Below are 115,343 nucleotides of genomic sequence, written 5' to 3'. Positions count from 1 at the left end.
GAAGATCGGTGTGAACGATTTCGATACGCTCCGACGGTTTGGACAGGAGCGGCTTCAGCTGAGCTTCGTCACCATGCAGACGCACGGAGGCATCCGGACGCGCCGCAAGAAAGAGCTCTGCGCCCGCGACCGTCACATCGGGGGCCTGGTCGCCCCCCATTGCGTCAATTGCCAGTATTAGGCCTTGGGCCATTGGGCTTCCGTGCTCCACCAGTTCGTTCGGGATACTTTTCGGTGTTTACGGCGCGCCTCTGTCATTGGCAACGCCGGGGATGTGAACGATGGCTAATCTTGACCCGGCAGCTGCCAGGACAATTTGCCGGCGAGCACATCGTCGTCCGCTGCAGCGGCAAAGCACGTCGCGTTGTGTAACAAAAAGGCCGCAAGCAGGGGTTCCCGGCCCGGTTCGCTTATCCCGTTTCGTTTGGCACATTCAGACACGGTTTGATGGATCTCTGAATGAGGAACGCTCAAGGCCTCCAAAAAGGCCTTGCCGAGACCATAGTGCAGCTCCGCCAGTTTTCGAACTTTGCGAGCAATAGACGAATCACCGACCCCCAATTCGCGGAACGCTGCGTCAAATCCATCCAGCGCCAGACGATTCACATGTTCGGCGATCTTTCGTGCGCGGGCCGAGTCGATGTGCTTCAAACGCCGTATGACCAATGTGGCGTTTGCCGTAATCATCGCAGCACGGCCCTCGAATGTGTCCCGCGCCGCCCCTTGCTCGTACAAGACCGGCTGCAGCGCGGCGGCGGCGAGGTCTGTGTACAGCATGTGGGCTGAGGCCTGGACCGTGCCCCCCCGCCCACTCCAGAGATTGCGAAACCCGACCACACCTGCACTCCTTCGCTTGCCAAGACCGGCCACCAACAGCTAGGTCTTTCAGAACGAATTAACAGGAGTAGTCCTATGTCGCGATGTGCGATACTGGCACTGTCACTACTGGCTCTGCCCCTTACAGCTTGCTTGACGCCATCGCGCGATTATCACGGCTATGTGGCGGACGAAGCTCAGCCTCGCGAAATGAAGCCAGGCGAAGATACTCGCTCCAGCGTGTTGGCCCAACTTGGGTCGCCCTCCACCACCAGCATCTTTGACGAGAACACCTGGATCTACATGTCCGAACTTCAGGAGCGCATTGCGTATCTGAACCCGAAGGTGAAAACTCGCAGCGTTGTCGCCATACGCTTTGGTGAAGACGACAAAGTAGAAGAAGTCGTCGAATATGATCAGGATGCTGGCCAGATCGTGAATTATGCGTCGCGTGAAACGCCAACTCGCGGCCGAGAGCTTGGCTTCTGGGAGCAGATCTTCGGTACGATCGGCGCGGTTCAGCTGCCACGCACCAATGAAGCCACGCCGGACAATCCGACCGGTCGTCGTTAGGGTACTGGCCTCTTGGCTCCATAGCAAAAGATGCAGCCCATATAGGGACCGCTCTATCTCGCGTGGAGTGAATTATAGAAAAGTAACTCGCCTCTTGGCGGATTTCGGGGTAGTCTTGGCTTATTCCGTCACGATTTGGCGAAAGGCGACGCGATAGACGTTCCAGCCTCAGACGGAAAAGGTGTGTAGTTGTGTGGAATTTCGGTTCCGAACGAACAACCTTGAAGCAGGAGGATGGTGATGGTCTGGAGACTACCTCTCTTAAACAGGACCTTGAAGTCGCTGCAAAAATCGAGTGAACAGTCATCAACACAAATGTTGGCGACGGACGATATCCAAAAGCGCTATGAAGCGGTCAAGTGCTTGGCCAAGCAGCGTTTGGATCGTGCAGACAGGCTGATTTTCGAGGAAGATATCCCTCAACAATTTGGCTGAGGCCAAGCGTCTTCAGTCCTTGCGCTTAGTCTGTTTTGATTCCTGAGCACGCAGCTCATCCAAAAGATCCAACATGGATTGTGGGCACGGCTCCGCGAGAACTTCCGCATAGGCTTCGCGCAATGCCGCTCCAAGTTTGGCGGCACGCTTGATGCGTGCGACATCGTGTTCACTTAGATGCTTAGCGACCGCTTTCACGCTGCCCCTCCCAGTGCGCTCCCCAGATTCCGATCATCCATTCTGACCATAATCACGCCAAAAAAATATATGGTGGAAGCTTTAATATGCTCTTACCATTCTCCCTTTAGGCGAAAAATACTCTCGAGCTTTGCCTGTGTATCGCCCATGCATTGTTGTCACCACATCTGTCCTTGCTTGGCGAAAAAGCTGTTTCACTCGTTTAGCCGTCGCCAGAGGCGCATGCCGCTACGGAGAGACTGGACAAGCTTGGCAAGGCCCGAAACTATAGCCAGATGATACATGGACCAACCTCCCAAACCTATATTTCGCAACGCCTTCGTCTTCACTATGTGGATTGGGGCAATGAAACCGCTCCACCTTTGATTCTCTTGCATGGCGGACGAGACCACTGCCGTAGCTGGGACTGGGTTGCCCAGGAACTTCGCAAGGATTGGCATGTCATCGCCCCCGACTTGCGAGGGCATGGTGATAGCGCTTGGTCGGCCGATGGCGAGTATTCTGCGCGGGCCTGCCTGTACGATTTTGCTCAACTCATCCATCAGAAAAAACTCGCACCGGTTACGATTGTTGCCCACTCCTACGGCGGCAACATCGCGTTGCGGTATTCCGGGATCTATCCAGACAATGTACGCAAATTGGTGGCCATTGAGGGTCTGGGCCCCTCCCCCAAAATGCTGAAAGAGCGGTTTGGACGCCCGATCGGCGAGCGCATGCGCGAGTGGATCGATTCCAAGCGCGGCATGGCCGGGCGGACGCCGAAAAAGTATGGCAGCCTCGAAGAAGCATACACGCGCATGAAGGATGAAAACAGCTATCTCAATGACGAGCAGGCGCGACACCTGACCCTGCACGGGATCAGCCAGAATGAAGATGGCACATGGTCGTGGAAATTCGACAACTACTTTCGCACGTTCCCGCCCTACGACATGGCGCAGGAAGATGTGGAGCAGTTGTGGGGAGAGATCACTTGTCCGACCTTGCTGCTCTATGGAGAAAAAAGCTGGGCTTCGAACCCCGCAGAGGATGGCCGGATCGAGAAGTTCAACACGGCGACTGTCAAACTCTACAAGGATGCCGGTCATTGGTTGCACCATGACAAGTTCGAACAATTCATGGGCGACTTGAAGGCGTTTCTCTGATCGACTGCCCCGAGGACAGTGCTGGCGCGCAGGCGCAACTGCACTAAGCTCTCCAAAAATACTGGAGGGATAGCCATGAACGATCCACTACTGAATTTCGAAGGCAAGGTGGCCCTGATTACCGGCGGCAGTCGCGGACTGGGATACCAGATGGCAAAAGCGCTTGCTGCACGCGGCGCAGATATCATCATAGCCAGCCGCAAAGTGGATACCTGTGAAGCGGTGGCTGAAGAGGTTCGGGCAATGGGACAGCGTGCTCTCGCCGTAGGTGCGCATTGCGGGAAATGGGACGAGATCGATAAGCTGATCGAAGCGGCATACGCCGAATTCGGGCACGTCGACATTTTGATAAACAATGCCGGCATGGGGCCGCGTATGCCGAGCCATGAGGTGCCCGAAAGTCTGTATGACAGTGTGCTGAACTTGAACCTGAAAGGCCCCTATCGTCTGGCGAGCATAATCGGCCAAAAGATGAAAGCGCAGGGCTCTGGCAGCATTCTCAACATCTCTTCGATTGCCTCCCTCCAGCCACTGGCCCAAGTCGTTCCTTACAGCGCGGCCAAGGCTGGTCTCAACGCGATGACGATTGGCATGGCCAAGGAGTATGCGCCGCACGTTCGTGTAAACTGTATCTGCGCAGGCCCTTTCCTGACCGATATTGCGGACGCATGGACCGACGAAGCCCGCCAAACAGCGGATAACGCCCTCCGTCGCCCCGGACGCCCCGAAGAAATCGTATCGGCTGCCCTTTATCTATTGAGCGACGCGGCCAGTTTCTCCACCGGATCCGTGATCTCGGTAGATGGCGGGACCTAGTCGATCCCCAATCCCAACTCGGACAATACGAGCTCCGTATGTTCGCCAATTCTTGGCGCCGGAGCGATTTCTCGCTGCTGCGTGCCTCGAAAAGTGACGGGTGGCTGCGTTTCCCAATAATGACCTTCCGTCGGGTGCTCGCGTCGTTGAAAGAAGCCTGTCGCCACAAGATGCGGGTCTGATTGCAGATCCGGGAAATCGTTCACACGGGCCGCCGGAATATCTGCTTTCGCCAACGCGTCAATCCAATACTCCGTCGTCTGCTTGTCAAAATATTCCTGCACGCGCGACATCATGTAGTCCTGATTGAAAAACCGCCCCTTGCGATCGGCGATGCGTTCGTCCTGCAATTCTTCCGGGGCACCCATGACGTCGAACAGTTTGATCCAGCGCGCGTCAACATAAGGTGCAATCACGATCCAGCCATTCGACGTCTTGAGCGGCTGGCGTGAAGGGTCGACCTGACGCTGATACAGGAATGGTCCGACCGGTGGATCGAACTCAGCCTCGTAGAAATGCTCCTCCAAGAGGAAGTGCGTCACGCATTCGAACATGGGAACTTCGACATGAACTGCCTCGCCCGTGCGGTCGCGATGGTGAAGTGCCGCAAGCGTTGCATACATTGCATGCATTCCGGAAACCTTGTCGGCGAAGGCGGTGGGAATAAAGCGCGGTCGCTCGTTTCCGTCTACCTTTGGCAAGAGCATGGTTGCGCCGGACAGGCCCTGAATCAGGTCATCATAGGCAGGGCGACCTGCATAGGGACCATCCGATCCGAAGCCCAGGCAATGGACATAGACAATGTCGGGCTTGATTGCACGGACCTCTTCGAACGTCAGGCCGAGGCGCGTAACCGCATCTGGGCGAATATTGTGGATGAAGACATCGCTCTGCTGGATCAGCTTCCTTATGGCCGCCTTACCGGGTTCAGATTTCAAGTCCCAGACGACGGAGCGCTTACCTCGATTAATCGTCAAATGGCATGGTCCCATGCTACGATTGTTCGCAGGCTTGCCAACATTGCGAAAATCATCCCCTCCCTTTGGCTCTACCTTTACGACATCCGCGCCCATGTCGGCCAAGGTCTGCGTGCAATAAGGACCGAAAATGACTGTGGTCATGTCCGCAATCTTGATGTCCGACAGAAGGTTGGTGCCTGGCATGTTGCGCATCCTCCAAATTTAGTCTTGCTGCGATTGGCGAGCCGCAGATGCTTCCAAGGCAATTAGACGGGGTGTCGTTAGGACAGACAAGCCGGATCAGCGTTGTTTCCACGCATAAATAACCGGTACGAGGATCTGCCGTTTTTCAGATTGCGCTGGCTAGTCGAGAGACTCCGGTTCGGACCCCCAATCGCACACCTGTCAGGCGCCAAAAAAGCCCCCAATACACTCGGGCGCGCTTGAAATCACGTTCCGAAAGTTGGATGCGAATTCGATAGGTGAGCAACCCCGCAATCCGTGACAAGGCTTCATTTCGGTCTTCCAATGGAGCCAAGACATCCCTGACCCGGTCCATCCATTCCGGATGCTCTACCAGTTCATCAAGACCATAACGGCATCCAAGCATGCCGCTCAGGATATGGCCTTCCAATGGATTGAGAGGAGTAACTCGGTCAGCCTTCACGGCGCCGTGGAGTGCCTCTATCGCACTGGGCCAAAGCTTCTTGCGCGCCGCGATTACCGCCTTCTGAAACAGCGCCCGGCGGGCACTGAATGGATCACCCTGGCCACCACTCAGTTCATCTAGCGAAAGTGTGGGCAATATTCGCTCCATTAAGCCAGTGTCCGCGGCACACCAACGGGCATATCGTGTATCGGCGGCATAGCGGATATCGCTCGGGCCGCGTGGGCCCTCATGTTGCCGCTGGAACAGAGTCACCGCGTCGACACGACGGGCTTCATAACGGCGCGCGAGTTCTATCAGCACCGCATAATCCTCCGACACCGTTATATGCTCAGGCAACGGACCGATAGCGTCGTAGCAAGATTTCCTTACGAGCAAGCATGGTTGGCCGGTGATGAAACAATCCTCGAGCACATGTAGAAAGAATGATCGTCCATCTTCTGGCGGATAGGGGAACGTCTTTACATACTCGGTCCGACCGGTGCTCGCGTCCACGGAGAATTTCTGCAACGCACCATACGAGATGTTTGTGTCCGAACACTCCAGAAATGGTGTGATCAGGTTCTCTAGCGCATCCGCTGGTGCGATATCGTCATCATCCATGATCCAGATGAGGTCGCCGCTTGCGCAGGTGAGTCCGACGTTCAGAGCTGAAAGTTTCCCGCCATTCGCCTTCTTCAAATACCTGACTTGCCGCTCATACGCTGCCACCACACGATCCGTGTGGTCGGTAGAACCGTCGTCAACGACAATGATTTCTTCAATGGGCCAAGTCTGCGCCAACAAACTATCGATACTTTCCGCAATCAGATGAGCCCGATTAAAGGTCGGAAGGATTACGGTTACGGATGGCGGGGCAACAGACGTCATGTGGATGCTTGGAACTCAATGGCATGCAAGAGGAAGATAATAGGGACAGCGCAATATTCGAGCCAAAGAAATTGATGTTCTTCCAGATTTCGGTATGAAAATCGCATGGGATGCTATTGTTTTTCCAGTCACTTCCCCATGACTCAACGTATTTGAACTTCGTTTTTCTCGAAAAGAAAGCAAATTCGTACAAATGAACAACGAAATCACGCCCCCACAAATTGCCCGTGTAACGATTGTCGTTTCACCGAGAGAGCGTTTCGAACAGGCTGAGATGTCATTGAGTTCCTGCTTTGACATGACCGATACGCCATTCCAAATGGTCTATATTGACGGTGGTTCGCCGCGAGACATCGCACATGTTCTGAAGACTGAAGTGGAAACGCGGGGACACACTTACATCCGGCGGGACGGGTTCCTGACGCCCAATGACGCTCGCAACACCGCGCTGCCATTAATTAACACCGAGTACATAGCATTCATCGACAATGATGTTGTTTTTCAGCCCGGGTGGCTGGACGCTCTGATCCAATGTGCAGATGAAACCGGCGCAGGACTGGTAACCCCCACTATTCTGGTTGGACCAGCGGCCAGAATGCCGGACCTCAGCATTCATCATGCGGGCGGCATTCTCGATATTGACGAGGGTGAGAATGGCAAAACCATCCATCGTCGTCATGGTTTCGAACACCAACCTTATCTGTCCACCAAGAACGACCTCGTTCGGCAGGAAACAGGTTGCACCGAATTTCATGTTGTCCTGGCCCGCACGGAAATGATCCGGGAAATAGGACCTTTTGATCCGAACCTTGTTGGGTTCACCGATGAAATAGACATGGCGCTGATGGCGCGCAAAAAAGGCTGGAAGATCTTTTACGAACCGGAGTCGGTCGTGGCCTACGCAGTCGGCAAAAAGCTGACTTGGCGAGATCGACCCTATTTTTGCGTTCGCTGGAGTCGTGCGCGCGTTATGCGCGCCGAGAGATATTTCTACGATAAATGGGGGCTGTCGCATGACTTCGAGCGGCAAGAGAATTTTTTGCGCGATCACAAGCGTCACGCTTTCCCGTTCAAAAAACTTCAAAGACTGGCCGGATGGCGAATAACCGTAACGGCAACCGCTTTGGTCTGTGAGGCTGTTTCTGCCTGGGCGTCTCGGCGCCTTATCAAACCGGATCAGTCACCATCTGTGCCTCTACCCCAATTAGCCAATCCAACGCCCGATTCTGTTCCAGGCTGACAACAGACGGTGGCGACCGCGAAACCGCTTTAACTCAGGGGTTAGCGAGAACACGTCTTCTTTCGAGAAGCTGTGAAGCAGGTCTTCTCCCTTCATGTACCGGGCGTAGTTTTCCTCGACCATATCCAGCGTGCGGGAAGTTCGGTCAGGCATTTGCGGTGTGAAATGCGGCGTGATCATTATGTTTGGCGCTGACCAAAGCCGATGCCACGGAGGAAGCGGCTCATAGGGGTCTGTTACGTCCAGTCCCGCGCCTGCCAGGTGTCCGGACTCCAATGCCGAGATCATTGCCCCCTCATCGACAAGCTGTGCACGCGCAACATTGATCAAATAGCTTCCCGGCGCCATCGCAGCAATTTCACGCGCCCCCAGCATTCGATAACTGTGGTCATTGAGCGACGCACACATCACCACGAAATCCGAATCCCGCACAGCATCCAACAAGCTATCCCCGCGCGTAGCGCTATACATTTGCACGCCGGGGACTTTGGCCGGAATATCTTTCCGCCGATATGCCCTGATATTCATTTCAAAGCTCTGGCACTGACGGGCAAGGCACTCTCCTGTCGCCCCATAGCCTATGATGGATATGCTTCGGCCATTTAGCCCGCGTAAGGTATCCTGATCCCGGATGCCCCAGACGCGGCGCCGCTGGGCGCGCGCAAGGGTCGATGCCCTGTACACCAGCGAGAGCATGAAGAAGACAGCGTGTTCGGCGAGCACCGGACCAGACCGGCCCTTCGAAGAAGTCACAACAAGATCGCTGTCACTCAGCCTCTGTGGTGCATAACCATCGAGGCCAGACTGGTCGCAATGCACCCATTTCAGCTTGGGCGCAGCAAGATAGCGATCATCCATCACGCCATCAATCAGGGCGACTTCGCAAGTCTGGAGAGCTGTGTCGATGGCAACCCGATCCTCTCGCTTGACGAAAACCAGTTCAGCAGGCGCAAAGATCTCTTGAAGGCGTTCGCGATGTTTCGCGGACCATGGAAGTCGTGCCATGATCTTTGGTTTGGACTCCAGGAGTTTGCGTGTTGTCATGACTAACTTCCAAGGATGGGCAATTGCACCGATGCGAAATTCTGCTGTAAACTGAAAAGAGCAAGAAGTGCGCCGTTTCTCTTCAACTATCGTCTCATTCGCACTCTTCCCTTGGTGAACCCATTGCAATCGATTGTATTTATGTATTGCAATCGATTGTATTTTGATATTATGAAGAGCCAACCGGGACGTGCCGGTCTAGAAGTCGACTGGTGCACACACCAGCAGTGATAGGGAGGAAAAAGTCATGTCGATTGTTCGCAATACACTTTTGCTTAGTGCTGGCGCATTTGCCCTGGCGAATGGCACCGCGTTCACTCAAGAAACTTTGAGTGCAACTGAGGCAGAGGCTCGACAACAAACCATCATCGTGACCGGCATCGTAAAGGCAGGCGGTCAAAACCGACTCGACAGTTCCATATCTGTCAGCAGTCTAAATCAAGACGAACTGATGAAGACTGCCCCGCGCAGCACCGCAGAAATCTTTCGCGCCCTGCCCGGCATTCGTGCCGAAAGTTCCGCCGGCGGCGGTAACTCCAATATAGCGGTCCGAGGAATGCCGCTATCCACAGGTGGGGCAAAGTATGTGAGCCTTCAGGAAGACGGGCTGCCGATACTGTTGTTCGGAGATTTCGACTTCGCGCCTGCCGATGGCTTCTACAAAGTGGACGGTACACTTGACCGCGTTGAGTCGGTTCGGGGCGGTACGGCCTCCACGCTGACCACAAACGGCCCTGGCGGCATCATCAACTTCATTTCCAAAACTGGAAGCACAGAAGGTGGTTCGATCGCACTCAGCACGGGACTCGATCATGATGATTACCGGGCAGAATTCGAGTATGGGGGCGCGCTGACTGACACTGTCTACTTCCATGTTGGAGGCCATTGGCAACAAGGTGGAGACTATCGTGATCTTGGCTTTGATGCGGTCAGTGGCGGTCAAATTCGCGCCAGCCTCACCAAGGAATTCGAGAACGGCTTCATACGCGTGAACTCGAAGTGGCTGGACAAAGCCGACGCGACATACATGCCACAAGCTGCTGGTCTGTCTGGTGATGAAGTCACCGACAGCATCGCTGGCTTCTCAGCGACGAATGACAGCCTGCACAGCCCCTACATTCGGAATGGACGCGATGTTGATGGCAACAATACCGTCAACAATTACGACCTTGCAGATGGCATCCGCACACAAATCAAGTCTCTAGGTGTTGAGGCAAACTTCGATATTGGTGCAGGAATAAATCTGGACGCCAAGGCCCGTTACCAAGACATCTCAGGCTATTTCAACGCTCCTTTCACGCACTTTGTGGGCGATGCCGATACTGTTCTGGCATCCACTTATGGCGGCGCGTCAGGGAGCTTCTTCAACGGTCCCGGCGCGGGCAATCCGGTGACCTCCGCATCGCTGGCGGCCGCAACGGGCAACCCCTACGTTTCGGAAGTTGCCTACTTCAACACCGACCTCGACGATATGAGCAATTTTGCGAGCGAGTTGCGCGCCTCCAAATCGCTGGCCTTTGAAGGCTCTTCATTGGACCTGACGGCCGGGTACTTCCTCATGAATCAGAAATTCGTTCAGGATTGGCACTGGAATCGGTTCCTGACATCAACTGACACCAATGCGGCTTTGATCGACGTGAATGGCTTCACCGACAATGGAATTCTTGGCTACAACCAAGCTTTCGGTTGGACGGGCACCAACCGCAATTATGACCTCGAATATCAGGCCCGCGCACCTTTTGTGGCAGGAAGTTGGGCACTTGATAACGGTCTGACGATTGACGGTTCAGTACGCTTCGACACGATAGAGCAAACCGGGACACGCACCGAAGGCGCTGGCGGCGCATTTGATGTAGATGGCGACGGCATTATTGACGCCCCGGAAATGATGGTATCGCTCAATACTGGCCAAGGTGGCATCGCCAACTTCGAGGTAGACCACACCTCCTTCACTCTCGGCGCGAACTATCTGGTTTCGGATACACTCTCCGTATTCGGACGCTACAGCGACGGTGCGGCCTTCAATGGCGAGCGGCAATTGTTCAATTCGCTAAATGCAGGTGGCGGACTCGTCCCTGGTAGTGAAGAGACATATGTCGATGAGACGGAACAATTCGAAGCAGGTGTGAAATGGCAAGAATCCAGTGACGCCATTCCGGGACAGCTTGACCTCTATGTCACCTATTTCAATGCAGAGACAAAAGAGGATAATTACGAAATCACGACCATGACGGCGCTGGGCAATACCTATGTCTCGCAGGGTATCGAAACTGAATTCAAATATGGTTATGGCGGCCTGGACCTGTCAGGATCGGTAACCTTCACTGATGCCGAAATAGACGATAGCGATACCGCGCCTGCCAATATCGGAAACACGCCGCGCCGTCAGGCAGATTGGATCTGGTCCCTTACACCAACTTACACGATCGACGGCCTGGGGCGCATCGGAGTGAACTTTACCGGCACCACGGACACATATGTCGATGATGACAACGTCTATGTGATGCCCGGCGCAACGATTACAAATTTCTTCGCTGATTGGGACATCACCGAACAGGCTACCTTGTCAGTTGGCGTGAACAACGTGTTCGACGAAGTCCTGTTCACAGAAGCCGAGAACGGCCGAGTGTTCGACACCGATGGCGATGGTGCTGCAGATGTCATCGTTGCCCGCTCGATCAACGGCACCTCCGCGACTGCAACTCTCAGATACCGCTTCTGATTGCCTCCTGCATTGTAGCTGAGAAAGCCAGTCCTTTTCGGAGCCTGCCATTCACACTGGCAGGCTCCCATCTTTTCAGGACGAAGTGCTAGCCACGCCCACAGTTACTTCTGCAAGATCACATAATTTCGAGGTCTCGCTATTCCCTTTGTGACTCAGCTTGATTTATAATGGATAATTAGCCCTGTGTGCGGGACACATCGGTCCTTATATGCCCGTTTAATCGGCAATTCAGGCCGCAGACAACAAGACGTCATGACGAGAGGAATTCAGGCGACATGAGCGAGCACGCAAGCAAGTCGCACCGAAAGATGACTATGGCAGAGCTTGCCAAGTTGGCCGAGGTTGATGTCTCGACGGTTTCGCGCGCTCTGAACGATAGTCCGTTGGTGAAGGAAAAGACCAAGCGTCTGATCCTCGATATCGCGGCCGAGACCGGCTATGCAGTCAATGCCTCCGCGCGAAATCTTAGGCGCCAATCGTCCGAGGCAATCGGAATAGTCATCCCGCTACGACCGGAATCTGGCCAGACTATCTCAGACCCCTTCTATCTGGAAATGGTTGGAGCGGTCAGTCAGGCCGCCTCAAGAAATGGCTATGACCTGATCGTGAGTATTCCACGTGAAGACGAAACGATCGCGGAACGCCGCCTTCTGCAGACGGGTAAAGCCGATGGCCTGATCGTGATCGGCCAGGCAGGAATGTCGCAACGGCTTGAAGAGCTCGGCCCCCTGGGTCGCAAAGTCGTCGTCTGGGGTGGCAACGCTGGTCACCTAAATTACACACTTGTCGGAAGTGACAATGTCGAAGGCGGTCGACTTGCGGGTGACCATCTTCTTTCGATTGCTCGAAAACGTATATTGTTCCTGGGGCCGGGTCGCCTTCCTGAGGTCCAGCTGCGATACAATGGATTTCTCAAGGCACATGACGAACGTGGCGTAGGCTGGGACGATACGTTGACTCTGGACATTGAATTCGGCGCGAAAAATGCGTTCGAGGAAGTTCTTCATTTTTTGGATTCGGGCAAGAAATTTGATGCCATCTTTGCCGCCTCTGATGTTTTGGCAATGTCCGCTTTGCTGGCGCTCAACGCACGCGGCATTTCTGTGCCAGATGATGTAGCTGTGGTCGGTTACGACAATATTGCACAAGCTGGTATGGCAACCCCGTCACTGACGACAATTGACCAGAACATAGCCCGTGGCGGCGAACTGATGGTGGAAAAACTACTCGCTCAACTGGCCGGTGAGACTGCCAAGTCGGAGTTGACGCCCACGCAGCTGATCATTCGTGAATCAAGCGGTGGATCGCGCTAGGCTACGCTGCTGGACCAGACACCGAAGTCAGAGAAATATTTCGCACTGGCGGAAAACTCAGCTGCTTCTCCGGGCCCGCTTGCTCAGTAAACGGACCGAGTACGCTCAACGTACCCGCCACAAGATCATGGTCCACAAGACTACATCCGAACATGCCATCAAGGCCTGTCAGCACGCTACCAGACACCAACGCTGACTCCCATTGCCCATCCAATGATGTTGATGTGTACAGTCTTTGCTGAAACTCAACTTCGCTATCAGGCTGGCCTTCATATTGGCGATTACAGGCTGATACGAGAAGTAGCCAGAGATCCGATGCTTTGTCGTGATAGAGTTTCGGGACTTCAGACTGAGTATATTCGGCTGCGTCGGGCAGTTCGATCGGAGGCAGTAACTCCGTCATCGAGACGCCAGCCGGCCCTTCCGTGAGTCGCGCGCGCGCTATGGCAGGCCTCGTTGGTCCGATCTTGGCAGACCAGAAGGCATTGAGTTCGTCATTGTGATCCCGCACCAGGAACGGATCGCGCCAAGCCATTATGGGACCGCCCTCTTCTCCAGCCCGGTCACCCAGTCTATCCAGTGGCCCCAGATAAAACCCCAGGCGGGTGATCTGGTCATAGTCGCGCAGGGGACAACTGATCGCGGCAGCAGGCACAGTGGTCATGGCATCCGGTGTTGGGCCTGCCCCCACACAAATAGTCTGGAGGAAAGTTCGCGCCGGGGAGATGTTACGGACCCCGGTATATCCGAAGAGGGTTTGGCCCGTTTTTCCCATGATGACAGAACCACTCCACACGTTGAACGCATCTGCGCCATCGGACGCGCCGCCGGGCTGGATCGCCACACCTTGATCGCGCCACGAGAGACCATTGTCGGCTGAACGGAAATGCCGAATATGAAAGGAATGGTCGTTGCGCTGCCGCGGCAGGATTGCTGATCCATCGAAGTCCGTCCGACTGAGCGCCAGACAGTATAGATGCAAGTGCCCTTCCCCCGACTGAATCGTCCAAGAGTCCCACAACCAAAGATCTGGATGACGAATGTCTCCCGAAAAGGATAGATCGCATGGATCAGGGATCGGCGCTGTACGGCGACTCATAAACTATCCTCAGGAATATTCCGACTGGTCTGCAGCCTTGAGAGCGGCCGCTGCAGGGTTTGCTATCCAGTTCACAAGCCCCATCACGAACAATAAGCCTGCAAAGCCTGTCGCGAGGACGAAGCCAATCCGCATGTCGCCTCCGCCAAACATATCACTGGCCACCGCCATCAGCAGAGGCGCAAAAGCCGCCGACGCGGCGGTAAAAAACAGGATCAGTCCTGCGACTGCGCCATGATCACTCTTTGGAAAACAGCTGATGCCCTTGGAGTTCAGAGTCGGATAGATCATCGACATGAACAGGCCCGATAGCGGCAGCAGGAAAACCGCCGCAGATTTACCGATCAGCGCACTTGCGAGAAAACAGCCAAAAATGATCGCGGTGAACGCCATCATTACCAACTTCCAGTCAACGATGCGGAGAATCCAAGCCCCAAGAAACCGTCCGACAGCACGCAATACAAAGAAAATCATCACCGCATATGCCGCAAACATCATGGCGGTGTTGGTTCCGGTGAACCCTTCGAGAAAGGTTGGCAGCCAAACAAAGATAGCGACTTCGCAGGCGACATAGAGGGCGATGGCCATGGAAAAACCAAGCGCGTGCGCATTACCCAAAAGTGACAGCGTGTGTCGTACCGACGCTGGCGTCTCCTTCTCACCGGAAATGGGTGGATACTCTGTCACCAGCGCAGCGATGATCATCAGCGCGCACAAACATGCGGCTATCATGTACAGCCAGGTCCAGGACAAGCCCTGTCCCGTCAGCCACACTACCAGCAATGGGCCGATGATGGCCCCGACGCCGAAGAAGCCTTCAACGGCGTTCATGCGTGACGTGTGATCATCCGTGGAATTCGCGAGGTCTCCAACCAACGCCAATGCGGAGGTCTTGAACACACCGATGGCGAGGCCAGAAATGAAGAGCAGTGTAAAGTAGAGCTGAAAGGACTGGCCTGTCATGAAAAGTGCGCTGGCGACGCCATACATTGCCAAACCACCTATGATCGTCTTCTTGCGTCCGAAGCGATCCGCGAGAAAGCCCAGACCGATCCCGCTCATGGCAATCGCAATCATTGTTGCCCAATGAAACGCGCTCGCCTCAGTATTGGAAAGATTCATGTCCACACGCGCGATCTTGATGATCTCGCCGACCGCATCGGTCGTCATGGCGAACATAAAGAACATCGCGTAAGTGAGTGCGGAAACGAGCGCTACAGAGACGCCCTTTTTGCCAGACCCTACTTGTGTTCTTGTCATCTTGTTGTCTCCTCCGCGATTGTGATAACAAAAATACAATCGATTGCAAATGAATATTCGAAGTTCTGAAATGATCGGGGAACGGGTTATGTCGACCAGAAACTTTCGCGGCGGAATCGATGCTGGCGGCACCACGTTCAAATGTGGCATCATGAACGATAAAGGTAACATCGTTCAGAAGTTTCGCGTCAAAGTCTCGACACCAGACGAAACTATTTCCAGCTGCATCAATTTTTTTCGGCCCGTTTTCGAAACCGACCGCCTGTCTTCGTTCGGAATCGCCAGCTTCGGGCCGATCGATATCGATCCGCAGTCTTCAACTTATGGCACCATTTTACAAACACCAAAGCCCGGTTGGTCCCTAACCGACCTCAAGACCGCGTTCGGCTCTGCTATGGGAGTACCTGTTCGCTTGGACACGGATGTGAACGGCGCTCTAAGGGCAGAGATGGCATACGGAGCAGCGAAGCATGTGGACTCCGCTGCCTATGTCACTATTGGCACCGGTATTGGCGCAGGTGTTTTTGCCAATAATCAGCTCTTGGCACACCCCCACCATCCGGAGTTTGGCCACATACCTGTGAACCGTCATCCCTTGGACTTAAGCTTCAATAGCGTTTGCTCATATCATGAAGATTGTCTGGAAGGTCTTGCCTCCGCCACGGCCGTGCACGCCCGGGCCGGGGACCCTAGTGAACTTCCACAAGATCATCCTGTTTGGGACGTCACGGCTGATTACCTGGCTCAGGCGTGCCGCAGCTTGTTCCTGACAGCCCGCCTGAACCGAATCATTCTGGGCGGGGGGCTTATGTTGGCGCCGCACCTGCTGAGCCGCATACACGTCGAATTCGTTCGTCAGATGAACGGCTATCTCGGAATGGATTACCCGATTGCCGAAGACCTCATTTGCACTCCGGCCTTGGGAGATGATGCCGGTCTGATCGGCGCGATCCTGTTGGGAGGTGACGCAGAACACTAGAGTTTGCGCACTCATAGTTCAGCAAGTACAGCGCTCGCCAAAACGCTCACTATACAGATTTCCTCCAATCCCTCGCGCCAATAACCAGCTGCCAGTTTGCTTCATTTTGGCGCAACTTTTTCAGCTCTAGCGAGTTGGTTGATCATTGTGGCCGGAATGCCGTTGATCAACCAGAAGATGAGGATGCTGTGTCCAGACTCGTAGTTTTTTCGAACCGATTGCCATTGGGATCATCGCCGTCTGGGGGACTGGTCGTTGCCTTGGGAAGAACGATGGAGCAGCGAGGGGGAGTGTGGATTGGCGCCACGCCCGGGAAAAGCGGAACAGGCCAGCATACGCTCCAGTCATATGAAGGAGCCAGCTTTGACCGGCACGCGCTTCATCTGCCGGAAGGCGAATACAACGACTATTACCTGGGATATTCGAACTCCGTCCTGTGGCCGCTTTTCCATGGTCGCACAGACCTTCTGGATGTCGAAGAAGGACAACTCGCAGCTTATAGCAGCGTCAACAGGAAGATGGCGGAAGCATCTGTCAACCTGATCCAGGAGGGCGATGTGATCTGGATCCATGATTATCACTTCATTCCTCTCGCTGCGGAACTGCGCAAATTGGGCGTCAACAATCCGATCGGTTTCTTTCTGCACACGCCATTCCCATCCTCGAACAATGTACGCGCGATGTCTCACAAAGAATTCTTGCTGGATTGGTTGGCTGCGTACGATCTCGTGGGATTGCAAACCCAACGCGATGTCTCTGCACTGATCGAGGTTTGCCGCGCCACTTTCGGCGGACAGTTGTTGTCAGACGGGAGAATCCGCTGCAAAGGTCAGGATATCTGGGCTGCCAGCTTTCCAATTGGGATAGATGCAAAGACGTTCCGGCAGACAGCCGAGACGCAGGAAATGACGTCACCCCGGATTGACCCTGGCCAGAAACTTCTGATCGGCGTGGACCGATTGGATTATTCAAAAGGACTGCCTCACAAGTTCCGTGGATTTCAGCGCTTTCTGGAAGATCAGGATTCCGAAAGTGAGCGCCTTACACTGTTGCAAATCGCATCGCCGACGCGCGAAAATGTGGAAGCATACCAGGATATCCGGCGCCAGCTTGAGCAGTTATCCGGTGAGGTCAATGGAGAGTTTGCCGAGCTTGGATACATGCCTATCCAGTACATCCATCGCGCTGTGCCCCGCGACTATCTGGCAGGCCTCTATCGACGGGCTGCGATTGGTCTCGTCACACCACTGATCGATGGAATGAATCTGGTGGCGAAAGAATACGTGACTGCGCAGGATTCCAGTGATCCCGGTGTACTGATACTCTCGGAATCTGCGGGGGCGGCAGAGCAGCTGGGCATTGGCGCCCTGACGGTCAATCCCTTCGATCCGTCCTCTATTGCTGGCGCGATACGCAAAGCCGTCGCCATGCCCCTAACCGAACGAATTGAACGCCATCAGGCCATGTGGGATGAAATTTCTCTGCACGACGTCTATTGGTGGACTGAAACCTTCCTGAATCGGCTAGACAAAAATGCAAGTTCCCGCAGGAAAAGGAGCAGGTCCATTGCGGACCTGGAGACAATGTTGCGCGGTTAATGCGTCATCACGAGTCCCGGGACTCTTCATCAACCAATGTATTTTCAGTAACGACGGGACCGATTTCCGGTTCGGGGCCCAGTTCAACTGAATCGTCCTCACCCTTGAAGTGACTCACCGGCGCTTCCTGTATTGGCTCGAACGGGCCGTTCCCGGGCAGCATCTGCTCGCGCCGTCTCTCGGCAGCTTGCTGGATCTCGCCAGCTTCTTTGGCGGTGGATCGCGGATAGCCCAGATGATCTAAAGTCTTGCGTGTCATCAATTGTCTCCTCAAAGACAATCAACCCATACCAATCATATTGGTTGCACAGGCGGGAACCGACAGCATCGCCAAAGGCCTGCAACACCTGCCATCACCCTCAGCATTCAAAAAATTGGCGTCACTAATTATCACCCCTTATCGAACATTAAGACAGTCACGCGCTGACTGTTTGCTTGCCGAAGCCAAGCCAACTTCCGGGTGACCAGGGCAACAATCGTCCACGAGTACAGAGAGCAGCTGATTTACACTTTCAATCTCCGCAGTGTAGATCATGCGACGGGCGTCGCCTCGACACTGATCGGCCCCGATTAACGAACCGGAGTGCTTCGCTCGCATGACGTGCCATTTGAATGAACCAGGGCGGGAACGCGATTTCATGCTTGCACGCCGATTACAAATTACTGCCATGCCATGGTACCAGACTATCGTGTGCGCATCATCGGAAACGTCCACTTTGCACCTGTCAGGAGCGATACATGCAGCTTTCACGTATATCTGGGGCCCTGGCAGCCCCGGACGATTTCGATGCAGTCTTCGGGATCTATGAAAGCGCCCTTCCCGCAGCTGAGCGCAAAACCAGGGCCGAGCTTGCCACATTGTTGGAGCGAAATGACTACGCAGTGATCGCGGCTAGGCGAGGCAAGCAGGTGGTCGGCTTTTCGGTAATCTTTCTCCCTGATCAGAACACCTTCTCGCTTCTCGAATATCTCGCGACACGACAAGGGTGCCGAGGACAGGGCATCGGACAAGCGCTGTTCGAACATGCTCTGGAATTATCGCATGGTCGCCCCTTGTTGATCGAAGTCGAGGCCGAATGTGGCCCAGAGGCGGAACGCAGACTGCAACGCAGGCGGAAACGCTACTATGAGAGACTCGGGTGCCTTACGTTCGAATCGGTTTCCTATAAGATGCCTCAACTAAACTCCGAGTCACCGCCCGCACTTGATCTGATGTACCATCCGAACGGAATGGACACATCAATCAGCAAGGACGTGATGCGGACTTGGATAACGCGTATATATTCAGGCGTTTACAATCGCCAAATTGGCGAACCAACCATCGAAGCGATGCTGCAAGACTGGCCAGCAAACCAAGGCTAGCCCCAACATGGTGAGTTGTAAGCTGATTGGCACAACATCAACTCACCCCACGCCTCATGTCATGAAGTTCATTCACGAAAAGCAGGATGAATTGGCGTTGCGCCCGACTTTCCCGGTTAATCAGCTGGGTCAGGATCGTCGACTGCCGTATCAGTTACGATCTTCCACTCGCCGTTCACTTTCCGCCAGACGGTTACATAATCACCCGTCGTATCGGGATCGCCATCGACGACGAAACTTCCCCAAGTGATTCCCAAATCACCACTCGCCGCACCCATAGCGCCTTCAGGCTGCCAATGAACGGGCGACGGAACCATGTCCAACTGTCGCTCGGCCATGATAGCCGCCTGGCCTGTCAGAAACCCCTCACCTGCTTCGATCATGAAACCTTTTTCAAAATCCACAAACTTCAGAGACGCTGCTTCATAGCCATGCGCGAGATTGTAGGCTTCATAAGCGCGATCAACTGCCATCAATTCTGCCTCGATTTGCGGGGCTGTTGCGTGCACGTCCGACGTCGGCAGGCTGGTGCACCCTGTTGTGCCGATGGCAAGGCCGAACATGGCAACGCCGCACACCGTATTGACTGTTTGGTTCATGAAAATCTCCTGAGGTGAAGCACGGAATGTATCTGCAACCAAAGCGCACAGGCACTGCGTATTGCGCTAGGATCGGTGCATCATGAGCACCAGGTCACCGACAGATTGCATCACCCCTGAACTGACGGAGATGCTAACCTGACGTCAGTAGGAGAGACAAAAATGCACATCCGCTTACTGATTTTATTCGTTCTTGCTTACGCTGCGGCGCACCCGGCCCCCGCCTCCGGAGACAGCCTCAGCAGTCATACTGGCGTTAAAACCGTCAATCTGGACCTGTCGGAAGGAACATGGATGAGCCTGGACGTCAGTCCAGACGGGAAGTTCATTTCGTTCGACCTCCTGAACGATATTTACGTTATGCCAGCATCGGGAGGTAAGGCCGTCGCGATCCATCAAGGTTCCGTGGCGCAACGTAGTCCGCAGTTCAGTGCAGATGGACAGTTTCTGACTTATCTGAGCGACGAAAGTGGTGCCGACAATGTCTGGGTATCGCGTGTCGATGGCAGTGAAGCCCGCCAGATCACGCAGGAATCGCACGCCATGATAGCTGGTCCGGCTTGGGCCGCTGACGGGAAATCCATTGCAGCAGTGAAAACCTATTCGGACATATTTCGTGTCCGAAACTCTGAAATACACCTCTACAACCTCGATGGCACGTCCGATGAGATCATCGTTTCTCCCCCGCAGAGTGGCAAGGATGTTCAGGAGCCACGTTTTTCGCCCGATGGCCGGTATCTTTATTATACGGAACGTATTGGCGGTGATCACTATGTCTACATGAATACCGGCCTGAAGAACTTCGCCATCAACAAGCTGGATCTGGAGACGGGGAAAAAGCGTCGTGCCATTTCCGGCTTCGGTGGTGCATCGACTCCGCAAGTCTCTCCCGATGGCAATTCAGTGGCTTTCATTCGCCGTCTGGGCGCAAAGACCGTGCTGTTCGTCAAAGACCTGGAAACCGGGTACGAACAGCCAATCTATGATGAACTCGGGCGAGACCTGCACGGAGATTACCTGCCACAGGAACACTACTATCCATCTTTCGACTGGTTTCCGGACAACCGAACAATTGCGATCTGGGCAAAGGGAAAGATTGTTCGCATTGATACGCACTCTGCCTCTGCGGAAGAAATTCCTTTCAGCCTGACCTCGCGGCACGAGCTTCAGCCAGCCATTCGCGTGAAACAGGACCTTGCACCTGAACAAGTCACCATCCGCACGCTGCGGCAGCTGGCACCTCAGCCGAACGGACAGACCATGCTGTTCCGCGCGGTCGGCAAGCTATGGAAAATCAAGATGGACGCGCCAGCCAGACCGGCGCGCCTCACCACCTCCGATGCAGCCGAATCCGACCCTGCCTGGTCTCCGGACGGACAGAAGATTGTCTATACGAATTGGACGGATCAGACCGGCAGTCGGTTGGTCATCCGCAATGCGGCTACGGGAGAGGAAAGGACTATCGTTGAAAGTCGAGGCGTGATCCGAGAACCACGGTTTTCCAACTCTGGAGACTTGATCGCGTATCGCATCATGGAGCCGGATCCGTCGTTCAATGCGGCCGGTCCGGAAACAGGCATCTACATCGTAGATGCGTCCGGAGGAACTTCCAGGTTCCTTTCACCGTCTTCCGGCTTGGTCGGCTTCTCTGCCGATGACAGCCGCTTGTTCCTGTTCGCCGAACCCGCCTTCTACGACCGACGAGCCTCCGTTCTAATGAGCGTCAACCTGGACGGCGGCGATCCCCAAGAGCACGCCATCGCTGAGACCGCGGACATACGCAATCTCAGCCTCAGCCCCGATCAGGCCTGGCTGGGCTTCAAGTATCATAATCGCCCCTACGTCATGCCGTTCGACATCCGCGACGAGCCCATTGTTCTGTCGATGGAAGACAACTCCTCAGTCCGTCTCCTCAGCGAGACTGGTGGATATGAGATGAGCTGGTCTGCGGACGCATCCAGACTTTATTGGACCATGGGAGCGGAAATCCTGTCGGTTGAGCCTGCCACCCAGTCAGCTGCGATCCAGTCTACACCCATACAAATGGAGATGCAGACCGACATACCTGAAGGCATTATTGCCTTTGTAGGTGGCAAGATCATTCCGATTGAGGGCGAAGTCATCGAGCACGGCACCGTCATTGTTGAAGGCAATCGCATTACGGCCGTTGGCCCGCATAGCAAGGTCAAGATACCCTGGAACGCGACCCGGATAGACATCAAGGGCAAGACACTGATGCCGGGCCTGTTTGATGCCCACGGCCATATTGAATGCTGTTTCCGCTCTGGCACCATGCCGCAACAGCACCCTACTCGGCTCGCAGCGCTTGCTTATGGCATTACTACGAATTTTGACCCCTACTCCAATGATCTCATGTCATATGAGAGTGGTGAGATGACGCTTACGGGTGACCTGGTAGGGCCGCGCTGGTTGAAGTCGGGCCAGGTAGTGCATGGCCTCGAAGGTCGTACGGACGGAGTTTACCATCCGCTTGCTTCGATCGAGGATGCACGCAATGTCCTCCAACGACGTACCGCGCTTGGGCCATCGATCCTCAAAAGCTACAAACTATCAACTCGGGTGCAACGTCAGCGGTTGCTTCAAGCCGCTCGTGAATACGGATACATGGTTGATGGGGAGGGTGCCGGTCAGTTCTATACCAATATTGGTATGATTATCGACGGGCACACAAATCTCGAACACAACCTCCCCGTGGCCACTTATTACGAGGATCTTCAAAAGCTCATTGCCGCTTCTGATGTGTCGATGACACCAACCTTGATCGTGACTTTCGGGGAGTTGTTTGGCGAGAATTTCATCTATGAGAATGAAGATCCCTGGAAGGAGGACAAGGTCAGGACTTTCATTCCGGATGTGAACAATGCCTATAATCCGATTGCAGGCCCAGGTGGCGCCCCATTGCACGTGCGCTGCATGCATTCGATTCACGTTTCCGATGAAATCTATGATATCGGCTTCCGGTCCGTCGGCAGATCACTCACCAAACTTGCCGAAGCTGGCGCTACTGTAAATGTCGGTTCGCACGGGCAAGCCTCGGGCATCGCCATGCATTGGGAAATGTTGCTGTTTGCTGAAAGCGGCATGGCCCCGCTGGATATATTGCGTGCTGCAACATTAAACGGCGCGAAGACCTATGGACTTGATCACCAGCTCGGCTCCATCAAAGCTGGTAAACTGGCCGACATCATCATCCTGGACAAGGATCCTACCGTCGACATCCGCAATGCGAACAGCGTCCGCTACACGATGGTCAATGGGCGCCTTTATGATGCGCACACAATGAATGAGATCGGCAACTATGACCGTCCCCGGAAGGAATTCTACTGGGAGACTCAACCCACAAACGGAATCGACTGGAAATGGACATGGTCAGGAGACTAGACATGAAATATTCAGCGCTGATCGTAGCAAGTCTCGCACTTATGGCATGCTCCAATAATACCGAAACAAGCGTCAGACCGGACATGGCAACAGTTCAGGCAGCCAGCTTCTTCATGGGCGAAACGGTTGATTATGGGTATGGAGAGATCGACGGCCCACGTCATGAAGTCAGCATTGAGAGTCCGTTTGCTTTCTCTGTCACCGAAGTGACCGTTGGCGACTTTCGATCATTCGTTGAGGATACCGGCTACGTGTCGGAAGGCATCTGCAATATTTATACAGATAACCAGTCCTGGCACATTGCGCCTGATACGAATTGGGAACACCCCGGATTTGCGCAAGACGACGATCACCCCGTGGTCTGCGTCAGTTGGGACGACACGCAAGCTTACACAGCTTGGCTGAGCGAAAAGACGGGTGAGGCCTTTCGGCTGCCTTCGGAGGCCGAATGGGAATACGTGGCTTCAACCGGCGGCATCGAAGGTGATGATGGACATGTCGGTCATGACGAAGCCAATATTGGCCTTGTCGATTGCTGTGGCGGCGTCGTGGAAGGACGCGATCAGTGGATGGAAACCGCGCCCGTCGCCAGCTTCCCGGCAGACCGGTTCGGCATCCACGACATGCGTGGCAATGTGTGGGAGTGGCAAGCAGACTGCCATCAGGAAACCTATGACGGTGCGCCGCTGGATGGCTCTGCGCGCACGACATGCACAACGCTCGGAAAACACGTAATACGCGGCGGCTCTTATGGTGATGCTGGCGACTACTTGTCCCCGCGCTACCGACTACCAGGTCCAAAATCGCAAGGCTATTTCACAGTCGGATTTCGCGTTGCACAGGATGTTGACCAAGCGAGCTAGCAGGTGCGGTTTTCGCACCACACTCTTCCCAAATCGCATCTGTCCGCCATTCAGTTGCATAAGTAATCTATTTTCAAAGCCAGCAATCGAGGATCACCATGCGCATCAAGAGAGACAATTTCCGTGGCCTGCGCGCGATTGGTGCTGCAATCTCCGTTCTCACCTTGGCGGCCTGCGCCACGAGTGCGCTAAACGCTTCCGCAGAACCTGACGGCCAAAGTACCCTTCCAGCCTTGATCAATGATGGCTTCGAGGGAGAAAGTGCTCTGAAGTTTGATTGGCCTATGCTGGAGATCGGTACTGGGCAGTATGAAGATGGGCCGACGGGCCTGACCGTTCTGAAATTTGGCAAGAAGGTAAACGCCGCCGTGGATGCGCGCGGAGGTGGTCCGGGCACTGTGAATGCAGAGTATCTCAAACTTGGCTATACGCAGCCTGAACTGGATGCGATCGTTCTGTCCGGTGGTTCTTGGTACGGTTTGGAGGCCGCCACGGCAGTAAACACCGCACTATTGGATGATGGCTATCGGGGCGGCCATTGGAACAATGTCGGCCTTGTTGTTGGATCAATCATTTATGATTTTGGAGGGCGCCGCTTAAACGAAATCTATCCGGACAAACGCCTCGCGCAACTTGCCTTGCGCGCTGCAAAGCCGGGGGTGTTTCCGAACGGCGCGTTTGGCGCAGGGCGTTCGGCAATGAATGGCGGGATATTCGGGTGCAACGCACGATCCGGACAAGGCAGCGCTTTTCGACAGGTCGGCGACGTAAAGATTGCCGTCTTCACCGTCGTCAACGCTTTGGGTGCCGTTACCGACCGGGATGGCAATGTCGTCGCCTGCCATAAAGGGACAAACTGGCCCGAAACCCTGAAAGCTTCCGACCTCATGGGGGCCGCACCTGCCAGTCTGCAGCCGGACTGGAATGGCGATAAGGACACTCAGGAATTTGAGCGGAAGAACACGACGATCAGTGTCGTGGTCACCAATCGCACGATGTCCCCTGCAGAGCTTCAACGCCTCGCTGTTCAAGTTCACACATCCATGGCGCGTGGCATTCAACCCTTTGCAAGTGAATTCGATGGCGATGTCCTGTACGCTGTTTCAACCAATGAAGTTGAAGCTGGGCCGGGCGTGAACCTGCCCAGCATGGAAATTGGTGTGGCCGCATCTGAACTTATGTGGGATGCCATTCTGGCTGCTGTTCCACCCCAACAGGTCACTCAGCCCAAGGCTGACCCCGACCTGGTCATTCCATCTTCGACACTCCGGGAATATGTCGGCACATACAAATTCAGCGATTTCGCATCGCTCACAGTACGTTTGGAAGACGGAAACCTGGTGGCGGAGGCTAGCGGAGCGCGCGACGTGTTTCAGATTACCAAAGCCGGACCACGAAGACTGCTAGCTGCAATGCAGGATGTTTTCACTGTAGACCGCGGCCGCTACCCATTCAGCGTCAAATTCACCGGCGACACCGTGATCGTGAACCCCGGGCGATGGCAACAGATCGGACACCGTGTCGGACACGAGTAGGCCCAACTTCATTCTATCTATCAGGAATTCAGATGACCAAGTATTCTGCCTTTGACTGGGCCGACGCCCTTTCGCTCGCCTCCGATCTGACCGAGGATGAACGCTCGGTGCAACGATCCGCGCACGACTTCGCTGAGAAGCGCCTCCTGCCGGGTATTGTCGAGGCCAATCGCAACGCACATTTCGATCGCGAAGTCCTGAGGGACATGGGGTCTCTGGGCCTGCTCGGTCCGACATTGCCTGAAGAGTATGGTGGAGCCGGAGTAAGTCACGTCGCCTACGGATTGGTTTCTCACGAAGTAGAGGCCGTAGACTCCGGCTATCGGTCCGCTCTCAGCGTACAGTCGTCTTTGGTGATACATCCCATTCACGCTTATGGGACCGAAGAACAACGCCAGCGCTGGTTGCCGGGGCTTGTGTCGGGCGAATTGGTCGGGTGTTTTGGGCTCACAGAACCCGACCACGGTTCCGACCCTGGCAATATGTCATGTCGCGCCGTTGCTGTAGAGGGTGGGTATCGCCTGAACGGTGCGAAGATGTGGATCACGAACAGCCCTATTGCTGACGTGCTCGTCGTATGGGCGAAGCTGGATGGCACGATTCGCGGTTTTGTGCTCGAGCGTGGTATGGAGGGCCTTTCCACTCCGGAGATCCAGGGAAAGCTCGCCCTGCGCGCATCAATTACGGGCGAAATCGTCATGGACGACGTGTTCGTGCCGCATGACCATTTGCTCCCGAATGCACAAGGTTTGTCTGGTCCATTCGGATGTCTCAACAAGGCCCGGTTTGGAATTGCTTGGGGAGCACTTGGCGCCGCGCGTAGCTGCTGGATGTCTTCGCGCTTATACACAATGGATCGGAACCAGTTCGGGCAACCACTTGCGGCGAACCAACTCATTCAAAAGAAACTGGCCGATATGCAAACGGAAATCTCGATAGGACTCCAAGCATGCCTAAAGGTCGGGCGACTGTTCGAAACCAACTCTGCCAAGCCCGAAATGATTTCCTTGATCAAACGAAACAGTACCGGAAAAGCCCTTGATATCGCGCGGGCAGCACGCGACATGCATGGTGGCAACGGTGTATCGGACGAATTCCATGTGATGCGCCACATGTGCAACCTCGAAGCGGTCAACACGTACGAGGGCACCCACGACGTTCATGCATTGATCCTTGGCCGGGCACAAACCGGAATTGCGGCGTTCAATTGATATGGCGAACGCACTTGACGGTTTGCGAGTTCTGGACCTGAGCAGAGTTCTTGCCGGGCCATGGGCGACCCAGCTCCTGGGAGACCTGGGAGCTGAAATCATCAAGATCGAGCATCCAGTCCGTGGGGATGACACACGAAGCTGGGGGCCGCCTTTTCAATTCGGTGAGGATGGCGATACCCGTGAAGCCTCATACTTTTTAAGTGCCAATCGCAACAAGAAATCGGTCTGTGTCGACATTTCGACGGAGGCCGGCCAGAGTGTAATTCGTGAGCTGTCGGCTTCAAGCGACGTCCTCGTCGAAAACTTCAAGACGGGTACGTTGGAAAAGTACGGATTGGATGCCGCCTCTCTCAGACTTATCAACCCCCGTCTTATCTATTGTTCCATAACAGGCTTTGGCCAGACGGGCCCCTATGCCGACCAGCCAGGATACGACCTGTTGATTCAGGCAATGGGCGGTCTGATGAGCGTCACGGGCGTTCCAGATGATGAGCCGGGAGGCGGACCGCTGAAGGTCGGTGTCGCATTGGTCGATATCGTGACTGGTCTTTATGCAGCCAATGCCATTCAGGCGGCACTTCTGCATCGGGAGCGGACGGGCCAAGGGCAGATTATCGATATCTCGCTGCTTGATTGCCTCGTCGCCGCAATGGCCAATCAGTCACAGGGGTTTCTCTCAACAGGAGAAAATCCGGAACGGATGGGTAATGCTCATCCAAGTATTGTACCCTATGACGTGTTCAGTACCCTCGACGGACACATTGTCCTGGCGGTCGGAAACGATCTTCAGTTTATCGACCTTTGCGAACGAATTGGATGTGCCGAATTGCTCCGCGACCATCGATTCGCAACCAATGGTGCACGCGTGGCCAACCGGATATCCCTGACCTCCCTATTGACTGAAAAGTTGCGAACGCGGTCAACCGAACACTGGATGAACCTGCTACAGAACAGCAAAGTTCCAGCAGGACCTGTCAACAGGATGTCTGATGTGTTTGAAAACGCTCAAGTTCGGGCGCGGGGCTCACGCATCACCTTGCCACACCCTACCCTCGGAACCGTGCCCGGAATCGCTTGCCCAATCCGGCTCAGCCACACACCCGTAACATATAGATCTGCTGCACCGACCCTTGGACAAGACACGCTCAACGTGTTGACCACTGTGCTTGGTTATTCTCCGGATACAGTTGAACGACTGCGTTCGGAAGGCCAAGTCGGTGCTCGAACGGCGGTTGTCACACCCCGCTGACAGGCGAAGCAATACTCGTTTGAGGCGATCTCAGTTTTGCAACGCTTCAGAGCATTCAAAACTGGTCTCTGTCCCAGCCAAGCCACCAGAGGTGCGTATTCCGCACCATGCAATTCACTTTTAGCATCTGCACAAATTTTTGTTTGTCCGTCTTACTCGAAGGCAATGTAGCAAAAGCGAGCGGGAGAACACATGAAACGTAAATATCTTTGGACATCGGGGAGCGCTATTATTGCGCTGATGCATGCGGCGAGCGCGCATGCTCAAACAGCTGACGCTCCGGCCGATGATGCAGAACTGGTGCAGTCTGCCATTATGGTAACAGCCCAGAAACGGGAACAACGTCTGATCGACGTTCCAATGGCCATCGAGTCCATCTCTGGGGATGAACTGGCAAAATTGGGCGTAGCAAGCGTGCAGGACTTGTCCTTTAGCGTACCTGGATTGACCATGCGGGAAGATGGTCCGGGCAGCTACACAATATTCATCCGTGGACTGGCGAACCAGTCAGGATCTGGCGCCCTCGTCGGCATGTACATGGACGAGGCACCTCTTTCACTCAGCGGCTATGACCAACTCAGCCCTGTGGCCCTCGATCTTGAACGTGTGGAAGTCCTCAAGGGGCCTCAAGGCACACTCTACGGCCAAGGGGCCGCTGGGGGTGTCATTCGCTACATCACGGCCGATCCTGTGCTCGATCAGGTCGAAGGCAAGGTCAAAGGTGAACTCTACACCGTCTCTGAAGGTGAGATCGGCCAAAAGGGCGAATTCATCTTCAACACACCGATCATCGAAGACAAACTCGCTGTCCGTCTGGCAGTAGGGGTCGAAAATGGCGGTGGCTGGATCGACCAACCAGAGGCAGGCATTGAGGATGGCAATGGCACCGAACTCCTGAACGCTCGCGGTAAAATCCTCTGGGTGCCTACGGAAAACTTTTCGGCCAAGGCGATGGTCCAGATCCAGCGCGCAGAAACTGAACTCGGCATGGGGTATGAAGAAGCTGATCGTACGGTCGATGTGGGCCCTGACCGCAGCAAGGTGATGATTCCGAAGAAATTCGACTTCAACATTTACAATCTGGAACTGTCCTATGATTTCGGCTTTGCGGAACTGACCTCCTCAACTACGCAGATCGACCATGACCACCAGTACCCGTTCTCGTATATCGCGCGCGAAGGAAATTACTCGTACGGATTTGTTGAAGGGAATGATGATCGCTTTGTAGAAGCTGAACAGTTTTCTCAGGAAGTTCGGCTTTCGGATGCATCAGACCACTACGCCTGGACGGTCGGCGCATACTATAGCGACGGCGAACGCTCCCTGACAGCGGACTATGAATACGCATACGCACCTGGCGGCGACCTGTATCAAGGTGGCGGCGTTCTGTATGACGATCTGTTCTACTATTCCGCTTCGTCGTCCGAAGCATACTCTCTGTTTGCGGACGGCTCATTCGATGTAACGGAAAAGCTGACCCTCGGCGCCGGCATGCGCTATTTCCACGATGAGCAGACCAGCCTGATTGAATATGCACCCGGCACGGGCACGGAACTGGCAGATACATTCCAGTCGTTGGACCCACGTGCCTACATGACCTACCAGTATGATGAAGACGCGACGATCTATGCGAGTGCAGGATCGGGATTCAGAAGCGGCGGCTTCAACTCCGCGCCATTCGATCCGTATGAGCCAGAAAACATTCTTACATATGAAATCGGCACGAAAGGAAATACTCGCAACTTCCAGTATGATGTTGCGGCCTTCTTCACCGAGTACAAGGATATGGTTCGCCGTCGATTGACCGAGGTGAATGGAGCGTTCCTCGGAGAATCCAGCAATATCGGCAAGGTGGAAGTGAAAGGCATCGAGGCCGGCCTTGCATATCAACCCATGTCCGGTCTCACCCTTTCGGCCAACGCCTCATATCTCGACAGCGAGATCGTGGAAACAGCGGATACCGACCAGGTGAACCAGGTTGGTGATCCAACCGACTACACTCCGGAATTGAGCTATACACTGGGCGTCAATTATGACTTCGACCTGACGCCTGACAATCCGGCATTCGTCAGGGTCGATTTCAACCATAGGGACAAAGTCACCTATATCGACCGGTCAAGCTTCGTGGCCTCCGCGCTTCCGCAAAGTTCAGACGCCCTGAACCTGCTAAACGCGCGCGCAGGTGTCGTCGTCGGCAACTTCGATCTCGAGATTTTCGCCACAAATCTCACCGACGAAAACAAATCCATTGACCCCTACCAGGGCTGGGCCAACGCAAACCGCACGCGTCCCCGTGTTGTCGGCGTCAGCGCTGCTTATAATTTCTAGAGGCAATGGAAATGAGATGATCTGGAAACTCTGGTAGACTCCCGATCATCTCACCTCCACCCCGTAACTGGCCCGATCTCCTATGGAGGTCGGGCCTTTTTGATTGCGCATGAAGGAATGCGACCAAGTTACAAAAAAATGTGTGCCGACGGATTGCCGGCACACAATTCTGGCGAATAGGGGTGTAGAGGAGTCTTTCGCAGGCCTCAGCCCGGCAAACACATATCAACCTCATTGCGATATACGCGACCCGCGTCTTCTTCTCCGTAATCTTCAGCATTGCCGGACACTTCGCCGCCACAGATCAGGATAACGCTTTCGCCAGATGCACGGGCACCAAAGGGTGAATTGTCCTGCAAGGTGGTCTCGCGGCTTATGATCCTGGCCGTGTCCTCAGTGTAGAGGCCATCATCCTGATTACCCTTGATCAAGCTGTTTTCTACTCTTGCAGACGACGCGCCATAAGCAGCAACCGCTGCAGATTCGCTGGCGATAATTTCACTGTCTATCAGGTCTATCGCTGCAGTCTCCTCAAGCCAGACGCCGAGATGGGACTTGTTGATAGTCAAATTGCGCGCAACAATCCGACCTGCTTCGCGACCCGTCAGCGCCATCTTGGCAACGCCTTCGATTACAACCCCGTCCAAGCTCACATCACTGTTGATGGTGAAAATACCATGCCCATCATATATATCATCTTCAGCGACTGCATAGTGGAATCCAGAAATGGTCAGGCCTGAGATCTGAACAGTTGAGTCCTCAATTACGATCGCGCTCAAGGGAAAACCTGCGCTGCCAACGAGCCTTGCCCCGTGCTCCGCCTCAATGCTCAGCTTTCGATCCCGAACGACCACCGCTCCGCGTACATGGAGATCCTGAAACGGAACATCCCGGTAGGATGTCGGCGTGTATGTCCCGGTCTTAATCAGAATTCGACGATCTGAGGTGGATTGATCAATGGCCTCCTGCAGCCCAACCAATCCGAAATAATCGCAACTATCGACAGGACCCCTCTGTGAACAGACTTGTACCGCAGTGGTTTCGTCATCCTTGAACTGGCCAGTCGTCGCGCAGGCGATCACCGCAAGCACAGCCGGAAACGAAACAGTCTTAAGAAGTCGAGCGAGCATTAGAGTGCCTCCTGCTGGAAAGGCGCCTTGGGACTGGCGGACAAATCCCTGTCAAGACGCATCAATCGACTGAGGACGGGTCTCAACACAACCAGGAATACTGCCGCCGACCCTACGATCGCGGCATGCATCAGCCAAAATTCGGAGGCCGACATCACTTCATAAAAGCGGGCGAGCCAACCGCTGAACAGTCCACCGACAAATATGGCCAGATAGTAGGATCCCACCATCATGGAGTTCACCGAATCCGGAGCAGCGCGAGACGTCAGCGCCAGCGCAATTGGTCCAACATACAAAAACCCGACGGCGCAGACAAAATGGAAGATAATGGGCCAGATCAAAGCGACGGAACCCCCGGCAGATAACACGCCTCCCAACCCGAGCAGTGCAAACGCAATTGCGAACACAGCGCAGCCAAGGGCAAGCTTGATCAGATCTCCTGGCTCTGCATTCCGACGAGACTGGTGGCGCCAATACCACAGCACCAGAGGCGCAAGCAGGAGAACCGCCAACGAGTCGAGAGACTGGAACCATGTCACCGGAACCTCCATTCCGAAGACGGTACGATCCACATCTGATCTCAACCATAATGGATAGGCATTCCAAACTTGCGATTGCGCCGTCCAATACAAGGAAGTGAGGCCCAGCATCACAAGGATTGCCAGAATAACAACGCCGTCGCCCTTTTCCAGCTTCGGACGATCCTTACTCTCCACAACCGTATCCAACGGCAGATAGTTTCGGCCGGACAGGTAAACAGCGAGGCCAATCAACATGCCTATTCCGGCGGCGCCGAAACCATAATGCCATCCATACACCTCGCCCAGCGTGCCGCATATCAAGGGTGCGATAAAGGCACCGACATTTATGCTGAAAACATAGATGGAATAGCCGGAATCCCTTCTCTGGTCAGACTTCTTGTAGAGACCGCCAACCTGAGCCGCGAGATTTCCCTTCAGGAGCCCCGATCCGAGTATCAGGGCGGCCAATGCCAAGAGAAAACTTGCCTCAAACGCCATGAGGAAATGGCCAACCGCCATGAACAAGGCCCCGGCAAGAACGGCCTTTGTCCGGCCCAGAAGCCGGTCTCCAATCAGCCCGCCAAGAACAGGTGCAAAATAGACGAGGCCCACATAAGCCCCAAATACCTGGGATGCCAATGCTTGTATGCTCAGTGGCCCGAAGACCGCCTCAAACAAGCTCCGAAAGGGCTCGAATGCCGCAACATTCCCAGAATTCTCCGGCAGGAAAAGGTATGTCGCCATATACAGGATCAACAATGCCTGCATGCCATAGAAGGAAAACCGCTCCCACGCCTCAGTGAACACGATATAGGCCAGCCCCCTGGGGTGACCGAAGAACACCGCATCGTCTGCGCCTTTGGCATTCACGTCCGCCACATCCGAAGCTCCGGAGGTTTTTGGTAGATCACTCATCAAAATGGTCTTTCATTGGATAACTGTGACAAAGCGCTCAGTGCTCGCCCCAGGCGGGCTTCCAGTTGATATGTTTGGGCACATCATTGACTTCCCAGTAGAACGGTCGCCGTGGACGATCATGATTTCCAATTTCGTTCATGGTCACAGAATCATAGAGACGACCATTCACCATTGTTCGCGAGACCGTTTCGGTATTCCGGATATCCGTCAGCGGATTTTCATCAAGAACGATAATGTCGGCGAGCTTTCCGGCCTTGATTGAACCGATTTGCTCCTCAAGTCCCAACGTCGTGGCGCCGTTGATCGTAGCAGCCTTGAGAACATCAAGATTGCTCATCCCGCCCTCTGAAAGCAATTGAAGTTCCCAATGCATGGCGAGCCCGTAGACTTGGCCATGCGATCCGGCATTCACCCGGCCACCGGCATCGTTCAACGCCTTCATGGAACGCGCAGCCGCGCGGAACCCCAAGTCCCAAATTTCGTCCGCTGCCTGTATGTTTGTCATGCCGCGCACATAAGGTGGCGCCCCGACCGGGACTGCCAATGGGCTGTAAGAACTCGTCGTCGTCTGAACATAGGCATCCACCCGCGGGTCTTCCCAAAGCCGAGACGAATTGTAGAGATAGTTTTCCCCCATCAACTCCCCGAAGAGCACGATCAGAGTGGGTGTGTGCGCCACATCAGATTTCGCCATCAACTGGATAAAATCATCATAGAGCGTCTCAACTGGTACGTTGTGTTGAAGGTTCAGATTGCCGTCCAGAATGGCCGTAATGCCATTGAAAAAGTGGCTCTCTCCCTCAACGTCCACCATGATGCCTTTTTCGCGTCCTGCCTTTACCAGCATTTGTCGTTGCTTGCGCTGGATCTGTCGGTAGCTTTTGATTATTGTCCCCCCCAATGCGTTCTTACGGTCCATCACCGCTACGGCATCTGCATAGGTCTCGATCGGAACATAGACCGGGTCATATTTACGCTTGCGGCCGAAAATAACACTCCCGACCGCAATGGTGCGGGGGCCCACCATCGCACCAGTCTGGGTCATCTCGGTAACTCCGTAGGTCGGAAGCTCCGATGTATAGGGATCGTAGTTCGTGGTAATTCCGAAAGAGAGTGCTGCGTAGCGAGATGCTTGCTGCTGCGGCAACAGCCCTGCCGACGCATAGTAACATCCATCCAGATGTCCATGCATGTCCACCAGGCCCGGCATCAAGGTTTTTCCGGTCGCATCAATCACATGTGCATCGTTGGGAACGCCGACGTCGGCGGTAGGTCCGACCGCAACGATCCGGTTTCCGTCCACAACAAGTGTGCCGTGTTCGATGATACCGCCCTGATCCAGGGTAATAATCCGGCCACCTACGAAAGCGGTCTTGCCGATGGGGCGGTCCACAGGAACGCGCAAATCCAACCTCGCAAACAGAGTGGGATCGGCGCCATCCGCGTACACCGAGGCTCGGTACACATCAGGACCAAACGCCCAAAATACGCTTTCTGAGTCCCGAGCCCAGATCAGTTCATACCCTCCCGCATCTGTCAGTCGCGTGCCGCTATCAGCATCGAACACACCGCCCTCTACGGCGGGGTCAAAGGATGCCACGTAATACGTTTGATAGTGACGATAAGCGATCCAGTTCAGATCCGGGCTAAGCTTCAACTCACTCGTGTCTGAATCCTTTGTTCGCACGTGCACTTCATGGTCATCCCCATTGATCGACACGCTTTCGAGTGTCGTAACGAGCGTCTCGTCGATATAAGCCTCTGTCGTGAAGTACACACGCTCTCCATCGGGAGAGAATCTCGGATTGCCACCGACGACGCCCAATGGGGTTGCTTCGCCTCCCTCGGCAGGAATCCAGTAAATCCCAGGGTCCGCCAAGTGACCGCCGAGACAATCGTCGCCCGATGCAATCTGGAACATGATCACCGATCCGTCCGGCGAAAATGAAGGTTCACGCACAATGCCGGTAGACTTGAACAGTGTGGACACTTTTCCAGTGTCGGATTTCACCTTCAGGGTCCCGCCCAATACGTCATCCCACTCGATGAACGCGATGGTTCGACCATCGGGTGAAAAGGCTGGCTCCGATTGCGAAGCTTCCGTCGTCGATAAGTGTTCCGGCGTGTTGTTGGAAGTATCCTGTCGCCATATGCGTCCGAGCGCGCTGAACGCAAGCATCTGCTCGTCCGGCGAAAGGGCCAGTCGCGAAATCGCCTTTACACGTAACGTATCCGGATCGAGGTCTTGTGTGAATCGCGCCGGCTCGATCAAACGATGCCTAGCCGTCAGGGAGAATGGAATCTCATTCGGGCGCCCACTGTCGATATCGACGCGCATGATTTTTCCGCCTGCCCATATCGCGATTGCCTTGCCGTCGGGAAACCAGGAAAATCGGGGGTAATATGTGCCCTGCCCCAGAAAATCAGCCTGCCCATCCCGGTCCAATCCATCAAACACCGGTATCTGGGCGCGTGTCGCAAAATCGTACGTGAACAGCATTGTTTGATCTTTGACCCGGCGGACAAAGGCCATTTTACTGCCGTCAGGCGACATGGACGGAGTCATGGCGCCACCAAAACCGCCCACCACGGTTTTGATCTCGCCGGTTTCAAGACTTTTCCGACGAATGGCAAAATTCTTGTGGTTGGCATCCACATATACAGTGGACGCATGCGGCGGGGTCATTTTCTCGACGAAGTACAGGAACTGACCATCAGGTGAATAGACGGCATCATGCACGTTTTCGCCATTCTCTGGCATCGGGACGATCTGTTCTGCCTCACCCCCACTAGCAGGATAGGTTACCAATTCAGAGGAATGGAGCCGGTTCGCCGTATCGAACATGCGGGCCGCAACAATGGTTCGGCCATCCGCACTCCAGGATGGATCGACCAATGCAAGCGTGCTCTCGGACGAGACCTGAACGGGGTTGCTGCCGTCTGGGTCCGACGTCCAGATATTATCGGACCCGTCGACATCACTGATGTACGCAATGCGTGCACCATCCGGACTGAATACCGGCGAATGCTGAATGGCAGGCCCGCCATGCACCAATTCAGCGGCACCGCCCGCTGCTGGCATTGAGTAAATGTCTCCCAACACGTCGAACACGATCGTGTCGCCAACCGGACTGACAGCAACACTTATCCAGGTTCCTTCTGTCAGGGAGAGTTCGACCTCCTGATAAGGCTGCCCAGTTTGGGTAATATCCCATTCCTGCGCGTTGGATGTACATCCAGTTGACAAAGCCAGGCCCAACAGTCCGGCAGCTATAGTCGTCACTCTCATGAATGCCTTCTCCCCTCTGTGTTGCAGCGCTCAAGCCAGTAGAATGCGCGTTCGCCGGTCCGGCGGGTAGGCTTTCCTGCAGCTTCGACTTGACCATGTCGAGACCGCATCGGCGAAGGGGCCTACGACGCATGAAGAGGTGCGCCAAGCGCACCACTGGTCGCGCACTTCGCATCTGTCACGCGCTCCGAATTCTTTGCGATACATGAGACTGGCAATTTTTCGCTCTTTGGTACTGGAGGTTTCATGCGTTTTCCGAGAGTCCGGTCCATCCACAAATATGTCAGCCTCAGCTTCCTCGCTTTGTGGGCACTCCAGGCCGCATCCGGCCTTGCGATTAGCTTTCGAGCCGATATCGATGATTTCTTCCTCGGGCAGAAGAGCGTTCAAACCGAAACTGCCGCCCTGGCCAAAACGATCGAGACGCTTCAATCGGAAGGCGACGAAATCTCGTCAATCTGGATATCCGGTGGTCGGGACGGTCAATATGATGTCTATTTGGACCGCGATGGTGAAAGCCGCACAGTGCGAATTGACGGTAGCGGCGCACGCATCCGTGATCGGTCCGACGCCAATCGGTTTTCAGACGGCGCTATCTTCGAAACCCTGACGCAATTTCACAAATCGCTGATGTTGGGCTCAACGGGATACCTCTTCCTCACGATCTCCGGTCTCCTTCTGATATCAAATATCAGCCTTGGGCTGGTGGCTGGATGGTCTCAACGCAAACGCCTTAGAGCGTTTACAAAAGCCTCCTCCGTCCCGGCAGCTGCGGCATTGTCAGGCTGGCATTGGCGCGTGGGATTTTGGGGGGCAATTCCAGCGCTCTGCGTCATATTGGCGGGCACTGCCCTCACCCAGTCTGATCTGCTGGCAAATGGGCTGAGCGTGGAACAGAAAACCCCTGAAAGTCAGAAGCCCGCTCCAACGCACATCGTGGACTTAGGCACCGCGATGGATGTTGCACTCGGCGAGTATCCCGGATCTTCTCTCGTCGCGATCAATTTGCCCTCCGAAAACCGGCAATGGTACAAGTTTCGCCTGAAGGCACCCGGAGAAATGCCGAGCCTCTATGGTGCAACCCGCGTATTCGTCGGATTGGACGGCACGGTTCTGCTGGACCATGATGCTGCCAACAGCGCTCCGGAAGAGCGTGTAATTGAATCTCTTTACCCACTCCACACCGGACAGATAGGTGGACTGTTCGGGCGACTCATAAATGCCGCCGCCGGCATCTGGTTGTTGTTCATGATCGCTTTGGGCGTACAACTTTGGTTAGCCCGTCGTCGCGGGCAAGGCGCAATGAAATCGCCACCCGGTGGTGAATAAGTGACACGCCAAGAAATCAGGCGCGACAAACACATGGTCCCACTGGAATCAGCGCAAAGCTTGACTTACGAACCCGCCGGAAGGTCAATCCCGCGACAAACACACCATGATAGGGAAACCAGAATGGCCGACCGTAAGGACGACCTGATCAAGACCGGGCAACAGCCCCCACTCAGAAAAGCGCTTCCACCATTTGAAGGATTGCGGGCGTTCGACGCCATCGCCCGGCTCGGCGGCGTTCGAAAAGCGGCAAAATGGCTGGACCGGGACCATGCAGTTCTGAGCCGACATTTGCGGGCTCTTGAGGAATGGGTCGGAATAACCCTCGTGGAACGCGTTCCGACGGGCCTGATCCTGACCGAAGCTGGCAAGGACTATCATCGCTCAATTGCTCAAGCCCTTGATATGGTGGCGCACGCCACACTGGACCTGCTCAATCAGGGCATCCATCACCAGCTTCTGATATGGAGTACGCCCGGATTTGCACAGCAATGGCTGTCGCGCCGTTTGGCATCGCTTGAGCGCGCAAACCAAGGTGTGGAAATCGAGCTCAAGCCGTCCGTCAGTGCTCCGGACTTTCTCTCCCATGAGGCCACTGCTGATATTCGCTACTGGGCATCCTACGAAGATCTTGATGAGCTTCCGTCCCACCTGAGAAGCCAGGTGATCGCACAATCTCCTATCATTCCCGTAGCAAGCCCGGACTACCTTGAGAGCGCCCCTGAAATCCACAAACCTGAAGACTTGCTCAATCATCAGTTGCTTCATGAGAATACAACCGAAACTTGGGAAATCTGGCTGAACTCTCTTGGCGTCGATTGTGCCGATGGGCTCAAAGGTCCTCGCCTGTGGCAGGGCAACTTGACGAGCGATGCGTCCCGCCACGGACGGGGCATTGCCCTGACCAACCCCTTGCTCGCCGAAAAGCACCTTACAAGAGGCGACCTGGTCTGGATCGGCAAGGATAATCCGACTTTTCCAGCAAGGCGGGGCGACTATGTTTTGATCGCCCGTCACGATCGTTGGAACGAACCAAGCTTGCGAAAATTCCGTCAATGGCTGACCAACACGATCGCCAAGGACACGCCTCAGTTCAAGCCAGGCAGCTAGCTCAGCGCGTCCACAGCGGCATTGAAGAAATCATTATCCAGGATCGCTTCCGAGAATTTTGGCTTCGACCGGCAACTTAGAACGGTCAGCACAATTCCACGACTGGGATTGACGTAGATATATTGCCCGAAGATTCCCCGTGCGCTGAATGCGCCTTCCTTAAAATCACCGTCGCGGTCAGGCACGGGCCACCACATATACCCGTAGTTCAATGGGTCGGATCCCGCCATACGTGGCTCAGTAGCTTCCTTGAACCAACCTTTCGGTACGACCGATTCCCCGTCGATCACCCCGCCATTCAGCGCGAAGAGTCCTAACCGGGCATAGTCATGCAAGTTCGCGCAGATACCACTGCCGGCAACCTCAAGCCCGTCCGGTGACTCCAGCCACCATGCGGCGTCTGCCTGCATGCCAAGACGCGACCACATGGTTTCGGAACAATAGTCAGACAGCCACTTCCCGGTTGCCGCTTTGACCAGTGCACCCACAACATGGGTCTCGCCCGTGCTATAGTTCCAGACCGTTCCCGGCTCGGCAATGCGGGGCAAAGAGGCCATGAATTTCATGATTTCACCCGGTTTTTGCCCAACCTGGATATCCAGCATGGTGCGGCGTTCAGACTCCGCCACCGTGTGAGTATCGTCCCACTTCACACCTGACGTCATCTGCAGCAAATGCTTGATGGAGACCCCATCGTAGCCACTACCGGACAGTTCAGGCAGGTACTTCACGAGTTGGTCATCAACGCTGTCGATGAAGCCATCCTTGATCGCCGTACCAACCAGCGTTGTCGATACTGACTTGGCCATGGACATCGACATCCATCGCGTATCCGGCCCGATGCCCTGATCATAGTATTCGTGAACGATATGCCCATCCTTGATCGCCAACAGTCCGACGAGGCGGTTCTGAGATACGTAGTCGAACAGATCGTAGGATTTACCATTCGCCTGAATAGACATATCGCTCAGCGGCGTCGCCGCATATGGCAAGGCAGACACCGTGTCACCAGCCTTGATGGTGCGAGTGGGGAAAATCTCGTGTGTATGGCTGAACGTATGCATCTGAACATCTGGCATCAATTTGCCAGCATAAGCCGTCACGATGTCACCGAACTGCGGTTCGCGCTGAGAGAATGCTGTCACGAATAGTCTCCTAGGTTAGCGCAGCGACAATCAGGAGGTGGCGCGCGCTTTGTGGTGACAATACATTTCGATACCGGCAGACTCAGGTGCCAAGCAAAGGTATTCTGGTGCCCCCGCCGCACCAGCTGTTATACATTTCGCGCCTCACATTTCCGTCTGTCGACGCGAAGACTGACCCCAGAAAATACAAGGGATATAGTATGACCGATGCAAATGAGACTTGGCACATGTATGTGCCGAAACCTTATCGGGCGTCTGACCCGCTCTCGATCATAGCCGCCTACCCCTTTGGCCAGATAATCACCAGCTGCGGCGACCTGCCCTATGCGACCTCGGTCCCCATGTACGTGGTGACAACATCGACTGGTCACACTGAGCTGGTGGGGCACATGGCGCGGAACAATCCACACGCCACCACCCTGGCCGCCGGCCAAAACGCGCTTGCGACCTTTCATGGCCCGAACGCATATATCTCGGCAAGCTGGTACAAGGACCAGCCAACCGTTCCGACCTGGAACTACATTGCTGCGCAAGTACGAGGGACGCTTCATCCGATTGATGATGCCGAGGCTCAACTGGAGATCATGCGGATCACGATTGCCCAAAGCGAAGCGGCGTCCCAATCCGCGTGGCGTATGGAGCACGCACCCGATGGCAAAGTCGACAGCCTGATTCCCCGTATCCGCTCCTTCAGGATCACCATCTCAAATATCGATGCGGTGACAAAGTTGAGTCAGACCCATCCGCTTGCGGATCAGAAGCGGGTTGTCGACGCCCTCGAAACTCACAGCAACGTTCAGGATCAGGAAATCGCGCGGCACATGCGCAGTCTTTGGCAAAAATAGTCACATCGCATTGGTCATGCACCATCGGTGCTGAAACCGCACCACTCCAATCGGTTTAGTCATCTTTTCCCTTCCGCCGCCTGAGCCCAACATGGGTTCAAACAATTGAAAGGGACGCACAATGGCGATCGCGCATCGGAATACAGCCCAGTGGCAGGCCATGGACGCCTCTCACCACATACACCCGTTCTGCGATCCAAAAACACTCGCAGAACGTGGCGTGCGCGTCATAACGAGCGCAGACGGCTGTTATGTTTATGACAGCGACAACAACAAGATCCTAGATGGGATGGCTGGCCTTTGGTGTGTGAATGTCGGGTATGGTCGCCAGGAACTGGTTGATGTTGCGACCGCGCAGATGGAGCAATTGCCATTCTACAATTCGTTCTTTCAAAGCTCGACGCCTAGCCAGATCGAACTTGCGCAAAAACTGTCAGAGATCGCACCGGGGAACCTCAACCATTTCTTTTTCGCCAATTCCGGATCCGAGGCGAATGACACCGTAATCCGCATGGCGCGCCACTATTGGCACGTCCGCGGCAAGCCAAAGAAACACAAGTTCATTGGCCGTCATCTCGGATATCATGGCAGCACGCTTGCCGCGACCAGCCTCGGCGGCATGAAGCACATGCATGATATGGGATCATCCATGCTTCCTGGCTTCGAGCACATCATGGAACCCCACTGGTACGCTCACGGAGGGAATATGAGCCCCGAGGAGTTTGGTCTCCGGGCAGCGCATGCATTGGAAGAAAAAATTCTCGAAGTTGGAGCAGACAATATCGCCGCATTCATCGGCGAACCAATTCAGGGCGCTGGTGGCGTCATCGACCCACCTCCCAATTACTGGCCCGAGATTCAGAAGATCTGCCGCAAGCATGATATCCTTCTGGTATCAGACGAGGTCATCTGTGGTTTTGGACGTCTGGGGGAATGGTTTGGATGCCAGCACTATGGTGTCCAGCCTGACATCATGCCGATGGCCAAAGGCATGTCATCCGGCTATCTGCCGATTTCTGCGGTGGCTTTCAGCGATGAGATATTTGAGACCATCAATGAAGGTGGTCCCATCTCTCATGGCTACACCTATTCCGGGCACCCCGTCGCTTGCGCGGTTGCGAATGCCAATATCAACATTATCGAACGCGAAGGCTTGGTGGATCGCGTAAAGAATGATGTCGGCCCCTATCTGCACGCACGGCTCCAGCAGCTATTTAATGAACATGCAATCATTGGTGAAGTACGCGGAGCTGGCCTGATTGCCGGTCTTCAGCTCATCAAGTCACGGGAAGCATGCGAACACTTCACGGCTGAAGACAATGCGGCGAATATCTGTCGTGACATATGCCTCGATAAAGGCCTGATCATGCGTGCCGTCGGACAGGCAATGGTGATCTGCCCTCCGCTTACCATCACGCATGCTGAAATAGACGAACTGATCGACATCGCGTCTGCCGGCCTTTCGGAAACGGCTGCCTGCTTGGGAGTCGCATGACATGTCCGTCATGCAAGTCTCGACTGCGGACTCCGTAGCGACGTCGAATGCTCTGCTGCACCGGTTGAAGGAGCGCATAGCCGCATCGTCTGTGGAAAAATCATTTACCGTGACCAATCCCGCAGACGGATCCATTGTGGCAAAAGTGCCGGATCTTGGCGCGCCGGAAACGGAAAAAGCGATTGCGCTGGCAAATGATGCACAGGTTGCATGGGCCGGGCTGACGGCGGGAGAACGCGGAGCGATACTACGGCGGTGGCATGACCTTATTCTCGCATCAGAAAAAGAACTTGGCGAAATACTGACACTCGAACAGGGCAAGCCTTTGGCAGAAGCCCGCCGGGAAGTGACGTTTAATGCCAGCTATATTGAATGGTTCGCTGAAGAGGCCAAACGCGCTTACGGTGATGTGATACCGACCAGCGCGTCCTCCCGGCGACAGCTCGTCATCAAGCAGCCCGTGGGAATTGTCGGCGCCATTACGCCCTGGAACTTTCCGAGCGGCATGATAACCCGCAAGGCTGCGCCTGCACTGGCCGCCGGGTGCGTGATCATCCTGAAGCCATCCGATGAAACGCCCTTGTCAGCGCTGGCACTGGAATGCCTGGCAGAGGATGCCGGTTTCCCAGCAGGCGTTTTCCAGGTCATCACTTCGAAAGATCCAGCGCCCGTTGCCCAGACACTGACCAGCCATCCACTCGTTCGCAAGATCTCCTTCACCGGATCTACGCGCGTTGGAAAACTACTGATGCAGCAAAGCGCCGACAGCGTAAAACGCATGTCACTCGAACTGGGTGGGAACGCGCCCCTCATCGTGTTCGATGATGCAGACATCGATTCAGCCGTCGCAGGCGCGCTGGTCGCAAAGTTTCGCAATGCTGGACAAACATGCATCTGCGCCAATCGCATTTTACTACATACGTCCATCAAGGACGCATTTCTTGATAAATTCGTGGCAGCGGCAGAGGCCATGAATGTTGGGGACGGACTCGATCCATCTTCTGACATGGGGCCAATGATCAACACCGCCGCTAAGAACAAGGTTCAGTCTCTGATAGCAGACGCTGTCGAAAAGGGCGCGACAGTGTCCGCGTCTCGTCACTCCTCAGACGTCGGAAATTTCATGCCGCCGACCATCCTGTGCGATGTCACAACGGATATGGACATCGCACACACTGAGATTTTTGGCCCAGTTGCGCCGGTTCTCGTTTTCGAAAACGACGAAGACGCCATCGCATTGGCCAATGATACGCCTTATGGGCTCGCCGCATATTTCTGGACCCGAAAGCTTTCGCGCGCCTGGCGTGTCGCTGAGCAATTGGAAGTCGGCATGGTTGGATTGAACGATATTGCGATCTCAGGAGAGGCAACACCTTTCGGAGGCGTCAAGGAATCCGGCATCGGGCGCGAGGGGTCTCGCTACGGCCTCGATGACTATCTGAATGTGAAGTATATCGCGATGGGGGGAATCTGATGTTCTACCCGAATACGGTTTCGACAAAATTTCACCTCCTGAAAGCCAGCGCTATCATGGCTATCGCTTCTGCGACGGTGCCAATGGCCGCACTGGCCCAGGACGCCGCAACGGATAATCCAGCAGCTCTCATCGCCGAGCTGCAGGAAAAACTACGCTTACAGGACGAACGACTGGCGCGCCTTGAGCGGATGCTGAAAGACGCGACAAATGTGCCAGCCAAGCTTGCAACAAGCGACCGGGACACGTCCCCCGTTGACGTGGCAGAAGCCACGGTCGCAGATACGCGTCCTGCCGCCCCGACTGGGAATCTCAACATAAGTGGCGATATGCGCCTCAGATATGAGCATAACTCGTCTGATGGCGACGAACGCGATGATGCGCGCGGCGTCGTGCGTGGGCGTATCGCGGCCACATATGCCGCGTCACCTACTCTCGAACTTGGTGCCAGGCTCGTCACTGGAGATCCTGACGATCCAAATTCAGCCGACGTTTCGCTCTCCAACTTCAATGACGATCTTCAGGTAAGCCTGGACCAAGTTTACGGCATCAAGACGTTCGGCAAATTGTCCGTGCTGGGCGGAAAATTTGCGAACCCATTCCGGCGCACGGATCTCGTCTGGGATGGCGATGTGAACCCGCAAGGCTTGGCAGCCCGCTACGCGGCTCTCGACAATGGTTCGACTCGTATCGGGGGTAGCGCGCTGTTTTTCCCGATTGAGCGTTCGACCGCCGCCCAAGACAGCACAGCATCCGGATTTCAGCTCACCCTCGATCAAAAAGCCAGCGAAGCGTGGGAGTTCGGATTTGCTGCCGGATACTACGACTATGAAATCGAGGCGGTTGGCACAGCAGACTCCGGTGATACACGCACCAACTTGCTTGATGGTTCAGGCGCTTATCTGTCCGATTTTGATCTTCTCAATATCATGACGGAAGCGTCCTTTTCCGGCTTTGGAGATCGCTGGCCACTGGAAATCAAGGCTGAATATGTTCGAAATCTCGGTGCGGACGATTATGATACAGGCTATTCAGTCTCCGCATCGCTTGGACAGGCGAGCGCGCCAGGAACCTATAGTTTCGGATATGGCTATCATGTCGCAGAAGCCGACTCGGTATTCGCGGCCTTTGCGCAAGATAACATACCATATGCCAGCAACTATCTTCAGCACACATACTCGTTCTCCTACGCACTCAGCGAGCACCTCCAGATGAATACGAGCCTGTATGCGTATCGGCTCAAGGATGAAATCCTCATCCCGTTCGCCACCGACGACTGGCAACAGCGACTTCGCGTAAATCTGGTCGCGAACTTCTAGACCCTCCTTCATATATCGGACCCACATTTCAAAGGATTGTTGACTTGCGTATTGGCACCCCAAAAGAACTCAAGAACCGTGAATATCGCGTGGGCCTGACGCCACAAGGCGCCCAGGAACTCGTACGGTCGGGTCACTCTGTATTCGTCGAAACCGGCGCGGGCGAAATGGTTGGATTTTCTGACGAACTGTATGAATCGGCAGGCTGCACAATTTCCACGAACGCGGACGAATTGTTCGACTCTTCCGATATGATCATCAAGGTGAAAGAACCTCAGCCGGTTGAGATCGCGCGCCTGCAACCACGACACACGCTGTTCACCTATCTTCATCTGGCACCAGACCCTGAACAGACCCGCGGACTTTTGAAGTCGGGCGCTACCTGCATTGCCTATGAAACAGTAACCGACCGGTTTGGACGCTTGCCTTTGCTTACCCCAATGAGTGAAGTGGCCGGACGCTTGTCAGTTCAGGCTGGCGCCAAGTATCTTGAAATAGCTCAAGGTGGCTCGGGAACACTATTGGGTGGCGTTACCGGCGTCGCTCCAGGCAAGGTACTCGTCATCGGAGGTGGCGTCGCAGGACGGAATGCGGCGGAAATGGCCGTCGGGCTGGGAGCAAATGTCACCATCCTCGATCGCTCACTTGATCGTCTTCGGGAACTGGACGCATTCTTCGCGGGTCGCGCCCGCTGTCTTTACTCCACATCGGCTGCGATCGAAGCTTCACTTCTGACCGCTGATTTGGTGGTCGGGGCTGTCCTGCTTCCCGGGTCGGCTGCGCCAAAGGTCGTTTCAGCCGAACAAATCTCGATGATGAAGCCCGGATCAGTGGTTGTGGATATCGCCATTGATCAAGGCGGCTGTTTCGAAACCAGCCGTCCGACCACACATGACGAACCCGTCTACAATGTTGATGGTGTCTGCCACTATTGCGTTACCAATATGCCAGCAGCAGTTGCCCGAACATCCACAATCGCCCTGTCAAACGCCACCCTGCCCTATGCGATGGCGCTGGCCGATTTGGGCACCGAACAAGCCGTGAAGACCGATCCACATCTGCATGCCGGCATCAATGTAGCCCATGGTGACATTGTCCATCCCGAAATTGTCGCGGCGATGGCTGGCCTCATATGACGTCAAGCCGGATATCCTGAGATTTACGGCACTTATGGCGACCATCGTCGCGGAACTTGCCCCCCCATACGAACCCGGCCTGAACAAGGCCGGGTTTGGCAAATTTTAGAGCAAGACTTGAGCGCTGCGAAAGATGGCGCGAATGACATCCCATTCCGCTCTTCGCAACATTTGGTTAACCTTGATCTCCAAGATGCAAGGCAGCGGTATCGCTTCGGCTTACCACCTCTTTTTCTGGAACTGTCTTAATTACGAAGGCCCAAGTGTTCATGCCTGCAGTCAAGCTGTCTGAATCCGCCGCTTCCTTTTCCATCGCTCAAATAATTGCCCACGATCTCAGCGTTCGCGAAGCGCAGGTTGCGGCGACGATTGGGCTCATTGAAGAGGGCGCGACCATACCTTTCATCGCACGCTATCGGAAGGAACGTACGGGCGGCCTGGACGACACTCAATTGCGGCAATTGGCAGAGCGCTACACCTATCTGACAGAGCTACAAGCAAGGCGTGAAACAATCCTGTCGTCCATTGGTGAGCAGCAAAAACTCACGCGCCCGCTTGAGCGTGCGATCTGGAATGCTGAAACCAAGGTTGAGTTGGAAGACCTTTACCGACCGTATAAGCCGAGACGTCGAACGCGGGCGACAATTGCACGTGAACAGGGGCTCGAGCCTTTGGCCGAAACACTCCTGAAATGTGCAGGTGATCCTGAAAAACTGGCTGTTGCCTATGTTGATGGCACGAAGGATGTGGAAACGGTATCGGCAGCTCTCGAAGGTGCCCGAGACATTCTGATCGAACGAATGGTCGAAACTCCATCCATCGTCCGCCACGTCCGGGAAAAGGTCTGGGAGGCGGGTGAATTGAGTTCACGGCTGGTCAAAGGCAAACAGGCTGACAAATTTCGGGATTATGCGGACTTCGCTGAACCGCTCGAGAAAATGCCGTCCCACCGCGCTCTCGCAATGTTGCGCGGAGAGAAAGAAGGCGTACTGAAAGTCGGGGTCGGAATCCAGACACGCAAGGCTGATACGCCGCGTCAGGCAATCGCTCGAATCTGTCAGGAATTTGGCATTAACGCATCGGGTAGCATCGGTGATCGCTGGATGCGGGAAACCGCCGAAAAGGCTTGGTCGACCAAGCTTGCCAAATCCGGTGCCTCTGACTCGCTGGCCCGTTTGAAGGAGCGTGCCGAGGCAGAAGCGATCCAAGTATTCTCCAACAATCTCAAGGATTTGCTTCTCGCCGCGCCGGCCGGAAAGAAAACGGTCATGGGCATTGATCCCGGCATCCGAACCGGGTGCAAGATTGCCGTAGTCGATGCGACTGGCAAATTGCTCGATACCGCCACCATTTATCCTCATGCGCCGCGCAATGATCGCGCGGGCGCACTGACCATCATAACGCGACTTGCCGCCAAGCACGGCGTGGATCTTGTCGGCGTTGGCAATGGCACAGCCGGCCGGGAAACGGACGCTCTGGTTGCTGAGTTGGGTAAGGCAGCACCGGAGCTGAAACTGGCCAGCATCATGGTGTCGGAAGCTGGCGCCTCCGTCTATTCGGCCTCACAGCTAGCTGCTGACGAGTTTCCGAATCTGGATGTCAGCTTGCGTGGGGCAATTTCCATTGCACGGCGCCTTCAGGACCCGCTGGCCGAACTGGTCAAAATCGAACCGAAAGCGATTGGCGTCGGCCAGTACCAGCATGATGTCGATCAGGCTGCACTCGCCCGCTCGCTCGACGCGGTTGTGGAGGATTGCGTGAATGCGGTTGGCGTCGACGTCAACACAGCCTCCGCTCCCCTCCTCACGCATGTCTCCGGACTTAACACGACGCTGGCCAGCAACATCGTCGCTTTCCGCGACCAGAATGGACCGTTCTTGACACGCAAACAGTTGAAGAAAGTCCCGCGCATGGGCGCAAAGAGTTTCGAGCAATCGGCTGGATTCCTGCGCATCGTTGGAGGCAAGGACCCGCTGGATGGATCCGCCGTACACCCGGAGTCCTACCCAATTGTCGAACGCATCGCCAAGGCAACGAAACAATCAGTGAAGTCCCTGATCGGCAACAAGGCAGTCCTGTCACAACTCAACCCAGCTGACTTCGCTGATGCGACATTTGGTGTTCCTACAATCCGGGACATTATCGCCGAACTGGAAAAGCCAGGCCGCGATCCAAGACCTGACTTCCAGACCGCGAGCTTCCAGGAAGGCGTCAACGAAATCGTCGACCTCAATCCCGGCATGAATCTGGAAGGCGTGGTGACAAACGTCACCGCCTTTGGCGCCTTTGTAGATATTGGCGTTCATCAGGATGGCCTCGTTCACATATCTCAACTGGCAGACCGCTTCGTGGAGTCACCGCGCGACGTGGTCAAAGCTGGCGACATTGTGCGCGTTCGCGTGCTGGAAGTGGATATAGACCAGAAGCGGATCAGCCTGAGCATGAAGTCGTCCGCCGACTCGCAAGCGGGCACGCGTCCCAAACCGGCGCCCAAGGCGCAACCTCGAAAAGCGCTCGAGCCGACAGCTGAAGCACCCCCGAGCAGCCCATTCGACGTGCTGAAATCTCTCAAGCGCTAGCCCACTTGCATAACGGTATTCGAAAGTTAGCTCTCCACTCCAATTCGCAACATGTCAGCCCCAATCCCTCATTGACTGGCAGGGTTGCCGCCAGATGGCCGGCATATGAGTGAATATCTGCCTCCAGGCAGATAGGCCGACACCCCGAATTGGCAGATGATGATCTAAAAGACTCATTTTGCGAATAATTTTCATTTGCAAAACAGATTGCCACGCGCTATCCCGACCCCACATTGCGACTGAGTTGCATTAACGCATTATCTGGAGGGGTCCATGAACCACATCGTAAACCGTAAAACCGCCCTGTTCGGGGCCACAGCGATCGTATCGATCATTATGCTTCAGGCACCAGCCTCCGCGCAGGAAGACGCGAACACTGACAGTGAGGAGTTCCTCGGCACGCTGACGCTCGGCGAGAGTAAAAGGGAAGTCCAGACCGACACCGCCACACCAGTCACGGTCGTCGATCAGGAAGAAATAGAAGACCGCCAAGCTGGCACTGTTGCGGAATTGATTGACTCCGTTCCTGGCGTCTCCCTCGTAAACGGCTCCACCCCGATCGGATCCGGGATCAATATTCGTGGCTTTGGCGCCAACGGCACTTACGGAACTGACCAGAAAGTAGCAATTCAGGTCGATGGCGCGAGCGTGGGCTCGGAAGAACTCTATCGTATTGGCACCCAGCTTTATACCGATCCGTATCTCTACAAGAGCGTCGAAGTGATCCGCGGGACTGTCGGAAGCTTTGAGTACGGATCTGGTATTATCGGTGGGGTTGTGCGCCTTGAGACGATCGATGCGTCAGACCTCACGGGCGGCGAAACGGGGCTCGCCTTCCGTCAAACCCTCGGCGGCGCAACCAATATGGACGGATTCAACTCCTCCAGCACGCTCGCAGTCCAACCCACGGAAAACCTTGAGCTCCTTGCGAACTATTCCTGGCGCGAGCAACACAATCAGGAAGATGGTAATGACAATGTCATTGAGAACAGCGAATTTGAACTGCCCTCCTATCTGCTGAAGGCCCGCTATACGGTCGGGGACCACAGCATGCGCGCCAGCTATACCAATTCTGAGACAACCGAACGGGACAAACCATACGACTCCTTCGGTACGACCGGCGGCGCATTTGGAAATGTGGATCGTGACACCAAGTCCGAAACGATATCGCTTGCCTACAATTTCAATCCTATCACGAATGATTTGGTGAACCTTGATGCGGTGTATTCCTACGCCAATCAGGAAATTGATCAGGAATGTATTGTCGGCAGTGGCCCGTTCGGATGCTTCGCCACGGTCGATGCCGACCATCGCTACGAGACAACGAAGTTCACCGTGAAGAACACAGCCTATATTGAAACAGGCGCTCTGGTGCATGATTTGCGCACGGGCATCGAGTTCATCCAGAAAGAACGTCTTGATGCAAATTCGGCCCCAGGCGGTGAAGACAATCGCATCGCCCTGTTCGTAGTCGACCAGATCGACTTTCTGGATGGATGGACATTCGCACCAGCCCTTCGGTTTGAAAGCTCAGAAGTCGAGGGGACCCTTGATGATGGCAGCGCTGCGAGCTATGACAATGACGCGCTCATGGGCGGGGCATCGCTCCGTTATCAGTTTGACAATGGCGTTGCCCTCTTCGGAAGCTATGCTTACACGGAAAGCCTCCCCATTCTCGATGACCTCGAGAACGAGGTCTATATGAGCCAGCCAGAGATCGGGAAGACTTATGAGTTCGGCGCATCCTACGACCTTATCGGTGTCCTTGGACAGGATGATACGCTTTCCATGAAGGCCAATTATTATCACACGGATCAGGAAGATAACACGTCTTACTCAGGTGTGGACTCGATCGAAATCCAGGGGCTGGAGCTTGAAGGATCGTACGCCCGCCGCGACGGCTACTATGCTGACCTCAACGCCAATATCGTTGATGCAGAACAGACCCGCACAGACAGCACCGTCGCGGATTGGACGAATGCTCCAGCCAACACGCTGCGCCTCACGCTCGGCAAGCGCTTATCGAGATTGGCCGATCTGTCCAGCGAGTTCGTGCTGGCAGATGAAGCAGACCGCAATGGCACGACGACCCCGGGCTTTGCCACTGTCAATTTGCGCGCAACGATCACTCCGCAGGAAGGTGTCCTGAAGGACACATCCTTCCGCTTCGGGTTTGAAAACCTGTTCGATCATAATTACACGCCGCTCCTTTCTACGCGTCCGGCGGCTGGGCGGAACATCAAGTTCACGGTGTCGAAAGCCTTTTAGACAGTACCCCACCGATGCGAGCACCATGCGCGGCTGCCAACAGCTGCATGGTGCTCGCAACAATTCGCCAAACATTCCCGCAGCGAACTGAGTTTCAAAGCGAAATCTGATTGGAAACCCGCATGCTCACAATGTTTCAAAACTTATATGATGTCGGCGGTCCCATCCTTACCATCCTTCTGCTTGCATCCATTTTCACGCTCGCCCTGACAGGCTTCAAATACTGGCAATTTCGGTCGGATCAGATCGGACGCCTGAAGCCGCTCAAATCTGCCATCCGCGCTCTGGACGCTGGCGATGAGCAAGATGCATCGGATCAGCTCCGCGCATCGAAACATTGGCTGGCGAACATTCTTCTGTCCGCTTTGCCGCTACGCGGGCGAGAAGGCCTTGTTGCCCGACTCGAAGCCGAAGCCGACCTCGCGTTGCAACCCTATGAAGGTGGCTTTCGCGTCCTTGATACGATTGCTCAATTGGCCCCCCTGCTAGGGCTTCTCGGAACGGTGCTGGGGATGATTGAGGCGTTCCAGGCCCTGCAATCTGCGGGATCACAGGTAGATCCGGCAGCCCTTGCTGGCGGTATCTGGGTCGCCCTGCTGACCACCGCCGCAGGCCTCTCCGTCGCCATGCCTACATCCATTGCGCTGTCCTGGTTTGAAGCTCAGACTGACCGCGAACGCGCTTTCGCCGAGCATGCATTCACAGTCCTCGTTACACCGGAGACGCGCGAGACGTCAGCCAGAGAAATAGTTGCTGCTGGATATGGCACTTAAGCGCACCCGTCCACGCCGTCGCGCGTCGATCACGTCCCTTATCGACGTGATCTTTCTGCTGCTGCTTTTCTTTATGCTGGCTTCTAGTTTCTCAAAGTTTTCCGAGGTCGAGATAGCCTCAACCACTGCAGCCGCCGGTAAGACCTCCGACAACCCCATCCTTATACTAACCATTGGAGCTGATACCCTTCTGCTGGACGGAAAGGCGGTCCCGCTGAGTCATCTCGCTTACAAGCTCGAAATACATGAAAATGATGAAAGCGTACCGACAGTGGCGGTGAAGTTAACAGACGATGTTACCACGCAAACACTGATTGATGTCCTCGCTGAACTGAAACGTACGCCCTGGATTGAGGTGCTCGTGGTGGAGCCGACATGAAGCGTAGCAAACTGCAAACCCGCCGCGATCCCGTGATCTCACTGATCAACATCGTATTCCTGATCCTGATCTTCTTCATGATTGCAGGAACGCTCGCCTCCCCACCTGATCCATCTGTAAGATTTGTTCAGACCCAAGATCTCGAATGCTGCGTCCCTCCAGACGCGGTGTCGATCGACAAGACCGGTCAATTACGCCGGGGAGGCGCTCCGGTCAGCCTGGAGAGTCTTCTCGACAGCCCGGCGGCAGATACGTCTTCCCTACGCCTTCTTCCCGATCGCGAACTGCCAGCAGTGCAACTCCTCAAGCTGGTGAAAGAGCTTCGAGCGAGCGGTAGGACCAACATCATTGTCGTGACGGAGGACACCACAGGATGACGAAAGCGAATGTGGTCAAATTCTCGATTGCGCTGTCAGCAGCGGCAGCGGCCCACTTGAGTGTGTTGGCGTATACAGTCCCTCACGCTCCGCCGGCATTGGTGGCAGGAAACAGCTTCGGCGTGCAGTTTGGAACAATGGCCTCGTCGACAAATGCTTTCCAGCACGAAGCCCCGCCATCGGACGAACCTGAACCAAGCCCAGCACAATCAGAACAGCCGCCCGCCACCCGCTCCTCACCGTCACCTCAATCACCGGAGGCAGCCCCCAAAGTCGAGAAGACAGCTCCGGATGAGCCCAAATCCGAAACTCTCGTTGCAGACGCTGACCCGCTTTTGCCTGAAGAAAACACTGACGAGCCGGCCGTTGTAGACCGTCAAATCAAGCCGGCAGCTCAGACAGCGCCAACCACGGCAGTTTCCTCTGCGACCTCAGCGGCACCCCAGACAGAACCCGCCGAGTACAAGCCAGCTGGCAACAACTCACACCGAAAAGCCAAAACGTCTGTCAATGCGAATAGTCCAGCTACCAAGAAATCTGGCGGCGACTCTGCTGCAAGCGCAAAGTCCCCAGCAGCAGGAAATTCGGAGCATTCGAACTATTCGGGAGAGGTGATGAGACACTTGTCCCAACTGCGTAGACCGCGCGCTTCCGGTCCCGGATCCGCTCATATTCGATTCACGGTTTCCCCTCGTGGTACGATCAAACACATTGAAGTCTCCCAAAGCTCTGGCTCATCCAGGTTTGATCGTCAGGCCTTGATCTTTGTGAAGAAAGCATCGCCATTTCCCGCTCCGCCAACTGGCATCAGCCACAGCTTTACTGTCGAGATTGAGGGGTCTTGAGGATATTCCGAGGGAACAACTTGAAAATCAGTCCGTCGAGCCAAACCGAACCGAAACGTGTCCAAGCTCATTCCCAGGCTCAATCTCGTGATTGAACGCATCAGCAGAAAGGGTGAAAGTAACGCTCTCATGCTGATGCTCGCCATGTTCGCGAGCAGCTTCAAGATGCAAGATGTACTCGCCTGGACCAACTGTGTGGCCATCATCTGTCCGGCCATCCCATACAAGTTTGTATTGTCCGGGGCGCCGGGTTGGACCTGAGATCGCATCGACAAGGCTCCCGGCCTTTCGGCCAAATCGTCGGTGCCAGTAATAGTTCTCCTCCATCCAGCGCGCTTGTTGACCGGCAAGCATGAGAATCCGCACCAAATTTCTGTCTTTGTCTGCAATCCATACCGCCACATAGGGGCGCTCATAGTCTGCAATATCTTGATCGGGAATCTCGAACTCAATGGAAAATTCATAGCCCGTCGTCCAGCTTGCCTCTATCTCGCTGGTCGCCTTCCCCTCAGGCTTCAAGCCACCCCAACCTGAAGTCTGATGATGTCTTTCATCCTCCGTCACGATCTCCGCTTCTACGCCCGGCAGACTCTCCACGAGATTCAATCCTCTCTTGAGGTCCATCACCAGGAGTGCCGTTGCAAGTGCGTCTGCGGTGATGGCATCTGACGCATAGACCGTCGCCGTGAGAGCGTGAAAGACTGGCCAGCCATCTGCGGGGGATATGACATGGCTATAGGGCTGCCCCCCAACCAAACGATCACGAGGTCCCGAACCGCTTGTTGCGACCGCCCCTTCATTTATCTGCACACGGCCTTCTAACGCTGATCCGCCTTCTCCAAGCTCAGAGCCGCGGGTGATCGCGACGGCCCATTGTCCGTCTTGAGGGCCTGCGCCCCAGGTCCGTATGTCACCCCCAATGTTCATCAACAGTCCTGAAACCTTTGGGGACGCGGCAATGGCCGCCTCGACTGCCGTGTCCAGAATATACCCCTTTGCCAAAGAATCGGTAGCGAAAATCACCTCATCCGGTCGGTTGACGGTTCCCTTCCCTGCATCAATTTCAACACTGGCGCGCCGTATCTCTCCAGCAGTTATTCGCATGGCGGGACGGTTTGGCAATTTGTTCTCACGTTCGGCGACGGCCCATGTATCGATCAAGCTGCCAATACGACAGCTCAGCGCATTCGACGTTTGCATCCGATAGGCTTCACAGCGCTCCAGTACACGAACCATATCGTCAGACACTGTCGTGTCGATGGAGCGATTTAGACGTGATATCTCGCTGGAGTTGTCATACGTGCTGAATACGCCGCGCAAACGTTCGATCTCCTTGAGAATCGCCTCCTCTGCCTTGTCGGCATCTGTCTCTGAGGGGGCATTCACAACAATATCCAGGGACGTTCCGAGAACATGATCATGATGTCGTTTGAACATATCCGCCGTCGCGACACCGGGTAACATGGCCAGCAGAACGGATGTCAAAGCCATGCCTGACAAGGTCTTTCGCATCGAAATCTCCGTGGGTTGAGCGTGCAGACGCGCTGACTGCACTTAAAAGGCGCTGAGCACGACGGCCGCCGCAAAAACCAAAAATCTCTACTTGCAACTAAATCGCATTCTCAGTACATGCAAGTGATAATTATTCTCAATAACGTGACTGAGGGGTCTTTATGACAATTCTGAAATTTGGTGCAGCCGGAATCTTATCGGCTACCACGCTTTGCGCAGCCGCTTACGCTCATACATCTTTTATGTATCCCAATGCATTCGTCACGACGGAAGGCGATCACGTCACTGTGCAGGCATCCTTTAGTGAGGACCCCTTCGTGCCAGAGATCGCCGTTCTTTCGGAGGACTATCATGTCATTCTTCCGGATGGCTCGCGGGAAGACTTCAAGACCCTAACCCAGTTGCGCCAGGTGGTTGTTCTTGAAAGTGATCTGGACACCGAGGGAACCTATCGATTTACCACCGGTGTCCGCTTGGGTCGAAAAAGCAAGAAGGCCCTTGTTGATGGTGAATGGCAGGCGGTTTTCGGACCCGATGCGGAAGTTCCTCAAAATGCAACCGAGGTCATCACCAGTCAGACCGAAACGGTTGCTGACGTCTATGTGACGAAAGGAGCTTCCACGTGGGAGGCGGTCAACTTGCCAATCGGCCGCTTGCTTATCACGCCCGTCACCCACCCAAACGAGATTTATCTAGGAGAGGGATTTGAATTCAAGCTCCTCTTCGATGGCCAGCCGCTTGCTGGCCAATCTGTGGAAATCAAACGGCAGGGCGGAACTTATGAAACGCCGAAATACGAACGCCATGTAGAGGCAGATGACTCCGGAACCGTGAGCCTGTCTTTCGACAAGCCAGGCAAATACCTCCTCATGACCCGTCACGCGGTGGACGCGCCAGAAGGCGCAGAGACTGATGAACGCAGCTACACAACCTCCCTGACTTTCGAAGTTGCTCGGTAAAAACCCTTCCACCAGAACGGAAACCCAAACATGAAATCCATTTACCCGGTCTTGTTGACCCTGGCGCTCGCGCCTCTCGCCGCGTGTGCCACCCATGACACCAAAGCGTCGGCTGAAGCCGAGACTGCAAGCGCGACCGCAGTCACGCCTGAGTCCGAAACTCCACGTCGTTCCGCTGACGGACATAGCAAGGATGCATTCTTCCAAAAGTATGACCTCGATGGAGATGGGCAAGTCACCGAAGCCGAATTCATGTCAGAGCGCGCGAACGGCTATCTCAGACGCGATGCCAACGGAGACGGAAATGTCCAGTCTGAAGAATATGTTTCCGAGTATGAAACCCGTTTGCTCGAGCAACTTGAGGCACAGCGCAAACGCCAAATCGACCAGGCAGATTTCCGGTTTACCGTGCTTGACACAGACGAAGATGGAAATCTCTCGCTCGACGAATTCCACGCCTCCGGCAAGCGCATGTTCTCGACCCTCGACACGAACAAGGACGGATCGGTCGACGATCTGGACAACAAAGATAATTACTAGTCCAGACAGTGCTGAACAAAAACAACCAATCCTCTTGCTGGAATCCAATGGAAGGAGGCGCCTGCCCCCTTCCATTGGATGGCATCCTGACGATTTCCTATTTCGAGATCCGCAATCGCTTGAATTCGCCAACGTCTGAATCAGAACCGGGTCGATGCGCCGTCGAAATTGACGCAAATCCACACCGAGGAATGTATTGCGACCAACTTCTGCACACTCGGTACCCGCCAGACGCAAACATCCCGCGAGCTTGAAGTCCTAGAATAAAAACATACCGAAGACATTACATGCATGCTGACCCGATGGGAGCGCTTCCCGGACGATGAGATAGCGTTCAAACCGGTCCAGGATGGCTCCCTAGAAGGTAAAGGTAAGTTGTGCGTATCCGAACAGTGTCCCGTCCCCATCTGGACCACCCGGTACGTCTTTGGCAAATTCGCCATACATCAGGGCGGAGGCACCGAGTTCCAGGCGGAGACTATCCGGCAGCACCCAGTAGCGTGCCCGCCCGTCCAGCGTGTGTCCGATGAAATCGCCGGATTGGCCGGACGGATCCCGCAGCTTGGCAATGACCCAGCTGTCAGTCTTCGACGCCAGATGCGCCGCATGATAGTAGAAACGGGCGTCCCATCGGGCATTCGGTTTCACTTCCACCCGAAAGCCCGGCGCATTCAGATTGGCGGGAGTCAGAGGCCCGTGAATGCTGGTATTGTTGAGATCGGTCCGCCGGGACCCGAACAGGCGCTCATGCTGGTCGTAATTGAGGTCAAACGGGTCTTCGTCGCCGCTGGCATGATAATATTCCAACGCAAAGCGCGGCTGCCATGGCGTATCGAATGTGTACCCGAACGCCGCAAACAGCATGGACGCTTCCACCTCAAGGCTTTGCGTGTCCGATGGATCGTTTGAGGCGTAGCGGCTGCCGCGTCTCAGGGCGCCTTCTAGGTCAATGTCCCACTGTCCGGAAACAGGCTTCCGGTAGAGACGAAAGCCCGGCGCGAAATAGGACCTGTCAGGCGTCGGGAAGTCGCCGGAATCCCGCTCTTCCAGTCCGTAGGCGAACACTTCGCCCCAGAGGCCCGGCGCCAAAGCCGGCAAGATATCCGCGCGGCGATAATGCACGCCCCAGATGCGCCGCTCCCACTGTTCCTCATCCCCTGACAGTTCATTGTCATCCAGCGCAGGCCGCGCATCCGGATAGCGCGCGGTCGGCACGACATAGACCAGATGGAGTTCGTCCCCGCGCTCAGCCGTGGAGACGAAATGCGCGCCGGTATAGCTCTTGATGACATTGGCAAAATCAACGCGCTCGATCTGGCGTTTCGAGCCGATGGAGACCGTTTGCCGCCCAAGGGTCAGCTTGCTGGACGACCCCTCTCCGAAGACGCCCGGTAACTCGTCGATGCGGGCATAGAACTGGAGAAGGTCCAGCGGATTGGCGATGCTGCTGGAGAGCGGCGTGCCGGCATCGGCCAGATAGGTCCGGCTGTCCTGTATCTCGACCCCGAAAGAGATCGGCCCGGTGTCTGCTTCAGCCAGCAATAGGCTGCGGAACAGTAGCAATTGGTCGCCGCCCTCACCGCCGGCCCGAAACTGCCCCTGCAGCGTCTCATAGCGGACGCGGGTCTCACCCTTGAGCGTCAGCCAGGCCGGAGTGTCTACGGCATCCCTGAGCCGAAAAGCCTCCTCCGCCTCGGCAACAGAGCATATGTGCGCCATCAGCGCGAAGGCCCACAAAATTCGTCGCATATTCTCTCCCGCTTCGCGCCCGAGTCACGTTGCGGTTCTAAAACATTATTTGACCGAGAATTGAAGTGTTCCGCTGGTCTCAGCTGGAAGAATTGTCTGGCAAATCCCGCTTTCAAACGCGCCGAACGGGCATGTCAGGCCTTCCTCCATCAGTTTCAAGGTGACCGGCGAGGCCCCGGTCTGATAGGTGCAGGCGGCGGTTGAGACATCGCGCACAAACAACATGTCCGTACTGGTTGACCCTCGCCCCTTCACGCTGGCATTCGCCTCACCCCGTCCGGTGACCGCGACACAGTCGATATCCCAGTTTCCAGAGCCGCTTGCGCGCAGCTCCAGGTCACCGGTTGTGGCAGAAGTTTCGGCCGCTGCCTGGACCGAGTCCGGCGCGCCCGCGCAGGCCGCCAGTCCTATACCGGTCAAAGCGATTATAGCGTACGTCCTCAGTCCAGTTCGCATATCATCCTCCCGTGCGACTTTGGAAAGACTTTAGCGCGATACAGACTTTATTTCAATATTCTGCCGAATATTGATTTAACAATTTATTTTCGATTTCCTGGCGAGCGGATCACACACTTCTGGATGACCGTGACAGCAATTGTCGACCAGCACCGAGAGCAACTGGTTCACGCCATCAATCCTGGCCGTATAGATCATCCGGCGCCCGTCACGCGCGACGCTGACCAGCCCGGAATTCACCAATATGTTGAGATGTCCCGACAGCTTGTTAGGCGCGACGTCCAGATGTTCGGCAATGGCGCCTGCCTGCAAACCTTCCGGCCCCGCCTCCATGAGGGCCCGGAACGTCAGCAGCCGGGTCTCCTGCCCAAGCGCGGAGAGCTGTTTCAGCGTGTCGGTCAGATCAGTCATACGGGCGATTCTACCGCGTTTGGGCCGCGTGTACAGAGCGGCGTGAAATGGACTCTCAGGACCACAGGCCGAGAATAACCGTCACTCAGGGCAAAGTCACTATTCCCACTCGATGATGAAAGAACTGCAATTTTTGTATTGAATCAATACCTTGCAAAAAACCTGTGGAAAACTACCGTCGCCGATTCCGGCAATATCATTCCGTAGGCAAATTGAATGATGCACGCATGACGTATCGTTGCAGTTGACACGATTCCGGTGCACGGCCTGAGCGTAGCCGAATTACGGTGTCGGCTCCAGTTCGCCCTGACCTCAGCACTGCCGGACTGGGCTTAAGTAGCGGGACGCTCAACACAAAGCTCGGCAAGTTACATTTCATCGGACAGAAGCGCGCCTTGTCCGAGGGTTTGAAACATACCTCAAGCTACCAGCCCCCTGACCGACGCACACGCCGGATCGCGGTCCTCTCGCCGTTTAGCTTTCACGCGCCCCAAGCCTACATTACCATGTGGCGAACCACACACCAATCAGCCCCTTGACTGTCAGAAATACTTGCCCTATTTTCTGACATAAAGGAGCCGGCTATGGCCATCGACAAGATCAAACGCCGCATCATCGGCAAGGGACGCGGGGCTGTCTTTACCCCCGCGGATTTCCTTGATCTCGGCTCGCGCGCCTCTGTCGATCAGACGCTGTCGCGACTGACCGATCAGGGCGTGATCCGTCGACTCGCCCGGGGCATTTATGACTACCCGAAGACGAGTCCTCGTCTGGGCCGCCTGTCGCCCGATCCTGATGCTGTCGCCGCCGCCATCGCCCGAAAGGATGGACGCGTCGTCCAGGTCTCGCCGGCGCGCGCGGCGAACATGCTCGGCCTGACCACACAGGTTCCGGCGAAGGCTGTCTATCTGACAGATGGACCAAGCCGCACGAAGCAGATCGGGGCGCAGACCATCATCATGCGCAACGCCGCCGCCAGGAACCTTGTCGGCGCTGGCAAACCGACCGGTGCAGTGTTCCAGGCGCTGCGCTATCTCGGCAAGGATGGGGTGGATGCAAGCGTCGTAGCGCGCCTCTCCAGGACGATTGACGCCGACACCCGCCGCGCCCTCGTTAAAGATGCCCTTCAGGCACCAGGATGGATGCGCCCGGTGGTTCAGCAGATCGCGGCGGCCTGACAGTGGATGGTTTCGCGCAGGAAACCGCAACCATCCGCGCGGAGGTCTTTCAGGAGACGGCTGCGCGGATGGGCGTGCAAGCCGCCATTGTCGAGAAAGACTTCTGGGTCTGCTGGACGATCAAGCGCGCTTTCTCACTTGGCGATAGGATTCCCGGCCTGATCTTCAAAGGCGGCACGTCTCTTTCGAAAGCCTATGGCCTGATCCGCCGCTTCTCCGAAGACATCGATCTCAGCCTTGACCGCCATGATCTCGGTTTCACCGGTGAGCGCGACCCGGCCAACGCGACAAGCAATAAGACCCGAAAGGCCTTGCTCGACGAACTCGAAGCCTGCGCCATTGAGGCAGTCGGCGGTTCGGTCAAAGCCGCTCTGTCAGAAGCGATGAGCGAAGCGCTTGGCAAACCGGTCCTTCTGAAAACTTCAGATGATGACCCGCAAACGCTGATCTTCACCTATCCGGAAAGCCTGCCTGCGACAGCCGCCCTGCCCTATGTGCGTTCGTTCGTTCGCCTCGAATTCGGCGCACGCTCGGATCACCTACCGGCAGAGCAGCGGGACATCTTTCCCTTTGTGAACGAACAGTTTCCGGACCTGTTCTCAGAGCCAGGCGTATCGGTGAAGACCTTGTCAGCTGCCCGGACATTCTGGGAAAAGGCGACCATCCTTCACATGTTGGCGCACCGGGATGCGGCGAGGCCGCTCGGTGAGAGGATGTCGCGTCACTATTACGACCTCGCGCAACTCGCCCGATCCAAAACAAGGCCTCAGGCCCTGAGCGATCTGGCGCTTCTTGAAGCTGTGGCGCTCCACAAATCCGTCTTCTTCCGGGCGGCCTGGGCAAATTATGAGACGGCCCGACCGCCAACGCTCAGACTCGCGCCAGCGCCTGAACTTGAGGCCGCACTTCGATCTGACTATGCGCAAATGGCTGAAATGCTGTTCGATGCGCCCGAGCCATTCGACGCCATTCTGGAAACGATCGCAGTGCTCGAAGCGGAGATCAATTCCATCGAGGCTCCTCCCAACAGTATCGCCTGACAGGCCGAAACTGCCCGGCCAAAGACTTTCGCCGCCCCCTTCGTGACCCATTAAAGTTTTGAATGGGTCACGAAATACCCATTGTGCGACACCCGACGGGCGCGGCTTCAAGTGCTCGAAGCGATGACGTCAATGCAGCGTCACCAAACCGACCTGGTCATCAAACGGGAACAAGAAGGCCTCGGACCAAAGACCGGTGGTGCTGTAGACGCGATCTGCGAAATGCTGTCGATCGTCTGACATTGTCTCGGCCAGCAACCCCATCCAGCACAGCGGCTGAAGCATTTGTGACCAGATCATTCCCGGCAAGCGGTCATAGGGCTGTCCGGCGTCCGGCGGACCGTAAAGGATTTCACGAAGCACGCCGCATGTCACGCCTGGCACCGCCTCCGTATTCAGCACACCGAGAAACACATCCCAGTTGCCAAGCCTCGGCTCGGGCATCCGCGACGAAGCGGCATGATCGACTTCGAACAACCAGAATGGCGCGATCAGGTTGAAGAGATCGCCGGGCTTGTCAGCAATGTCCCTGCCCGCCTTGGTGAGCCGACAGGTCAGCTTGTAATGCCGGATCAGCTCGAGTTTCAGCAGAAGGAAATGCAGAGCTTCGAGCGGCGGAAAATCGTCCTCATTCAGCACCTTATTGACGAGGAACAGCTTGTCCTCTTCCCAGCCCGGCCAGGCGAACTCGGCAGCCGCCCAGTGCACGAACTTGCGCTGAAACGCCTTGCCCTTCGTCAGGCCGATCGCATCATGTTCGGCCAGATACGCCAGAAGTTTCTGAGCCGCGCCAATCATGGGCGCACCGGCAAGTGCACGCTCATCATTCTTCACGGGCTGGAGCAGAAACGTCATCGCATATTCATCGTCAGGCTTGTTACCAAACAGGCTAACGACGAAAGCGCGGGATGCCTATTCGAGGTGTTCAAGGTTCGAACCCCGAATGTCGCGCCTAACCCGAAGCAGCACAGATCGTCGGGTTTTTTCCGCTTGCAAATCAACGGCTTATATAGTTTAGTTTGGCGCGAGTGACGTGCCACATTCCATATTTTTTATCCATATTTTTCAATCACTTACGGGAGGTGTAATCGATTCTTGGTCCTCAGTTCGGTCTGATTTTGGTCCACAGTTTTGTAGACCGCTTGAGTTCGACGCCGCTCACCGGCACCGATAGCCATAGTTAACGCGGATTGTACTCCCTGCCAAATCAAGCTTGATCTATAGAACTAGATTTCACCGCTAACTACAATGCACAGAGCGCCGAAACTCAACACATCATACTAAAGTCAACACCTAGCGCTCGACCGATATCCGCATCATGCCCAGCAATCCTCCAAGAACGATATCGCCGCCCGGCAGGAGGTGAATGACAGAGTAAGCGCCATTGTAAATGTGGCTATCACCAAGGCGAAGCCGTGTAACGGCTTCACCCGTCTCCCAATCAAGACCTGTGACCTCCCATTTTCCGTCTACGAAACCATTGACATAGACCTGTTGGGCGCCGCCAGAAATCATGGGGACGGTTGATGGGCTCGATACAGTGGGATTTGCCCAGGCACGCACCCAGCGGTCAGCTTCAACGTCCCATTCAAACTTTTCAGCACCCGTCGGTCCTTTGCGTAGTCTACCAGACATGACAACATTCTCCAGCATTGTTGGCAATGGCGATGGCAATGTGTTGTTTACCACCAAGGCACCGTAGCCATATACCGCAACGGATTGCTCAGACTGGGCGCGCTCAAGGTCAGACTTTCCGAAACTAACCTGAATCTGGTCGGCAATTCGACGCGATTTGGTCCCTGGCTTCTGGACGAAATCCTCTGGAATATCGTCGCGCCAGAAGGCGACGACATTCATAATCAACTCTCCGTCCGTGATGACAACAAGTTTGTCTTCCTCGTCTCCGAAGCCCATAAGTGAGGGCGTAGAGCCTGATCCGTTGCCGAGACTCACGCCGCCAAGTTTGCCGGTGAAGGAATCGTATTCTGATGACCACGCGCCATACCCTCTAGAGTGAAGTGTTTCCCCGTCCCAAACCAGTTTATGGAGCCTCCTATTTGAGAGAACATAAATGCCACCACCCTCATCAATGGCGATCGAGTTCGTAACCTGCTCATCGTCAGCCAACTCATGAATGATCGGTGCCTGTTCAAAATTTCGGTCTACGATGACGACAACGCCGCCCATCGTCACCAGCGCCAGCATGCCATCATAAGTCAGATTCAATCCGAACACAGCATCAGGGTCTTCCAGTGTTGGATTGAAATATTCGCGCGGCAGCTGAAAGCGGCGCTTTTCCACCAGTGGTGACAGCGGATTGCCGGGTTCGGCATCACCATAAACGACGACATCGTTGTTGACGACAGTGTAGAAGTCACCATTGCGGTCGACGACATTATAGATTGCTGCTCTGGCGACGACCCGCTCAACATAACGTGGATAGTTCCGATTGAGATAGCCAAGCAGTTCAGCTTCTGAGGCCGTACTATCCATTTCGACGGCGATACGTTCAGCATCCTCGACAGACATGAAGGGTTGACCTTCCACAGGCAGAGCATTGATCAGTTGAAACTTGCCATCGCTAATCAGGATTTTGGAGATACGATTATTGTTGGCGGAGATGGCCACCTGCTCACCTGAAGGATAAGTTGGTAATTGCATAAGCGTGAGGTTCACCAACCCTGCCGGGACCCTTTGAATACCCTCATCATCAATCTCGTGAATACCGACCGGCCCAGCAAACGGAAGGGAATCCTGTTGAGCCGGATTAAAATGCGTGGTGGCAAGCTCGCTGTCCACCAGATTTGGGTTCATTGGAGGAAACTCCGGACCCGACGCATCAAAGACTGGGATAGTGGAGCATGCACCAAGCACGGCTACGATTGCGACTGCAGCAGCAGCGATATGAGGTTTCATTTGTTGTCTCCCAGAGTGACAGATTTGTACTGGTTTAGCGAATTGTCAGAATACTATTCAGCTTGAGACGTCGACTGTTGCTCGTCTTGAAACGCCATCCAGGCTCGAGAGAGGATGAAATCCTCAATATCATCGACTTCCTGTTGGCTTAGGCGGCCGGCGAAGTTGGGCATGCCAATCGCTTCGCCGGCCCCTTGAAGGAGGAAAGCATCAAAAGTGTCTATCCCGAGAGTCGCTGACTGCCTCAGATCGGGGAGCGTTCCGGACGAAATGGCCGCGCCGCCATGGCAGACACCGCAGAATCGACCGTAGAGGTCTGTGCCCCGTACAACCGCTTCAGCCGAATGCGGCTGTCGCGCTGGCTCAGGCGTTGCCTTCTGCGGAAGCGCGGCGACGTTTAGCTCGCCCTCTCCGCCAAGTTTGAAGGCAAGTACATGGCCTTCAACCGGGCCTCCTGTCTGCCCGACATAGAAGCCGGCGAGCAAATTGGCACCACTGCCCCAACCAGCTGATACAGCAACATACTGCTCGCCATTGACCTCATACGCCACAGGTCCACCGACCATTGCGACACCAACCGGATACGACCACAGTTCTTCGCCTGTTTTGGCGTTGTAAGCATTGAAAACGCCGCTCGTCGTGCCTTGGAATACCAGATCTCCAGACGTTGTCAGCGTACCTCCATTCCACATTCGCTCATGCTGAACACGCCAGACTTCTTTCTGAGCTACCGGATCCCAGGCAGCAAGATGTGCTTGGACAAGTTGGCGCAGAAGTGTGCGACGTGCTTCTTCTGTTTCCGGTAATGCGTCTGTCAGGCTGACACCGATATTGAATGCGTCTCGGTCAAAGCGGGCAATCTCGCCCTCGATCTGATCGGAATAGAGGAAAGGAACATCTTGTGCGGGAATATATACCAGCCCTGTTTCCGGATTGAATGACATGGGGTGCCAGTTGTGGGCACCAAATGGGCTGGGTTTGACGAGCGCAGGTCCACCAGACAGATAGCGCGCCTCGGGGTTTTCAACAGGACGCCCGGTCTCCATATCGATATGTGTGGCCCAGTTAACGGGAACAAATGGCTCTGCGGAAATAAGTTCGCCGCTTATTCGGTCGATGACATAAAAGAAGCCGTTTTTCGGCGCTTGCATCAGCACCTTACGAAGCTCTCCCTCGATCTCAAGATCAGCTAGAATGATATTCTGCGTAGCTGTGTAGTCCCAAGTTTCGCCCGGCGTCGTCTGATAGTGCCAGACATATTCTCCTGTGTCTGGACGTAACGCGACGATTGATGACAGGAACAGATTGTCGCCGCCGTCCGGGCTTCGTACTTTCTGATTCCAGGGCGAGCCGTTTCCAACGCCGATATAGAGTAGGTCCAGTTCAGGATCGAATGCCATGCTGTCCCAGACAGTCCCGCCACCGCCCAGCTTCCACCATTCGCCTGTCCAGGTCTCAGCGGCCATCTCGATGGCTTCGTTTTCGAATCCATCATCCGGATTTCCCGGCACAGTGTAGAACTTCCAGGCCTGTTCACCTGTTTCAGCATCATACGCTGCAACAAATCCGCGAACGCCGAACTCACCACCGCCATTTCCGATGATGACCTTGCCTTTCACAATGCGAGGCGCCCCTGTGATCGTATAGGGTTCTTCGAGCGGTACAGTACGGGTCTCCCAGATCTGTTCGCCTGACTTTGAATCAAGAGCGATCAGACGACCATCCAGCGACCCGAATATGACCTTGTCGTTATAGACAGCCACGCCGCGATTGACGACATCGCAACAAGCATGTGCGCCCTTTGATCGGGGAACCTCCGGATCGTAGCGCCAAAGAATTTCTCCTGTGGCAGCATTAAGCGCCAGCACTTCGCTCCACGAACCCGTAGTGTACATGACACCATCAACAATGATCGGGGTTGCCTCTACGCCACGATAGCTGCCAAGCGGTGCCGCCCAGGCAAGATCCAGCTGGTCGATTGTTTCCAGATTAATGGCGTCAAGCGCGCTAAACCGCGTTTCTGAAAACGTGCCACCATGAGTAAGCCAGTTATGTGGTTCGCCTGCAGCATTGAGCAAACGTTCCTCATTGATCCCCTGGGAGGCTTGTGTGGAAGCGTCGCCAGAGTCGACCGCCCCTCCACAGGCAGCCAGAAGACCGATCGTAGCACCCGTCAGAATGACTTTCAGCGCTGTGGCGGGCATTTTTTTGCCGTTCATTTTGTCCTCCCGGACACCCCAGTGGATGAGGTTCTGGATTTTTTCTCATACCAAGCAAGATTGCACTGGAACGGCGAAGTTTCTCAAGCCCCGCGCAACGCCAATGTTCCGTCATTTTGTGCCAGCGACAAAGCCTGGGACACCTACTTGCAACGGATCTAGTTGCGGGTTTTCAACTCCTTGAGCAGCTCTTGCTGGTGCTGACCATGCTCAGGTGCTGGACCGGGGATTGCCTGCACGTTCGATTGGAAACGCGGGGCCGGAACAGCCTGAACATAACCCTGGCTGTTTTCAAAGATTCCGCGCGCCAGATTATGAGGGTGCAAAGGTGCACTGATCGGACTTTCCACAAGGCCAAAGCATGCATCGGTCCCCTCTAGTAAGTCTTGCCAGTATGCAGATGGTTCGGTTGCGAAAAGAGCACGAAACTTCTCTGACTGCTTCGACCAGCTATCACGATCATACTGGTCTTCGAAGTCGGGATCGCCTGCAAGACCGAGGCGCTGTAGAAGTTCTGCGTAAAATTTCGGTTCTAGCGCGCCAAGCGTGATGTCACGCCCGTCTGCACAGCGATAGGAACTGTACCAAGGGGAATCATCCAGAAAGCCGCGCCCGCGCTCGGCTTGCATCATGCCGCTGGGCAGCAAATCGAAGATGAGGTTCATCATATGCGCCGACCCATCGACAATCGCTGCATCAATCACATCGCCCTCACCGGTGGCCCTGGCCTTTAGAATGCCCGCGAGAATGCCAATCGTCAGATAGTTCGCACCGCCGCCAATGTCCCCGATCAAGCCTGGTGGCGGCAGTGATCGCGTTCCAGTTGGGCTTGCAAACCAGGCAGCTGAACTGACGGATACATAATTGATATCATGTCCAGCCGCCTGGGCGAGCGGTCCCGCCTGCCCCCAGCCCGTCATGCGACCAAAGACAAGCTGTGGGTTCCGCCCCAGACAAACTTCCGGACCAAGGCCCAGGCGTTCCATCACTCCCGGCCGCATGCCCTCGATCAGGGCGTCCGCCGTCGCAATCAGATCCAGCGCGACCGCGCGGTCTTCAGAGTCTTTCAGGTCCAGAGCGATCGAGCGCTTGCCTCTTTTCAGAATGCCGACAGGCAAAGTCGATCCCGGATCGGAGCCCTTGGTCTTTCGCTCTATGAGAACGACATCCGCGCCCAGATCGGCCAGATGCATGCCACAAAAGGGCGCCGGCCCAATGCCCTCGATTTCGACAATCCGAATGCCCTGCAGAGGTCCTTTAGACACGGGACGTCACCTGAACGCCGAGACGCCCGTCAGGCTCCGCCCGATAAGGAGTTTCTGGATCTCCGTCGTTCCATCCGGAATGGGTGCGATCATCGCTTCGCGGGCGAGGCGCTCGACAATGAACTCCTTCGTGACGCCATTACCGCCGTGAATCTGTACTGCCTGGCGCGTTGCACTGACAGCGATTTCGGTACCGTACCATTTTGCCATTGCGCACTCCTTGTCGCAGCGCTGTCCGGCGTCAATCATGCCCGCTGCGCGCAAAGACAACAGGCGCGCTGCATCGATCTCTGTGGCCATTACAGCTAACTTTTCTGCAATGAGCTGGTGGCCGGCAATTGGTTTGCCATGCTGCGAACGGTCGATTGCATATTTTATTGACTCATCAAGCGCGCGCCGCGCCATGCCATAGCCCCACGACCCGACGTGAACTCGCGCGCGTTCGAACAGGGTGAGCGTGTTCTTCAGACCCGAGCCTATTTCACCGATAGTATTCTCGACCGGAACGCGCACATCATCGAGAAAAACCTGTGATGTTGATTGTCGATTGAGCGCGATCTTTGGAATACCGCGGACTTCATAAGGATGCTCATTGCGATCGAGCAGGATATGGGTCAGTTCGTTCTCGCCAGTTCGGCAGGTGCAGATGAAAAAATCTGAGTACTCACCATTGGTGATCCATGTTTTCTCACCAGAAATCACCCAATGGTCACCATCTCGCACAGCCCTGGTTTTCGCCGCCGCGACATCCGAACCGACATCCGGCTCGGAAATGCCGACAGACGCAAAAAGTTCCCCCGCCAACAATCTAGGCAGGTAACGTGTCTTGATGTGCTCCGGCGCGAGTTTGACCAGCATCGACGCTGCGCTGCCATTAACAAGTGCGGCTATCGCCAAGTCTCCCGAACTATAGGCAAGCTCTTCAATTAGTTGAACGTGCAGCTTCCAGGACAACCCCAGCCCGCCGGCAGATTCCGGCTGTGGGGCGTTGACGAGACCAAATTCTGCCAGCTTTTGCGTCCAGCTTTGCATTTTGTCCTTTGGAACGAAGTCTTCCCCATGCGCAGCCAGTTCCGGCTCCAGCTGCTCATCAAGATAGCGACGCAGGCTTTCGATTGCGGCGAGCTCAGCCTTGTCAAAGAAAATATCTAATCCCCCAATCATGCATTTGCCCTCTTGAAAATGTTGACCACAGCAACACCCTCCTCAATGCCAATTAGGCCGCCGCTGTTTTCGTGGATAGCGTGTCGGGCACCATCAACCTGGCGCTTTCCAGCTTCGCCGCGTAATTGGGTGACAAGCTCATGAATTTGCCCCAGCCCGGTTGCGCCGATGGGGTGGCCTTTGGACTCCAGCCCGCCAGACGGATTGATCGGGATTGAGCCGCCAATCGTGAAGTCCCCGCGTTCCGCTGCCGGGCCTGCTTCACCGATCGGAACTAACATCAAGTTCTCGGCGTGCATCAACTCACCAATCGCGGTTGCATCGTGCACCTCGGCAACGTCCATGTCTTCTGGTGAAAGGCAGGCCATTTCATACGCCCTCTCAGCGGCAATTCGCGCAACATGGCGTTCCGGTGCATCGGCGCTGCGCGCGGGGTTTCCACTTGCAACGGCGCTGGCCATGACCTGGACGGCTCGTGACGTAGTGGCACCAATCTTCCTCAAGCCTTCCTCATTGCAAAGGATGACCGCTGCAGCACCATCCGAGATCGGTGAGCACATTGGCAGCGTCAAAGGGTAAGTGATGGGAGGTGCTGAAAGAATTTCATCAATCGTGTAAGGCTGACGGTATTGCGAATACTCATTATGCTCTGAATGCTGATGATTTTTCGCGGCTATCGCAGCAATCTGGCGCTGAGTCGTGCCATAGCGCTTCATATGGTTCCGGCCGAACGCTGCGTAGATTTTCATGAATACGCTATAAGGGCGTTCAGATTCCGATCCCTCCGGTTCGGCAACACCTTCGCCCAACTGGAGAAGCCTTTTGGCATTCTCCTCAGGTGTCTCAACATCCCAACCGCCATCGAACACAGCGAACATCCTCGCCTTGTCAGGCACGTTCATTTTCTCGACACCCGCCGCCAGGACAACGTCCTGCATACCAGCCTTAAGCGCCTGAACAGCAAGGTGAAAGGAGGATGAACTGGACGCACAGGCGTTTTCAATATTGAATGCGGGAATACCTGTCAGCCCGATCTTGCTGAGCGCAACCTGGCCAGGAACAAAGGTTTGTCCCTGCAAGAACCCTTGGGTCGCACTGGAATGGTAAACTGCCTCCACGGCGGCCTTGGTGCAGCCTGCATCATCCGCCGCACGCAAAATGGCGGTGTCCAGCAATTCAGAAATACTTGCTTCCAGATGCCGCCCGAAATGCGTCATGCCGACGCCTACAATATAAATCTTACTATCCGACAAGACTCTCTCCCCATCTACAGATGGCCGCTACTGGCCTGAATATTTCGGTGTTCGTTTCTCACTGAAGGCTGAAAGCCCTTCGAGGAAGTCAGCGGATTTTGCATGCGCTTCGAGATGGCGCATTTCCAACGCGATGGCTTCGCGCGCGGACAAGTGTGCGCTTCCGGCAACCATCTCCTTCATACGCTGAAGTACAAGCGGGCTTTTCTCCGCCAGCTTTGCAGCAAGCGCCTCTGCAACCGATGACAAGTCGTCATCCTCAACAACTTGGCTTACAAATCCGGCTTCACGAAACGCTTCCGCCGACCAATGATCGCCGGAGAATAGGAGATAATTCGCTTTCTTTTCGCCAACATACCTCGGCAAGAGAGATCCCCCGCCGCCCGGCAGAACACCAAAATTGGAATGGGCGTCGCCCAGCCGCGCACTGCGCGCCGCCATCACGACATCGCAGGTCATGGCTAGCTCCAGTCCGCCGGCCAAAGTCAATCCATTGAGCGCTGCAATTGTCGGCTTCGGCAAAGCACGAATAGCCAAAAACACGTTCTGAATGTCGCGAAGGAAGCCAAGAAACCCGGTATTGTCACCAGCCTGAACTTCCCCCAAAACGCCCTTCAGGTCAGCACCGCAGCAAAAGGCGCGCCCGCTCCCAGTGATAGTCAGCACTCGAATCTCATCGCGCTCGGCAACATCTTTCACACATTGCGCAAGTTCATTCACCATTAGAGCGGACAGTGCATTCATGCTGCCCGGACGCGTCAGGGTAATTCGTGCACACGAATCTTCCGCCTCAAATTTCAGGGTTTCAAACGACAATTGTCCAATTCCAAGCATTGGGCCGCGTTCGCTCCAAAACTTGGCCCGTTCCAGATGAGGCTTCACTTTATCGGGCCAGAAAACTTATTGAACATCAGACGCATGTCACCGTGCGCCAAAGCGTCGTCAGTCGAGCCGCCCAAGGCAATGCAGAGCTCTAGCGATGTCAGCTATCGTCCAGCTGGCGCTCATTCTCGAGGAATTCCTGCGGGGACTGCCCCGTTAACCGGCGAAACGCACGGGAGAAATTGCTGGGGTCCTTGTATCCCAACAGATACGATATCTCCTTGATGGACCGACGACCTGTCCGCAAATAGCCGATAGCGAGATGCTGGCGAACATCGTCGAGCACGGTGTTGAAGGTTGTGCCCTCATCCTGTAATTGGCGCTGAAGACTTCGGTTACTTGTATTTAGCTCTCTTGAAACCGACTCCAGGGAGACAGCTCCATCCGGTAGCATTTCGACAATCGCCGCCCGGATCCGCGGAATAATTTGTTGTTCATCGAACCGGGCAATGTATTCCATCGCAATCTGGTCATTCCTTCGAACAATGTCGGAATTCGCGCCGCGCAGCACGCGCGTATAGTCCTTCTCGGCCACATGCAGCTCTAGACTGTCGTGACCATATTCGATCGGACAACAGAAAAAGGCATCAAATTCATCCATCGCGACCTTACCAGGTTTCGGACGACGCATTCTTACCAAAACAGGAGAATAGTCCGCTCGGTAAACCATTCTGACGAAGCGAAGCACCGTCGCCAAAAAAACATCCTGGCGGACCGGCGGCACGTCTTCCTTGAGTTCAATGGAATGAATGAGGCACCCCTTCCTGATTTCAGACCTTGTCTCAGCAGAATGAGAAATTAGCCTGAAAAAACGATCAAACCGGTGGAAGAATGTTTCCAGCGTTCGGCTTGAGAACAATGAATACCCAAGCGCATGCATTGAGCCGGGCGTATTTCGCTCGGCCAGCTTCAGCCCGATCGTCTCATCACCTGTCGCCTCTACGATGAGCTCAATGAAGCGACTGAATCGTCTAGACCGCACCCTGGCATTCGGGTCCTGGAGAATATCAGGATCAACTTCCGCACGCCGCAGTAGATCTGGTACATCAATGGAAAAGTCAAATTCGTCCAATATGGCCACAATCTGTATGAGCCAGGATGCAATGACTGACCGCGTCTCACTCAATTCTGGTTGCGCCTTACCTGATGATGTGTGGTTCAAATATCGATTGTCCTGTACGACCGTCTTCGATGACAAGCTTTATCGGTTCATGACGGTTTGTCCAATTTTTGAACAGGATTGTACACGCTTCAGCCAATACTGCGGACCTGGCCGCCCCAGTATTTCTTACGTACATCCTTTCGCAACACCTTACCAACGACGCTCAGAGGCAGTTCCTCCACGAACAACACGGATTTTGGTGTTTTGAAAGATCCGATCTGCTCTTTTACATAGGCAATCAGGTCAGATTCGGCCACCTCAACAGAGTCGTTAAGGATGACTTCCGCATGTACAGCCTCGCCCCATTCTTCGTGGGGAACACCGACAACCGCTGACATCAAAACACCAGGATGGGAGTTGACTGCGGCCTCAACCTCAGTCGCATAGACATTGAAACCACCCGTGATGATCATGTCCTTCTTCCGATCAACCAGGTAGCAATATCCGTTTTCGTCCGTATATCCGATATCCCCTGACTTCCAGTATCCGTTGACGAATTCCTCCTTCGTCTTCTCTGGATTGCCTTCATAGCCAAGACAGGTTGAGCGCGATCGCAAATAGAACTCGCCGAGTTCGCCTACAGGAACTGGATTACCATCATCATCGCAAACCGACAGTTCGATCCCGGTTGAGCGTCGACCCGCGGACGCGAGTCGGCCTTCAGTCTCAGCGTCCACGATATGATCTTTCTTGCTTAGGCAGAGGGTTGCCGCCAGATGTTCCGTGGAGCCGTACACTTGTGTGAATATTGAACCGAATCGCTCAACCAGGAGCTTGGCCTTGGCCGGGCTCATGGGGGCCGCGCCATACAACACCGTGCGCAATGAGGATAGGTCATACTCTCGTGCTTCGGGCATTTCCAAAAGGCGGTACGCCAGAGTCGGTACGATGAAGGCGTGAGAAATCTTCTCTTGCTGGATATAGCGGCACCAGTTCTCCAGACTGGGCTCGTTCATTGTTACCGTGCAACCACCGCTGAACAGAACCGGCAAAAGCATCATACCGCTGCCATGGCTAATGGGAGCTATATGCAGCATGCGGCAGCCATCGAAGAAATCCGGGTCTGGAAGTGTCAGGAAACTATCGCGGCACCCCAGAATGTTGTCGATTGAATACTTCGCGCACTTGCTGTCACCAGTCGTGCCTCCTGTAAAGCGCATGAGCACGACGTGCGTTCGATCATCGATTTCAATATCTGTGTTCTCTGTCGACGCGTTCGCCAAAAGATCGGGAAGGGCCAACACGCCTGAATATGGCTTGACCAGAGCATCCATCACAACAATCTGAATGCCGCGTTCGGTAAGCGGGCCAGCATGGGAGGCTAGGAGGTCATTCTCGATGAATGCGACTTTGGGCTTGACGATGTCGATCTGGCCAAGATGCGTTTCCAGGCTGTCGAGGTAGTTGGCATGACAACATGTTGCATAAGCTTTTGCAGCTGACCCCCAATGGAACAGGGAGAGATTGTCATTTTGCAGCATACAGACATATCGGTCGCCCGCGCCGAGATTCAGGTTTCCATTGAGAATATGTGCAATCTGATTGGTTATGATGTGATAGTCACGAAAACTCAGCCGGCGGCCACGCTCAAGATTCACAATCGCCTCACGATCTCCGAAGGATTCCGCGAGCCCTTGCATGACACGGCTGTAATTTACCCGCCCGCCTTCTGTCGAAACCAATGCTGCAGCAGAACTTGGAGCGACGTCAACAGGCATCAGTTCACGGTCATTGCGCTTTTTTGAGAAAATTCCGAACACAGAGACTGTCCTCCCTTTTGTCTACACCACCCTAAGATTGCTGCGTACAGGATCGATTTAAAGCAGCTTTTTAAATAGATTCAGCAACCAGCCCGTCTTCGAAGAATAGGGAGGCAGCAATTGGCTAAGCACACTGATCTTCGATTGTGAGAACACCGGCTTCAAATGACTGAACCGCTCGAAACTTCCCGGCCCCAAATAGGATCCGATCCCGCTTTGCCCGATGCCGCCAAATGGAAGACGGCGCTGGAAGACGTGCATCACCGTGCCGTTCAGGGTCACGCCGCCAGCATGGGTTTCGCCAAGGATTTTTCGTCGACCTGCACTGTCTTTACCGAAATAGTAAAGTGCCAGTGGCCGCTCGCCAGCATTGATGTACTCGATTACTTCGTCTTCCGTACGATAGGTCAGGATCGGCAGAATCGGCCCGAAAATCTCTTCCTGCATCAGCCCCATATCGCTTGCAACATTGGTCACAGCCAGCGGGGCTATTCGATGAGCAGCCTCGAACATGCCATCGCCACTGCCTGCGAGATTGGTCACTCCGGCACCTTTTGCGCGGGCGTCTTCAACCAGTCCCCGCAAACGGTCAAACTGCCGGTGATTTATAATGCTTGTATAGTCCTGATTGGCTTCGATCTCGCCAAAACACTTGTGCACCTGCCTGGCGAGCGCTGACACAAAGTCTTCTACACTCCCTTCTGGAACGAATGCGTAGTCGACACCGATGCACGTTTGTCCTGCGTTGAGGAGCTTGCCGAAAACAAGGCTCTGCGCGACTTCTGGAAAATGAGCACTTTTATCAATGATAATGGGGCACTTGCCGCCAAGCTCAAGCGTCACTGGTGTCAAATTGGCTGCGGCCGACTGGGCGACTTTTTTACCTGTATTGGGCGAACCGGTGAAGAGAATATGATCGAATGGAAGAGACGTCATCTGCTGCGCGACATCCGGGCCGCCGATTACCACTGCCATCTCTTCTTCTGAAAAATACTTGCGAACAAGACGCTGCGAAATTTCAGCTGAATGAGCCGAAATTTCACTTGGCTTGGCAATAATCCGGTTGCCAGCCGCCAACGCACCCGCCGCACCGGCGAATACTGTGCCATAGGGATAGTTCCAGGTTCCGAGAATGCCGACGACACCAAGGGGTTGCGGAATTAGCCGCGAAGATCCCGGCAATCCAAACGTGTCAGTTTTGACACTGCGCGGCTTCATCCAGTGTTTTAAATGGCGCCGTGCAAATTTCACATCCGACAGAACCAGCATGATGTCTGTCAGGATGGTTTCATACCGGCTGCGTATTCCGAAATCAGCCGTAACCGCGTTAATGAGTTCGTCTTCATGCGTCTCGAACATTTTCCCAAGACGAGCCAGCAGGTCCATCCGGGTTTCATAGCTGCAGGACACCTGCTCTCGCGTGAGGGAACGCTGCAGGGTGAATATCCTCTCAAGCTCGGTGATGCCGGTTTCAATCCCCACTATCTCGCCCTCAAACGTGTTGCCGCATCGAGGCGAATTGTTTCACCATTCAAGTATCCATTCTCGACGATGAACTGGCATGCGTGTGCAAATTCCATGGGGTCTCCGGCGCGGCGTGGCGCCTCGACAGTGTCGACCAGTGAAACGACCACCTTCTCACCCAGACTCTTCACCATCTGTGTCAAAAACAGCCCCGGTGCGATCGCGTTGACACGGACGCCGACGGCTCCGAGTTCCCGCGCCGCCGGCATGTTCATACCGATCACACCCGCCTTGGACGCTGAATAGCCGGCCTGACCTATTTGCCCTTCATAGGCGGCACCGGATGACACATTGATAACGACTCCCCGCTCGCCCAGATCGTCTGGTGCGTTCCTCGCCATGACGGCGACGCATTTACTCATGACGTTGAACGTGCCGACGAGGTTGACCATGATCACCTTGGTGAACTTGTCGAGCTGACAAGGGTTGCCGTCCCGGTCGAGAATTTTGGTCGGTGCCGGAATGCCTGCCGCGTTGACAGCAATCTGAATGGCCCCGAATTTCTCGACGGTATTTGTCACCGCATCCGCAACCGATTGATCATCGGTCACATCGACCTTGAAGAACTGGCAGACCTTGTTTCCAAGTTCGCCACAGAGCGCGTTTCCTGCGACTTCGCTCAGATCGAAGAGCGCGACGCGTGCGCCCTGCTCAACAAAACTGCGCGCCGCAGCAGCGCCTAGTCCAGAGGCACCACCTGTAACCACAGCGACTTTTCCATCGAGTTTCATGTTCGCAAGCTCCTGACCTGCTATTGTCAGCTTTCAACTGCTCAAGTCTGGAGCAGCCTCCCTTCGATGGAAAGGAGGCTGCTACAAGACGATCAGAAATTTATACGGCCTTCGGCACCAATCACGCGCGGCTCTTCGATCCAGCCAACATACACGCCCGGGCTGAGTGGCGCGTCGACCGAGGCGGTATAGGTGGCTTCATCGGTTAGGTTGCGACCGAATACACGGAATTCGTAGCGGCCAAACTCCACCCCGACATGAGCATCGAATTTCGTATATCCTTCCTGAAACGCGTTCGGGTCGAGGTCGCCATCCAGGAACATCTCGTCCTTGAAGTTGGCTCCAATCCGGGCATTCAGATCGAAATTCTCGAAACTGCGATTGAAGGCGAGATAGACGTTACCACTGAACTCGGGCGCAAAGGCCCCGCGTTCGCCGGCAAGGTCCTTGGTACCCACACCTGCAGAATCCGGGCATGTGCCCAAGCCCGTTTCGATCACTGAACACCCTGCCCCTGGGAAGGACTGGAATTCGTGATCGAGATAGGCGAACGCACCGCCAATCTCGATTTCGTCGCTGAGAAGGAACTGGCCATCAAGTTCCAGCCCCTGCACTTGAAGTTCAGCCGCGTTCCCAACCACGAAGCTTGTCCCACTCCACGAGGTTACCTGCAGGTCTTCTAACTCGCTTCGGAAAATGATTGCCCCGATGCGAGCACGGTCACCCATGAACTGGTGCTTGATACCAGCTTCCCAAGCCGTGACTTTCTCATCCTCAAATTCATGACCCGGACGCGGGCTCCCATCCGGTTCCGCCGTGTCAGGACTGAAATTGTAACCACCAGATTTATAGCCAGTGGAATAGGAAATATAGGCCGACCCGTTGTCAGCATACTGCCAGCGCAGTTTTACAGATGGATCAAGATGATCTTCTGTTCGCGTATCGTTGAGGTCAGCAGCAAAGCGGTTGAGCAATGCGGCAAAAGTCGTTGCAGAGTTCAATCCATCTGCACCCCCAACAGTAGCGGCGGCGGTTAGATATTCGGTTAGATCGGCAGACCCGATCGTGTCTGCGGGTGTGACAAGGCCAACGAAGTCTCGGGGTGTGCCGGCTCCAACAACAACACTCTTATCGATGCTCTTCTCATCTTCGGAGTAACGCAAACCTAGTTCAAGTGTGACGCTGTCGGTCAGGTCAATGCCAAGCTCGCCAAAAAGCGCAATCGTTTCGGCTTGTTGATCGAAGAAAGTGCGTTGAGCAACGTTAACAATACCGCCGGGCAAAATCGATGTTGGCAAAACGCCAAATGTGCCATTGAACGCCGTTGTCTCTTCAATATAAGCATCCTGGTTTTCATAATACAGCCCGCCCAAGAAATTTATGCGCCCATCCCAGTCTGTGGCAATGCGAAGTTCCTGGCTAAACATGTCCAGTTCTTCTTCATCAAGATTGTGAATGAAGCTGACAGGCAGAAAATCCACATCGTGATGTTGAGCGAAATCGAAAGAGGAGTAGCCAGTAATCGAAGTGAGGGTAAAGTTATCGAACTCCCATTCTGCCTTCACAGATCCGCTCAATGATTCAGTTGTCTCCGTGTCGGAGATTGGAGGGTCGCCGACACGGAATGCGGGATTGCCGTTGAAGCTGACATAAGCGGTATCTCCAGTAGAAACTCCAAAGTCTGGATGAAGCATTTGTGAGAGCGCTATCGTGCTAGGCGTCGGCAGGCGATCATCAATCGCATTAATGGTAAGCTCCTTACCGACCCCGTCCATTTCAAGATAGCTCAGTTTCGTCTCAACGTTTAAACTCTCCGTTGGTTGCCAGGCGAGCGTCGCCCGGGCGAACATGTCTTCGCGCTCGGCTTCGTCGCGATCAAAGACACGGTTCTCAACATATCCGTCAGTCGTCGTATAACGAATTGCCAACCGGCCTGCCAAATTATCCGCCAAGCCCGCGGAAAAGACGCCCGAGTAGCTTTGCGTATTGAATTCTGGTTCCCAGGCGACACCGACCCAACCATTGAGTTCTTCCCCGACTTCTGGCGAGGCCGTTTCAAGCTTGATCGCGCCAGCAACCGTGTTCTTACCGAATAGAACGCCCTGGGGCCCACGCAGAACCTCGACTTGCTGCAGGTCGAACTGGGACTGTGAGAATTGGCGGCTGCGCGGCTGATAAACGCCATCCACATAAAGGCCAACCGATTGCTCGAACCCCTTGTTGATTCCGGATCCGACACCTCGGATAAAGATGTTCGAGGTTTGCGCTCCCCGACCGACCTGCAGGCCCGGCACGCGCGCGGAAATCTGCTCAAGGTTCGTGACCCCTTGCGCTTCCAGCTCTGCTCCGGAAACGGCGGTCACGGCCACTGGAGCATTGATCAGCGTCTCGTCCCGTTTACGTGCCGTAACAGTCACTGTTGTCAGTCTTGCTTCCCGCTCCGCTTCTGTTTCGGCAGGGACATCTGCCACTTGCCCATAGGCTGGCGCGGCAAGGGCAATGGCGATCGGCAAAATTGCTGCGCCGCTTAAATTGAATCTAAACTTCTGGTTCATATTTATCCTCCCAAGAGCCCTTTTGTTCTCCGTGTTTCCGTTCCACGCTATGATGCATAAGGACGCGAAAGTAGATTATGAAATCTGGTGAAAGATCGCTCTGTTAGAGTCATACCAGTTCACGCCAACAGATCGTCATTCCGCGATACGAGAGAGCCTTAACGGTTAAAAATAGGGGAGACTATCCTTGTACTTACCGATGAACAATCGGAGTCTGGGACAGTCTAGGCGGAACCAAGGCAAGGCTGGGACTGTTGCAGTCACTGATACCGGCCAGGCCAATACCTGTCGATAAACGACCGGTATGAGCATCTTTCTCTTAGCCTAACATCAGTCGTCGGAGACTACGGATCCTGGTTCTTTCAACCTGACCATCCGCCTCGCCACCTGCTGCACGAAGTGATCATATCTGCGCTTGCCCAGCGCATGCGCGGCCTCTCGCTCAGCCTCTGGCAAAGGCTCCATACGCGTGAGCCAGTACAAGACATATTGGGCAAGTGTTTCTGTGCAGAGTCGAATGTCGGTTTCAATCCGGTCCTGGCGCGCATCGTACCTGTCCATGCGTGTAAGAAGCTCACTATCACGCCGCTCGACCTGATCGGGATGGAAGTATTGCATGAGAGCCATCTCGATGATGGCCGTCATACTTGCGTCGTGCAGGCTTGCCTCTAGCACCAGCTTCTCCCAAAGCGCATCAGTAACGCGAATGTTAATTCGATTTCGTTTCATCGCTCACCACCCCGGTATCACATCCTGATCGACTTCATCGAGCGCCAGCGCCTGGCGCACAGCGTCGAGGTGCTGAGCCACCGCCGGATCGGCAGGATCATCTTCCACTTCATGACCTCCGGGTTCCCCAATATTGTGACTCAGCACATCTTCGCGCTCCAACTGGTGGCGCAATTCTCGGCCGGCGTCGTCATCCGACACTGTAGCCATGCTACCCTCTTCGAAACCTTGCTCTGCGATGAAATCTGACCATTCCGACGTGTTCTTACTATCGTCTGGCTCGCAAGCAGCCGGTGACAGAACCCGCGTCGTGAAATTCCGGTCCTCAAAATAGCGCAGCTTGTCTGCGAGCACGGGCGCAGCGCCTGACACCATGACCACTTCCCTGTCGGGCGGGAGCTGCATGATCTCACCGGGCGTCAGCAACTGGCGCTGGGTCTCCTGACGCGACACCATCATGTGCGATAACCAGGGTGCCAATCTGTGGCCTGTATAGTTTTTCTGGGATCGCTGTTCTGTCTTGGTTCCGAGCGCTTCGGATATCCGCTTGGCCGTGCGCTCATCGTTGGTCGCGAAGGCGACCCGCACATGGCAATTGTCGAGAATTGCATTGTTCGGCCCATAAGCTTTTTCGATCTGGTTCAGGGATTGCGCAATCAGAAAGGCGCGAACACCGTACCCTGCCATAAAGGCGAGCGCACATTCAAAAAAATCGAGCCGCCCCAAGGCCGGGAACTCATCCAGCATCAGAAGCACTTTCCGGCGACCCGAATCTGGAAGCGTCTCGGTCAGCCGCCGCCCGATCTGATTGAGCACCAGCCGCATAAGTGGTTTCGTCCGCGACAAATCCGAGGGCGGAACCACAAGATAAAGCGAGACGGGCCGCGCTCCCTCCACCAGATCGCTGATCCGCCAATCGCTCTCAGATGTAACTGCGGCCACCACAGGATCACGGTAAAGCGACAAGAAACTGAGCGCCGTTGACAAAACGCCTGAGCGTTCATTCTCAGCCTTGTTCAGAAGTTCGCGTGCCGCCTGAGCGACAACGGGGTGAACCGACCGCGCCCCGTCCCCGCGGGCGAGATGCTTTGTGTTCATCATCCGCGAGAGCGTTTCCTTGAAGGGCCGCGAGGGATCCGACAAGAATGACGCACATCCTGCCAGCGTCTTGTCTTTTTCGGCGTAGAGCACATGCAAAATGACGCCAACCAGCAAAGCATGTCCGGTCTTCTCCCAATGGCTGCGGCGCTCAAGCGAGCCTTCCGGATCCACAAGGATGTCGGCAATATTCTGTACATCGCGTACTTCATTCGGTCCGCGCCGAACTTCCATCAACGGATTATATCGCGGGGAGTTCACATCCGTTGGATCAAACCGGATGCATGGGCCGAGTTTCGAGCGCCAGCCTGATGTCAGGTCCCAGTTCTCGCCCTTGACGTCATGAATGACAGCGCTTCCTGTCCAGGACAGCAACGTCGGAACAACAAGGCCAACCCCTTTACCAGACCGCGTTGGCGCGAAAGCAAGCACATGTTCCGGGCCGTCATGACGGAGATATTTGCCTTTCCACGTACCAAGGAAGACGCCGTCACCGCCCAGCAGTCTCGCCCGCACAAGATCGCGGCGGCCTGCCCACCGCGATGAGCCGTAGGTCGTCACGCGGCGTTCCCAGCGCGAACGCCAGACCGACCCGACAACCGCCGCCAGAATGCCGAGCAGGCCGCCACTTGCCGAAATCGCCCCACCTTTGGCAAAAACCTCCGGGGCATACGCCTCATAGGCATACCACCATTGGAACAGTCTCCAGGGCCGATAGACTGGCTGTCCGTCCAACACGAACCATGGCCGCCCGAGCGCTGCCTGATAGCCAAGCTCATGCGCAACCCATTGCGTCGCTCCCCACAGGGTCAGCACAATTATCGATAGCACAATGAGAAACTGGCCAATCAGGATTTTGGACGGCGACATCGATCGTCATACTCCGCGTGATAAAAACGCACCCAATGTCTCGCGTCTTTTATCGCCCGCACAGTGAGAATGGCGGCAAATGCCGGCAACACTTTGCAAAAGCGCTATCGCGACAGGCCTCGCCCTCTGCCGGATGGAAATGACCAGGACAGATTTTTTGCCTTTTGTTCGATGATCAGGGATCGTCCCCGGTGTCGCTCCATTTCCGGCCGCCACGGCACCAGCGCAAAAGTTGTCTCACTTCCAATGAGCGCTCTTCGCCCGGACGCGAGATCGACGGTCTTTTCAAACTTGCCTTCAAATTGTTCACCTTTTGACAGCGTAACCTGAGATCTGCCGCTCCTTTCCGCTTCAAAGGCGCCTGCTCGCCTGAGCTCTTCTTCTCGGAGGCGCTTACGTGTCTCATCTGAGAGCTGACCTTCATCCGCCCTAAGCAATCCTCGGTCACGCAAGAAGCTGAGACGGGCCAGCTGCGCCTTGGCAAATCTCCTGTACGGATTTGCCGCCTCTGCAATCCTTCCATCCAGCCACGTCTCAGCATGGGCCTTGGTCTGGGCGTCCAGTGTCATCCAAGACCGCACCTTGAGCTTTGTGCGCCCACCTTGTCTCGTTTCATATTGCGTCGCCTTGTCCAAATAGTCCTCACCAATCTCCCAGACGCCATCCTTGCGGCGCGTCACAAATCCCGCTCGCCTTAAGGCTTCGAGCCGTCGTTTGTGAGCTTCCCGGTAATTGTGAGACGCGGTTGGTTCGGCCTCAGCGTGCAGCGCGTCAGAATAGTATCCGCCTGTCTGCCCGGCTATCTGTGCAATGACCTTATCCGAGGCTCGCGGCGCGGGCTGAGACGGTGCGACTTCAACAATTGCCCCGCGTGGTGGCAAACCACCGGGCTCTACGCCGCCAGCAGGCACATGCCAGCGCGTACCTTCAAGGTCTTCGATCAGAAGGAAGCGCGTACCGCGCAATTCATCGTCTGGTCCCTGAGACAAGACAACACCTGTTATTGGCTTCGCATCACTCGGCCGTTCTTCAAAGAAACGTACGCCCCGCGCAGTCTCTCCAGGTTCCAGACCCGCGCTGAGCGTTCGGACAATATCGCCGCGCCGTCCCATCGCTTTTAGCGCGGTCTGCCAGCCTTCTTTCAGCTGCCAGACGCCTCGGCTCGTTTCAGTTGCAAAATGCAGACTTTCCAAATGCCGCAAGCGCTGAAGCTGAAGGCTCCGGCGAAAGCGATCACCGGAACGATGGGCGGGTGCAACCTCAATCCAGTTCGCAACTGCCTGTTTCTCAAGCTCCCGGTCCAGCGATGTGAACCGATCCTGCGTCGCTTCATGTTGTTGGGCAGCGGCGATCTCCAAGTCGCGGCGAGGTCCGAGCAAACCTGTCACGATCTGCTTCGCGCGTCCCCTGATTCCCTTCGTCAGATAATTTCTGGCAATCACAAGATCCTTGCCGCGAGCATCTTTGCCCCTGATGACAATATGGGTGTGAGAGTGGCCTGTATTGTGGTGATCGACGGCAACCCAGTCGAGCGGTGTCCCAAGATCACGCTCCATCGCAGCCATCAGCGCGCGTGCACTGGTCTTTAAGTCGCCGAGCTCGGCGCCATCTTCTGCTGAGACCGTCAGCCTGAACTGGTGCCGGTCATTTCCACTGCGCTCGGCAAATGCCCGGCCATCAATGTCGTCACCCTCAGGCCCATACAGTTTGCCACCGCTGCCATCGCGCTCAACGCCGTCACGCTGGATGTATCGTACATGCTCAGAAAATGCGCGCACACCACCCCCTCCCCGCGCCCGTGCAATATGGACTTTCACAATGACGCGGCGCATGCGTGCGCGGCTGATCTGCCGAAGCGTTTGCATTGCTTGCGGCGTCGCCCCATTTCCGCGGCCATTATTGCGTCCGGTAAAACCGCGCTTGCTTGACGGTCTACTAAGCCGGGCGGCAACTCGTTTCACCTGACGCCGAAATGACTTCCCACCAGCCTCGCCGCGATCTCGGATACGCCCAAGGCGCGGGGTGAAGTCACTGTCCCCTTTCATCTACGCCGATACCGCGCGTATGACACCCAATCCCCAATGTTCATGGGAAAACACACATAACCTGTATGTCGCAAATTGCGGCAAAAGGCGACGAAAAAAAGACGTGCAGACAAGGCATTAGATGGACGTGTACGTACATCCTTTAATCTTGCCCGTTCGGGTTCGCTGGCCCATCCCATGCCACCTTTCGCCGCAAATTGCCGCCATATGCCGGAATACGCCGCCATCTCTGATCACCGCCAAGCAAGGATCAGACGCGCCACGCCAACGAGATCATGGATTTCAACGGGTCCGAAATAGCGTCCATCGAGGGAGTCCGGGTGCGCATTCATCAGGAAGAGCTGGTCTTGCCCAAGCACCATACAGCCCTCCCAGGACGGCAAATCCCGCCCCGAAGAGTCTCGCAATCGCGCCTCTCCCCCGACTTTTCCATTGATCAGAAGCTGCGTGTCCCAACGGCAGATTTCATCGCCGGGCAGCCCTGCAATCTGCTTCAATAAAGGCCAATCCCGCCCGACAAATCCTTGGGTCTGAGCCCACTGCGCGTCATCGCTTCTGGCTGAGACGACGACCCATCGGCCAAGGGTGAATGGCTCGTCGCTCAGCCAGTACAGCCCTTGCGGCGCGCTGCCGGTCCGGTTCCAGATCAGCCGATCCTGAGGCGTAAAAACTGCGCCGAACAGGGCGAGCCCGATGCCCAGAAGGCCAACGCCGATCACACGTTTCCGCCGTCTCATGACCGCAGTGGCTCGCCGGTCGAGGCCCATCTCTGGCGGTTAGACCAGTCCACCAGATCAGCTCTCGTGTAGTAGACGCGCCAGCCATGCTTGCGGTAGATCGGCCCGCGTCCCTGATAGCGGTAATGGCTGAGGGTGATGGGCGACAGGTTCAGAAATTCTGCCGCCTCGATAGCGGTCAGAAGCTCGGGCAGCTCCTCACGCTGTGGCGGTTTCCGGTTATCTTTGGCCATGATGTCAGGCTCCTTCTCGTGGCTGTAAAGTCCACGAAAAGGATGCCGCCAGACGCCGCCATTTGTAGCCGCAAAAAGCGCATGCGCAATTTTTCACCTGCCTGTTTACCATTGTTTCTACACGCAAAAACCGCCCCGGAGCTGATCTCCGGAGCGGCTCGCTTGCGATGGATCTGCCCCCTAGTCCCGCGGGTTCCAGAGGATCACGTGGCGGCCTTTCTTGCCTTTCACAGGGGCGAGGTTCGCGTAGATCTTGCGCGGGCCGATCTGCGGGTCTGCGAGGGTGATCGAGACATATTCGCGCCCTGATGCCTTGGCTTTGCGAAGCCATCCGCCGCCGATTTCGGTCGAGGTTTCTCCGGCGAAGATGCGGTAGTCGGGCTGTCCGTCGGCGGCTTTCTCCGCGTTCTTCTCGATGCGGATGGCAGCGGTGAGGTTCATCATTGCAAGAGCGCCTTCGAAGCCGGTTTTGGTTTCGCTGACATATCCGAGTGCGTTGGCCATGGTGATAGTTCCTTTCGTTTCTGATCGTGTCCCGGAGACCCCTTGTCCCCGTCGACGCCGGACCGAAAGGACGGCGCAGGGCGGGCCTGAACCGCTCGCGGGCGAAACGCAGTGGAGCACCGGCCCGGAGAAGAATTTTGATCGGCGAGGAGCCGCAAAGCGGCGGGGAAAATTCTTCGCATGGGCCGGTTTCAAGGCCCGACAGGCGTCGTCCAGGTCACACGGCATGAGACGGGAACAAGGGGTTCGGAGCGCATCAGGTGGAAACGGAAGGAACTGCGCTACCTGCCAGTCGTCATTGTATCAGCGAACATCGACCGGCACGGAAACTGGCTCGGCCAATGCCATTCTCAGCTCCGTGAGAGCGCATCGATAAGTCCGCATTCGAGATCGCCATCGCTTTGGCAGGCCTTTGTCAGCTCCGCCAGACGCCGTTCCAGACGACGCAGATCGGCGATGCGGTTTCGCACATCCGATCGGTGACGTTCTGCAATCTCAAAAGCGTCCGCGCAGCATCCAGGTTCGGTCGCAAGGCCCATCAACGAACGCACATCATCGAGAGGAAAGCCAAGGTCGCGCGCCCGCCGGATGAAGCGCAGGCGCTGGATTGCACCACCGTCATAGAGCCGCCTACCGCCATCGCTGCGGGGAGGTTTCGGAACAAGACCGATCTTTTCATAGTAGCGGATCGTCTCGATATGGACGCCCGTTTCCTCGCTCAATCGCCCGATTCTGAACCCGGTCATGAAATTGCCTCTTGCTTCTGTAGCGGCTACAGATTGTAGGCCATAAAGATGACCGCTGAAACTGACAACGATGTGACTGTGACCAAGGCGTCCCGCGCCAATGGCTGGCTGGCGGGCGGCGGCGTCCTCGGCGGCTTTTTCGCCTTCCTTGGGGCCTCGTGCTGCGTGCTGCCAATCCTGCTTGTAAACCTTGGCGTCAGCAGCGCGCTTGTCGCCAATCTTGGCTTCTTCGCCCGCTACAAGAACGCCTTCATGATCGTTGCAATGCTCCTGCTTGCAGGTGCCATTGTTTTCGCCTTGCGCGGCGGTCGGCGTCCGAAGACGCGGTTCTGGATCAGTGTCTCGGTGGCTGTCCTGCTGCTCGTGGGCGCATGGATATTGCCGTCTTATGAAGGAGCGTTGCTGCGATGGCTGAACCTCAGATGAGCGATGGCTTTGAGCCCTCTTCGACGCTGACCTGTCCCCAATGCGGACATCGGTCCAAGGACCTTATGCCCACTGACGCCTGCCAGTATTTCTATGACTGTAAGGGATGCGGGGCGCTGCTGAAACCGCTTCCAGGAGACTGCTGCGTCTATTGTTCCTTCGGCGATGTGAAATGCCCGCCGATCCAGATGGGTGATTGCTGCGGCGGGTAATGGGCGTTCAGAGGTCGGGTTCGGAGCGCATCAGTTGGAAACGGATGAACCGAAGCTGGCCGCCATTTCGGAAAGCCAAGCGAGACCCAAAGACGAGCGATTTTTTTCGGCGCGGTTCAATCAATGAACCCTCTGCCTGTGCCTAGGCAGCATCAATCAGTGCGCGTAAAACCGCCCGGCGACTGTCACCGGGCGGCTCCGTCATCCGCCTGACGAGGAGACTGAACCGTCAGGCGGCGTGTGGCCGATCGAAGGCTTGCGTCGCGGCTCCATCAATGTCTTCGCCGCGCTCGAACAGCCCCGCGACCCGTGCCCATGCGTCTGCGGGCGGTGAACCTGCCCCCTCGACAAGGCGGGCGGGCGGCACCTGCATCCATGCGGGCCGCCAGTCGGGATTGGGCTCGCATCCATGACCCATGATCCGGTTGCCGATGATTGCTTTCTGGACCTTTGCAGTGTCGCTGGCGCAACTCTCCGCGAGTGACTTCGAGCCGATGTCAGCGACCATGGCATTGATCGCGCGCTTGTCGCGCAACAAGTCGAAGAAGGCTGCGTCTGGTTTCCAGTAGGCGGATAGGTCCGTCTCGCAGACATGCAGCACGGCCTCGACAACCGGCCCACCTGCTTCCAGCGTCTGCGCCATGGTGAAGGCCAGAACCTCCATGACTTTCTCGTCCGACATGGCGAGCAAGGCGGCGAAGATTTCGCAGAGCCGGTAGGCGTCGCCATTGCGCCGCGCCTCGGCCGACACGCCCCGCGCCTCAAACAGGGAAGCGATGCGGGCGCGCTTTTCCTCTATCTCGGCAGCGGCTTTTGATGCCTCAAGGCTCGCGCGCGTGTCCTCCTTGCGGCTTGTGCATTCATGGGCGCGGACTTGCCAGAGCGCGCTGCCGGTCATGGCGTGGGCCACCATCAGGCGCAGCGCGATGGCAGGCTGGCCCGCAAGGCTTGCCGTCGCTGCGCCATGACGATGCAGGAGAATGTATTCCGCCAGCGGGCCGGACATTTCGGGTTTGACGGGCGCGGCAGGCGCATCGTCCTTGCCTGTCTTTGCCGTCTCCTGTCGCCGCGCCTCGGCCTGTGAAATGAAGCCCTCATGGAAGGTCACTGTGCCGTCATGGCGTAGCTCGACATAGACCTTGCCGCCCTGGCGTTTGGTGCGCGTCTGGTGATCCCAGCGATGGAAGAAGGCCCCGCGCTCAAGGCAAATGACATCCTTCCAGCCGTCTGCAATGTAAGTCTCGACGCGGTGCGCCACAGCGGCTGACTGCGCCTTCCAGAAGGCGTCGGGATCGGCAAACACGCCATGCTCGCCGAACAGGTCGGCGGTGATCTGGCCCTCATAGTCTGCAATGTCGAACAGCGCCTTGTCGGTCGTGATGATCGCCCCGCCCGTGATCCATGCCTTACAGTTCCGGCCACGAGGCGCGCGTTCGTCCTCGCTCTCGTAAAGCCGCAACCATTCGGCCTGCTGGTCTGGCGTGGCGAGTGTCAGGGCGCGGATCGTCTCGCGGTCGATCTCGTCCTCGGCGTAGAGTTTTCGGATCGGTTCAGCGAGTGAAGCCAGCGCCAGAACGCGGCGCACCAGAAGCTCGGTGACGCCAAAGAAGCCAGCGATCTCGTCCACGCTGCGCCCCTCATCGTGCAGGCGCTTAAAGGCGGTGTACTGCTCCATTTCCGACGCTGGCAAGCGTCCGACATTCTCGATGACGGACGCGGCAATGGCGCTCGCGGCGTCTTCCTCGGTCATGATCGCGCAGGGGACTTGCGGGGTTTCACCCGTCTCCTTCTCGATCTCCTTGAGGGCAAAATAGCGCCGCCGTCCGGCGACGACGCCATAGTGATCGCCTTCCTTGCGCACCAAGAGCGTTTGCCGGACTCCACTCTCGCGGATCGACGGCAGGATGTCGGAGACGTCCGGCTTCTTGCGGCTGTGGCGCATGTTGAGTTTGGAAATCCGAAGCTCGGACAGGGGGATAGTTTTGAGAATGGGCTGGGCCATGATCTGGCTCCTTTTCGATTGAGGGGTTTGTGGATTGGGGGCGCGCCGTCACGCGCGCACCCCGCTGGTTTCCAGCGCCGCGCAAAGGCGGCGGGCGGCGGCGCGCCCTGCGTCCAAGGCTTCGGGCAGAAGCTCCTGCGCGACCTTGGTGAGATAGGCATTGTCGCTACCCGGATAGTTCGCTTCGATGCCCCAAAGGCTGGCGGCATGGGCGTCCAGCGTGACACCCTCCAGCGCCACGGACAGAACGATCCCGCAATAGAACCATTCATCCGTGCGCCATGCTTCCATGACGGCTTCGGCGCGGGCCTGCGCCTCGGCGAAGCGCTGGCGATGGTTCGGACCGGGACCGATAAATCCCGGTGCGTCCTTGTAGAGTGATGGCCAGAATCCGTCCTGGCGCTCGTCGGGCGCATCGGGACAATCATCGCGCACAATCCGCGCGGTGATCTCGAAGCCTGCGACCTCGCAAGAGATGCTGTCGCCCTCGCAGACAAAGTTCTGGAAGCGTTGCGTGAAGGTCATCGTGCGCCCTCCGTGAAGAGTCCGGCAATCGCGATCCAGTGCGGGCCGTAGACGGCATGTTCGCCGCATTCGTCGCATGGATAAGCGCTCGCATCGGGTTCGCAGCACTCGCGCGGGGCGCGGCAGGCCAAGCAGAAGCCTTCTGACCAGTCGTCAGCCTGCTGCAGTTCTTCCAAAGTGAAGCGATAGCGGGTGGTTTCGGGAGTCATGTCCAAGCCCTCCGCTATCGTGACCAGAAAATGTGGACTTCATCGAAGCCCGTCTGGAACACCATGATCTCGCCATTCAGCGCCATGTCGCGGGCAAGGGCCTGCCAGTCGATATAGTAGCGAAGGCTTTCGGGAATCTCGGTTCCCGTGTCCTCGTGCAGCTGTTCGGCAAAGTCCGCCGCGCTGCGATACTTGCCCGCATAGTCCTCGAAGGCGGCGCGCGCCTCGGCGAGATCGTCGCCGAAATGACTCATGAGTTTCGCGCCAAGCTCGCCATGTTCCTCGATGAAATCGGCAAGCGCGCACACGGTTTCGAATGAGGCGTATTCGGAAAGGTTCGCGCCCTCGAAGCCTTCATAATCGTGGATCGCCCATTCTTCGGCGTCGGGCTCCGGTGAGTCCGCCAGCATGGCGCGAACCTGTTCCCAAATCTCGTCAGGGGTGGTCGCCTCGATCCATCGGCCATGCAGGCAGCCGGAATTGTAGGCTGCAAGGCATGCCACGTAGATGCGCGGGCTATCGGGTCGCGCGGGTGCAGCGCTGGCTGCAAGAGGTGCAGCGTTTGCGAGTTGGTCAGTCATGTCAGTCTCCTTCCCCGCCCTCGTTCTTTTCCCGACAGTCGGGTGGGCGGCGAGGAGGTGCTCAGCCGGAGCGCATCAGGGCGGCGCGCAAGGGGAAGCTGTAGGTATGACGCCAAAAGACGATGAGAGATGACAAAGTCCCGCCCCCTTGCGCGACGACCGCGCTCTGGCAGACGCACCGTCCGCCCACCTGACTGATGGGAACAGATATTGAGGCGGAGGGAGGCTGGGGTGGCCATGTGAGCACGCTGAACGCGAGCGACACCCCAACGCCGTTTCCCGGTTGTGCTATTTCCCGATTCTGCCTAATTTTCTCAAACAGGCTGATTTCGGCTCAAGGGGCGGTCATGGAAACCGACATTCTGACCATCAAGGAAGTGGCGGAATATCTGCGCATTACGGAGAAAACCGCCTACCGGCTGGCCTCCGAGCGCAAGATACCAGGCTTCAAGGTCGGCGGCTCCTGGCGGTTCCGCAAGGGTGAGATCGATGCCTGGATTGACGAAGATGCGCGCAAGCGCGCCAAGGGGGACAAGGATACATGACGGCCAGTGCAACACCCGACATCAAATCGCTCAGCGGGTTCGTCTGGTCGATCGCTGAAATCCTGCGTGGGGATTTCAAGCAATCGGAATATGGCAAGGTGATCCTGCCCTTCGTGGTCATGCGGCGACTGGACTGCATCCTGGAGCCGACCAAGACGGCGGTGCTCGCCGCTCACAAATCGCTGCCCAAAGGCGTCGATGAAGAGACGCAGGACATGATCCTGTTTGGAGCGGCCGGCGACGGGATCAAGGTCTACAACACGTCAGAGCTCACCTTCGACAAGCTGCGCGGGCAGGACGCCCGGCAGCTGCATGCCAACCTCATCGACTATATCCGCTGTTTCTCGCCCAATGTGCGTGACATCTTCCTTGAGAAGTTCCTGTTCACCGAACAGCTCAAACGGCTGAATGACGGCAAGATTCTCTGGCAAGTGTTCGAGCGGTTCTGTGAGATCGACCTGCACCCATCCGCCGTCACCAATATCGAGATGGGCTATCTGTTCGAGGAACTGATCCGGCGCTTCTCGGAAATCTCCAATGAGACGGCGGGGGAGCATTTCACGCCGCGCGAGGTGATCCGGCTGATTGTCGAACTTCTGATCGCCAATGACGACACCAAGCTCACCCGGCGCGGCATCATCAGGCAGATTTACGACCCGGCCTGCGGCACGGGCGGCATGCTGGCCCTCGCCGAGGAAGCCTTGAAGCGGTTCAACGATTCGATCCGCGTCGAGCTATTCGGGCAGGAGCTCAACGGCGAATCCTTCGGCATCTGCAAGTCCGATATGCTGGTCACGGGCCACAACCCCGAACAGATCGCCTTCGGCAATACGCTTACCGATGATGCGCACGGGAACCGCAAGTTCCACTACATGCTGTCCAATCCGCCCTATGGCGTGGACTGGAAGAAGTATCAGGACCCGATCAAGGCGGAAGCCGCCAATCAGGGCCATGCCGGGCGGTTCGGCGCGGGCACGCCGCGTATTTCCGACGGCCAGCTCCTCTTCCTGCAACACATGATTTCCAAGATGCGTGACGACGAGGACGGCTCGCGCATCGGCATCGTCATGAATGGATCGCCGCTCTTCACGGGCGGCGCCGGCTCGGGGGAAAGCGAAATCCGCCGCTGGATGCTGGAGAATGACTGGGTCGAGGCGATTGTCGCCCTGCCGACAGACCTTTTCTACAATACCGGCATCCAGACCTATGTATGGCTCCTGACCAATCGCAAGCCGAAGGCGCGCGAGGGCAAGGTCCAGCTGATCGACGCGTCGGGCGAACGCTTCTGGACCGGCATGCGCAAGTCGCTTGGCTCCAAGCGACGGGAAATCCCCGAAACGGCGCGCGACCAGATTGTCCGGCTCTATGCCGATTTCCTCAATGGCGAGAGCGGCGAAGGCGACGTCGCCAAGATCTTCGACACCAGCGATTTCGGCTATCGCGAAATCCGCGTCGAGCGGCCCCTGCGCCTGCGATTCGATGTGACCGAAGAAACGCTCAATGCCCTCAGCGGCCAGAAAGCGTTCGAGAAGCTGGACGCTGCCGAGCAGGACGCCATCCGCAGCACCATCGCCAGCGCCTTTTCCGGTCAGAGTTTCACCGACCGCGCTGTCTTCCTCAAAGCGCTGAACAAGGCGCTGAAAGCCAAGGGCATCAAAGTCGGCTCGCCGGTGATGAAGGCCATAGTCGAGGCGCTTGGCGCGCGGGATGAGACGGCCGAAATCTGCCGCGACAAGGACGGTAATCCGGAGCCGGACACGCAGCTGCGCGACCATGAGCTTGTGCCGCTCAAAGAAGACTGGCGGGATTATTTCGCGCGCGAGGTCAAACCCTTCGCGCCCGACGCCTGGGTCGATCAGAGCTATACCGACGACAGTGACAAACAGGTTGGCCGGGTCGGCTATGAGATCAATTTCAACCGATATTTCTACACCTATACCCCGCCGCGCCCGCTCGAGGAGATCGACGCTGAGCTGAAGACCCTCGAGGCCGACATCGCCGCACTCCTGAAGGAGGTGGTGGCATGAGGTCGCAGAATTTTGATGCTCGAGCTTATTGCCATGTTAACCGGGCTGGGCCATATATCGACGTAATAAGACCCGCCACGCCTCGGACGAAGTTTCGGCTTCGCACTGCGCACCCTGGCGGGTTTCTTCGTTTTAGCGCCTTGTTTTCATTGAAAGCGGGGCGTGCATGAAGTTCACCAAACCCGCCCTTTCCATCGCTGACCAGATCGCGCTGATCGAGCGACGCGGCATGGCTGTGCCGGACCGCGCGCGGGCAGAGCACTATCTGCGCCATATCAGCTATTACAGGCTGCGGGCCTATTGGCTGCCCTTTGAAACCGCCGCCGAGGCCGATGGCGACCATGCGTTCAGAAATGGCGCGAGCTTTGACGACGCCGTCGCCCTCTATGTTTTCGACCGCCAGCTGCGCCTGCATGTCATGGACGCCGTAGAGCGGATCGAGGTCTCGCTGCGCGGCGCCTGGGCGCATCACCTCGCCACCAAGTACGGGCCGCATGGCTATATCGATGGCACCCTGTATGGACGCCAGGATCATTACGCGAAGGCGCTCGCAAGCCTAATCAACGAAATCGAGCGCTCCCGCGATACCTTCATCGAACACTATCGCGCGAAATATGACGATCCGGAATTGCCGCCCATCTGGATGGCGGCGGAGGTCATGTCGCTCGGACAATTGTCAAAATGGCTCGGCAATCTGAAACTCCGTGCGGACCGTCAGACCATCGCGAAGCCCTATGGGCTGGACGAGAAAGTGCTCGTGTCGCTCGCCCACCATCTCGCCCATGTCCGCAACATCTGCGCCCATCATGGCCGCCTGTGGAACAAGCAGTTCACGGTGACGATGAAGCTGCCCCAGTCACCCGCAGCGCTGAAGCTCGCGATGAACCCAGCTTCTAGCCGCCGCCTGTACAATACGCTCGCCATCATTGGTTATCTCATCGGCATCATCGCGCCCGGCTCAGACTGGCGGCGAAAGCTCATCACGCTGATCGAGGAAACCCCGCTCGCAGATACCGCTGCCATGGGCTTCCCCGCAAACTGGCAGCAGATGCCAGCCTGGAGGGTAGCGGCATGACCTTTCAATATGTTCCGATTGGCGCAGTATTTGACATTAAAAACGGCGCCACGCCGTCGTCCGGTAACGAGGAATACTGGGACGGTGACGTGGCTTGGGTAACCCCAGCGGATCTAGGTAAACTGGGGAGTCGCTATATCGAAAGCGGTCAGCGCAACATTTCCACAAGCGGTTACGCAAGCTGCGGGACACAAATGGTTCGTCCCGGTGCAATTATTCTCAGCATCAGAGCGCCGATCGGCCATATGGCCATCGCGACTCAACCGCTGTGTTTCAATCAAGGTTGCAGAGGCCTTGAACCGCGAGGCCCCATAATTTCGGAATACGCATTCTGGGCATTGAACGCTGCAAGACCAGAGCTTGAGGCTTCAGGACAAGGCACAACATTTATCGAACTCGCTCGGAGCAAGCTCCGTGCGGTAAAAATTCCACTTCCCGACCACGAGACCCAGCGCGCCATCGCCGACTTCCTCGACCGCGAAACCGCCCGCATCGACCAATTGGTGGAGAAGAAGCAGGCGCTGGTTGCGGCTCTGAAACAGAAAATTACAGATATCGCTGATCTCTTGGCCACTGGGGCGGAAGACCCGCACCGCGCACGAACATCGGTCGATAGTCCATGGCTTTCAGAGATACCGACTGACTGGCAACTCGTTCGCGCAAAATTTTTGTTCAAAGAAATGAAGCGTCCTGTCGAAGTAGAAGATGAGGTCATCACGGCGTTCCGCGATGGTCAGGTTTGCTTGCGTTCTCGACGCCGGACTGAAGGATACACATTTGCCGAATTGGAAGTCGGCTATCAGCACATCTGCAAAGGCGATCTCGTCATCCACACTATGGATGCTTTTGCTGGAGCTATCGGTGTCTCGGAAGACGATGGTAAGTCCACGGGTGAGTATGCTGTTTGCAGACCGCGTAACGAGGGAGTCGTTCCAGAATACTACGCCTACGCCCTAAGGTGCATGGCCCGCCGAAACTACATATTCGTTCTTTGTCCGTCCGTTCGTGAGAGAGCACCACGGTTCAGGTTTGTTAGATTTGCTCCCGTATTCCTGCCAGTGCCGGCCAGAGAAGAACAACTCGCAATTGTATCTCGCATCGAAAGCGAAACGACCCAGCTCAGAGCGGTTCAAGGCAAAACTCTAGAATCGATCGACCGCCTGCGCGAATACCGCGCCTCTCTGATCACCGCCGCGGTGACTGGCCAGATCGATGTTTCCGAACACACCCGCAAGGGAGACACAGACCGGCGCCTCGACGCCATCGAAGCGGAGATGCGCGCATGAAAGACGCTCAGAAACCAGACCATGTCAGCCTCAACACGCTGATTGGCCGCATGCGCGAAGGCCGGTTCGTGATCCCGGACTTCCAGCGTGAATTCGAATGGGCGCCCTGGGACATTCGCGACCTGATGCGGTCGATCTTCTCGGACTATTATATCGGCAGCCTTCTGCTCTGGAAGGCGAAAGACCAGAACATCAAGCTGCTCGCCTGCGAAGGTCTCTATGGCTACGCGGGCGGCGGCTCGCCCGAATACATCGTCCTTGATGGCCAGCAGCGCCTAACGGCGATGCACTATGCTTTCTTAGCGCCAGACATGCCCCTGCCGAACCGCGCCAAGCGTGCGATCTACTTCATCCATGTCGACAAGTTCATGGCCGGCGAAACCGATGATGCTTTTAGCTATGAGTGGCTGTCGAAAAAGACCCAGTCAATGATGGAGAATGAGCCCGCACTTTTCGAGCGGCACATGTTCCCTTTGTCGGTTCTCGGTGGTCGGAGTAAAGCCCTGTTCCGTTGGACCGAAGAATACAAGAAGTTCTGGCAGGCGCGCGCTGAGAACGCTGCGAACGATGAAGAACGAGCGCTCGCAATGGCGCATGTCGAGAATGCCACGCCGTTCGAAGATGAAGTCTCCGACATTCTGGACGAGTATCAAATTTCCTACATTGAGCTCGATAAGGAGATCGGTGTCGAGAAGGTCTGTGACATCTTCACACAGATCAACAGCAAAGGCGTTCAGCTCGACGTGTTCGACCTGCTGAATGCGCTGATGAAGCCAAAGGACATCCAGCTCAAGCACATGTACCGCGAGGCGCGCGACCGGCTTGGCTTTGTCGAAACGCCGAAAATGAATGTCTACATCCTTCAGGTGATGTCGATCCTGCGGCAAAGCTATTGCTCGCCGAAATATCTCTACTTCCTGCAGCCCGGCGTCGAGAAGCCGGTTCGATTGCCGGACGGCACACGCAGGCAAGACATTCTCGTCGCGGACAGTTCAGAATTCGTCACGCTCTGGAACCAGGCGGTTGATGCGCTGGAACGGGTGATTGCGCTGCTTCGTCATCCCCAGGAATATGGCGCAGTGGGCCAAGCCTATATTCCATATGCGTCGATCGTTCCAGCGTTCGCAGCTATCAACACACTTGTCAGCGCGCAGCCCGCCAAGCGGCAGTTGTCGGCGCGCCGCAAGGTCCGGCTTTGGTACTGGGCCTCGGTCTTTCTGAACCGGTATTCGAGTTCAGTGGAGTCGACCGCTGCGCGCGATTTCGGTGCCATGCGCGAATGGATGGCCCATGAGGACGCCAAGCCGGACCTGATCGACGAATTTGCGCTGTCGTACCGGTCCATCGATATGCGCAGCGAAGTGAAGCGCGGCTCCTCGATTTACAGCGCCATCTTCAACCTGTTCGTTCTAGCAGGCGCTCGGGACTGGATGAGCGGCGATGTCCCCCCCTATGGCGATCTCGATGACCATCATATCGTTCCGGCCTGGTGGGGACGCGAGAACAAGGTCGGCCCAGCAATCAATTCCATTCTCAACCGCTCGCCCCTCACCAGCGACACCAATCGTAATGTGATCCGCGAAAAGCTGCCGAATGAATATCTTCCAGACCTGATCGATGAGAATGGCGAAGCGGCAGTGGTCGCCATTCTTGAATCTCATTTCATCAGCAAGACCGCGTTGGACATTCTTCTGCGTGATCCCTTCACACCTGAAGACTATGAGGATTTCATCGCCGAACGTCACCGGACGCTTCTGGACGGCATCGAGAACCTGCTCATCAAGGAGCGGCTGGACCTTCCAGCAAACCTAAGAGCGCTTGATGCCTCGATCGAGCAGATTGAACTCGCGCTGCGAAGAGTGATTGTTGAAGCCATCGAAAACGATCCGTCGCTGCTCCCGCCGCACCTTCTCGGTAATGCGCAAGAGCGAATCCAGAGGGCGCTCCGCAAGAATGCGGCGCTCAGCGCAGACCGGTTCGACAGGGCAGAAGGCGTGCTCGAACACTTCGATCTCCGCGAAGTGCAGGACACGATCCTCTCCAAAGCGCTGTGGGAACGGTTTGCTGACAGGTTCAAAACAAAGGAAGCATTGAGCCAGAAATTCTCCCAACTGGCAGATCTTCGCAACACCATCCGTCACAGTCGCACCGTCGATGAGGTCACGCTCAAAGAGGGTGAAGCCAGCGTGCTCTGGTTCAACAAGGTGCTGAACTCATGACCACGTACACACCCGACAGCGCCCACCGCGAAAAGGTCCTGCAGGACCATCTCATTGATCAGCTGGTCAGCGGCGAAGGTTACCTGCGCCGCGATGCCAAGACCGACTATGACCGCGCGCTGGCGATGGACCGCGACCTGGTGGTTCGGTTTCTGAGCGAGAGCCAGCCCGAAGAATGGGAGAAACTCACCGCGCATTACTCGGACTCGGCCGAAGACACGCTGTTCACCCAACTGACCAGGGCGCTCAAGGAGCGCGACCTGCTCGATGTGCTGCGCCAGGGCCTCAAGATCGTGCCCGGCATCAAGTTCTCGCTTTGCTACTTCCGGCCTGCGAGCACGCTAGAGCCCAAACGTGTGGAGGAATATCAGGCCAATATCCTCAGCGTCATGGATGAGGTTGCCTATAGCAGCCGTCATGAAAGCCGGATCGATGTGGTCCTGTTTCTGAATGGCCTGCCCGTCGCGACGATAGAGGCCAAAAACCTCCTGACCGGTTCGACCTTCCGGCATGCCGAGAAGCAGTACCGGAAAGACCGCTCGCCCGCAGGCGAACCTCTCCTCACCTTCCAGCGCGGCGCACTCGTGCACTTCGCGATGGATGAGGACAATGTCTCGATGACGACGCGGCTCGCCAATGGCAAGACGCGATTCCTGCCATTCAATCGCGGGCGCGAACGGGGCGCAGGCAATCCCGATGTCGCGGACGAATTCCGGGTTGCCTATCTCTACCGCCCCGGCGATTGGGGCGAGGCGATCTTCTCGCGGCGCGTCCTTCTCGAGATTGTCGGCCAGTTTATGCATGTCGAAAAGACAGGCAAAGACGTTGTGATGATCTTCCCGCGCTTCCAGCAACTGGACGCGGTGCGCCGGTTGATCTCCCATGCGGGCGCAAATGGTCCTGGCCGGAACTATCTGATCCAGCACTCGGCGGGTTCGGGCAAATCGAATACGATTGGCTGGCTGGCCCATCAGGCCATCAATCTGCATGACGGGTCGAACACCCCGGTGTTCAACACAGCGATCATCGTGACCGACCGCGTTGTTCTCGACCGCCAGCTTCAGGAAACTGTCGCCCAGTTCGAACAAACCAAGGGCCTTGTCAAAACCATCGACGGGACCTCGAAGCAGCTGAAAGAGGCGATCGCCAAGGGGGCACGGATCATCGTTACGACGATCCAGAAATTCTCAACCGATCATCTCAAGGCGATCTCCGGTCAGGGCGCGCGCACCTTCGCCGTCATCATCGACGAAGCCCATTCCAGCCAGTCCGGCAAATCGGCCCAGGCGATGACGGATGCGCTGACCCGCGATGAAACCTCAAGCGAAGATATCGAGGATCTGATCCTCGACTATCAGAAGTCCCGCGGACCGCAGGCCAATCTCAGCTTCTTCGCCTTCACCGCGACGCCGCGAAACGTGACGCTTGAGCGATTCGGCGTCAAAGGTTCGGACGGGTTGCCGGTCGCTTTCCATGAGTATTCGATGCGTCAGGCCATCGAGGAAGGCTTCATTCTGGACGTCCTCCAGAACTACATGACGTACAAGGCCTATTACCAACTCGAGAAGACGATTGAAGACGATCCGGAACTGAGCGGCCGGCGCGGGCAGCGGAAAGTGGCGCGGTTTGCATCCCTGCATCCGACCGCGATCGGCCAGAAGGTCGAAATCATTGTCGAACATTTCCGCCGCCATGTGATGGGCGAACTTGGCGGTCAGGCAAAGGCCATGATTGTCACCCAAAGCCGCGAGCATGCACTGCGCTATTATTTCGGGATCAAGGCCTATCTCGATGCTGAGAACTATGGCGACCTTCGCGCGCTTGTCGCCTTCTCCGGCGAACTCACCCATGAGGGCGAAACCTATACCGAAGCCGACCTGAACGGATTTAGTGAAACAGAGCTACCGGGACGGTTTGACGGGTTCAAGCCGGACGGCACGCCTTATCCTGACACGTACCAAATCCTGATCGTCGCGGAAAAGTACCAGACTGGGTTCGACCAGCCAAAGCTCTGCGCCATGTATATTGATCGCAAACTTGCCGGATTGCAGGCGGTACAGACACTATCGCGCCTCAACAGGACGAAAGCTGGCAAGGAGAACACCTATATTCTCGATTTCCAGAACACGATGGAGGATATCCAGACCGCGTTCCGGCCTTTTTATGAAGCGACCTCGCTTGAGGCGATGTCGGACCCCAATCAGGTCTACGAACTCGAAGGCCGCCTTTTCAAATTCGGCTATCTCGATCGCGGTGAGATCGACCGCTTCGCAGAGACATTCTATTCAGGCGCACTCAGCGGCAGCGACCGGGCGCGTCTTGAGGGCCTTGTCCGAGAAGCGGTGCAGCGCTTCGAAGCCGATGAGGATGAAGGCCGCCAGGAAGAATTCCGTCAGCTTCTGAAAAGCTATATGCGCTTCTACGGCTTCGTTGCGCAGGTTATCCGGCTCGAGGATACCTCGCTCGAAAAGCTCTACAGCTATGCGTCCTGGCTTTCGCGTTTATTGCCGAACCGTGAAGTGCCGCCCGACATAGAAATCACACAGGACATGCTCCGCCTGCAGGCCTTCAAGGTCGTGCAGAAGGAACAGGGCAGCGCTTCCCTCTCGCCGGGGGACAAGGAAGCGCTAAAGGCGATCAGCGAGTTTGGTGCCAAGCCCTATACCGAAGATGAACAGCGCGAGCTCTCGGAAATCGTGAAGGCTTTCAACGACCGTCATGGTACGGAATTCACCGAGAATGACTTTATTCGTTATGAGCCGACCTATCAGGCCACGCTCGACGACGACATGACAGACATGCTTCGGAACAATGCACCTGATGTAGTCTATTCCGCTTTCTCGCAAGCGTTCTTTCAGGGCGCGATCCGCATGTTCCAGCGTGACAATGACATGCGCGATATCGTGCTCACCGATCCGGCAGCCCGGGACAAGCTGATCCGCTTCTTTTTCAACCGGGCGCTTCGTGAGGTCAAAGGCGACGCAGCCTGATGACCTGAACCATCAGCGTCCGCGACCCCTCTGGCGCCAGCCAGTGGGAAGCGCGGGCGCGCGGTCAGCCGGCGAGGCCCAGCACCACGTTCTTTAGACGAACAACCGGACCCTCATTGAGCCTCGCCGGGCCGGTCGGCGTAGGATGGCTCCTGCGGCTCCGGGGCGAGCGCCGGGCGAAGGTCGGCGATCACCCCGGACCGCCCCGATGCCTCTCAACGGCCCCTACAGCCGGGCGAACAGCCCCGCGCCAAAGGCGCGGGCAGGCCGCAAAAGACTCCGTGCCGCTGAACGCCCTGATCAGGCGGCGGTCTTCGTGATCCCGAACTGCGACCCGAGGAGTTCGACGAGATAGCCGCCATCGCGCAGCGCTTCGGCTTTCAGGATGAGGTAACGCATGCTGTGTTTCAGCGACGGTCCATTCCAGTCCTCGGCCACGCGGTCCTTGCCAAAGATCACTTCTGCGATTTCGCGGCGATTGAGGCCGGCTTCCAGACAGTCCAGCGCGATGAGGCCATTGCGCAGCATCGCCGTTCGTTTGGTCCAGCGCGGCTCTGTCAGGTCCGGCCCATCGCCGATCAGCGCAAGCGCGGCTTTCTGGGCCTTCACCTTGCGCTCGAAGGCATCAAGATCAGAAATGGTGAGGTTCATCCTCACTGGCTCCATCCCGAGAAGGGAGAGACCTGTGCAGCGCACCTGGACGACGCAGCCCTTGCCGCGGATCAGCAGGAATTCGCGACCGATGGAATCGGTGATGTGGGTGATGTTGCAGATCGGTACGGTGCGCTCCCAGATATCGCAGGTCTGGCCGGGGCGAAGCGAGCTGCAATTGACCTCGACCTGATCGGGATAGGCAAGCCGGGTCCAGACGACATCGGCCTCGAATCCGTTCTTTGCAGGATCGGGCATAAAGGCAAAGCCGAGCCGTTCGGCCATGGTCTGAGGCACGCGGGATTTCAGGAGGCGGATGCTGGCGCAGGGCGCCTGCATCTCGGAAATGTCGTCCGGCGTGCGGCTTTCCGCGTAGCGGCGAACCTTATTGCTGCGACGGGCATATTCCCAGGCCCAGCGATCCTCCGAGAGCCGCCACAAATAATCATACTTTGCGGTGAATGCGTCTGTTTCGAGTGTGAATGTTTTCATGGTTGAACTCCCTTCTTACGAGAATTCCGGCAAGAAGTGTGCCAACGCTTGTTTGGCGCTTCTCTCTGACGACCTCAATTAAGATGTCTGAAAACAGTGTTCTAATTGCTTTGCGTCTAAACAACGACCCTTTTTCGTTTCGCTTGTGACACGAAAAACTGCCGCAAACTCTACAGAAAAGCGCATTTGTCATCCTTTACCGCAATATGCCGGAACGCGCCGCCTTGCGCCGCGTTCGGCCTCCATTTGCCGCCATTCACACTCCCGTAGAATTCATCCGTCTGCGATCCTTGGCTTTGTTGAAATGAACAGTCGGAGCCCTGGGATATGTCCCTTCATGCGCACCATACCGAAACAGAAACCCGGCGCAGCACCATGCTGCGCACGGCCTTCTGCCCGGTGGTGCGTGAGGCGCTGGAAGCGCCGGACACGATCGAGGTGATGGCCAATCCGGACGGCTCGGTCTGGATCGAGAAGGCTGGCGTGGGCGTCATCATTTCGCAGCACACACTTGCCCCTTGCGACCGCGAGCGCGTTATCCGCCTGGTCGCCTCCGGGGTGGAAGAGGCCGCTCACGCCAAGTCCCCGATCGTCTCGGCCGAACTCCCCGGCAGCGGCGAGCGGTTTGAAGGGCTTCTCCCACCTGTCTCGACCAGCCCATGCTTTTCGATCCGCAAGCCCGCGACGACGCCGTTCGAACTCGGCGACTATGTCACCCAGGGCGCCTTGGCTCCGGCGCTGGCACAGGCGCTCAGAGACGCTATCGCCAGCAAGGCCAACATCCTCATCGCGGGCGGCACATCGTCCGGCAAGACGACGTTCACCAATGCCTTGCTGGCAGAACCCTCACTCCAAAACGACCGCATTGTCATCCTGGAAGACACGCGCGAGCTGCGCTGCGCCGCGCCCAATGTGGTGCAGCTGCGCACCCATCGCGGCAGCACCAGCCTGCAGGACCTTGTCCGCTCGACCTTAAGGCTACGACCCGACCGGATCATTGTCGGCGAGGTCCGGGGGCCTGAAGCGCTCGACCTCCTCAAGGCCTGGAACACCGGCCATCCGGGCGGGATCACGACGCTTCATGCCAACTCCGCACACGGCGCGCTAACCCGGCTTGAACAGCTCACCCTGGAAGCCACACCGCGCGCGCCCTTCGACCTCATCGCAGAGGCGATTGACGTGGTCGTGTTCATGAGCCGCGCGGGCGGCCAGCGCCGCGTCGAAGAGGCGCTGCGAGTCACAGGTTTTGACGGCGAGGGGTATCAGACCGCCCCGCTCGTCTCCCGTTCCCTGTCCCTCGTCCAACATGGAGAAACCCAATGACCCTCTACACCCACCTCCAGACCGTAAACCGAACGGTGCAGGTCGCGGCCTGTATCGGCCTCGGCCTGATGATCGCCGGTCCCGCCCATGCGGCAGGCTCCGGCATGCCCTGGGAAGGCCCGCTCGATCAGATCCTGACCTCGATCGAGGGACCGGTCGCGCGCATCGTCGCGGTGATCATCATCACGATTACCGGCCTGACGCTGGCCTTTGGTGAGACCTCGGGCGGCATGCGCAAGCTGATCCAGATCGTGTTCGGGCTTTCGATCGCGTTTGCCGCGACAAGCTTCTTCCTGACCTTCTTCTCGTTCGGCGGCGGAGCGCTCATCTGATGTCTGCCGACGGCTATGAAATCCCGCTCCACCGGTCCCTGACCGAGCCAATCCTGATGGCGGGCGCGCCAAGAACCGCCGCCATCGCCATCGGGACCCTCGCGGCTGCTGTCGGCCTCGGCCTCCAGCTCTGGATACCGGGCCTTGTGCTCTGGGCGGTGGGGCATTCGGCAGCGGTATTCATGGCGCGGTCTGATCCGGATTTCATGGCCGTCGCAGGCCGCTCGACGCGCCACAAGGAGCATCTGACATGCTGAACCTCAGAGAATATGCCGACGCGCCGACGCTTCTGGCCGACTATCTGCCCTGGGCCTGCATCGTGGCGCCGGGCGTTGTCCTCAACAAGGATGGCAGCTTCCAGACGACGTTCCGCTATCGCGGCCCTGACCTCGAAAGTTCGACGGAAGAAGAACTCGTCTCCGTCATGGCGCGGGTCAATAATGTGCTGCGCCGGTTCGGCTCGGGCTGGGCCCTCTTCTTCGAAGCCCAGCGCCATGAAGTGCATGACTATCCGGAGGCGGAGTTTCCCGATGCGCTGACCTGGCTCACCGATCAGGAACGGTCATTACAGGCGGAAGAAGCCGGAACCCGGTTTGAGAGTTCGTATTATCTGACCCTGCTCTGGCTGCCGCCCGCCGATGCCACCGGCCGCGCCGAGAAGGCCCTGATCCAGCGTGTCGAAACGGAAGACGCCGCGACCTGGCGGCATAGGCTTGAGACCTTCCAGCAGCACGCTGACCGCGTCTTTGATCTGTTGGCCACCTGCCTCGCCGAGATTGCGAAGCTCTCTGACGACGAGACGCTGACTTATCTGCACTCGACGATCTCAACCAAGCGCCACCCGGTCGTGACGCCGGAACTGCCGGTCTTCCTCGACGCCATTCTCGCCGATGAGCCCTTCGCGGGCGGGCTCGAACCGATGATTGGTGAGGCGCATTTGCGCACGCTGACCATTCTCGGCTTTCCGGCCACGACCCTGCCGGGCATTCTCGACGAGCTGAACCGTCAAGGCTTTGCCTATCGTTGGGCGACCCGGTTCATCGCGATGGACAAGGCCGAAGCCGAGAAAGTCCTCGGCAAGAAACGCCGCCACTGGTTCGCCAAGCGCAAATCCATCGGCGCGGTGCTGCGTGAGACCATGTTCAATGAGCAGGCGGCGCTCGTCGACAATGACGCTGACAATAAGGCCGCTGACGCCGATGCGGCGCTGCAGGAACTGGGCAGTGATCTCGTTTCCTACGGCTATGTCACGACCACCATCACCGTTGCTGACCCCGACCGCCGCACGGTGGACGAACATATCCGAATTGCCGAGCGCATCGTGAATGGCCGCGGTTTCACCGCGATCAGGGAAACACTGAACGCGGTCGATGCCTGGCTCGGCTCATTGCCCGGTCATCCTTATGCCAATGTCCGCCAGCCCATTCTGCACACGCTGAACCTTGCCCATATGGTGCCGCTCTCGGCCGTCTGGGCGGGCGAAGACACCAATCGTCACCACAACGCCCCGGCGCTCATTCAGGCGCAGACCGATGGCACGACACCGTTCCGCCTGAACCTGCATATTGGCGATGTCGGCCATACGCTGGTCGTCGGCCCGACCGGCGCGGGCAAGTCTGTTCTGCTCTCGCTCTTAGCCCTGCAATGGAAGCGCTATGAGGGGGCGCAGGTCTTCCTGTTCGACAAGGGCCGCTCGGCCCGCGCCGCGACGCTCTGCATGGGCGGTGCACATATCGATCTCGGCGGTGCCCGCGCGCCAAGTCTCCAGCCGCTGAAAGATATCGACACCGAACATGGCGCAAGCTTTGCCGCCGACTGGCTCGCGGGTCTTTGCACCAATGAAGGCGTCGCGATGACGCCGGACCTCAAGGCAAAGCTCTGGGAAGCGATCCAGTCTCTCAGCTCAGCGCCTGAACCCGAACGCACGCTGACAGGCCTCAGCCTGATGCTGCAGGACGACACGCTCAAATCCGCGCTGCATCCGTTCACGCTGGAAGGTCCGCACGGACGGCTCCTCGATGCCGACCATGAAAGCCTCGCGCTCGCCGACACAGTCTGCTTCGAGATGGAAGAGCTGATGCATGCGAAAGGCGCCGTGGCGCCTGTGATCACCTATCTCTTCCACCGGCTGGAAGCGCGGTTTGATGGCAGGCCAACACTGCTCATCCTCGATGAAGCCTGGCTCTTCCTCGATGATCCCATGTTTGCCGCGCGCATCCGTGAATGGCTGAAGACCCTTCGCAAGAAGAACGTGTCCGTCGTGTTCGCGACGCAAAGCCTTGCCGACATTGCGAACAGCACCATCGCGCCAGCCCTCGTCGAATCCTGCCCCACGCGCATCTTCCTGCCGAACGAGCGCGCGCAGGAACCACAATCCCGCGAGACCTATCAGCGGTTCGGCCTCAACGCGCGCCAGATCGAACTGATCAGCAGGGCCACACCGAAGCGCGACTATTACTACCAGTCGCCCCTCGGGGCCCGTGTCTTCGATCTTGGCCTCGGGCCGATTGCATTGTCCGTCTGCGGCGCGTCATCGCCCGAAGACCAGGCCCGCATGGATCGCATCTGGGCCGAGACGGAAGGCGACGGCTTTTCCGCCTGCTGGCTGATCGAAAAGGGCCTGCCCTGGGCAGCCGAGCTTCTCACCCGCTGGCCCGGCCATGCGCCGGAGCCTGAGGCGCACGCGCCCTTCAATCCCTCCCACATCCTCGCCGCCGAATAGGAGCCCCCGATGAAACGCATACTTGCCTCCGCTTTGATCTGCGCCGCGCCGCTCTCCATCCTCATCGCGCCGCCCGCTTCGGCCCAATGGACGGTGTATGACCCGGCCAATCACATCCAGAACATCTACCAGGCCATCCGCTCGCTTCAGGAGGTCAACCAGCAGATCCAGCAGCTCACCCATGAAATCGAAATGCTGGAAAACATGGCGCGCGATCTGGAAGCACTGCCGGATTCTATCGCTGACGACATCCTGCGCCGTATGCGCCGCATCGAGGAGCTGATGCGCGAGGCCGAAGGCATCGGCTACCGCGTCGAGGAAATCGAGCGCGAGTATGAAGAGGTGTACCCGGAAGACTATGGCGCCGAGCCGCCGCGTCAGGCCGTGCTCGTCGAAGAGGCCCGCGCCCGCTGGCGGCAATCGCGCACAGCTTACAGGGACAGCCTGACCGTCACGGCGCAGGTCGTCTCCACAGCGCGGGCTGACAGTGACAGCCTCGACCGGCTGATCGCGGACAGCCAGTCCGCCGTCGGCAATCTCCAGGTCGCCCAGGCCGGCAACCAGATCGAAGCCCTGCAGACCGAGCAGCTCATGCAAATGGAAGCCATGATGGCGGCCCATTACCGCGCCGAGGCGCTGGAGCGGGCGCGCCAACTCGCCGAAGCCGAACGTGGTCGCGCACGCACCCGGGCCTTCCTCGGAGAATAGCGCGCCATGGACGTGATCGACACCTTCCTTGCGACCTTCATAGCTTACATTGACAGCGGGTTCGGCCTGCTGGCGGGCGATGTCGCTTATTTGTCGACCACGCTCATCGCCATCGACATCACGCTGGCGGGCCTGTTCTGGGCGCTAAGCCAGAACACGGACGTCATCGCCGGGCTCCTGAAGAAGGTGCTCTATGTCGGCTTCTTCGCCTTCATCATCGGCAACTTCTCTCTCCTCGCCGGTATCGTCTTTGACAGTTTCGCCGAGCTTGGCGTGACCGCTGGCGGCGGGACGATGACTGCCGATGATCTCCTGCGCCCCGGCTTCATTGCCAGTGTCGGTCTCGATGCCGGTCAGCCGCTGCTCGAAGAGATCAGCGACATGCTGGGGCCGATTTCGTTTTTTCATAACTTCATCATGATCGCGGTCATGTTCGTGGCCTGGGCGATCATCATGGTCGCGTTCTTTGTGCTCGCCGTGCAGCTCTTCATCACGATCCTGGAGTTCAAGCTGACGACCCTGGCCGGGTTCGTGCTCGTGCCCTTCGCGCTCTGGAACAAGACGACGTTCCTCGCCGAACGTGTCCTCGGCAATGTCATCACCTCGGGCATCAAGCTCATGGTGCTCGCCGTTATTATCGGCATTGGCTCGACGCTCTTCTCGTCGGTGACCGATGCGTTCCGCACCGGCGATGATGTGACGCTGGCGCAGGTCATGGGCACGGTGCTGGCTGCGATTGTCTTCTTCTGGATGGGCATCTTTGCGCCCGGCATTGCGAGCGGGCTGATCACCGGCGCTCCGCAGCTCGGCGCAGGCTCAGCAGTGGGTGCTACAGCGGGCGTCGCTGCCGGGACCTATGTAGCGGGCATGGGCGGCCGCGCCGCTGTCGGCGCGGTCGCGGGCGGTGCTTCAAGCGCCGTCAAGGCCGGCGCCAGCATGGCAGGAGCGGCGCGCACCTCCTATACGCTGGGCTCTGTCGCCTCCGGCGCATCCGGCGCAGCGGGCGTCGCCGCCGGCCTTGCCGGTGTCGCGCGCGCAGGCGGGGACGCCATGCGCCGCGCTGCAAGCCGTCCTGCCCAGTCCATGCGCGAGGCCTACCAACGCGGCAGTCAGGGCGCCTGGCGCGCAACCGGCGGGTCTGAGACCGCATCCATGCAAAGCTCTGCCTCCGGATCATCCTCATCCCAGAGCCCCGGCTGGGCCCGCCGCATGCAGACCAGCCAGCGCATGGGACAGGCAGGCCAAATGGCCGCCCATTCGATCCGCGACGGCGATCGCGGCGCTTCGGGCGCGAACCCAACCCTCAAAGACAAGGACGATTAGACGATGGCTTTCAGGCGATCTTCCTCCAGCTATGGGCCAAGCCCGTTCCCTGAAACGCCTTACCAGAAGGCCGGACAGGTCTGGGACGACCGTATCGGCTCCGCCCGCGTGCAGGCAAAGAACTGGCGGCTCATGGCGCTCGGCTGTCTCGGGCTCTGCTTCGTCACCTCCGGCGCGCTGGTCTGGCGGAGCATGCAATCGACCGTCACGCCTTATGTCGTGGAAGTCGATGAGACCGGCGCGGCCCGCGCCGTTTCGCCAGCGACGGAGCGCTACACCCCGACCGATGCGCAGATCGCGCATCACCTCGCCAACTTCATCGAGCACGTGCGCGGCCTCAGCGTCGATCCGGTCGTCGTGCGCGAAAACTGGCTGCGCGCCTATGACTTCGTCACTGACCGCGCCGCCACCACGCTCAATGAATACGCCTCGACCAATGATCCCTTCGCCGATGTCGGCAGAAAATCCCGCACGGTGGATGTCGTCAGCGTCGTGCGCGTCTCGGACGACAGTTTCCAGGCCCGCTGGATCGAGAAGACCTATGAGAATGGCGCGCTGGTTCGCGCCCAAAGGTTCACCGGCAACTTCACCCTCATCACCCAACCGCCGACGGATGCGCAGACCCTGCGCGCCAATCCGCTCGGCCTTTATGTCCATGCCCTGAACTGGGGTCAGGACCTCGTTACAGGAGAATGATCCCCATGCTTCGTATCCTCACCGCCGCTTCTGCCATGGCGCTATTGTCAGCCTGCGCCACGACGGAACTCGACCCCATCGATGCCAGCGCCTTCGTCGCCGCGACGCCTGTCGAGGACCGCGCTGACTACCCTGTCGAGATTGTCGAAACCGCCGTGGCACTTCCGCTGCCCGGCCAGATGATGCCCATCGGCACCCGCGTCACCACCAATCCCGATGGCAGCGTGACACGGACCTATACAAGGACCGTCAGCACGCCGTCGGTTTCACCGGCAGAAGCGATAAGACAAGGTCGCACCAGCGCCCTGATCGAACCTTCGGTCGACGGCTATGTGAACGCGATCCAGGTCTATCCCTATACCGAAGGCGCGCTTTACCGCCTCTATGCCAGCCCCGGCCAGGTGTCGGACATCGCCCTGCAGCCGGGCGAGGAACTCGTCTCGGTTTCGGCCGGTGACACGGTGCGCTGGGTGGTGGGGGACACGGTGTCCGGTTCGGGCGCGACGGCCCGCGCCCATGTGCTGGTCAAACCGATCAGCTCCGGCATCCGCACCAATCTGATGATCGCCACCGACCGGCGGACCTATCATCTGGAGCTGGAGAGCACGGAGGGCGGCTATATGGCCGCGCTCTCCTGGCGCTATCCGGCTGATGAACTGGCAGGCCTCACCGCCCGCAATGAACGCGCCATTGCAAGAGACGCTGGCAGCATTGAGCGCGGCCTGACGCTGGAAGGCCTGAACTTCGATTATCGGCTCTCCGGCGACAGCCCCGACTGGAAACCTGTGCGCGTCTTCGATGATGGCCGTCAGGTGTTCATCCAGATGCCCGAAGACATCGCCACCACAGACATGCCGCCGCTCTTTGTTCTGGGTGCGGACGGTGACGCGGAACTCGTCAACTACCGGGTGCGCGGCAATTATTATGTCGTGGACCGCCTGTTCCGTGCGGCGGAACTGCGGCTCGGCGAACGAAACCAGATGGTCGTCCGCATCTCCCGCAATGAGCGCCGTTCGCCTCTGGCTGGCCTGTTCGGGAACTGATGCCCATGTCCGAGCCCATTCCCTTCGACGAGCATGCCGAACGGCTGAAGATCCGCTCCAGCCCGAAGCCGGTTACGCGGATCAACCGCAAGGTCCTGATGGTCGGCGCAGGCCTCGGCGTGCTTGGCCTGTTCGCCGCCATGAGAATTGCATTGAAGCCACCAACCGCCGTCGATCCGGATGCAAGGCGCGAGCTCTACAACACCACGAACACACGCAAGCCCGAAGGCCTCTCCACCCTCCCGGCAAGCTATAGCGAGATTGCCCCGGTGGAAGACCGCATCGCGCGCCTTGGCCCGCCACTCTCCGGCGATCTCGGCGCGACCATGCTGCGGGCTGAACGCGAGCTTGGCATCGAACCCGAATATGTGACCCGCTTCGAGGACGATTTCCGCCCGAACCCGGCCGACGAGGCCGAACGCGCAAGGCGCATGCGCGAGGCCGCGCTTGCCGATGAAGCGGCCCGCGCGCCGGTCTTCTTCCGGCTCGACTCTCAGAGCGGTACCGCAAGCACCACCGACACCCGCTTCGCTTATCGCGACCCCGCGCTTGATCTTGGCTCTGAGCTGCTGGCGCTCGCCGCCCTGCCGCAGGGCGCGCCGTCAGCGTTCGGCCAGCCCGCCGATACCAATCTCCAGTCCCGTAAACTGGCCTTCGCCAGGGAAGGCGCGGACAGCGACATCTACAACCCTCACAGCATCGAAGACCCGGCTTCGCCCTACCAGGTCATGGCGGGCACGCTGATCCCGGCAAGCCTCGTGACCGGGATCAATTCGGACCTGCCCGGCACGATCGTCGCGCAGGTCACCCAACCGGTCTATGACACCGTGACCGGGCAATACCTTCTCATCCCGCAGGGCTCGCGCCTTATCGGGCGGTATCAGTCGGAAGTCTCGTTCGGTCAAGACCGCGCGCTCGTGACCTGGGACCGGATCATCTTCCCGGACGGGTCCTCCATCGTGATCTCGGCGCCGGGTGCTGACGCGCAGGGCTTTGCGGGGTTGTCCGACCGCACCGATCACCACTGGGACCGCGTGTTCCTCGCGGCAGGCCTCGCGACCATTCTCGGCGTCGGCGCCGAACTTGGCGCAGACGGAGACGGCGACCTGGAACGCGCCATCCGCCGCGGCACGACCGACACCGTCAACCAGGCCGGTCAACGCGTCGTCGAGCGCAATCTTGGCATCCAGCCAACCATCCGCGTGCGCCCCGGCTGGCCGGTGCGCGTGGTCGTCACCCGCGATCTCATTCTCAGACCCCATCCCCAAGGAGCCACACGATGACCCTTCGTCTCGGACAATTACCCGACCGCACCCCGGTGCGCATGAGCCTCTCGGTCGATCCCGAGCTCGCCAGCGCGCTCAGCGACTATGCCGAAATCTACCGCCAGACCTACGGCGCGGAGGAAAAGCCCGAAGCGCTGATCCCGGCCATGATCGAGAGCTTCCTGGCGTCCGACGCCGGGTTCAAGCGGGCGCGACGCGCCCTTCATTCAACCGCCAGCACGGAGACCTAAACCCATGGCACAGATCGGAACATTCACCCTGAAGGAAGGCAGCTATACCGGCACCATCCGCACCATGACCATCAATGTCAAAGCCCAGCTTGTTCCCAACAGTGACAAGGCCTCAGACGGTGCCCCCGACTTCCGCCTCTATGCCGGCGGGGCCGAACTCGGCGCTGCCTGGCGTCAGGAAAGCAAGGATGGCGAAACGCCCTACCTCGCCGTCAAACTCGACGACCCGAGCTTTGCCAGCCCCATGCGCGCGGCCTTCTTCGAGAACGAGAAAGACGGCACCGGCGTGATGGTGTGGAACCGGGCGAAGACGGTGTAATCGGAGTGCGTCATGTTGCATCGCGTAAAGGAGGGCGGGCGCACAGGGCTTAGGGATTTCGCGCGGGACCTGAACCCGCCGCCAAAGGCCCCTGCTCCGGTCACTTCAACCGATCCTGAACGGATCACGCCCGCCGACATCTTCAGGCGCCGAACCGTCAGGCGGCCGGAGCTTCGCAAGCTTGTGCCGCTCTCCGATACGACGATCTACGAACTCGAACAGAAGGGCGAATTTCCGCAGCGGTTCTACCTGACACCCCGATGCGTCGTCTGGCCCCTCGCCGAAGTGCTGGAGTGGATCGACGCCCAAAGGCGCAAGGGTCGCGAAGGCTGCGGACCGCATCCGGATTATCGAATGCGGTGAACTGTCTCAAATATCCCTCATTGCGGACAATGCTGCGTTTCGTAGGCAGCGCGCCCGTTAGCAGACATCCAATCGTTAAGTCGTATTGACTGCGACACCGCCAAAGCATCTTCCGAGCCGCCCACCGCAGGATGAGTTGAACAAGCAGCTGACGAAGGCACAGTGCATCGCTTGGCCCCGTCTTGGACTAGAGGCCGCGAAAGATCAGCCACCGCCTCTTGCAGCTACGGGGTGAGGAGCTCCTGCAACCCGCGATAAGCCGCCGCAAGCTGCTTCACCAGCGCGTCGTAGACATCAAAGAACGGCGCGGCGGCCGGGAGACCAAGGCGGCTCGTGATATCGTCCATCTTGTCCGACGCCGTCCCCGTAGATGTGAGATGCAGGTTTGCCACCCGGAGATCGTAGGTCACGAAGAGCGGCAGCATGAGATTCGAAATTGCGGAACTGCCGGGAAGCGTTTCAAGTAGTGTCTGCAGGCGCTTCAGGCCGCCAAGGCCTTTGGGATCGCCTCCGGCCGCGCTCAGCAACTTCCCGATGGCCTGTGTATCCAGAGATTCGACGTGGATCTTGTTGAGCGCGTCCGCCGCATGCTGTTGGTTCTTCACGCTGTCTGTGAGCGGCCTCGCAAAGTCGAGGGCGATCGCCACCACTTCGGCTTCAAGGTGGGCGAGCGTCGCTCCAAAATGCATCCTGGCAGCTTCGAGGAAGTCCGTCCTTGCCGCGAGTAGGTCGTTTTCCGGTGTTGGATCGGAAAATATGCAGTCGATCTGTCCATCGTAGAATTCGCTGCCGATGGAGTGATCCGATTCCACGTTTTCAGACAGCAGGTAATACTGTTCCGGCACGGGCAATGTCGCGATGTCGCCGAGCCACATCACGACGCGGCCATTTCGGTTGATGCCAAAGCTTATCTGGTTGTCTTCGTCCGTGGTGATCGTGCCGTACGTCCGAGACGCAAACGTCAGGCGATAGCCCGACGCCGTGTCGTATTTCAGCAAGACCCCTCTCTTGAAGAACACAAGTGTGAGAAAACCGTCCCCCTGCCCGCGAAGGCCAGGCAGGTATTCGTAGTCGTCCGCATCATACTGGAACGGCACGTCCGTGAAGGGGTAGCGGTCTTCAAGCTTCCTACGCGTTACGGTGACACCGGCGGATACCTTGGACACGCACTGCTCGTGCAGCCGGATGATCGAGATGCGCGATCGGTCCGGAAGATAGTCCTTCTCGCACGTAGAACACCGAAGTACGGGCAGCCCTTTGATGGCTATCCGCGCCCCTGACACAGTTTCGTCGAAGTCAGCATAAGCGAGATCGAGCCAACCGTCGCAGTCAGAGCACCTCAAGCGCTGCACGTGACCAGGCGGCGGGAAAATGTCTTTGATGTCCACGGTGCCCCCCATAGTTACACCTTCCTACTTAGACCGATGTGTTGCAACATGGGATTGTCCACGACATTCATCCAATCTGACCTGGGATCCACGATTGGCCGTTTGGCGCCATCAGCGCTGCTTCGCGCCGCAATCGCAAACGTCAGCTTTGGCCTACGCTTCATGCCGGTCGTAAAGACTCCTTCTGCGCCCGAACCGGAAGTGACGATCACCCCACCCTCGGATCAGCGGCGTAGACCGCCATGCTCTCCGGGATGATGTTCGGCTTGCGGCTTTCACCCGCAGCCCAGGCATCGATCATGTCGGCCCATTCCTGCATCATGTGGCGGCGCTGGTCTGCATATTCGGCCTTGTTGTAGACCCCACGCGAAGAGCGCCGGTCTTCGTGCGCGAGGCTTTTTTCGATCCAGTCGCGATTGAAACCAAGCTCATTCAGGAGCGTCGAGCCCGTGCGCCGCAGGTCGTGGACGGTGAAAGGCTCCAGCGGAAGCTCCATCTCGCTTGCCAGCTTGTGGGCGCTGTCGGTGATCCGGTTGAAGGTCGCATTCGATATCGGGCGAAACGTGTCATAGCGCGACGGGAAGACGTATTTCGATCCGCCTGCGCAGGTTTTAAGCGCCACCAGAATATCGAGCGCCTGGTTCGACAGATAGACATTGTGGTCGAGGCCGGTCTTCATCCGCTTCTTCGGGATGGTCCAGACCGCATCCTGGAAACTGACTTCATCCCATGTCGCATGGGCGACCTCGGTCTTGCGCTTCATCGTCAGCAGGATGAATTTCACGCCGAGCTTCAGCGTCGGATTGGCGGTGATCTCTTCGAGCACGCGATAGAGGACCCGGATCTCCAGCGGCGTGAGCGAGCGGTCGCGGGGCCGGACACGCGCGATCGACCGGGGATCGACCTCCTCGGCGGGATTCTCGACACGGATGCCGTGCAAATTGGCGAAGGCGTAGATGAGCTTGATGAACTCGCGGGCGTGCAGCGCCGTTGAAGGCGCGCCCCGCTTCTTGATCTTGTCGCAGAGCTGACGGACGTCCTCGCTCGTCACTTCGCGCAAGGTGTAATTGCCCAGCGCCGGGATCAGGTCACGATCGACAATGTGACGACGCATGTCGCGGGTCGAGTCCGACATCTCGCTCTCAGCGAGCCAGCGCTGAGCAAGCTCCCCGAACGTCCCTTCGGATTTCGCTTTGGCCTTGGCCCGCTTCTTTTCCTTGGCGGGTGAGACACCCTCATCCACGAGCTTCTTCGCATCGATCAGCTTCTCGCGCGCAGCCGCCAGCGTGATCCCGTACTTGCCATAACGCCCGATGGTCAGCGTCTCCCGGCGCCCGTTCACACGGTAATCGTAGCGGAAGGTCTTGGTGCCCGTCGGCGCGACGGACACATAGAGACCGTCCCGGTCTGCGACCTTGTAGGGTTTATCCTTTGATTTCAAAGACTTGATTGCAATATCGGTCAGCATGTTGCGCCTCCTTCCCACCAATTTTACCGTCAGGCCGAAATGGCCAATTTTCCACAACAAAAAACTTATTTTTCAATGCGTTATGCCGAAAAAATACCGTCAGGCCGCCAAAATGGGCTGACGGTATTTTGACTTTAGGCAGGAAGAGGCAATTTGTATACCGTCAGGCGATACCGTCAGAATGTTCCGTTGGCCCGCGATAGAAGGCGATAGACACCGAACGAAAATCGGTATCAAGCTATTGTATTTGTTGAATTTATTGATCGTTCGCGATAGTCCGCGAGAGACGCGGAATCATTCCCACTCGATGGTGCCGGGCGGCTTGCTGGTCACGTCATAGACGACGCGGTTGACGCCTTTTACCTCATTGATGATGCGGGTCGCGACGCGGCCGAGGAAGTCGTGCTCGTACGGATAATAGTCCGCCGTCATACCATCGGTCGAGGTCACCGCGCGCAGGGCCAGCACAGCCTCATAGGTGCGTTCGTCCCCCATCACGCCGACCGTGTTGACCGGCAGCAAAACGCTGAAGGCCTGCCAGATTTCGTCGTACAGTCCCGCCTTGCGGATCTCGTCGATATAGATCGCGTCCGCCTTGCGCAGCGTGTCGGCCTTCTCGCGCGTGATCTCGCCGGGAATGCGGATCGCGAGACCCGGTCCGGGGAATGGATGCCGCCCGATAAAGCTCTCCGGCAAGCCCAACTCACGGCCCAGCGCGCGCACTTCATCCTTGAACAACTCACGCAGCGGCTCGACCAGTTTCATGTTCATGCGTTCCGGAAGGCCGCCAACATTGTGGTGGCTCTTGATCGTCACGCTCGGCCCGCCAATGGCTGAAACGCTTTCGATCACGTCCGGATAGAGCGTGCCCTGCGCGAGGAAATCCGCGCCGCCGATCTTCTTGGCTTCTTCATCGAACACATCAATGAACAGGCCGCCAATGATCTTGCGCTTGCGTTCGGGGTCCGAGACGCCTTCCAGCTTGCCGAGGAACAGGTCCGATGCGTCCACATGGACAAGCGGGATATTGTAATGCTCGCGGAACAGGGTCACCACCTGCTCGCTCTCGCCCTGCCGCATCAATCCGTGGTCAACATACACACAGGTCAGCTGGTCACCGATGGCTTCATGGATCAGCACGGCCGCAACCGAGGAATCCACCCCGCCCGACAGGCCACAGATCACCCGGCCCTTGCCGACCTGCTCACGGATCTTCTCGATGGCTTCGGCCCGGTAGGCTGCCATTGTCCAGTCGCCCTTCAGGCCCGCGACGCCATGCGTGAAATTGCGCAGCAATTCACGCCCATGCACCGTGTGCACGACTTCCGGATGGAATTGCGTGCCGTAGAATTTGCGTTCCGGGTCTGAAATGATCGCATAGGGCGCGCCCGGCGATTTCGCGATTACGCCAAAGCCCGGCGCCATCTCGGCAACATGGTCGCCATG

Annotated in this window: 98 protein-coding genes (1 of these 98 running past the window's edge); 53 read left to right on the top strand and 45 right to left on the bottom strand. The window is 56.8% G+C overall.

The features are described from left to right. Together plsX and B2344_RS07610 are read right to left on the bottom strand one after the other, a co-directional pair. On the bottom strand, positions 1-193 hold the 5' portion of the coding sequence (plsX, locus tag B2344_RS07615) for a phosphate acyltransferase PlsX (RefSeq protein WP_290479484.1). 833 nt of this gene lie to the left of the window's left edge; the window shows 193 of its 1,026 coding nt (coding positions 1-193); it begins with the start codon at positions 191-193; the stop codon falls past the left edge of the window. A 92-nt stretch (positions 194-285) separates the two neighbouring features. Further along, entirely contained in the window at positions 286-777 is a 492-nt protein-coding gene (locus B2344_RS07610) for a ubiquinol-cytochrome C chaperone family protein (RefSeq protein ID WP_290484947.1), read from the bottom strand. Positions 778-912: 135 nt separating this feature from the next. Here B2344_RS07610 and B2344_RS07605 point away from each other — a divergent pair, with 135 nt between their 5' ends. Further along, a complete protein-coding gene (locus B2344_RS07605) occupies positions 913-1,389 on the top strand; it encodes an outer membrane protein assembly factor BamE (RefSeq protein WP_034815402.1) in 477 nt (158 codons plus the stop codon). A gap of 240 nt (positions 1,390-1,629) precedes the next feature. Continuing rightward, complete coding sequence (locus tag B2344_RS07600) at positions 1,630-1,824, top strand: hypothetical protein (RefSeq protein ID WP_206990540.1); 195 nt, start codon at positions 1,630-1,632, stop codon at positions 1,822-1,824. Between the two features lie 12 nt (positions 1,825-1,836). Here the strand turns inward: B2344_RS07600 and B2344_RS07595 are convergent, their stop codons facing one another. Next, entirely contained in the window at positions 1,837-2,022 is a 186-nt protein-coding gene (locus tag B2344_RS07595) for a NepR family anti-sigma factor (protein ID WP_290479485.1), read from the bottom strand. A 275-nt stretch (positions 2,023-2,297) separates the two neighbouring features. On the opposite strand from B2344_RS07595, the gene B2344_RS07590 reads away from it, so the two are divergent. Both B2344_RS07590 and B2344_RS07585 read left to right on the top strand, forming a co-directional pair. Next, entirely contained in the window at positions 2,298-3,164 is an 867-nt protein-coding gene (locus B2344_RS07590; protein WP_206990541.1) for an alpha/beta fold hydrolase, read from the top strand. Positions 3,165-3,239: 75 nt separating this feature from the next. After that, the gene (locus tag B2344_RS07585; protein WP_290484946.1) at positions 3,240-3,980 is read left to right on the top strand and encodes an SDR family NAD(P)-dependent oxidoreductase; all 741 of its coding nucleotides are present in this window, start codon (positions 3,240-3,242) and stop codon (positions 3,978-3,980) included. Here B2344_RS07585 and B2344_RS07580 read toward each other — a convergent pair. Continuing rightward, a complete protein-coding gene (locus B2344_RS07580; protein ID WP_290484945.1) occupies positions 3,977-5,143 on the bottom strand; it encodes a CaiB/BaiF CoA transferase family protein in 1,167 nt (388 codons plus the stop codon). The genes B2344_RS07585 and B2344_RS07580 overlap by 4 nt on opposite strands. A gap of 145 nt (positions 5,144-5,288) precedes the next feature. After that, positions 5,289-6,476, bottom strand: coding sequence for a glycosyltransferase family 2 protein (locus B2344_RS07575; protein WP_290484944.1), 1,188 nt, complete (start codon positions 6,474-6,476; stop codon positions 5,289-5,291). Positions 6,477-6,669: 193 nt separating this feature from the next. Between B2344_RS07575 and B2344_RS07570 the strand changes: the two genes are divergently transcribed. Continuing rightward, the gene (locus B2344_RS07570; RefSeq protein ID WP_206990544.1) at positions 6,670-7,716 is read left to right on the top strand and encodes a glycosyltransferase family 2 protein; all 1,047 of its coding nucleotides are present in this window, start codon (positions 6,670-6,672) and stop codon (positions 7,714-7,716) included. Here the strand turns inward: B2344_RS07570 and B2344_RS07565 are convergent. Then, entirely contained in the window at positions 7,681-8,760 is a 1,080-nt protein-coding gene (locus tag B2344_RS07565) for a D-2-hydroxyacid dehydrogenase (RefSeq protein ID WP_290484943.1), read from the bottom strand. The genes B2344_RS07570 and B2344_RS07565 overlap by 36 nt on opposite strands. A gap of 247 nt (positions 8,761-9,007) precedes the next feature. On the opposite strand from B2344_RS07565, the gene B2344_RS07560 reads away from it, so the two are divergent. Further along, positions 9,008-11,482 carry a TonB-dependent siderophore receptor gene (locus B2344_RS07560; RefSeq protein WP_290484942.1) on the top strand — a complete coding sequence of 825 codons (2,475 nt, stop codon included), beginning with the start codon at positions 9,008-9,010 and terminating at the stop codon, positions 11,480-11,482. Between the two features lie 278 nt (positions 11,483-11,760). Beyond that, positions 11,761-12,798, top strand: coding sequence for a LacI family DNA-binding transcriptional regulator (locus tag B2344_RS07555; RefSeq protein ID WP_290484941.1), 1,038 nt, complete (start codon positions 11,761-11,763; stop codon positions 12,796-12,798). Position 12,799: 1 nt separating this feature from the next. Here the strand turns inward: B2344_RS07555 and B2344_RS07550 are convergent, their stop codons facing one another. Together B2344_RS07550 and B2344_RS07545 are read right to left on the bottom strand one after the other, a co-directional pair. Then, positions 12,800-13,780, bottom strand: coding sequence for a hypothetical protein (locus tag B2344_RS07550; RefSeq protein WP_290484940.1), 981 nt, complete (start codon positions 13,778-13,780; stop codon positions 12,800-12,802). Positions 13,781-13,906: 126 nt separating this feature from the next. Beyond that, positions 13,907-15,157 carry an MFS transporter gene (locus tag B2344_RS07545; protein WP_290484939.1) on the bottom strand — a complete coding sequence of 417 codons (1,251 nt, stop codon included), beginning with the start codon at positions 15,155-15,157 and terminating at the stop codon, positions 13,907-13,909. Between the two features lie 70 nt (positions 15,158-15,227). Between B2344_RS07545 and B2344_RS07540 the strand changes: the two genes are divergently transcribed. Continuing rightward, positions 15,228-16,136 (top strand): ROK family protein, encoded by a 909-nt coding sequence (locus B2344_RS07540; RefSeq protein WP_290484938.1) that lies wholly within the window; start codon positions 15,228-15,230, stop codon positions 16,134-16,136. Positions 16,137-16,324: 188 nt separating this feature from the next. Next, positions 16,325-17,734, top strand: a complete 1,410-nt coding sequence (locus tag B2344_RS07535; RefSeq protein ID WP_290483787.1) for an alpha,alpha-trehalose-phosphate synthase (UDP-forming) — start codon at positions 16,325-16,327, stop codon at positions 17,732-17,734. Positions 17,735-17,741: 7 nt separating this feature from the next. Here B2344_RS07535 and B2344_RS07530 read toward each other — a convergent pair whose 3' ends face one another. Next, positions 17,742-17,993: a hypothetical protein gene (locus B2344_RS07530; RefSeq protein ID WP_290483788.1), complete on the bottom strand. Its 252-nt coding sequence runs from the start codon at positions 17,991-17,993 to the stop codon at positions 17,742-17,744. Positions 17,994-18,472: 479 nt separating this feature from the next. Here B2344_RS07530 and B2344_RS07525 point away from each other — a divergent pair, with 479 nt between their 5' ends. Continuing rightward, positions 18,473-19,096 carry a GNAT family N-acetyltransferase gene (locus tag B2344_RS07525; RefSeq protein WP_290483789.1) on the top strand — a complete coding sequence of 208 codons (624 nt, stop codon included), beginning with the start codon at positions 18,473-18,475 and terminating at the stop codon, positions 19,094-19,096. Between the two features lie 116 nt (positions 19,097-19,212). On the opposite strand, the gene B2344_RS07520 is transcribed toward B2344_RS07525, so the two are convergent. Then, positions 19,213-19,695 carry a hypothetical protein gene (locus tag B2344_RS07520; protein WP_290479496.1) on the bottom strand — a complete coding sequence of 161 codons (483 nt, stop codon included), beginning with the start codon at positions 19,693-19,695 and terminating at the stop codon, positions 19,213-19,215. A 162-nt stretch (positions 19,696-19,857) separates the two neighbouring features. On the opposite strand from B2344_RS07520, the gene B2344_RS07515 reads away from it, so the two are divergent. The 6 genes from B2344_RS07515 to B2344_RS07490 all read left to right on the top strand — a co-directional run bounded on the left by B2344_RS07515 (position 19,858) and on the right by B2344_RS07490 (position 30,286). Beyond that, positions 19,858-23,097: an amidohydrolase family protein gene (locus B2344_RS07515; RefSeq protein ID WP_290484937.1), complete on the top strand. Its 3,240-nt coding sequence runs from the start codon at positions 19,858-19,860 to the stop codon at positions 23,095-23,097. A gap of 2 nt (positions 23,098-23,099) precedes the next feature. Next, positions 23,100-23,960, top strand: coding sequence for a formylglycine-generating enzyme family protein (locus B2344_RS07510; RefSeq protein ID WP_290483791.1), 861 nt, complete (start codon positions 23,100-23,102; stop codon positions 23,958-23,960). A gap of 98 nt (positions 23,961-24,058) precedes the next feature. Then, positions 24,059-25,495, top strand: coding sequence for a P1 family peptidase (locus tag B2344_RS07505; RefSeq protein ID WP_290484936.1), 1,437 nt, complete (start codon positions 24,059-24,061; stop codon positions 25,493-25,495). Positions 25,496-25,527: 32 nt separating this feature from the next. Then, positions 25,528-26,706 carry an acyl-CoA dehydrogenase gene (locus B2344_RS07500; RefSeq protein WP_290484935.1) on the top strand — a complete coding sequence of 393 codons (1,179 nt, stop codon included), beginning with the start codon at positions 25,528-25,530 and terminating at the stop codon, positions 26,704-26,706. 1 nt (position 26,707) lies between these two features. After that, on the top strand, positions 26,708-27,958 hold the full coding sequence (locus B2344_RS07495) for a CaiB/BaiF CoA transferase family protein (RefSeq protein WP_290484934.1): 1,251 nt from the start codon (positions 26,708-26,710) through the stop codon (positions 27,956-27,958). A 192-nt stretch (positions 27,959-28,150) separates the two neighbouring features. Next, a complete protein-coding gene (locus B2344_RS07490; RefSeq protein WP_290483794.1) occupies positions 28,151-30,286 on the top strand; it encodes a TonB-dependent receptor in 2,136 nt (711 codons plus the stop codon). A gap of 206 nt (positions 30,287-30,492) precedes the next feature. Here the strand turns inward: B2344_RS07490 and B2344_RS07485 are convergent, their stop codons facing one another. The 3 genes from B2344_RS07485 to B2344_RS07475 are packed head-to-tail and all read right to left on the bottom strand — an operon-like array spanning position 30,493 to position 36,144. Then, positions 30,493-31,416: a right-handed parallel beta-helix repeat-containing protein gene (locus B2344_RS07485; RefSeq protein ID WP_290484933.1), complete on the bottom strand. Its 924-nt coding sequence runs from the start codon at positions 31,414-31,416 to the stop codon at positions 30,493-30,495. Beyond that, positions 31,416-32,852, bottom strand: a complete 1,437-nt coding sequence (locus tag B2344_RS07480; protein WP_290484932.1) for a peptide MFS transporter — start codon at positions 32,850-32,852, stop codon at positions 31,416-31,418. Before B2344_RS07480 ends, B2344_RS07485 begins: the two co-directional genes overlap by 1 nt. A 37-nt stretch (positions 32,853-32,889) precedes the next feature. Further along, on the bottom strand, positions 32,890-36,144 hold the full coding sequence (locus tag B2344_RS07475) for an amidohydrolase family protein (RefSeq protein WP_290484931.1): 3,255 nt from the start codon (positions 36,142-36,144) through the stop codon (positions 32,890-32,892). Positions 36,145-36,390: 246 nt separating this feature from the next. Here B2344_RS07475 and B2344_RS07470 point away from each other — a divergent pair, with 246 nt between their 5' ends. Together B2344_RS07470 and B2344_RS07465 are read left to right on the top strand one after the other, a co-directional pair. Continuing rightward, positions 36,391-37,473: a PepSY-associated TM helix domain-containing protein gene (locus B2344_RS07470; protein ID WP_290484930.1), complete on the top strand. Its 1,083-nt coding sequence runs from the start codon at positions 36,391-36,393 to the stop codon at positions 37,471-37,473. A gap of 123 nt (positions 37,474-37,596) precedes the next feature. Further along, complete coding sequence (locus B2344_RS07465) at positions 37,597-38,583, top strand: LysR substrate-binding domain-containing protein (protein WP_290484929.1); 987 nt, start codon at positions 37,597-37,599, stop codon at positions 38,581-38,583. On the opposite strand, the gene B2344_RS07460 is transcribed toward B2344_RS07465, so the two are convergent. Beyond that, on the bottom strand, positions 38,580-39,728 hold the full coding sequence (locus B2344_RS07460) for a serine hydrolase domain-containing protein (RefSeq protein ID WP_290484928.1): 1,149 nt from the start codon (positions 39,726-39,728) through the stop codon (positions 38,580-38,582). The genes B2344_RS07465 and B2344_RS07460 overlap by 4 nt on opposite strands. A gap of 200 nt (positions 39,729-39,928) precedes the next feature. On the opposite strand from B2344_RS07460, the gene B2344_RS07455 reads away from it, so the two are divergent. The 11 genes from B2344_RS07455 (at position 39,929) to B2344_RS16010 (ending at position 53,218) form a co-directional block, all read left to right on the top strand. Next, positions 39,929-40,573, top strand: coding sequence for an FMN-binding negative transcriptional regulator (locus tag B2344_RS07455; RefSeq protein ID WP_290484927.1), 645 nt, complete (start codon positions 39,929-39,931; stop codon positions 40,571-40,573). Between the two features lie 121 nt (positions 40,574-40,694). Then, positions 40,695-42,068, top strand: coding sequence for an aspartate aminotransferase family protein (locus B2344_RS07450; protein WP_290483281.1), 1,374 nt, complete (start codon positions 40,695-40,697; stop codon positions 42,066-42,068). A 1-nt stretch (position 42,069) separates the two neighbouring features. Next, entirely contained in the window at positions 42,070-43,542 is a 1,473-nt protein-coding gene (locus tag B2344_RS07445; RefSeq protein WP_290484926.1) for an NAD-dependent succinate-semialdehyde dehydrogenase, read from the top strand. 56 nt (positions 43,543-43,598) lie between these two features. Continuing rightward, complete coding sequence (locus B2344_RS07440; RefSeq protein WP_290484925.1) at positions 43,599-44,861, top strand: putative porin; 1,263 nt, start codon at positions 43,599-43,601, stop codon at positions 44,859-44,861. A gap of 44 nt (positions 44,862-44,905) precedes the next feature. After that, on the top strand, positions 44,906-45,997 hold the full coding sequence (gene ald, locus B2344_RS07435; RefSeq protein ID WP_206990570.1) for an alanine dehydrogenase: 1,092 nt from the start codon (positions 44,906-44,908) through the stop codon (positions 45,995-45,997). 269 nt (positions 45,998-46,266) lie between these two features. After that, positions 46,267-48,576: a Tex family protein gene (locus B2344_RS07430; RefSeq protein WP_290484924.1), complete on the top strand. Its 2,310-nt coding sequence runs from the start codon at positions 46,267-46,269 to the stop codon at positions 48,574-48,576. A 273-nt stretch (positions 48,577-48,849) separates the two neighbouring features. After that, on the top strand, positions 48,850-50,844 hold the full coding sequence (locus B2344_RS07425) for a TonB-dependent receptor domain-containing protein (RefSeq protein ID WP_290479513.1): 1,995 nt from the start codon (positions 48,850-48,852) through the stop codon (positions 50,842-50,844). A gap of 131 nt (positions 50,845-50,975) precedes the next feature. Next, positions 50,976-51,617, top strand: coding sequence for a MotA/TolQ/ExbB proton channel family protein (locus tag B2344_RS07420; protein WP_290484923.1), 642 nt, complete (start codon positions 50,976-50,978; stop codon positions 51,615-51,617). Then, positions 51,595-51,996, top strand: coding sequence for an ExbD/TolR family protein (locus B2344_RS07415; RefSeq protein ID WP_290481650.1), 402 nt, complete (start codon positions 51,595-51,597; stop codon positions 51,994-51,996). Before B2344_RS07420 ends, B2344_RS07415 begins: the two co-directional genes overlap by 23 nt. Next, positions 51,993-52,373 carry an ExbD/TolR family protein gene (locus B2344_RS07410; RefSeq protein ID WP_206990574.1) on the top strand — a complete coding sequence of 127 codons (381 nt, stop codon included), beginning with the start codon at positions 51,993-51,995 and terminating at the stop codon, positions 52,371-52,373. The genes B2344_RS07415 and B2344_RS07410 overlap by 4 nt, the downstream gene beginning before the upstream one ends. After that, positions 52,370-53,218, top strand: coding sequence for a cell envelope integrity protein TolA (locus tag B2344_RS16010; protein ID WP_414651730.1), 849 nt, complete (start codon positions 52,370-52,372; stop codon positions 53,216-53,218). The genes B2344_RS07410 and B2344_RS16010 overlap by 4 nt, the downstream gene beginning before the upstream one ends. Before the next feature lie 27 nt (positions 53,219-53,245). On the opposite strand, the gene B2344_RS07405 is transcribed toward B2344_RS16010, so the two are convergent. Continuing rightward, a complete protein-coding gene (locus B2344_RS07405) occupies positions 53,246-54,730 on the bottom strand; it encodes a DUF2271 domain-containing protein (RefSeq protein ID WP_290484922.1) in 1,485 nt (494 codons plus the stop codon). A 161-nt stretch (positions 54,731-54,891) separates the two neighbouring features. Between B2344_RS07405 and B2344_RS07400 the strand changes: the two genes are divergently transcribed. Both B2344_RS07400 and B2344_RS07395 read left to right on the top strand, forming a co-directional pair. Then, positions 54,892-55,689 (top strand): DUF4198 domain-containing protein, encoded by a 798-nt coding sequence (locus B2344_RS07400; protein WP_290481648.1) that lies wholly within the window; start codon positions 54,892-54,894, stop codon positions 55,687-55,689. A 30-nt stretch (positions 55,690-55,719) separates the two neighbouring features. Then, entirely contained in the window at positions 55,720-56,229 is a 510-nt protein-coding gene (locus tag B2344_RS07395; RefSeq protein WP_290484921.1) for an EF-hand domain-containing protein, read from the top strand. 357 nt (positions 56,230-56,586) lie between these two features. On the opposite strand, the gene B2344_RS07390 is transcribed toward B2344_RS07395, so the two are convergent. From B2344_RS07390 to B2344_RS07380, 3 genes are all read right to left on the bottom strand, one after another. Further along, complete coding sequence (locus B2344_RS07390) at positions 56,587-57,978, bottom strand: alginate export family protein (protein WP_290484920.1); 1,392 nt, start codon at positions 57,976-57,978, stop codon at positions 56,587-56,589. Between the two features lie 45 nt (positions 57,979-58,023). After that, entirely contained in the window at positions 58,024-58,398 is a 375-nt protein-coding gene (locus B2344_RS07385) for a hypothetical protein (RefSeq protein ID WP_290484919.1), read from the bottom strand. A 111-nt stretch (positions 58,399-58,509) separates the two neighbouring features. Then, complete coding sequence (locus B2344_RS07380) at positions 58,510-58,845, bottom strand: ArsR/SmtB family transcription factor (protein ID WP_034815462.1); 336 nt, start codon at positions 58,843-58,845, stop codon at positions 58,510-58,512. 584 nt (positions 58,846-59,429) lie between these two features. Between B2344_RS07380 and B2344_RS07375 the strand changes: the two genes are divergently transcribed. After that, positions 59,430-60,023, top strand: a complete 594-nt coding sequence (locus B2344_RS07375; RefSeq protein ID WP_045693911.1) for a DUF6088 family protein — start codon at positions 59,430-59,432, stop codon at positions 60,021-60,023. Next, positions 59,984-61,063 carry a nucleotidyl transferase AbiEii/AbiGii toxin family protein gene (locus B2344_RS07370; protein ID WP_155843532.1) on the top strand — a complete coding sequence of 360 codons (1,080 nt, stop codon included), beginning with the start codon at positions 59,984-59,986 and terminating at the stop codon, positions 61,061-61,063. The genes B2344_RS07375 and B2344_RS07370 overlap by 40 nt, the downstream gene beginning before the upstream one ends. A 129-nt stretch (positions 61,064-61,192) precedes the next feature. Here the strand turns inward: B2344_RS07370 and B2344_RS07365 are convergent, their stop codons facing one another. The 19 genes from B2344_RS07365 to B2344_RS07275 form a co-directional block, all read right to left on the bottom strand. Beyond that, positions 61,193-61,918: a hypothetical protein gene (locus B2344_RS07365; RefSeq protein ID WP_290483271.1), complete on the bottom strand. Its 726-nt coding sequence runs from the start codon at positions 61,916-61,918 to the stop codon at positions 61,193-61,195. A gap of 438 nt (positions 61,919-62,356) precedes the next feature. Next, the gene (locus tag B2344_RS07360; protein ID WP_139068737.1) at positions 62,357-63,979 is read right to left on the bottom strand and encodes a hypothetical protein; all 1,623 of its coding nucleotides are present in this window, start codon (positions 63,977-63,979) and stop codon (positions 62,357-62,359) included. 53 nt (positions 63,980-64,032) lie between these two features. Then, a complete protein-coding gene (locus B2344_RS07355) occupies positions 64,033-66,198 on the bottom strand; it encodes a PQQ-dependent dehydrogenase, methanol/ethanol family (RefSeq protein WP_197020229.1) in 2,166 nt (721 codons plus the stop codon). Positions 66,199-66,356: 158 nt separating this feature from the next. Then, positions 66,357-67,463, bottom strand: a complete 1,107-nt coding sequence (locus B2344_RS07350; protein ID WP_034763804.1) for a CaiB/BaiF CoA transferase family protein — start codon at positions 67,461-67,463, stop codon at positions 66,357-66,359. Between the two features lie 6 nt (positions 67,464-67,469). Further along, on the bottom strand, positions 67,470-68,627 hold the full coding sequence (locus B2344_RS07345) for an acyl-CoA dehydrogenase family protein (protein WP_051599724.1): 1,158 nt from the start codon (positions 68,625-68,627) through the stop codon (positions 67,470-67,472). Next, complete coding sequence (locus B2344_RS07340; protein ID WP_233348651.1) at positions 68,624-69,880, bottom strand: thiolase family protein; 1,257 nt, start codon at positions 69,878-69,880, stop codon at positions 68,624-68,626. The genes B2344_RS07345 and B2344_RS07340 overlap by 4 nt, the downstream gene beginning before the upstream one ends. A gap of 27 nt (positions 69,881-69,907) precedes the next feature. After that, positions 69,908-70,714 carry an enoyl-CoA hydratase/isomerase family protein gene (locus B2344_RS07335; protein WP_051599723.1) on the bottom strand — a complete coding sequence of 269 codons (807 nt, stop codon included), beginning with the start codon at positions 70,712-70,714 and terminating at the stop codon, positions 69,908-69,910. Positions 70,715-70,862: 148 nt separating this feature from the next. Next, on the bottom strand, positions 70,863-71,924 hold the full coding sequence (locus B2344_RS07330) for a helix-turn-helix domain-containing protein (protein WP_175354394.1): 1,062 nt from the start codon (positions 71,922-71,924) through the stop codon (positions 70,863-70,865). A gap of 89 nt (positions 71,925-72,013) precedes the next feature. Beyond that, positions 72,014-73,642 (bottom strand): class I adenylate-forming enzyme family protein, encoded by a 1,629-nt coding sequence (locus B2344_RS07325; RefSeq protein WP_290483407.1) that lies wholly within the window; start codon positions 73,640-73,642, stop codon positions 72,014-72,016. A 99-nt stretch (positions 73,643-73,741) separates the two neighbouring features. After that, on the bottom strand, positions 73,742-75,166 hold the full coding sequence (locus tag B2344_RS07320; RefSeq protein ID WP_233348649.1) for an aldehyde dehydrogenase family protein: 1,425 nt from the start codon (positions 75,164-75,166) through the stop codon (positions 73,742-73,744). After that, positions 75,166-75,939: an SDR family NAD(P)-dependent oxidoreductase gene (locus B2344_RS07315; protein ID WP_034763796.1), complete on the bottom strand. Its 774-nt coding sequence runs from the start codon at positions 75,937-75,939 to the stop codon at positions 75,166-75,168. The genes B2344_RS07320 and B2344_RS07315 overlap by 1 nt, the downstream gene beginning before the upstream one ends. 92 nt (positions 75,940-76,031) lie before the next feature. Beyond that, positions 76,032-78,494: a TonB-dependent receptor gene (locus B2344_RS07310; RefSeq protein WP_081812994.1), complete on the bottom strand. Its 2,463-nt coding sequence runs from the start codon at positions 78,492-78,494 to the stop codon at positions 76,032-76,034. 330 nt (positions 78,495-78,824) lie between these two features. Continuing rightward, positions 78,825-79,223 (bottom strand): hypothetical protein, encoded by a 399-nt coding sequence (locus B2344_RS07305; protein WP_051599722.1) that lies wholly within the window; start codon positions 79,221-79,223, stop codon positions 78,825-78,827. A 3-nt stretch (positions 79,224-79,226) separates the two neighbouring features. Next, a complete protein-coding gene (locus B2344_RS07300; protein ID WP_034763788.1) occupies positions 79,227-81,191 on the bottom strand; it encodes a conjugal transfer protein TraG in 1,965 nt (654 codons plus the stop codon). A gap of 104 nt (positions 81,192-81,295) precedes the next feature. Beyond that, complete coding sequence (locus tag B2344_RS07295; RefSeq protein ID WP_290484918.1) at positions 81,296-83,023, bottom strand: DUF3363 domain-containing protein; 1,728 nt, start codon at positions 83,021-83,023, stop codon at positions 81,296-81,298. A gap of 446 nt (positions 83,024-83,469) precedes the next feature. Next, on the bottom strand, positions 83,470-83,973 hold the full coding sequence (locus B2344_RS07290) for a S26 family signal peptidase (RefSeq protein WP_034763782.1): 504 nt from the start codon (positions 83,971-83,973) through the stop codon (positions 83,470-83,472). Continuing rightward, the gene (locus tag B2344_RS07285) at positions 83,970-84,206 is read right to left on the bottom strand and encodes a helix-turn-helix domain-containing protein (RefSeq protein ID WP_197020226.1); all 237 of its coding nucleotides are present in this window, start codon (positions 84,204-84,206) and stop codon (positions 83,970-83,972) included. Before B2344_RS07285 ends, B2344_RS07290 begins: the two co-directional genes overlap by 4 nt. Positions 84,207-84,386: 180 nt before the next feature. After that, positions 84,387-84,710 (bottom strand): DUF736 domain-containing protein, encoded by a 324-nt coding sequence (locus B2344_RS07280; protein ID WP_013300169.1) that lies wholly within the window; start codon positions 84,708-84,710, stop codon positions 84,387-84,389. A 350-nt stretch (positions 84,711-85,060) separates the two neighbouring features. Further along, a complete protein-coding gene (locus tag B2344_RS07275; RefSeq protein ID WP_034763774.1) occupies positions 85,061-85,456 on the bottom strand; it encodes a MerR family transcriptional regulator in 396 nt (131 codons plus the stop codon). A 48-nt stretch (positions 85,457-85,504) separates the two neighbouring features. Here B2344_RS07275 and B2344_RS07270 point away from each other — a divergent pair, with 48 nt between their 5' ends. Beyond that, positions 85,505-85,882, top strand: coding sequence for a hypothetical protein (locus B2344_RS07270; RefSeq protein ID WP_034763771.1), 378 nt, complete (start codon positions 85,505-85,507; stop codon positions 85,880-85,882). Then, positions 85,879-86,094, top strand: coding sequence for a GDCCVxC domain-containing (seleno)protein (locus B2344_RS07265; protein ID WP_081812992.1), 216 nt, complete (start codon positions 85,879-85,881; stop codon positions 86,092-86,094). Before B2344_RS07270 ends, B2344_RS07265 begins: the two co-directional genes overlap by 4 nt. Before the next feature lie 229 nt (positions 86,095-86,323). Here B2344_RS07265 and B2344_RS07260 read toward each other — a convergent pair whose 3' ends face one another. The 4 genes from B2344_RS07260 to B2344_RS07245 are packed head-to-tail and all read right to left on the bottom strand — an operon-like array spanning position 86,324 to position 89,411. Then, positions 86,324-88,096 carry a ParB/RepB/Spo0J family partition protein gene (locus B2344_RS07260; RefSeq protein ID WP_051599720.1) on the bottom strand — a complete coding sequence of 591 codons (1,773 nt, stop codon included), beginning with the start codon at positions 88,094-88,096 and terminating at the stop codon, positions 86,324-86,326. A gap of 48 nt (positions 88,097-88,144) precedes the next feature. Continuing rightward, positions 88,145-88,621 (bottom strand): hypothetical protein, encoded by a 477-nt coding sequence (locus tag B2344_RS07255; protein WP_034763768.1) that lies wholly within the window; start codon positions 88,619-88,621, stop codon positions 88,145-88,147. After that, positions 88,618-88,830: a hypothetical protein gene (locus B2344_RS07250; protein WP_034763765.1), complete on the bottom strand. Its 213-nt coding sequence runs from the start codon at positions 88,828-88,830 to the stop codon at positions 88,618-88,620. The genes B2344_RS07255 and B2344_RS07250 overlap by 4 nt, the downstream gene beginning before the upstream one ends. A gap of 14 nt (positions 88,831-88,844) precedes the next feature. Next, positions 88,845-89,411 (bottom strand): antirestriction protein ArdA, encoded by a 567-nt coding sequence (locus B2344_RS07245; RefSeq protein ID WP_155843530.1) that lies wholly within the window; start codon positions 89,409-89,411, stop codon positions 88,845-88,847. A 347-nt stretch (positions 89,412-89,758) separates the two neighbouring features. Between B2344_RS07245 and mads1 the strand changes: the two genes are divergently transcribed. The 6 genes from mads1 to B2344_RS07215 all read left to right on the top strand — a co-directional run bounded on the left by mads1 (position 89,759) and on the right by B2344_RS07215 (position 99,553). After that, the gene (mads1, locus tag B2344_RS07240; RefSeq protein ID WP_034763762.1) at positions 89,759-89,956 is read left to right on the top strand and encodes a methylation-associated defense system helix-turn-helix domain-containing protein MAD1; all 198 of its coding nucleotides are present in this window, start codon (positions 89,759-89,761) and stop codon (positions 89,954-89,956) included. Beyond that, entirely contained in the window at positions 89,953-91,983 is a 2,031-nt protein-coding gene (locus tag B2344_RS07235) for a type I restriction-modification system subunit M (RefSeq protein WP_081812991.1), read from the top strand. The genes mads1 and B2344_RS07235 overlap by 4 nt, the downstream gene beginning before the upstream one ends. A 166-nt stretch (positions 91,984-92,149) precedes the next feature. Further along, on the top strand, positions 92,150-93,058 hold the full coding sequence (locus B2344_RS07230) for an Abi family protein (protein ID WP_034763760.1): 909 nt from the start codon (positions 92,150-92,152) through the stop codon (positions 93,056-93,058). After that, positions 93,055-94,344 carry a restriction endonuclease subunit S gene (locus tag B2344_RS07225; protein ID WP_081812990.1) on the top strand — a complete coding sequence of 430 codons (1,290 nt, stop codon included), beginning with the start codon at positions 93,055-93,057 and terminating at the stop codon, positions 94,342-94,344. The genes B2344_RS07230 and B2344_RS07225 overlap by 4 nt, the downstream gene beginning before the upstream one ends. Continuing rightward, positions 94,341-96,563 (top strand): GmrSD restriction endonuclease domain-containing protein, encoded by a 2,223-nt coding sequence (locus B2344_RS07220; RefSeq protein WP_034763758.1) that lies wholly within the window; start codon positions 94,341-94,343, stop codon positions 96,561-96,563. Before B2344_RS07225 ends, B2344_RS07220 begins: the two co-directional genes overlap by 4 nt. After that, complete coding sequence (locus B2344_RS07215) at positions 96,560-99,553, top strand: type I restriction endonuclease subunit R (RefSeq protein ID WP_051599719.1); 2,994 nt, start codon at positions 96,560-96,562, stop codon at positions 99,551-99,553. The genes B2344_RS07220 and B2344_RS07215 overlap by 4 nt, the downstream gene beginning before the upstream one ends. Before the next feature lie 300 nt (positions 99,554-99,853). Here the strand turns inward: B2344_RS07215 and B2344_RS07210 are convergent, their stop codons facing one another. Then, positions 99,854-100,696, bottom strand: coding sequence for a DNA -binding domain-containing protein (locus B2344_RS07210; RefSeq protein ID WP_034763753.1), 843 nt, complete (start codon positions 100,694-100,696; stop codon positions 99,854-99,856). Between the two features lie 327 nt (positions 100,697-101,023). On the opposite strand from B2344_RS07210, the gene trbB reads away from it, so the two are divergent. From trbB to B2344_RS07150, 12 genes are read left to right on the top strand one after another with little or no spacing between them, the layout of a single operon-like run. Then, entirely contained in the window at positions 101,024-102,019 is a 996-nt protein-coding gene (gene trbB, locus B2344_RS07205) for a P-type conjugative transfer ATPase TrbB (protein WP_034763750.1), read from the top strand. After that, the gene (locus B2344_RS07200) at positions 102,016-102,351 is read left to right on the top strand and encodes a TrbC/VirB2 family protein (protein WP_034763748.1); all 336 of its coding nucleotides are present in this window, start codon (positions 102,016-102,018) and stop codon (positions 102,349-102,351) included. The genes trbB and B2344_RS07200 overlap by 4 nt, the downstream gene beginning before the upstream one ends. Continuing rightward, complete coding sequence (locus B2344_RS07195; RefSeq protein WP_034763746.1) at positions 102,351-102,608, top strand: VirB3 family type IV secretion system protein; 258 nt, start codon at positions 102,351-102,353, stop codon at positions 102,606-102,608. The genes B2344_RS07200 and B2344_RS07195 overlap by 1 nt, the downstream gene beginning before the upstream one ends. Beyond that, on the top strand, positions 102,602-105,073 hold the full coding sequence (gene trbE / locus B2344_RS07190) for a conjugal transfer protein TrbE (protein ID WP_034763743.1): 2,472 nt from the start codon (positions 102,602-102,604) through the stop codon (positions 105,071-105,073). Before B2344_RS07195 ends, trbE begins: the two co-directional genes overlap by 7 nt. Positions 105,074-105,082: 9 nt before the next feature. Continuing rightward, positions 105,083-105,781 carry a P-type conjugative transfer protein TrbJ gene (trbJ, locus tag B2344_RS07185; protein WP_034763738.1) on the top strand — a complete coding sequence of 233 codons (699 nt, stop codon included), beginning with the start codon at positions 105,083-105,085 and terminating at the stop codon, positions 105,779-105,781. Positions 105,782-105,787: 6 nt separating this feature from the next. Then, positions 105,788-107,104: a P-type conjugative transfer protein TrbL gene (trbL, locus tag B2344_RS07180; protein ID WP_119376328.1), complete on the top strand. Its 1,317-nt coding sequence runs from the start codon at positions 105,788-105,790 to the stop codon at positions 107,102-107,104. A 3-nt stretch (positions 107,105-107,107) separates the two neighbouring features. Beyond that, on the top strand, positions 107,108-107,800 hold the full coding sequence (gene trbF / locus B2344_RS07175) for a conjugal transfer protein TrbF (RefSeq protein ID WP_119376329.1): 693 nt from the start codon (positions 107,108-107,110) through the stop codon (positions 107,798-107,800). A gap of 5 nt (positions 107,801-107,805) precedes the next feature. After that, positions 107,806-108,843, top strand: a complete 1,038-nt coding sequence (gene trbG / locus B2344_RS07170) for a P-type conjugative transfer protein TrbG (protein WP_290482716.1) — start codon at positions 107,806-107,808, stop codon at positions 108,841-108,843. Positions 108,844-108,848: 5 nt separating this feature from the next. Further along, complete coding sequence (locus B2344_RS07165) at positions 108,849-110,126, top strand: TrbI/VirB10 family protein (RefSeq protein ID WP_290484917.1); 1,278 nt, start codon at positions 108,849-108,851, stop codon at positions 110,124-110,126. Then, positions 110,123-110,359: a DUF2274 domain-containing protein gene (locus B2344_RS07160; protein WP_034763727.1), complete on the top strand. Its 237-nt coding sequence runs from the start codon at positions 110,123-110,125 to the stop codon at positions 110,357-110,359. The genes B2344_RS07165 and B2344_RS07160 overlap by 4 nt, the downstream gene beginning before the upstream one ends. 4 nt (positions 110,360-110,363) lie before the next feature. After that, positions 110,364-110,678 carry a DUF736 domain-containing protein gene (locus B2344_RS07155; RefSeq protein ID WP_034763723.1) on the top strand — a complete coding sequence of 105 codons (315 nt, stop codon included), beginning with the start codon at positions 110,364-110,366 and terminating at the stop codon, positions 110,676-110,678. Between the two features lie 12 nt (positions 110,679-110,690). Beyond that, the gene (locus B2344_RS07150; RefSeq protein ID WP_081812989.1) at positions 110,691-111,041 is read left to right on the top strand and encodes a helix-turn-helix transcriptional regulator; all 351 of its coding nucleotides are present in this window, start codon (positions 110,691-110,693) and stop codon (positions 111,039-111,041) included. Between the two features lie 224 nt (positions 111,042-111,265). Here B2344_RS07150 and B2344_RS07145 read toward each other — a convergent pair whose 3' ends face one another. The 3 genes from B2344_RS07145 to guaA form a co-directional block, all read right to left on the bottom strand. Next, positions 111,266-112,441 (bottom strand): hypothetical protein, encoded by a 1,176-nt coding sequence (locus B2344_RS07145; protein WP_290484916.1) that lies wholly within the window; start codon positions 112,439-112,441, stop codon positions 111,266-111,268. 196 nt (positions 112,442-112,637) lie between these two features. Further along, on the bottom strand, positions 112,638-113,897 hold the full coding sequence (locus B2344_RS07140) for a tyrosine-type recombinase/integrase (RefSeq protein WP_034763719.1): 1,260 nt from the start codon (positions 113,895-113,897) through the stop codon (positions 112,638-112,640). A 294-nt stretch (positions 113,898-114,191) separates the two neighbouring features. Then, positions 114,192-115,343, bottom strand: a 1,152-nt coding sequence (gene guaA / locus B2344_RS07135) for a glutamine-hydrolyzing GMP synthase (protein WP_290484915.1), incomplete at its 5' end; no start/stop codon positions are given.

The organism is Hyphomonas sp. UBA3195, from assembly GCF_002366485.1.
Lineage (GTDB): Bacteria > Pseudomonadota > Alphaproteobacteria > Caulobacterales > Hyphomonadaceae > Hyphomonas.
Note: the sequence above shows the minus strand (reverse complement) of the source record. Positions and strands in the feature narration are given on the sequence as shown.

Bases quoted from the DNA above. Each gene is read 5' to 3' on its own strand.
- B2344_RS07610 (WP_290484947.1), bottom strand. From the start codon at position 777: ATGCTGTACACAGACCTCGCCGCCGCCGCGCTGCAGCCGGTCTTGTAC.
- B2344_RS07605 (WP_034815402.1), top strand. From the start codon at position 913: ATGTCGCGATGTGCGATACTGGCACTGTCACTACTGGCTCTGCCCCTT.
- B2344_RS07600 (WP_206990540.1), top strand. From the start codon at position 1,630: ATGGTCTGGAGACTACCTCTCTTAAACAGGACCTTGAAGTCGCTGCAA.
- B2344_RS07590 (WP_206990541.1), top strand. From the start codon at position 2,298: ATGATACATGGACCAACCTCCCAAACCTATATTTCGCAACGCCTTCGT.
- B2344_RS07585 (WP_290484946.1), top strand. From the start codon at position 3,240: ATGAACGATCCACTACTGAATTTCGAAGGCAAGGTGGCCCTGATTACC.
- B2344_RS07580 (WP_290484945.1), bottom strand. From the start codon at position 5,143: ATGCCAGGCACCAACCTTCTGTCGGACATCAAGATTGCGGACATGACC.
- B2344_RS07575 (WP_290484944.1), bottom strand. From the start codon at position 6,476: ATGACGTCTGTTGCCCCGCCATCCGTAACCGTAATCCTTCCGACCTTT.
- B2344_RS07570 (WP_206990544.1), top strand. From the start codon at position 6,670: ATGAACAACGAAATCACGCCCCCACAAATTGCCCGTGTAACGATTGTC.
- B2344_RS07565 (WP_290484943.1), bottom strand. From the start codon at position 8,760: ATGACAACACGCAAACTCCTGGAGTCCAAACCAAAGATCATGGCACGA.
- B2344_RS07560 (WP_290484942.1), top strand. From the start codon at position 9,008: ATGTCGATTGTTCGCAATACACTTTTGCTTAGTGCTGGCGCATTTGCC.
- B2344_RS07555 (WP_290484941.1), top strand. From the start codon at position 11,761: ATGAGCGAGCACGCAAGCAAGTCGCACCGAAAGATGACTATGGCAGAG.
- B2344_RS07545 (WP_290484939.1), bottom strand. From the start codon at position 15,157: ATGACAAGAACACAAGTAGGGTCTGGCAAAAAGGGCGTCTCTGTAGCG.
- B2344_RS07540 (WP_290484938.1), top strand. From the start codon at position 15,228: ATGATCGGGGAACGGGTTATGTCGACCAGAAACTTTCGCGGCGGAATC.
- B2344_RS07530 (WP_290483788.1), bottom strand. From the start codon at position 17,993: ATGACACGCAAGACTTTAGATCATCTGGGCTATCCGCGATCCACCGCC.
- B2344_RS07525 (WP_290483789.1), top strand. From the start codon at position 18,473: ATGCAGCTTTCACGTATATCTGGGGCCCTGGCAGCCCCGGACGATTTC.
- B2344_RS07520 (WP_290479496.1), bottom strand. From the start codon at position 19,695: ATGAACCAAACAGTCAATACGGTGTGCGGCGTTGCCATGTTCGGCCTT.
- B2344_RS07515 (WP_290484937.1), top strand. From the start codon at position 19,858: ATGCACATCCGCTTACTGATTTTATTCGTTCTTGCTTACGCTGCGGCG.
- B2344_RS07510 (WP_290483791.1), top strand. From the start codon at position 23,100: ATGAAATATTCAGCGCTGATCGTAGCAAGTCTCGCACTTATGGCATGC.
- B2344_RS07505 (WP_290484936.1), top strand. From the start codon at position 24,059: ATGCGCATCAAGAGAGACAATTTCCGTGGCCTGCGCGCGATTGGTGCT.
- B2344_RS07500 (WP_290484935.1), top strand. From the start codon at position 25,528: ATGACCAAGTATTCTGCCTTTGACTGGGCCGACGCCCTTTCGCTCGCC.
- B2344_RS07495 (WP_290484934.1), top strand. From the start codon at position 26,708: ATGGCGAACGCACTTGACGGTTTGCGAGTTCTGGACCTGAGCAGAGTT.
- B2344_RS07490 (WP_290483794.1), top strand. From the start codon at position 28,151: ATGAAACGTAAATATCTTTGGACATCGGGGAGCGCTATTATTGCGCTG.
- B2344_RS07485 (WP_290484933.1), bottom strand. From the start codon at position 31,416: ATGCTCGCTCGACTTCTTAAGACTGTTTCGTTTCCGGCTGTGCTTGCG.
- B2344_RS07480 (WP_290484932.1), bottom strand. From the start codon at position 32,852: ATGAGTGATCTACCAAAAACCTCCGGAGCTTCGGATGTGGCGGACGTG.
- B2344_RS07475 (WP_290484931.1), bottom strand. From the start codon at position 36,144: ATGAGAGTGACGACTATAGCTGCCGGACTGTTGGGCCTGGCTTTGTCA.
- B2344_RS07470 (WP_290484930.1), top strand. From the start codon at position 36,391: ATGCGTTTTCCGAGAGTCCGGTCCATCCACAAATATGTCAGCCTCAGC.
- B2344_RS07465 (WP_290484929.1), top strand. From the start codon at position 37,597: ATGGCCGACCGTAAGGACGACCTGATCAAGACCGGGCAACAGCCCCCA.
- B2344_RS07455 (WP_290484927.1), top strand. From the start codon at position 39,929: ATGACCGATGCAAATGAGACTTGGCACATGTATGTGCCGAAACCTTAT.
- B2344_RS07450 (WP_290483281.1), top strand. From the start codon at position 40,695: ATGGCGATCGCGCATCGGAATACAGCCCAGTGGCAGGCCATGGACGCC.
- B2344_RS07445 (WP_290484926.1), top strand. From the start codon at position 42,070: ATGTCCGTCATGCAAGTCTCGACTGCGGACTCCGTAGCGACGTCGAAT.
- B2344_RS07440 (WP_290484925.1), top strand. From the start codon at position 43,599: ATGGCTATCGCTTCTGCGACGGTGCCAATGGCCGCACTGGCCCAGGAC.
- B2344_RS07430 (WP_290484924.1), top strand. From the start codon at position 46,267: ATGCCTGCAGTCAAGCTGTCTGAATCCGCCGCTTCCTTTTCCATCGCT.
- B2344_RS07425 (WP_290479513.1), top strand. From the start codon at position 48,850: ATGAACCACATCGTAAACCGTAAAACCGCCCTGTTCGGGGCCACAGCG.
- B2344_RS07420 (WP_290484923.1), top strand. From the start codon at position 50,976: ATGTTTCAAAACTTATATGATGTCGGCGGTCCCATCCTTACCATCCTT.
- B2344_RS07410 (WP_206990574.1), top strand. From the start codon at position 51,993: ATGAAGCGTAGCAAACTGCAAACCCGCCGCGATCCCGTGATCTCACTG.
- B2344_RS16010 (WP_414651730.1), top strand. From the start codon at position 52,370: ATGACGAAAGCGAATGTGGTCAAATTCTCGATTGCGCTGTCAGCAGCG.
- B2344_RS07405 (WP_290484922.1), bottom strand. From the start codon at position 54,730: ATGCGAAAGACCTTGTCAGGCATGGCTTTGACATCCGTTCTGCTGGCC.
- B2344_RS07400 (WP_290481648.1), top strand. From the start codon at position 54,892: ATGACAATTCTGAAATTTGGTGCAGCCGGAATCTTATCGGCTACCACG.
- B2344_RS07395 (WP_290484921.1), top strand. From the start codon at position 55,720: ATGAAATCCATTTACCCGGTCTTGTTGACCCTGGCGCTCGCGCCTCTC.
- B2344_RS07390 (WP_290484920.1), bottom strand. From the start codon at position 57,978: ATGCGACGAATTTTGTGGGCCTTCGCGCTGATGGCGCACATATGCTCT.
- B2344_RS07380 (WP_034815462.1), bottom strand. From the start codon at position 58,845: ATGACTGATCTGACCGACACGCTGAAACAGCTCTCCGCGCTTGGGCAG.
- B2344_RS07375 (WP_045693911.1), top strand. From the start codon at position 59,430: ATGGCCATCGACAAGATCAAACGCCGCATCATCGGCAAGGGACGCGGG.
- B2344_RS07370 (WP_155843532.1), top strand. From the start codon at position 59,984: ATGGATGCGCCCGGTGGTTCAGCAGATCGCGGCGGCCTGACAGTGGAT.
- B2344_RS07365 (WP_290483271.1), bottom strand. From the start codon at position 61,918: ATGACGTTTCTGCTCCAGCCCGTGAAGAATGATGAGCGTGCACTTGCC.
- B2344_RS07360 (WP_139068737.1), bottom strand. From the start codon at position 63,979: ATGAAACCTCATATCGCTGCTGCTGCAGTCGCAATCGTAGCCGTGCTT.
- B2344_RS07355 (WP_197020229.1), bottom strand. From the start codon at position 66,198: ATGAACGGCAAAAAAATGCCCGCCACAGCGCTGAAAGTCATTCTGACG.
- B2344_RS07345 (WP_051599724.1), bottom strand. From the start codon at position 68,627: ATGATTGGGGGATTAGATATTTTCTTTGACAAGGCTGAGCTCGCCGCA.
- B2344_RS07335 (WP_051599723.1), bottom strand. From the start codon at position 70,714: ATGCTTGGAATTGGACAATTGTCGTTTGAAACCCTGAAATTTGAGGCG.
- B2344_RS07325 (WP_290483407.1), bottom strand. From the start codon at position 73,642: ATGCCTGTTGACGTCGCTCCAAGTTCTGCTGCAGCATTGGTTTCGACA.
- B2344_RS07315 (WP_034763796.1), bottom strand. From the start codon at position 75,939: ATGAAACTCGATGGAAAAGTCGCTGTGGTTACAGGTGGTGCCTCTGGA.
- B2344_RS07310 (WP_081812994.1), bottom strand. From the start codon at position 78,494: ATGAACCAGAAGTTTAGATTCAATTTAAGCGGCGCAGCAATTTTGCCG.
- B2344_RS07305 (WP_051599722.1), bottom strand. From the start codon at position 79,223: ATGAAACGAAATCGAATTAACATTCGCGTTACTGATGCGCTTTGGGAG.
- B2344_RS07300 (WP_034763788.1), bottom strand. From the start codon at position 81,191: ATGTCGCCGTCCAAAATCCTGATTGGCCAGTTTCTCATTGTGCTATCG.
- B2344_RS07295 (WP_290484918.1), bottom strand. From the start codon at position 83,023: ATGCGCCGCGTCATTGTGAAAGTCCATATTGCACGGGCGCGGGGAGGG.
- B2344_RS07290 (WP_034763782.1), bottom strand. From the start codon at position 83,973: ATGAGACGGCGGAAACGTGTGATCGGCGTTGGCCTTCTGGGCATCGGG.
- B2344_RS07285 (WP_197020226.1), bottom strand. From the start codon at position 84,206: ATGGCCAAAGATAACCGGAAACCGCCACAGCGTGAGGAGCTGCCCGAG.
- B2344_RS07280 (WP_013300169.1), bottom strand. From the start codon at position 84,710: ATGGCCAACGCACTCGGATATGTCAGCGAAACCAAAACCGGCTTCGAA.
- B2344_RS07275 (WP_034763774.1), bottom strand. From the start codon at position 85,456: ATGACCGGGTTCAGAATCGGGCGATTGAGCGAGGAAACGGGCGTCCAT.
- B2344_RS07270 (WP_034763771.1), top strand. From the start codon at position 85,505: ATGACCGCTGAAACTGACAACGATGTGACTGTGACCAAGGCGTCCCGC.
- B2344_RS07265 (WP_081812992.1), top strand. From the start codon at position 85,879: ATGAGCGATGGCTTTGAGCCCTCTTCGACGCTGACCTGTCCCCAATGC.
- B2344_RS07260 (WP_051599720.1), bottom strand. From the start codon at position 88,096: ATGGCCCAGCCCATTCTCAAAACTATCCCCCTGTCCGAGCTTCGGATT.
- B2344_RS07255 (WP_034763768.1), bottom strand. From the start codon at position 88,621: ATGACCTTCACGCAACGCTTCCAGAACTTTGTCTGCGAGGGCGACAGC.
- B2344_RS07250 (WP_034763765.1), bottom strand. From the start codon at position 88,830: ATGACTCCCGAAACCACCCGCTATCGCTTCACTTTGGAAGAACTGCAG.
- B2344_RS07245 (WP_155843530.1), bottom strand. From the start codon at position 89,411: ATGACTGACCAACTCGCAAACGCTGCACCTCTTGCAGCCAGCGCTGCA.
- mads1 (WP_034763762.1), top strand. From the start codon at position 89,759: ATGGAAACCGACATTCTGACCATCAAGGAAGTGGCGGAATATCTGCGC.
- B2344_RS07235 (WP_081812991.1), top strand. From the start codon at position 89,953: ATGACGGCCAGTGCAACACCCGACATCAAATCGCTCAGCGGGTTCGTC.
- B2344_RS07230 (WP_034763760.1), top strand. From the start codon at position 92,150: ATGAAGTTCACCAAACCCGCCCTTTCCATCGCTGACCAGATCGCGCTG.
- B2344_RS07225 (WP_081812990.1), top strand. From the start codon at position 93,055: ATGACCTTTCAATATGTTCCGATTGGCGCAGTATTTGACATTAAAAAC.
- B2344_RS07220 (WP_034763758.1), top strand. From the start codon at position 94,341: ATGAAAGACGCTCAGAAACCAGACCATGTCAGCCTCAACACGCTGATT.
- B2344_RS07215 (WP_051599719.1), top strand. From the start codon at position 96,560: ATGACCACGTACACACCCGACAGCGCCCACCGCGAAAAGGTCCTGCAG.
- B2344_RS07210 (WP_034763753.1), bottom strand. From the start codon at position 100,696: ATGAAAACATTCACACTCGAAACAGACGCATTCACCGCAAAGTATGAT.
- trbB (WP_034763750.1), top strand. From the start codon at position 101,024: ATGTCCCTTCATGCGCACCATACCGAAACAGAAACCCGGCGCAGCACC.
- B2344_RS07200 (WP_034763748.1), top strand. From the start codon at position 102,016: ATGACCCTCTACACCCACCTCCAGACCGTAAACCGAACGGTGCAGGTC.
- B2344_RS07195 (WP_034763746.1), top strand. From the start codon at position 102,351: ATGTCTGCCGACGGCTATGAAATCCCGCTCCACCGGTCCCTGACCGAG.
- trbE (WP_034763743.1), top strand. From the start codon at position 102,602: ATGCTGAACCTCAGAGAATATGCCGACGCGCCGACGCTTCTGGCCGAC.
- trbJ (WP_034763738.1), top strand. From the start codon at position 105,083: ATGAAACGCATACTTGCCTCCGCTTTGATCTGCGCCGCGCCGCTCTCC.
- trbL (WP_119376328.1), top strand. From the start codon at position 105,788: ATGGACGTGATCGACACCTTCCTTGCGACCTTCATAGCTTACATTGAC.
- trbF (WP_119376329.1), top strand. From the start codon at position 107,108: ATGGCTTTCAGGCGATCTTCCTCCAGCTATGGGCCAAGCCCGTTCCCT.
- trbG (WP_290482716.1), top strand. From the start codon at position 107,806: ATGCTTCGTATCCTCACCGCCGCTTCTGCCATGGCGCTATTGTCAGCC.
- B2344_RS07165 (WP_290484917.1), top strand. From the start codon at position 108,849: ATGTCCGAGCCCATTCCCTTCGACGAGCATGCCGAACGGCTGAAGATC.
- B2344_RS07160 (WP_034763727.1), top strand. From the start codon at position 110,123: ATGACCCTTCGTCTCGGACAATTACCCGACCGCACCCCGGTGCGCATG.
- B2344_RS07155 (WP_034763723.1), top strand. From the start codon at position 110,364: ATGGCACAGATCGGAACATTCACCCTGAAGGAAGGCAGCTATACCGGC.
- B2344_RS07150 (WP_081812989.1), top strand. From the start codon at position 110,691: ATGTTGCATCGCGTAAAGGAGGGCGGGCGCACAGGGCTTAGGGATTTC.
- B2344_RS07145 (WP_290484916.1), bottom strand. From the start codon at position 112,441: ATGGGGGGCACCGTGGACATCAAAGACATTTTCCCGCCGCCTGGTCAC.
- B2344_RS07140 (WP_034763719.1), bottom strand. From the start codon at position 113,897: ATGCTGACCGATATTGCAATCAAGTCTTTGAAATCAAAGGATAAACCC.